101 protein-coding genes, 1 tRNA gene and 2 pseudogenes (1 of these 104 running past the window's edge) are annotated in these 115,343 nt (G+C 41.8%); 56 read left to right on the top strand and 48 right to left on the bottom strand.

Annotation, left to right across the window (positions count from 1 at the left end):
* The 3 genes from ACLFKQ_RS14135 to ACLFKQ_RS14125 form a co-directional block, all read left to right on the top strand.
* A protein-coding gene (locus ACLFKQ_RS14135) for a lipid-A-disaccharide synthase (protein WP_449000453.1) crosses the window boundary here: on the top strand, positions 1 to 13 show its end. It extends 1,232 nt beyond the left edge of the window; 13 of the gene's 1,245 nt are visible here — the last part of the coding sequence; its start codon lies off the left edge, out of view; its stop codon occupies positions 11 to 13.
* A 1,117-nt stretch (positions 14 to 1,130) separates the two neighbouring features.
* Positions 1,131 to 3,119 (top strand): Rne/Rng family ribonuclease, encoded by a 1,989-nt coding sequence (locus ACLFKQ_RS14130; protein ID WP_449000452.1) that lies wholly within the window; start codon positions 1,131 to 1,133, stop codon positions 3,117 to 3,119.
* 22 nt (positions 3,120 to 3,141) lie between these two features.
* Positions 3,142 to 3,753, top strand: coding sequence for a ribonuclease HII (locus tag ACLFKQ_RS14125; RefSeq protein ID WP_449000451.1), 612 nt, complete (start codon positions 3,142 to 3,144; stop codon positions 3,751 to 3,753).
* 7 nt (positions 3,754 to 3,760) lie between these two features.
* Here the strand turns inward: ACLFKQ_RS14125 and ACLFKQ_RS14120 are convergent, their stop codons facing one another.
* Positions 3,761 to 4,342 carry a DUF1997 domain-containing protein gene (locus ACLFKQ_RS14120; protein ID WP_449000450.1) on the bottom strand — a complete coding sequence of 194 codons (582 nt, stop codon included), beginning with the start codon at positions 4,340 to 4,342 and terminating at the stop codon, positions 3,761 to 3,763.
* Positions 4,343 to 4,472: 130 nt separating this feature from the next.
* On the opposite strand from ACLFKQ_RS14120, the gene pheA reads away from it, so the two are divergent.
* A complete protein-coding gene (gene pheA / locus ACLFKQ_RS14115; RefSeq protein WP_449000449.1) occupies positions 4,473 to 5,321 on the top strand; it encodes a prephenate dehydratase in 849 nt (282 codons plus the stop codon).
* A gap of 226 nt (positions 5,322 to 5,547) precedes the next feature.
* Here pheA and ACLFKQ_RS14110 read toward each other — a convergent pair whose 3' ends face one another.
* The 8 genes from ACLFKQ_RS14110 to ACLFKQ_RS14075 all read right to left on the bottom strand — a co-directional run bounded on the left by ACLFKQ_RS14110 (position 5,548) and on the right by ACLFKQ_RS14075 (position 12,434).
* Positions 5,548 to 6,192 (bottom strand): LON peptidase substrate-binding domain-containing protein, encoded by a 645-nt coding sequence (locus tag ACLFKQ_RS14110; protein ID WP_449000448.1) that lies wholly within the window; start codon positions 6,190 to 6,192, stop codon positions 5,548 to 5,550.
* A gap of 134 nt (positions 6,193 to 6,326) precedes the next feature.
* On the bottom strand, positions 6,327 to 6,644 hold the full coding sequence (gene rpsJ, locus ACLFKQ_RS14105; RefSeq protein ID WP_015193495.1) for a 30S ribosomal protein S10: 318 nt from the start codon (positions 6,642 to 6,644) through the stop codon (positions 6,327 to 6,329).
* A gap of 131 nt (positions 6,645 to 6,775) precedes the next feature.
* A complete protein-coding gene (gene tuf / locus ACLFKQ_RS14100; protein ID WP_449000447.1) occupies positions 6,776 to 8,005 on the bottom strand; it encodes an elongation factor Tu in 1,230 nt (409 codons plus the stop codon).
* Between the two features lie 27 nt (positions 8,006 to 8,032).
* Positions 8,033 to 10,108: an elongation factor G gene (gene fusA / locus ACLFKQ_RS14095; protein WP_449000446.1), complete on the bottom strand. Its 2,076-nt coding sequence runs from the start codon at positions 10,106 to 10,108 to the stop codon at positions 8,033 to 8,035.
* A gap of 157 nt (positions 10,109 to 10,265) precedes the next feature.
* Complete coding sequence (rpsG, locus tag ACLFKQ_RS14090) at positions 10,266 to 10,736, bottom strand: 30S ribosomal protein S7 (RefSeq protein WP_449000445.1); 471 nt, start codon at positions 10,734 to 10,736, stop codon at positions 10,266 to 10,268.
* 296 nt (positions 10,737 to 11,032) lie between these two features.
* The gene (gene rpsL / locus ACLFKQ_RS14085; protein WP_449000444.1) at positions 11,033 to 11,404 is read right to left on the bottom strand and encodes a 30S ribosomal protein S12; all 372 of its coding nucleotides are present in this window, start codon (positions 11,402 to 11,404) and stop codon (positions 11,033 to 11,035) included.
* A gap of 150 nt (positions 11,405 to 11,554) precedes the next feature.
* Complete coding sequence (locus ACLFKQ_RS14080) at positions 11,555 to 11,902, bottom strand: HesB/IscA family protein (RefSeq protein WP_449000443.1); 348 nt, start codon at positions 11,900 to 11,902, stop codon at positions 11,555 to 11,557.
* Between the two features lie 112 nt (positions 11,903 to 12,014).
* Positions 12,015 to 12,434 carry a cupin domain-containing protein gene (locus ACLFKQ_RS14075; RefSeq protein ID WP_449000442.1) on the bottom strand — a complete coding sequence of 140 codons (420 nt, stop codon included), beginning with the start codon at positions 12,432 to 12,434 and terminating at the stop codon, positions 12,015 to 12,017.
* Between the two features lie 967 nt (positions 12,435 to 13,401).
* Here ACLFKQ_RS14075 and gltB point away from each other — a divergent pair.
* From gltB to ACLFKQ_RS14050, 5 genes are all read left to right on the top strand, one after another.
* Positions 13,402 to 18,048 carry a glutamate synthase large subunit gene (gene gltB / locus ACLFKQ_RS14070; protein WP_449000441.1) on the top strand — a complete coding sequence of 1,549 codons (4,647 nt, stop codon included), beginning with the start codon at positions 13,402 to 13,404 and terminating at the stop codon, positions 18,046 to 18,048.
* A gap of 627 nt (positions 18,049 to 18,675) precedes the next feature.
* Entirely contained in the window at positions 18,676 to 19,860 is a 1,185-nt protein-coding gene (locus ACLFKQ_RS14065; RefSeq protein ID WP_449000440.1) for an S-layer homology domain-containing protein, read from the top strand.
* A 47-nt stretch (positions 19,861 to 19,907) separates the two neighbouring features.
* Positions 19,908 to 20,753: a ribosome biogenesis GTPase YlqF gene (ylqF, locus tag ACLFKQ_RS14060; RefSeq protein ID WP_449000439.1), complete on the top strand. Its 846-nt coding sequence runs from the start codon at positions 19,908 to 19,910 to the stop codon at positions 20,751 to 20,753.
* A gap of 237 nt (positions 20,754 to 20,990) precedes the next feature.
* Positions 20,991 to 21,866, top strand: a complete 876-nt coding sequence (locus ACLFKQ_RS14055; RefSeq protein WP_449000438.1) for an SDR family oxidoreductase — start codon at positions 20,991 to 20,993, stop codon at positions 21,864 to 21,866.
* Positions 21,867 to 21,924: 58 nt separating this feature from the next.
* Entirely contained in the window at positions 21,925 to 23,004 is a 1,080-nt protein-coding gene (locus ACLFKQ_RS14050; RefSeq protein WP_449000437.1) for a glycosyl transferase, read from the top strand.
* Here the strand turns inward: ACLFKQ_RS14050 and ACLFKQ_RS14045 are convergent.
* From ACLFKQ_RS14045 to purS, 4 genes are all read right to left on the bottom strand, one after another.
* Positions 23,001 to 24,518: a protein kinase domain-containing protein gene (locus ACLFKQ_RS14045; RefSeq protein WP_449000436.1), complete on the bottom strand. Its 1,518-nt coding sequence runs from the start codon at positions 24,516 to 24,518 to the stop codon at positions 23,001 to 23,003. The genes ACLFKQ_RS14050 and ACLFKQ_RS14045 overlap by 4 nt on opposite strands.
* A 136-nt stretch (positions 24,519 to 24,654) precedes the next feature.
* Positions 24,655 to 25,620, bottom strand: coding sequence for a glycosyltransferase family 2 protein (locus tag ACLFKQ_RS14040; RefSeq protein WP_449000435.1), 966 nt, complete (start codon positions 25,618 to 25,620; stop codon positions 24,655 to 24,657).
* Positions 25,620 to 26,309 (bottom strand): phosphoribosylformylglycinamidine synthase subunit PurQ, encoded by a 690-nt coding sequence (gene purQ, locus ACLFKQ_RS14035; protein ID WP_449000434.1) that lies wholly within the window; start codon positions 26,307 to 26,309, stop codon positions 25,620 to 25,622. The genes ACLFKQ_RS14040 and purQ overlap by 1 nt, the downstream gene beginning before the upstream one ends.
* A gap of 31 nt (positions 26,310 to 26,340) precedes the next feature.
* Positions 26,341 to 26,607: a phosphoribosylformylglycinamidine synthase subunit PurS gene (gene purS, locus ACLFKQ_RS14030; protein WP_449000433.1), complete on the bottom strand. Its 267-nt coding sequence runs from the start codon at positions 26,605 to 26,607 to the stop codon at positions 26,341 to 26,343.
* A gap of 636 nt (positions 26,608 to 27,243) precedes the next feature.
* Between purS and ACLFKQ_RS14025 the strand changes: the two genes are divergently transcribed.
* On the top strand, positions 27,244 to 28,029 hold the full coding sequence (locus ACLFKQ_RS14025; protein ID WP_449000432.1) for a histidine kinase: 786 nt from the start codon (positions 27,244 to 27,246) through the stop codon (positions 28,027 to 28,029).
* 120 nt (positions 28,030 to 28,149) lie between these two features.
* On the opposite strand, the gene ACLFKQ_RS14020 is transcribed toward ACLFKQ_RS14025, so the two are convergent.
* From ACLFKQ_RS14020 to ACLFKQ_RS14005, 4 genes are all read right to left on the bottom strand, one after another.
* Positions 28,150 to 28,695 (bottom strand): NAD(P)H-quinone oxidoreductase subunit J, encoded by a 546-nt coding sequence (locus tag ACLFKQ_RS14020; protein ID WP_449000431.1) that lies wholly within the window; start codon positions 28,693 to 28,695, stop codon positions 28,150 to 28,152.
* The gene (ndhK, locus tag ACLFKQ_RS14015; RefSeq protein ID WP_449000430.1) at positions 28,688 to 29,416 is read right to left on the bottom strand and encodes a photosynthetic/respiratory NAD(P)H-quinone oxidoreductase subunit K; all 729 of its coding nucleotides are present in this window, start codon (positions 29,414 to 29,416) and stop codon (positions 28,688 to 28,690) included. The genes ACLFKQ_RS14020 and ndhK overlap by 8 nt, the downstream gene beginning before the upstream one ends.
* Positions 29,413 to 29,775 carry a photosynthetic/respiratory NAD(P)H-quinone oxidoreductase subunit C gene (gene ndhC / locus ACLFKQ_RS14010; RefSeq protein WP_036481822.1) on the bottom strand — a complete coding sequence of 121 codons (363 nt, stop codon included), beginning with the start codon at positions 29,773 to 29,775 and terminating at the stop codon, positions 29,413 to 29,415. Before ndhC ends, ndhK begins: the two co-directional genes overlap by 4 nt.
* A 117-nt stretch (positions 29,776 to 29,892) precedes the next feature.
* Positions 29,893 to 31,062 carry a cysteine desulfurase family protein gene (locus ACLFKQ_RS14005; protein ID WP_449000429.1) on the bottom strand — a complete coding sequence of 390 codons (1,170 nt, stop codon included), beginning with the start codon at positions 31,060 to 31,062 and terminating at the stop codon, positions 29,893 to 29,895.
* 169 nt (positions 31,063 to 31,231) lie between these two features.
* On the opposite strand from ACLFKQ_RS14005, the gene ACLFKQ_RS14000 reads away from it, so the two are divergent.
* The 5 genes from ACLFKQ_RS14000 (at position 31,232) to pstS (ending at position 37,927) form a co-directional block, all read left to right on the top strand.
* On the top strand, positions 31,232 to 31,984 hold the full coding sequence (locus ACLFKQ_RS14000) for a response regulator transcription factor (protein WP_449000428.1): 753 nt from the start codon (positions 31,232 to 31,234) through the stop codon (positions 31,982 to 31,984).
* A 139-nt stretch (positions 31,985 to 32,123) separates the two neighbouring features.
* The gene (locus ACLFKQ_RS13995; protein ID WP_449000427.1) at positions 32,124 to 33,458 is read left to right on the top strand and encodes a sensor histidine kinase; all 1,335 of its coding nucleotides are present in this window, start codon (positions 32,124 to 32,126) and stop codon (positions 33,456 to 33,458) included.
* Positions 33,459 to 33,697: 239 nt separating this feature from the next.
* Positions 33,698 to 34,363, top strand: coding sequence for a phosphate signaling complex protein PhoU (phoU, locus tag ACLFKQ_RS13990; RefSeq protein WP_449000426.1), 666 nt, complete (start codon positions 33,698 to 33,700; stop codon positions 34,361 to 34,363).
* 530 nt (positions 34,364 to 34,893) lie between these two features.
* On the top strand, positions 34,894 to 36,525 hold the full coding sequence (locus tag ACLFKQ_RS13985) for an iron uptake porin (protein ID WP_449000425.1): 1,632 nt from the start codon (positions 34,894 to 34,896) through the stop codon (positions 36,523 to 36,525).
* A gap of 280 nt (positions 36,526 to 36,805) precedes the next feature.
* Complete coding sequence (gene pstS, locus ACLFKQ_RS13980) at positions 36,806 to 37,927, top strand: phosphate ABC transporter substrate-binding protein PstS (protein WP_449000424.1); 1,122 nt, start codon at positions 36,806 to 36,808, stop codon at positions 37,925 to 37,927.
* Between the two features lie 165 nt (positions 37,928 to 38,092).
* Here the strand turns inward: pstS and ACLFKQ_RS13975 are convergent, their stop codons facing one another.
* The gene (locus ACLFKQ_RS13975) at positions 38,093 to 39,418 is read right to left on the bottom strand and encodes an MFS transporter (RefSeq protein ID WP_449000423.1); all 1,326 of its coding nucleotides are present in this window, start codon (positions 39,416 to 39,418) and stop codon (positions 38,093 to 38,095) included.
* Positions 39,419 to 39,998: 580 nt separating this feature from the next.
* Here ACLFKQ_RS13975 and ACLFKQ_RS13970 point away from each other — a divergent pair.
* Positions 39,999 to 41,291: a J domain-containing protein gene (locus ACLFKQ_RS13970; protein ID WP_449000422.1), complete on the top strand. Its 1,293-nt coding sequence runs from the start codon at positions 39,999 to 40,001 to the stop codon at positions 41,289 to 41,291.
* Positions 41,292 to 41,313: 22 nt separating this feature from the next.
* Here the strand turns inward: ACLFKQ_RS13970 and ACLFKQ_RS13965 are convergent, their stop codons facing one another.
* The 4 genes from ACLFKQ_RS13965 to ACLFKQ_RS13950 form a co-directional block, all read right to left on the bottom strand.
* The gene (locus ACLFKQ_RS13965) at positions 41,314 to 41,691 is read right to left on the bottom strand and encodes a hypothetical protein (RefSeq protein ID WP_449000421.1); all 378 of its coding nucleotides are present in this window, start codon (positions 41,689 to 41,691) and stop codon (positions 41,314 to 41,316) included.
* 634 nt (positions 41,692 to 42,325) lie between these two features.
* A complete protein-coding gene (locus tag ACLFKQ_RS13960; protein WP_449000420.1) occupies positions 42,326 to 43,537 on the bottom strand; it encodes a 4-hydroxy-3-methylbut-2-enyl diphosphate reductase in 1,212 nt (403 codons plus the stop codon).
* 158 nt (positions 43,538 to 43,695) lie between these two features.
* The gene (locus ACLFKQ_RS13955; RefSeq protein ID WP_449000419.1) at positions 43,696 to 45,201 is read right to left on the bottom strand and encodes a hypothetical protein; all 1,506 of its coding nucleotides are present in this window, start codon (positions 45,199 to 45,201) and stop codon (positions 43,696 to 43,698) included.
* 114 nt (positions 45,202 to 45,315) lie between these two features.
* On the bottom strand, positions 45,316 to 45,954 hold the full coding sequence (locus tag ACLFKQ_RS13950) for a TetR/AcrR family transcriptional regulator (protein ID WP_449000418.1): 639 nt from the start codon (positions 45,952 to 45,954) through the stop codon (positions 45,316 to 45,318).
* A 278-nt stretch (positions 45,955 to 46,232) separates the two neighbouring features.
* Here ACLFKQ_RS13950 and ACLFKQ_RS13945 point away from each other — a divergent pair, with 278 nt between their 5' ends.
* Positions 46,233 to 47,798: a M16 family metallopeptidase gene (locus ACLFKQ_RS13945; RefSeq protein WP_449000417.1), complete on the top strand. Its 1,566-nt coding sequence runs from the start codon at positions 46,233 to 46,235 to the stop codon at positions 47,796 to 47,798.
* On the opposite strand, the gene ACLFKQ_RS13940 is transcribed toward ACLFKQ_RS13945, so the two are convergent.
* From ACLFKQ_RS13940 to ACLFKQ_RS13925, 4 genes are all read right to left on the bottom strand, one after another.
* Complete coding sequence (locus ACLFKQ_RS13940; protein ID WP_449000416.1) at positions 47,795 to 48,220, bottom strand: heavy metal-responsive transcriptional regulator; 426 nt, start codon at positions 48,218 to 48,220, stop codon at positions 47,795 to 47,797. The two genes, ACLFKQ_RS13945 and ACLFKQ_RS13940, sit on opposite strands and share 4 nt — an antisense overlap.
* Positions 48,221 to 48,322: 102 nt before the next feature.
* Positions 48,323 to 49,849, bottom strand: a complete 1,527-nt coding sequence (locus ACLFKQ_RS13935) for a DUF6798 domain-containing protein (protein ID WP_449000415.1) — start codon at positions 49,847 to 49,849, stop codon at positions 48,323 to 48,325.
* Positions 49,850 to 49,975: 126 nt separating this feature from the next.
* Positions 49,976 to 50,617, bottom strand: coding sequence for a class I SAM-dependent methyltransferase (locus ACLFKQ_RS13930; protein ID WP_449001036.1), 642 nt, complete (start codon positions 50,615 to 50,617; stop codon positions 49,976 to 49,978).
* Between the two features lie 219 nt (positions 50,618 to 50,836).
* Positions 50,837 to 51,292 carry a cupin domain-containing protein gene (locus ACLFKQ_RS13925; protein WP_449000414.1) on the bottom strand — a complete coding sequence of 152 codons (456 nt, stop codon included), beginning with the start codon at positions 51,290 to 51,292 and terminating at the stop codon, positions 50,837 to 50,839.
* A gap of 218 nt (positions 51,293 to 51,510) precedes the next feature.
* Here ACLFKQ_RS13925 and argZ point away from each other — a divergent pair, with 218 nt between their 5' ends.
* Complete coding sequence (gene argZ / locus ACLFKQ_RS13920) at positions 51,511 to 53,616, top strand: bifunctional arginine dihydrolase/ornithine cyclodeaminase (RefSeq protein WP_449001035.1); 2,106 nt, start codon at positions 51,511 to 51,513, stop codon at positions 53,614 to 53,616.
* Between the two features lie 231 nt (positions 53,617 to 53,847).
* On the opposite strand, the gene ACLFKQ_RS13915 is transcribed toward argZ, so the two are convergent.
* Positions 53,848 to 54,246 (bottom strand): response regulator, encoded by a 399-nt coding sequence (locus ACLFKQ_RS13915; protein ID WP_449000413.1) that lies wholly within the window; start codon positions 54,244 to 54,246, stop codon positions 53,848 to 53,850.
* A gap of 512 nt (positions 54,247 to 54,758) precedes the next feature.
* Between ACLFKQ_RS13915 and ACLFKQ_RS13910 the strand changes: the two genes are divergently transcribed.
* The gene (locus ACLFKQ_RS13910; protein WP_449000412.1) at positions 54,759 to 57,287 is read left to right on the top strand and encodes a DNA gyrase/topoisomerase IV subunit A; all 2,529 of its coding nucleotides are present in this window, start codon (positions 54,759 to 54,761) and stop codon (positions 57,285 to 57,287) included.
* Positions 57,288 to 57,374: 87 nt separating this feature from the next.
* Positions 57,375 to 57,447: transfer RNA gene (locus tag ACLFKQ_RS13905), tRNA-Arg, on the top strand.
* A 330-nt stretch (positions 57,448 to 57,777) separates the two neighbouring features.
* Here the strand turns inward: ACLFKQ_RS13905 and metH are convergent.
* The 8 genes from metH to ACLFKQ_RS13865 all read right to left on the bottom strand — a co-directional run bounded on the left by metH (position 57,778) and on the right by ACLFKQ_RS13865 (position 66,782).
* On the bottom strand, positions 57,778 to 61,380 hold the full coding sequence (gene metH, locus ACLFKQ_RS13900) for a methionine synthase (RefSeq protein WP_449000411.1): 3,603 nt from the start codon (positions 61,378 to 61,380) through the stop codon (positions 57,778 to 57,780).
* A 261-nt stretch (positions 61,381 to 61,641) separates the two neighbouring features.
* Positions 61,642 to 61,824, bottom strand: coding sequence for a PspA/IM30 family protein (locus tag ACLFKQ_RS13895; protein ID WP_449000410.1), 183 nt, complete (start codon positions 61,822 to 61,824; stop codon positions 61,642 to 61,644).
* Between the two features lie 219 nt (positions 61,825 to 62,043).
* Positions 62,044 to 62,667 (bottom strand): cupin, encoded by a 624-nt coding sequence (locus tag ACLFKQ_RS13890; RefSeq protein ID WP_449001034.1) that lies wholly within the window; start codon positions 62,665 to 62,667, stop codon positions 62,044 to 62,046.
* Positions 62,668 to 62,789: 122 nt separating this feature from the next.
* Positions 62,790 to 63,098 (bottom strand): hypothetical protein, encoded by a 309-nt coding sequence (locus ACLFKQ_RS13885; protein WP_449000409.1) that lies wholly within the window; start codon positions 63,096 to 63,098, stop codon positions 62,790 to 62,792.
* A 57-nt stretch (positions 63,099 to 63,155) separates the two neighbouring features.
* Entirely contained in the window at positions 63,156 to 63,482 is a 327-nt protein-coding gene (locus ACLFKQ_RS13880; protein ID WP_449000408.1) for a hypothetical protein, read from the bottom strand.
* A gap of 65 nt (positions 63,483 to 63,547) precedes the next feature.
* The gene (locus ACLFKQ_RS13875; RefSeq protein WP_449000407.1) at positions 63,548 to 63,766 is read right to left on the bottom strand and encodes a tautomerase family protein; all 219 of its coding nucleotides are present in this window, start codon (positions 63,764 to 63,766) and stop codon (positions 63,548 to 63,550) included.
* A 282-nt stretch (positions 63,767 to 64,048) separates the two neighbouring features.
* A complete protein-coding gene (locus tag ACLFKQ_RS13870) occupies positions 64,049 to 65,440 on the bottom strand; it encodes an amidohydrolase family protein (RefSeq protein ID WP_449001033.1) in 1,392 nt (463 codons plus the stop codon).
* Positions 65,441 to 65,669: 229 nt separating this feature from the next.
* A complete protein-coding gene (locus ACLFKQ_RS13865) occupies positions 65,670 to 66,782 on the bottom strand; it encodes an AbrB family transcriptional regulator (RefSeq protein WP_449000406.1) in 1,113 nt (370 codons plus the stop codon).
* Between the two features lie 100 nt (positions 66,783 to 66,882).
* Here ACLFKQ_RS13865 and ACLFKQ_RS13860 point away from each other — a divergent pair.
* Together ACLFKQ_RS13860 and ACLFKQ_RS13855 are read left to right on the top strand one after the other, a co-directional pair.
* Positions 66,883 to 67,322: pseudogene (locus tag ACLFKQ_RS13860) on the top strand (DUF1810 domain-containing protein).
* Between the two features lie 23 nt (positions 67,323 to 67,345).
* On the top strand, positions 67,346 to 68,293 hold the full coding sequence (locus ACLFKQ_RS13855) for a S1/P1 nuclease (protein WP_449000405.1): 948 nt from the start codon (positions 67,346 to 67,348) through the stop codon (positions 68,291 to 68,293).
* A 5-nt stretch (positions 68,294 to 68,298) separates the two neighbouring features.
* On the opposite strand, the gene ACLFKQ_RS13850 is transcribed toward ACLFKQ_RS13855, so the two are convergent.
* The 3 genes from ACLFKQ_RS13850 to ACLFKQ_RS13840 form a co-directional block, all read right to left on the bottom strand.
* Positions 68,299 to 70,827: an alpha/beta hydrolase gene (locus ACLFKQ_RS13850; protein ID WP_449000404.1), complete on the bottom strand. Its 2,529-nt coding sequence runs from the start codon at positions 70,825 to 70,827 to the stop codon at positions 68,299 to 68,301.
* Between the two features lie 66 nt (positions 70,828 to 70,893).
* Entirely contained in the window at positions 70,894 to 71,160 is a 267-nt protein-coding gene (locus ACLFKQ_RS13845) for a hypothetical protein (protein ID WP_449000403.1), read from the bottom strand.
* 36 nt (positions 71,161 to 71,196) lie between these two features.
* Positions 71,197 to 71,823 (bottom strand): hypothetical protein, encoded by a 627-nt coding sequence (locus ACLFKQ_RS13840; protein WP_449000402.1) that lies wholly within the window; start codon positions 71,821 to 71,823, stop codon positions 71,197 to 71,199.
* A 280-nt stretch (positions 71,824 to 72,103) separates the two neighbouring features.
* Here ACLFKQ_RS13840 and ACLFKQ_RS13835 point away from each other — a divergent pair, with 280 nt between their 5' ends.
* Positions 72,104 to 73,429, top strand: coding sequence for an ISNCY family transposase (locus tag ACLFKQ_RS13835; RefSeq protein WP_448998174.1), 1,326 nt, complete (start codon positions 72,104 to 72,106; stop codon positions 73,427 to 73,429).
* A gap of 299 nt (positions 73,430 to 73,728) precedes the next feature.
* Here ACLFKQ_RS13835 and ACLFKQ_RS13830 read toward each other — a convergent pair whose 3' ends face one another.
* Positions 73,729 to 74,082 carry a hypothetical protein gene (locus ACLFKQ_RS13830; protein WP_449000401.1) on the bottom strand — a complete coding sequence of 118 codons (354 nt, stop codon included), beginning with the start codon at positions 74,080 to 74,082 and terminating at the stop codon, positions 73,729 to 73,731.
* Between the two features lie 366 nt (positions 74,083 to 74,448).
* Here ACLFKQ_RS13830 and ACLFKQ_RS13825 point away from each other — a divergent pair, with 366 nt between their 5' ends.
* From ACLFKQ_RS13825 to ACLFKQ_RS13770, 12 genes are all read left to right on the top strand, one after another.
* Positions 74,449 to 74,922 carry a L,D-transpeptidase gene (locus tag ACLFKQ_RS13825; protein ID WP_449000400.1) on the top strand — a complete coding sequence of 158 codons (474 nt, stop codon included), beginning with the start codon at positions 74,449 to 74,451 and terminating at the stop codon, positions 74,920 to 74,922.
* A gap of 258 nt (positions 74,923 to 75,180) precedes the next feature.
* Entirely contained in the window at positions 75,181 to 75,648 is a 468-nt protein-coding gene (locus tag ACLFKQ_RS13820; RefSeq protein WP_449000399.1) for an Hsp20/alpha crystallin family protein, read from the top strand.
* Between the two features lie 81 nt (positions 75,649 to 75,729).
* Complete coding sequence (locus tag ACLFKQ_RS13815; RefSeq protein ID WP_449000398.1) at positions 75,730 to 76,800, top strand: Photosystem Q(B) protein 1; 1,071 nt, start codon at positions 75,730 to 75,732, stop codon at positions 76,798 to 76,800.
* A gap of 161 nt (positions 76,801 to 76,961) precedes the next feature.
* Positions 76,962 to 77,444 carry an adenosine-specific kinase gene (locus ACLFKQ_RS13810; protein ID WP_449000397.1) on the top strand — a complete coding sequence of 161 codons (483 nt, stop codon included), beginning with the start codon at positions 76,962 to 76,964 and terminating at the stop codon, positions 77,442 to 77,444.
* A gap of 142 nt (positions 77,445 to 77,586) precedes the next feature.
* A complete protein-coding gene (lon, locus tag ACLFKQ_RS13805; protein ID WP_449000396.1) occupies positions 77,587 to 80,127 on the top strand; it encodes an endopeptidase La in 2,541 nt (846 codons plus the stop codon).
* Positions 80,128 to 80,141: 14 nt separating this feature from the next.
* On the top strand, positions 80,142 to 80,663 hold the full coding sequence (locus tag ACLFKQ_RS13800) for a universal stress protein (RefSeq protein WP_449000395.1): 522 nt from the start codon (positions 80,142 to 80,144) through the stop codon (positions 80,661 to 80,663).
* Positions 80,664 to 80,688: 25 nt separating this feature from the next.
* Complete coding sequence (locus tag ACLFKQ_RS13795; protein WP_449000394.1) at positions 80,689 to 81,147, top strand: hypothetical protein; 459 nt, start codon at positions 80,689 to 80,691, stop codon at positions 81,145 to 81,147.
* Positions 81,148 to 81,825: 678 nt separating this feature from the next.
* Entirely contained in the window at positions 81,826 to 82,407 is a 582-nt protein-coding gene (locus ACLFKQ_RS13790; protein ID WP_449000393.1) for a DUF2808 domain-containing protein, read from the top strand.
* A gap of 14 nt (positions 82,408 to 82,421) precedes the next feature.
* Complete coding sequence (locus ACLFKQ_RS13785; RefSeq protein ID WP_449000392.1) at positions 82,422 to 82,976, top strand: hypothetical protein; 555 nt, start codon at positions 82,422 to 82,424, stop codon at positions 82,974 to 82,976.
* A 317-nt stretch (positions 82,977 to 83,293) separates the two neighbouring features.
* Positions 83,294 to 84,052 (top strand): TVP38/TMEM64 family protein, encoded by a 759-nt coding sequence (locus ACLFKQ_RS13780; protein ID WP_449000391.1) that lies wholly within the window; start codon positions 83,294 to 83,296, stop codon positions 84,050 to 84,052.
* A gap of 1 nt (position 84,053) precedes the next feature.
* Complete coding sequence (locus ACLFKQ_RS13775; protein WP_449000390.1) at positions 84,054 to 84,833, top strand: TVP38/TMEM64 family protein; 780 nt, start codon at positions 84,054 to 84,056, stop codon at positions 84,831 to 84,833.
* Positions 84,834 to 84,875: 42 nt separating this feature from the next.
* Complete coding sequence (locus ACLFKQ_RS13770) at positions 84,876 to 86,420, top strand: mercuric reductase (protein WP_449000389.1); 1,545 nt, start codon at positions 84,876 to 84,878, stop codon at positions 86,418 to 86,420.
* Between the two features lie 59 nt (positions 86,421 to 86,479).
* Here the strand turns inward: ACLFKQ_RS13770 and ACLFKQ_RS13765 are convergent, their stop codons facing one another.
* The gene (locus ACLFKQ_RS13765; RefSeq protein ID WP_449000388.1) at positions 86,480 to 87,466 is read right to left on the bottom strand and encodes a zinc-dependent alcohol dehydrogenase family protein; all 987 of its coding nucleotides are present in this window, start codon (positions 87,464 to 87,466) and stop codon (positions 86,480 to 86,482) included.
* Between the two features lie 664 nt (positions 87,467 to 88,130).
* Here ACLFKQ_RS13765 and ACLFKQ_RS13760 point away from each other — a divergent pair.
* Genes ACLFKQ_RS13760 through aroQ form a run of 3 tightly spaced genes read left to right on the top strand, consistent with a single transcriptional unit; the run spans position 88,131 to position 91,276 of the window.
* Entirely contained in the window at positions 88,131 to 88,820 is a 690-nt protein-coding gene (locus ACLFKQ_RS13760; protein ID WP_449000387.1) for a phosphoribosyltransferase, read from the top strand.
* A 31-nt stretch (positions 88,821 to 88,851) separates the two neighbouring features.
* The gene (gene ftsH / locus ACLFKQ_RS13755) at positions 88,852 to 90,777 is read left to right on the top strand and encodes an ATP-dependent zinc metalloprotease FtsH (protein WP_449000386.1); all 1,926 of its coding nucleotides are present in this window, start codon (positions 88,852 to 88,854) and stop codon (positions 90,775 to 90,777) included.
* 40 nt (positions 90,778 to 90,817) lie between these two features.
* A complete protein-coding gene (aroQ, locus tag ACLFKQ_RS13750; RefSeq protein WP_449000385.1) occupies positions 90,818 to 91,276 on the top strand; it encodes a type II 3-dehydroquinate dehydratase in 459 nt (152 codons plus the stop codon).
* A gap of 46 nt (positions 91,277 to 91,322) precedes the next feature.
* On the opposite strand, the gene ACLFKQ_RS13745 is transcribed toward aroQ, so the two are convergent.
* Entirely contained in the window at positions 91,323 to 91,574 is a 252-nt protein-coding gene (locus ACLFKQ_RS13745) for a hypothetical protein (RefSeq protein ID WP_449000384.1), read from the bottom strand.
* A gap of 267 nt (positions 91,575 to 91,841) precedes the next feature.
* Positions 91,842 to 92,474, bottom strand: a complete 633-nt coding sequence (locus ACLFKQ_RS13740) for a DUF4383 domain-containing protein (RefSeq protein WP_449000383.1) — start codon at positions 92,472 to 92,474, stop codon at positions 91,842 to 91,844.
* A 401-nt stretch (positions 92,475 to 92,875) separates the two neighbouring features.
* Here ACLFKQ_RS13740 and ACLFKQ_RS13735 point away from each other — a divergent pair, with 401 nt between their 5' ends.
* Positions 92,876 to 93,952, top strand: a complete 1,077-nt coding sequence (locus tag ACLFKQ_RS13735) for a class I SAM-dependent methyltransferase (RefSeq protein ID WP_449000382.1) — start codon at positions 92,876 to 92,878, stop codon at positions 93,950 to 93,952.
* Here the strand turns inward: ACLFKQ_RS13735 and ACLFKQ_RS13730 are convergent.
* Positions 93,949 to 94,398 (bottom strand): cupin domain-containing protein, encoded by a 450-nt coding sequence (locus ACLFKQ_RS13730; RefSeq protein WP_449000381.1) that lies wholly within the window; start codon positions 94,396 to 94,398, stop codon positions 93,949 to 93,951. The two genes, ACLFKQ_RS13735 and ACLFKQ_RS13730, sit on opposite strands and share 4 nt — an antisense overlap.
* 63 nt (positions 94,399 to 94,461) lie before the next feature.
* On the opposite strand from ACLFKQ_RS13730, the gene ACLFKQ_RS13725 reads away from it, so the two are divergent.
* From ACLFKQ_RS13725 to ACLFKQ_RS13715, 3 genes are all read left to right on the top strand, one after another.
* Complete coding sequence (locus tag ACLFKQ_RS13725) at positions 94,462 to 95,685, top strand: NAD(P)-dependent oxidoreductase (protein ID WP_449000380.1); 1,224 nt, start codon at positions 94,462 to 94,464, stop codon at positions 95,683 to 95,685.
* 78 nt (positions 95,686 to 95,763) lie between these two features.
* A complete protein-coding gene (locus ACLFKQ_RS13720; RefSeq protein ID WP_449000379.1) occupies positions 95,764 to 96,228 on the top strand; it encodes a hypothetical protein in 465 nt (154 codons plus the stop codon).
* Between the two features lie 240 nt (positions 96,229 to 96,468).
* Positions 96,469 to 97,041, top strand: coding sequence for a DUF924 family protein (locus tag ACLFKQ_RS13715; RefSeq protein WP_449000378.1), 573 nt, complete (start codon positions 96,469 to 96,471; stop codon positions 97,039 to 97,041).
* Between the two features lie 19 nt (positions 97,042 to 97,060).
* Here ACLFKQ_RS13715 and ACLFKQ_RS13710 read toward each other — a convergent pair whose 3' ends face one another.
* Positions 97,061 to 97,492: a GFA family protein gene (locus tag ACLFKQ_RS13710; protein WP_449000377.1), complete on the bottom strand. Its 432-nt coding sequence runs from the start codon at positions 97,490 to 97,492 to the stop codon at positions 97,061 to 97,063.
* A 308-nt stretch (positions 97,493 to 97,800) separates the two neighbouring features.
* Positions 97,801 to 98,493 carry an urease accessory protein UreF gene (locus tag ACLFKQ_RS13705; RefSeq protein ID WP_449000376.1) on the bottom strand — a complete coding sequence of 231 codons (693 nt, stop codon included), beginning with the start codon at positions 98,491 to 98,493 and terminating at the stop codon, positions 97,801 to 97,803.
* A 369-nt stretch (positions 98,494 to 98,862) separates the two neighbouring features.
* On the opposite strand from ACLFKQ_RS13705, the gene ACLFKQ_RS13700 reads away from it, so the two are divergent.
* The 5 genes from ACLFKQ_RS13700 to rfbB all read left to right on the top strand — a co-directional run bounded on the left by ACLFKQ_RS13700 (position 98,863) and on the right by rfbB (position 106,216).
* Positions 98,863 to 102,069 (top strand): alpha-mannosidase, encoded by a 3,207-nt coding sequence (locus tag ACLFKQ_RS13700; protein ID WP_449000375.1) that lies wholly within the window; start codon positions 98,863 to 98,865, stop codon positions 102,067 to 102,069.
* A 358-nt stretch (positions 102,070 to 102,427) separates the two neighbouring features.
* Complete coding sequence (gene rfbC / locus ACLFKQ_RS13695) at positions 102,428 to 102,973, top strand: dTDP-4-dehydrorhamnose 3,5-epimerase (protein WP_449000374.1); 546 nt, start codon at positions 102,428 to 102,430, stop codon at positions 102,971 to 102,973.
* A complete protein-coding gene (gene rfbD / locus ACLFKQ_RS13690) occupies positions 102,970 to 103,851 on the top strand; it encodes a dTDP-4-dehydrorhamnose reductase (RefSeq protein ID WP_449000373.1) in 882 nt (293 codons plus the stop codon). Before rfbC ends, rfbD begins: the two co-directional genes overlap by 4 nt.
* A 10-nt stretch (positions 103,852 to 103,861) precedes the next feature.
* Complete coding sequence (locus ACLFKQ_RS13685) at positions 103,862 to 104,935, top strand: glucose-1-phosphate thymidylyltransferase (protein ID WP_449000372.1); 1,074 nt, start codon at positions 103,862 to 103,864, stop codon at positions 104,933 to 104,935.
* A gap of 186 nt (positions 104,936 to 105,121) precedes the next feature.
* A complete protein-coding gene (rfbB, locus tag ACLFKQ_RS13680) occupies positions 105,122 to 106,216 on the top strand; it encodes a dTDP-glucose 4,6-dehydratase (RefSeq protein WP_449000371.1) in 1,095 nt (364 codons plus the stop codon).
* Positions 106,217 to 106,229: 13 nt separating this feature from the next.
* On the opposite strand, the gene ACLFKQ_RS13675 is transcribed toward rfbB, so the two are convergent.
* Complete coding sequence (locus ACLFKQ_RS13675; protein WP_449000370.1) at positions 106,230 to 106,973, bottom strand: hypothetical protein; 744 nt, start codon at positions 106,971 to 106,973, stop codon at positions 106,230 to 106,232.
* Positions 106,974 to 107,097: 124 nt separating this feature from the next.
* Between ACLFKQ_RS13675 and ACLFKQ_RS13670 the strand changes: the two genes are divergently transcribed.
* The gene (locus ACLFKQ_RS13670) at positions 107,098 to 107,856 is read left to right on the top strand and encodes an ABC transporter ATP-binding protein (RefSeq protein ID WP_449000369.1); all 759 of its coding nucleotides are present in this window, start codon (positions 107,098 to 107,100) and stop codon (positions 107,854 to 107,856) included.
* 13 nt (positions 107,857 to 107,869) lie between these two features.
* Here ACLFKQ_RS13670 and ACLFKQ_RS13665 read toward each other — a convergent pair whose 3' ends face one another.
* A complete protein-coding gene (locus tag ACLFKQ_RS13665) occupies positions 107,870 to 108,643 on the bottom strand; it encodes a response regulator transcription factor (RefSeq protein ID WP_449001032.1) in 774 nt (257 codons plus the stop codon).
* Between the two features lie 307 nt (positions 108,644 to 108,950).
* On the opposite strand from ACLFKQ_RS13665, the gene ACLFKQ_RS13660 reads away from it, so the two are divergent.
* The gene (locus ACLFKQ_RS13660) at positions 108,951 to 109,199 is read left to right on the top strand and encodes a DUF6761 family protein (protein WP_449001031.1); all 249 of its coding nucleotides are present in this window, start codon (positions 108,951 to 108,953) and stop codon (positions 109,197 to 109,199) included.
* A gap of 141 nt (positions 109,200 to 109,340) precedes the next feature.
* Here ACLFKQ_RS13660 and grxD read toward each other — a convergent pair whose 3' ends face one another.
* Positions 109,341 to 109,664, bottom strand: coding sequence for a Grx4 family monothiol glutaredoxin (grxD, locus tag ACLFKQ_RS13655; RefSeq protein ID WP_449000368.1), 324 nt, complete (start codon positions 109,662 to 109,664; stop codon positions 109,341 to 109,343).
* Between the two features lie 172 nt (positions 109,665 to 109,836).
* Between grxD and ACLFKQ_RS13650 the strand changes: the two are divergent.
* The 7 genes and pseudogenes from ACLFKQ_RS13650 to ACLFKQ_RS13620 form a co-directional block, all read left to right on the top strand.
* Positions 109,837 to 110,121 (top strand): annotated as a pseudogene (locus tag ACLFKQ_RS13650) (DDE-type integrase/transposase/recombinase); the annotation flags it as partial.
* A 567-nt stretch (positions 110,122 to 110,688) separates the two neighbouring features.
* Positions 110,689 to 111,006: a slr1957 family protein gene (locus ACLFKQ_RS13645; protein ID WP_449000367.1), complete on the top strand. Its 318-nt coding sequence runs from the start codon at positions 110,689 to 110,691 to the stop codon at positions 111,004 to 111,006.
* A gap of 73 nt (positions 111,007 to 111,079) precedes the next feature.
* Positions 111,080 to 111,508, top strand: a complete 429-nt coding sequence (ccmS, locus tag ACLFKQ_RS13640; RefSeq protein ID WP_449000366.1) for a beta-carboxysome assembly chaperone CcmS — start codon at positions 111,080 to 111,082, stop codon at positions 111,506 to 111,508.
* 297 nt (positions 111,509 to 111,805) lie between these two features.
* Complete coding sequence (hemC, locus tag ACLFKQ_RS13635; RefSeq protein WP_449000365.1) at positions 111,806 to 112,771, top strand: hydroxymethylbilane synthase; 966 nt, start codon at positions 111,806 to 111,808, stop codon at positions 112,769 to 112,771.
* Between the two features lie 193 nt (positions 112,772 to 112,964).
* Positions 112,965 to 113,300, top strand: coding sequence for a hypothetical protein (locus ACLFKQ_RS13630; RefSeq protein ID WP_449000364.1), 336 nt, complete (start codon positions 112,965 to 112,967; stop codon positions 113,298 to 113,300).
* Positions 113,301 to 113,428: 128 nt separating this feature from the next.
* Positions 113,429 to 113,959, top strand: coding sequence for a DUF2518 family protein (locus ACLFKQ_RS13625; RefSeq protein WP_449000363.1), 531 nt, complete (start codon positions 113,429 to 113,431; stop codon positions 113,957 to 113,959).
* Positions 113,960 to 113,962: 3 nt separating this feature from the next.
* A complete protein-coding gene (locus tag ACLFKQ_RS13620; protein WP_449000362.1) occupies positions 113,963 to 115,123 on the top strand; it encodes an iron-containing alcohol dehydrogenase in 1,161 nt (386 codons plus the stop codon).
* Positions 115,124 to 115,343 lie beyond the last annotated feature (220 nt).

Here is a 115,343-nt window from a genome sequence, read left to right as displayed (position 1 = left end):
TCAGTTACAATAGCAGGCTATTATATCTATTAAAGAGCTTCATAGGTCATCTCTCAGTCAAAATTGACGAAATCAGAGGAAACTGAGGCGCTAGAAGGCGGAGAAGTTTCGCGCTCTTGTCAGCCTACCACTCTCCGTGGTGTTAGGGCGGAGTTACTCTGAGTAAGGGGCACCCACCTTCAGAGGAAGCTGCGACCTTCCCAGGTACCGAACGCTCTCGCACCTCCATCAAACGTAAGTGTACTGCGAAACTGCTAAAATCAGTATGGAAAAGCGGCAAGCTCTTAAAACAGCAAAACCCAAGAAAGTTAGAGGAAGCTGAGGGACCGCGGGGTTTTCAAGCACCTAAATTAATTTAGGTTACAGCTCCTTGTCTGCGGAGGAAACCTGCGACGGGGGACTTTGCTTGACGGCGATGCTTCGCCAATTGCCTCCTCTAGTCGATCCGCCTCATCCGTCGTTTCAGGGCGGAGTCTTTCTCATCAATTGCCCAAAAATTTATTCGATCTGGTTGAGTCTGCGACCGGACCAAGACTTCGACCTCAGTTTTTTCTTTTGTTTTTGACCTTCGGACTAAACTAGTAGTATTAAAGGAGCGATCGACCTTTTATAGATACTCGGTACTTCCGATTGAGTCAGCTCGAACTTCGACCGAGTTTTGGTCGCTCGAGCAACAGATTTCTCAGTTACCAAGAGTTACCCAAGCGTAAAGAAAAAATAAGTAGAGAAATTGAGGCAATTAATAGCTAATAGTTTTTTTTATAAAGTAGGAAAGGAGAAATAAAGTTAACAATTCAAAACAATCGGTCTAACTAAAACTAACTATTTATCCGTAAAATGCGGTCATCGCAGGCACCCACTTACAAAGCCGGTGTAACGATGACATAGATTACAAACTCAAATAAAACTACAGGCTAGTACTTCAGCGATCTATTAACTTATGTAAAGTTTGCTGGTTCATTTCAGGCTTTTGTAGTTAAAAAACATAACAAAATATAGTCGTTCAGAATTAAATATTCAAAAAGAGCGATCGCGCTGTAGCTAAATCTTCAAACAGCCGAGTTAGAGATCAAACTTACTTTATTCATCGGACATAGCGCGATCGGCTATTAAGATTTTGAGGAAAATTGATGCCAAAACAAATTATCATTGCCGAGCAACATCATCTAGCAGCGGTCTTTTGGGAAGAACACATCCAAGAATTGATTGTAGCAACTGGCAATCAACAGGTCAGCGATATTTATTTAGGCTCGGTAGAAAATGTTATTCCTGGTATAGACGCGGCTTTCGTAAACATCGGCGATGCCGAACGAAACGGCTTTATTCACGTCAGCGATCTAGGTCCTCTTCGCTTGAAGAAAACTTCAGCTGCCATTACCGAACTGTTAGAGCCACACCAAAGGGCTTTGGTTCAAGTCATGAAAGAACCTACAGGAAACAAAGGTCCGAGGCTGACGGGTAACATCACTTTACCAGGTCGCTACTTGGTTTTGATGCCTTATGGTAGAGGAGTTAAGTTATCTCGACGTATTTCAGTGGAAAACGAACGCAGTCGTCTTCGTGCTCTAGCTATTTTAGTCAAGCCTCCAGGCATGGGCTTGCTCGTCAGAACTGAAGCGGAAGGCAAAGCTGAAGAAGCTATTATTGAAGACCTAGAGTTTCTCCAAAAACAGTGGGAATCAATTCAATATCAGGCTAATTCTGTTAAACCTCCCGCATTGTTAAATCGAGATGATGATTTTATCCAGCGGGTACTAAGAGATGTGTATTCAGCTGATGTCAATACTATTGTCGTAGACTCACCAGCAGGAGTCAAACGCATTAGACAGCACTTAATGAATTGGAGTGGTGGTCGTTCTCCTCAAGGAGTTTTTATCGATCATCATCGTGAGCATCAGCCTATTTTAGAATACTATCGGGTAAATGCTGCAATACGCGAGGCACTAAAGCCAAGAGTAGAGCTGCCTTCAGGTGGTTATATCATTATCGAGCCTACCGAAGCTCTCACAGTGATTGACGTTAACTCTGGTTCTTTTACTCGTTCGGCAACTGCAAGAGAAACCGTTTTGTGGACTAATACCGAAGCCGCTACTGAAATTGCGCGTCAGCTAAGGTTGCGTAACATTGGTGGTGTAATTGTAGTTGACTTTATCGATATGGACTCCCGACGCGACCAGCTCAAATTACTCGAACATTTTAATAAAGCGTTAAAGGGAGACAAAGCTAGACCTCAAATTGCTCAGCTTTCCGAATTAGGTTTAGTAGAGTTAACCCGCAAGCGACAGGGTAAAAATATCTACGAACTGTTCGGACAAACTTGTCATACCTGCGGTGGCTTGGGACAATTAGCCAATTTACCAGCTAAATCCGAACCAGAAGCATTAGAGACTCCGCCAGTGACCGTTCCAGCAATAGCTCGCGAATCAGCTAATACCACCCGTCCAATTTTGCCTACATTAGATAGAGATCGCACTACGCCAACTATCGAATCGACTTCAGAACTGAGCTACGATCGCTCCAACCGTCAACTGGAACTAACCAACAGCTCTAGCGATCGCGAAACTGGCGATATTAACGGCAATCGTCGTCGCCGTCGCCGCTCTAAGGATTTATTAATCAAAGATGAGTCGGGGGAAACTGAAACTTTCGAACTCAACTCGAGCAATTTAGACCGAGAAGGCGATCGTTACAACGATCGCGAAGAGCGTAAGTCGAGAGTTCAATCCCGCACTCTACGAAGAGAGGATCCTAATTCAGAAAAGATTGTCTTAGAAATGACCGAGTTAGAGCAAGAAATATATGCTTTGTTGGGAGTCTCTCCTCTAATTCGCTCGGAGAAAACAGTTAAAGATCCTAAATCAATTTCGGTATATGTTAAATCTCCAGGAGAATCTTTAGAATCTGAAGACGGTGCTGAAAATGCCACTTCGAGCGGGCAAGAAGCGAGCGAAACTAGTGCTAGGGAGGCAGAGATAGCCACTCAGACTGCAAACTCTACTAGAAATTGGAGGTATGCCGATAATGCTACAGACTCTACGGATGAAGATTCTGAAGATGTAACTAATAATCGTCGCCGCCGTCGTCGCCGTTCGTCCGCAGCCAAGGAAGCAAGGGTTTGAACCGGAGATCTAAATCGCACGGATGTTTAGTCAAGGCGGTCTCAATCCAACCCCAGAAATGCTGGTAGCTGGAGTTGATGAAGTAGGTAGAGGAGCTTTATTCGGTCCCGTAGTAGCTGCGGCAGTAGTTGCTCCTCTGTCTAGTTTGCCTTTATTAATTGACTTGGGAGTTAAAGATAGTAAAAAACTCGCCGCTGCCAAACGACAAAAATTGATCGCTCCAATTACAGCTACAGTTATTGACGGACAAATTGGCATGGCAAGCGTTGCTGAAATCGATCGTCTCAATATCTTGCAAGCCTCTTTGTTGGCAATGAAGCGAGCTGTATTACAGTTAAGCTGTACTCCTGCAATCTGTCTGGTAGATGGTAAATATGCGATCGCCAATCTCGACCTTCCCCAACAAACTCTAGTTAAAGGAGATGAACGTTCACCCTTAATAGCGGCAGCTAGTATTTTGGCAAAGGTGTGGCGAGATAATTTAATTATTGATTTAGCGACTACGTATCCTCAATACGATTTGGCTGCAAATAAAGGTTATCCAACTGCAAAACATCGTCTGGCTCTGAAGAAATATGGGGTATGCCGGCAGCATCGCGGTTCTTTCGTTCGTAAATACACCGTTAGTCGATAAACGGGTCTTAAATTTGGATTTCTTGAATTCCTAATTCACCATTTGCCTCAGTGTTTTCTTCTTTTGCTGCCCAAGTGCGATAATCTTGCACAAGTTGAGCTGTTAGTTTTTGTTTGATTCTAACTAGAACACTCTTTAAAAGTTTGTTACCAGCTCTTTCTAACAAAGGTTTGGGAGTTAGAGCTAAAGCTGCAGGAATTTCTACCCCTACTTCTAAATCTGCTTTGCCTTCTAAATTAGTTTGTCCGTTGCTTTCTTGAGGGTACAATATGCCCTTAAGTTTTAGAGAAAAGCGACGATTTATATAGTCTATTCCTCTAATTTCACACCCTTTCGATTGAAGATATACCGTTCCATTATTGCCAGACCAAACCTTCAAAATGACAATCGGCTGAAAATGGTACATTTGCATAAAATCAATCGGACGCATTTTTAACTCATACAGATCGTCCTCTAGCTGTTTCATCAAGCGAGGATTAGCAATTGCTTCTACTACCCTGTGAGACTGACGTAAATAATGCTGTATGGGAATATCTTCGTTTTTAACAGCTATGTTTACTGTTTCTGAGGCTTTAAAGCTAATGTACATAAGTAGTAAATTAATTTAAATTTTCTGTATTTATTAATTTTAGGTTACATTTCTTCAAAAAAAAATTTAATTTGGGAAATTTATACTGAAGATATATTTTTCGGGTATCTATGTCTATACAATATTGATAATGAAAGTTTCTCTAGCATACTTAGGTCCTACTGGTACTAATTCTGAAACGGCGGCTTTAGCTTATGCCAGTTGGCTAGCTACTTATAAACACCAAGAGGCTACTTTATGCTCTTATCCCAGCATTACTAAAACTTTGAATTCTGTGGCTAGCAGCGAAACCGATCTAGCAGTAGTTCCGGTCGAAAATTCCATTGAAGGCAGCGTTACAGTAGTTTTAGATGCTTTCTGGCACACAGACGATCTCAAGATTCTTCAAGGATTGACTTTACCGATCGCTCACGGACTTTTATCTTATAATTCTTCACTAACAGAAATTGAGAAAGTATATTCTCACCCTCAGGCGTTGGCTCAATGTCAAAAATGGTTAGAAAACTTTTTGCCTCAAGCTAAACTTATTGCTACTAACTCTACTACTGAGGCTTTACAGTTTTTGAAAAGCGATTCATCGAGCGCGGCGATTTCTTCACCTCGTGCCGCTCAACTCTACCATGTACCACTCCTCAAACGAGATATTAAGGATCGCCCCGATAACCATACTCGTTTTTGGCTAGTTGGTCTCTCTCCAAACGATAACGGTAATTACCTTTCCCTGGCTTTTAGCTTGCCGAAAAATGTTCCCGGAGCGTTAGTTAAAGCTTTGCAAATTTTTGCCTCGCGCCAGATCAATCTGAGCAAAATTGAGTCTCGTCCGACTAAACGTTCTTTAGGAGAATATATCTTTTTTATCGATCTGGAAGGAAATTTACAAGATCCAGTTTTAAGAGTTGCTTTGGATGAACTTTCTGGCTGTACGGAAAGATTAAAAATATTTGGAAACTACAATCTACTACCCATAAACGACAATTAGTTAGAAATTAGCAAATCGTAGAATGAAGTAAAAACTCGGCTTTGCTCTCGATGAAGGCTTCTCCAAGAATAGCCTTTACCGAAACAAGGTCTGTCTCGACGGATAACTCATAATTTTGAGATGTTTAACATAAAAACTTTGTCCTTCCAAGAGCGGATGGATGGCTCAAACAGACGCTCTCCGCCAGTTACCAGGAAGCTTACTCTAAGCTATGATATCTACAAGATTAGTCATTTTTCAGAGCATCTTTTAGAGCCGTGCGTGCGGCTAAATGACTGCGAGTCGAACTCAAAATCTCTTGTTCTCTTTTTAGCCGTTCGAGAGTATCTTGCATTTCGAGTAAGGATTGCTGTTCGGAAGCCACACCATAAAGATTACTCGCCACCCAATAAGACAGTTCTCTTGGTAAACTTGGCAAGTCGTCGGGCAGCTCGATTTTTTGATTGGTCAGCTTAGCAGACAGGCGAACCACATCTCGTAGTAGGTCTTCTAACTCTTTAGCTATCGGTCTTAAATCTTCTTGAGGAGAACGGTCTTCAATCCACTCTACCAAACCAACTCGGTAGGGTTTTTCGCGCACGTATTCTAAAACTCGAAATCTTTGTTGACCCAGAGTTAACATTTTCATGCGGTCGTCGGGCAATCTCTGAAAGTGCAAAATTTCCGCACAGCAACCATAATCGGCAATTTTCCCAGTAGCGGGATCGAGGGCTAAGACTCCAAAACGACGGTCATTTTCTAGAATCGTATTCATCATAATACGATAGCGAAATTCAAAAATATGTAACGGTAGCGGGCGGCTGGGAAATAAAACTACTTCCGGCAGGGGAAATAAGGGCAGTTCTCTTACGGCGATCGAAGAAGATGTCATCTGAGCTTGTAGCTAACCTAATCGTATTGTTTCTTGTTTAACTTTAGCGAATTTTTCCTTAAGACGACAGATTAAAATAACCCTTCAAAATTGAATTGAAAGGTCTAGAGGGAAAATAATTCTCACTCGGAATTTTAAAGTTTTACTTCAATATCAACTCCTGCGGGCAGGTCTAATTTCATTAAAGCATCGATTGTCTTGGATGAAGGTTGATAGATATCGATGATGCGGCGATGAGTACGGGTTTCGAAGTGTTCGCGGGAATCTTTATCTACGTGAGGCGAGCGCAAAACGCAGTAAATTTTTCTTTTAGTAGGTAAAGGAATCGGTCCGATTGCCGTAGCATTGGTACGGTTGGCAGTATCGACGATTTTTTCACATGAAGTATCTAGTAGGCGGCGATCGAAGGCTTTGAGACGAATACGTATTTTTTGTTGTTGAATAGTTGCCATTATTTATGTTTGATTTTCAAGGTACGAGTTCGAGCAAAAGAGCTTTAGATAATTACAGCAGACTTAGACCAACCTTTGAAAGTTCTAGCTAAGTCTGCCCTATTTTTTCTTTCTATATGCTGCCTCAGTCGCTATTTTACGATTTTGGCAACAACTCCAGCACCAATAGTACGACCACCTTCACGAATGGCAAAGCGCATTCCCTGTTCGATCGCAATCGGGCTGATTAATTCTACAGTCATTTTAATCCTGTCACCAGGCATGACCATTTCTACTTCGCTACCATCATCGGCAGTGTAGTCTTTAATCGTGCCTGTGACATCGGTAGTGCGCACGTAGAACTGAGGACGGTAGTTTTTAAAGAAAGGAGTATGACGACCGCCTTCTTCTTTGGTCAGCACGTATACTTCTCCTTCAAATTGAGTATGAGGAGTAATCGAACCTGGTTTAGCTAGTACCATACCGCGCTCGATATCGTCTTTTTGAATACCACGCAGCAGTACGCCTACGTTATCTCCTGCCATTCCCTCATCGAGAGTTTTTTGGAACATTTCTACCCCAGTCACCGTGGTGCTGCGAGTATCTCTGATGCCGACGATTTCGATGGTTTCGCCAACTTTGACTTTACCCCGTTCGATCCGACCAGTAGCAACCGTACCGCGACCGGTAATAGAGAAAACGTCTTCTACTGCCATCAAGAAGGGTTTATCTACCTCACGTTCGGGAGTGGGAATATACTCATCCACGTTATCCATGAGAGCGTAGATTTTGTCTACCCATTCATCATCCCCCCTTTCAATCTTGGGGTTAGAGGTGAGAGCCTCTACTGCTTTAAGGGCAGAACCTGCGACAATAGGAATATCATCACCCGGAAACTCATACTCGCTTAGCAGTTCGCGAATTTCTAATTCAACCAGTTCCAAAAGTTCTTCGTCATCTACCTGGTCTTCTTTGTTCATGAATACTACCAAGCTAGGAACACCTACTTGTTTTGCTAACAGAATGTGTTCGCGAGTTTGAGGCATCGGACCGTCAGCAGCCGACACCACCAAAATCGCACCATCCATCTGCGCCGCCCCAGTAATCATATTTTTGACGTAGTCGGCGTGTCCGGGACAGTCTACATGAGCGTAGTGACGGTTGTCGGTCTCGTACTCTACGTGAGCCGTGTTAATAGTAATACCCCGTGCTTTTTCTTCGGGAGCGGCATCAATATCCTCGTATTTTCTGGCTGTAGCTTTACCTGAAGCTGCTAGAGCCAGAGTAATTGCTGCGGTTAAAGTGGTTTTACCGTGGTCGACGTGACCGATAGTGCCAATATTAGCGTGATCTTTATTCCGTTCAAACTTTGCGCGTGCCATGAATTTTATTTGTTCCTTATTCTAATATTATGCGTTCCCTTTGTATTTTGCGATAATAACCTCAGCTACATTGCGAGGTACTTCATCATAGTTACTAAACTCCATAGAAAAGATACCGCGACCTTGAGTTTTGGAGCGGATATCGGTAGCGTAACCAAACATTTCTGCTAGAGGAACTTTAGCAGAGACTTTGGCTAAACCTTCTTCAGAGTTCATTCCCTCAATATTGCCTCGGCGAGAGTTGAGGTCTCCCATAACATCTCCCAAGAAATCTTCAGGAACTTCGACTTCTACCTGCATCATTGGCTCTAGCAATACTGGTGATGCTTTGTTAACAGCTGCCTTAATTGCCATAGAGCCAGCAAATTTAAAAGCCATTTCGTTAGAGTCTACATCGTGGTAAGAACCATCAATTAGAGTAACTTTGATATCTATCAAAGGATAACCCGATAAGATACCAGATTCACAAGTTTGTTTGACTCCTTGTTCTACTGCGGGAATGTATTCTTTAGGAATAACCCCGCCAACAATTTTGGAGACAAACTCGAAGCCGGTACCGGGTTTTCCAGGCTCGATTTCAATGACTGCGTGTCCGTACTGACCTTTACCGCCACTTTGCTTGATATATTTACCCTCTGCTTGAGCGGGTTGGCGAATGGTTTCGCGATAAGCTACTTGAGGTTTACCTACGGTAGCTTCCACGTTGAACTCTCTCAACATTCTGTCGATGAGAATTTCTAGATGGAGTTCTCCCATCCCTGCAATTACGGTTTGATTGGTTTCTGGATTCGTGCTAACGCGGAAAGTAGGATCTTCATCGGAGAGTGCCTGTAGAGCTTTAGATAGTTTTTCGACATCGCTCTTGGTTTGTGGCTCTACCGCTACCGAGATTACGGGTTCGGGTATGAATAGAGATTCGAGGATGATGGGATTGTTTTCATCGCATAAGGTGTCTCCAGTGGTAGCTAGTTTCAATCCTACTACCGCACCGAGATCCCCAGCTCTCAATTCATCTACTTCAATTCGCTCGTTAGATTTTAAAACGACTAAGCGCGCGACTCGCTCTTTCTTTTGCTTAGCAGAGTTGTAGACATAACTACCTTTTTCTAAAACTCCCGAGTATACTCTAATAAATGTCAGACGACCGAATTTATCAGAGGCTATTTTAAATGCCAAAGCAGCAAAGGGTTCGTCGTCATCAGAGTGCCTGACTGCTTCACCACCGTCTGGTAATAGTCCCTTAATTGCAGGTACTTCTGAAGGAGCTGGTAGATAATCTACTACTGCATCTAAAAGCAATTGAACGCCTTTATTTTTGAAAGCAGAACCGCAGAGTAAGGGAACGATCGAACCAGCAATCGTTCCTTTTCTAAGAGCGTCTTTGATTTCGGCTTCTTCAAATTCCTCCTCCAGCATAAATTTTTCGAGGAGTTTTTCATCGATTTCGGCGATCGCTTCAATTAGCTTAGCACGATATTCTCTGGCTTTAGGAAGCAGTGCTTCAGGAATTTCAGTATCTTCTATATTTTGACCCAAGTCATCTTGATAGATTTTAGCTCGCATCCGTACTAAATCTATAATCCCTTCAAAGTCTGCTTCACTACCGATAGGAATCTGAATGGCAATGGCATTGGCTCTCAAACGTTCTCTAATTTGTTCGTGTACTTTGAAAAAATTAGCTCCCGTACGGTCCATTTTGTTGACGAAGGCAAGTCTGGGTACTCTATAGCGGTTCGCCTGCCGCCAAACTGTCTCGGATTGAGGCTGTACTCCTCCTACCGAACAAAATACCGCAATCACTCCGTCTAATACTCGCATCGAGCGTTCTACTTCGATGGTGAAGTCTACGTGTCCTGGCGTATCGATGATATTGATTTTATGGTCATTCCAACTGGTACTAATAGCAGCCGCAGTAATGGTAATGCCTCGTTCTTTTTCTTGCTCCATCCAGTCCGTAATCGCCGCACCATCATGAACCTCACCCATTTTATGAGCGATGCCAGTATAGAACAGAATTCGTTCGGTTGTTGTTGTTTTGCCCGCGTCAATATGAGCCGCGATGCCTATATTACGTACTTTTTTAAGCGGTATAGCACGTGCCACAGATACCTCCTTGCTGATTGCAGGATGAGATTATTAAATGTTTATGATTAAATGTTGGATTTATCTACATTTATCTACAATTTTATACTTTTCTTTATGTTTGTTCTCTGACTATTCTCTCTAACTTATCGACATGGAATTATGCTCGTCGCTCGGACTAATAGCGGTAGTGAGCAAAAGCCTTATTTGCTTCTGCCATGCGATGAGTTTCATCTCTTTTTTTCATCGCGCCTCCAGTTTCGTTGGCAGCATCCATAATTTCGTTAGCTAATTTGCTGGCCATAGTTCGTCCACCTCTGGAACGAGAAAACTGAATTAGCCAGCGTAAAGCCAAAGTCGTACCTCTACCCTGCCTGACCTCCATCGGTACTTGATAGGTAGCACCACCAACTCGACGAGCTTTAACCTCTACTAGAGGAGTAAGGTTTTCGACCGCTTGCTTGAAGACTTCCAGCGGTTCACTCCCAGTTCTTTCGCCGATTATTTTCAAGGCATCATAAATTATATTGGCAGCGAGAGATTTTTTACCACTACGCATGATTCGCCTAATGGTCATGCTAACCAGGCGGCTATTGTATACGGGATCTGGAGGAACGGGATGTTTTTTTCTAACTGAACGACGGGACATTGGTTTATTTGGAAAAGAGTATAGTAAATTACAGATTTAACTAGTTTACGAATATAGATATACTATATGTTCCTGCAAGGATTTCGGGGCAAATGAGGCAGTTCCCCTTATTTTGATTTAAGTTCATCCATAGCATTAGTTCGAACAATTAAACTCAGCAGCTAGAGATAGTTTGACAGATTACTAACCAGGGCATCTCTCAACTATAAAGTAAAGTATAGTTCACACTAAAGTTTTAGATGGGGTTGCTTCGGATTGATTAATTGATGTGTTGACTGCCAATAACTGCCTCAAGCTTACTGAGGACGCTTAGTACCATACTTGGAACGACCTTGTTTTCTATCTTTCACTCCGGTTGTATCCAAAGTTCCTCTAACGATGTGATATCGTACTCCTGGTAAATCTTTAACGCGACCGCCACGAATTAGAACTACGGAGTGTTCCTGTAGATTATGACCGATACCGGGGATGTACGCCGTCACTTCAAATCCAGACGTAAGGCGAACCCTAGCAACTTTTCTTAAGGCCGAGTTGGGTTTTTTCGGTGTAGTCGTATAGACTCTAGTGCAAACACCGCGTCTTTGAGGGCACTCTTTAAGAGCAGGAGATTTGGTTTTCTTTTGTAGTTTAGAGCGTTCGCTACGAATTAGTTGCTGTATGGTGGGCATGAGTTATGTAATTGTGTACGGTTTAATCTTCATCTATTAATTAATCAAAAGAACGAAAAAATAGCAGACAAATTCTGATCATATAATTATAATTTTGTTTTGTCAAATCAAAGCAAAATTCTGACCTAGCCTATAATTAATAATTATTCTTCATACTGCAAAAGACAACCCACAACCACAAGTTTCGCTCGCATTAGGATTTTGAAACCGAAACCCGCCACCCATCAAATCTTCTGAATAATCTAACTTTAAATTTTTTAAATAAGAATCGGACTGGCGATCGACAATTACACAAATCCCCCACTCTTCGTAGAGGCGATCGCCCCGTGACGTTGCCTCAGAAATCCTTACCATTTCAGGATTCTCTAACTTTAAAACATAAAATAAACCAGAGCAACCTCCGGTTTTGACTTGCAGTCTTACTAGGCTGTCTGGCTGTTGGTGACTCAATCTAATTCTGTTAATTTCTCGAGCTGCACTTTGGCTAATATAGACCACAACCGATAAATTACCTTCTGTCTAATTTGTCTCTATGCCAATGCTACAGCAAAATCTTCCTACATTGAAATTGAACCAATAAAATTTGTTTTACTTGCCTCGAAAATTTGGTTTACTGACGAGAATAGTCATCTTGAAAACGAATTATATCGTCTTCTCCTAAGTATTCACCGTTTTGAACTTCAATTAATATTAGTTTAATTACGCCGGGATTCTCTAAACGATGAAGTGTACATTGAGGTACGTATGTAGACTGATTGCTGCTGATAATTTTTTCTTCATCGCCGCAGACTACCCTTGCAGTTCCAGAGACTACAATCCAGTGTTCGCTTCGGTGATGGTGCATTTGTAAGCTTAGACGATGACCTGGGTTTACCTCAATACGTTTTATTTTGTAACCTTGACCTTCTTCTAGGGTAGTAAAAGAACCCCAAGGACGAATTTCGGTGGCTGCAATTCCTACTTGAGGCAAGGATGGGGGAATTGCCAACTCATGCTCTTGAACTGTTGTAGTTTTAGTAGACTGAGACATAAATTAATTTTTGGCTGACAAAATGCATATTTGATTTATTTAATATTAAGGTTCATAGGTCCATATTTATATTTATTTGTTATGGATGTTATCTATGACCCAATCCAAAATAACAAATAATTTTCCAAATGTAGAGGGTAAAGGGATGAATTTATCGATTTATACTCAATCTTGATAAACTTATGAAATGATAAACACTAAATATGGTTGGATTCACTTAGAATATAATCTTAGAACTAAGATCGATAAAGTCAAATTATTCCCATCTCTACAGATGCGTTCTAAGGCTGAGACAAAGTCCGATTGATGAAAAATAATGGGAGATTTGGGGCTTGAGTGCGACGATAATTCTGAAATACAAACGAATTTCTCAACAATTAACTTCAATGAGGAGTTGATTTTAGCCAGCTTGTATCATCCTACACCGAGAAAACGAGCTGAGATTCGCTAATCTTTGATTGTATGGGCATAATAAGATTTTTATTTAGTGCTTTATGACCTACGATTAGATAATAAAGCTTGGTTCTTGTCATCGGATCGCTTTACCGCGTCGGTCATTAACTAAAGTGCGCGTCTTTTGGCAAAGTTAGAGGACGAGCTATGCTTCTAGAAAACCTAGAAGATTCATCTAGATCTTGATGAAGAACATCTTCACGGGCAGAACTTTCAGGTTTTTTTGCAAGTAGGAATGTGCCCTTAGTAGCGGTCGCACCGATTTACTGGCTGAATAATTTCTGTCTAATCTTACTAGTAGCAAAGTAAAAATTGGTCGCAGCTAAGGGAAAGGCTAATAAGCTCTAAAACGATCTGTGAGCTCGAGCTGACTGATGCCTCATTTAGAAAAGCAGAGTTTCCAGCTCGAGAAGGAAATCTAATCAAAACAACATCATATTATCCAATTCTGAATGCTGGCTTAAAAGTTATTAAATAAATTAAATTAATTTCATTATTATAGAGTGAGCAAGATATGAAACAAAAAATAACACAAAACAGAGATGAGTTTACCGTCCAATCACTAAAAGGTCAACGCTGGTTAGTCGAAGAAAGAGACGCTTGTGGCGTAGGATTTATCGCTTACCAGGATGGTCGCAGCACTCATCAGCTAGTCGAGCAAGCATTAAATGCTTTGGGCTGTATGGAACATCGCGGCGGCTGCAGTGCAGATGGTAATTCTGGCGATGGTTCGGGGGTAATGACTAGTTTACCCAACAAAGTATTTGCTCCGTGGTTTGCCGAGCGAAATTTAGAGATGCCCGCAACGGAAGCTTGGGGTGTGGGAATGGTATTTTTGCCTCAAGAGAATGAACTAGCTACTGAATGCAAAAAATTTATCGAACGAACTGTAGCTAAGGAAAACTTAGAGGTTCTGGGATGGCGACAAGTCCCCGTGAATCCAGAGGTGTTGGGCAGACAAGCCAGAGCCAATCAACCTCAGATCGAACAGATTATCGTCACCTCTACGGATAACTTGTCAGGAGATGAATTAGACCGCAAACTTTATATAGCTCGATCGCGAGTTGGTAAAGAATTATCCGATACTTTTTATATTTGCTCTTTTTCTTGTCGTACAATTGTATACAAAGGTATGGTGCAGGCGGCAGTATTGGGGAATTTTTATCGAGACTTGAGCAATCCCGACTATGAAAGCATCTTTGCCGTCTATCATCGTCGTTTCAGCACTAACACCATGCCCAAATGGCCTTTTGCCCAGCCCATGCGCCTGCTGGGTCACAATGGCGAAATCAATACTTTACTGGGCAATATCAACTGGATGGCAACCAGAGAAAAGGAATTAGTCGATGGTTTTACGGAAGACTGTTTACCCGGTTGGCAACGAGAAGAAATCGCAGCTTTAACTCCCATCGTCAACAATCACAACAGTGACTCCTATAACCTCGATAGCGCGATGGAATTATTAGTGCGTACGGGTCGCAGTTTGCCAGAGGCAACGATGATTTTGGTGCCTGAAGCCTATAAAAATCAGCCATCGTTGCAAGAATATCCCGACATCGTAGATTTTTACGAATACCATAGCGGCTTACAAGAACCGTGGGATGGTCCTGCTTTGCTAGTTTATAGCGACGGTAAAACCGTCGGCGCAACTTTAGATCGTAACGGGTTGCGTCCCGCACGCTACAGCATTACCAAAGATGGTTATATCGTAGTGGCTTCGGAAACGGGAGTAGTTAATTTACCCGAAGACGAAATTGTCGAAAAAGGCAGACTGGGTCCAGGACAAACCATAGTCGTCGATCTCCAAACTAAGGAAATATTGCGTAACTGGAAAATCAAACAGCGAATAGCTCAAGCCAAACCATACGGCGAATGGGTCAAACAATATCGTCAGTCAATCGAGCCAAGAGAATTTGGCAGCGAAAATTTACTAGATGCAGAAGATTTGCTCGAGCAGCAAACCGCTTTTGGCTATACTGCCGAAGATTTGGAAATGATCGTAGAGTCGATGGCGATTAACGGCAAAGAACCTACTTTCTGTATGGGTGACGATATCCCTCTGGCAGTGCTATCAGATAAACCCCGCTTGTTATACGATTATTTCAAACAGAGATTCGCTCAAGTCACCAACCCGCCAATCGATCCCCTGAGGGAGAGTTTGGTGATGTCTCTCTCGATGCAGTTAGGCGCGAAAGGCAATTTACTCAATCTTCAGCCAAAAGATGCGCGGTTGTTGAAACTAGAATCTCCAATATTAAACGATGACGAACTAGCCGCAATTATTAATTCTGATTTTGCTAATCGGACACTTTCTACTCTATATCCAATCGCGACTGGTCCCGATGGTTTGGAAACTGCAGTAAATAATTTATGCGAAGCCGCTGCCGCTGCGGTCAAAGCAGGTACGGAAATTATCGTCTTGAGCGATCGCCCCGGGGAACAGAAAATAGGTGAAGAATATAGCTATATTCCGCCATTACTCGCCGTAGGAGCGGTACACCAGCATTTAATTCGGGTCGGTTTGCGGTTGAAAGCTTCTTTAGTCGTAGATACGGCGCAATGTTGGAGTACTCATCATTTTGCTTGTCTAGTAGGCTACGGAGCTTCGGCTGTCTGTCCTTATCTAACTTTCGAAACCGTCAGACAGTGGTGGAGCGCTCCTAAGACGCAAAAGTTGATGCAGAACGAGCGACTGGAGAAAATCACCCTTACTCAGGCGCAGCAAAACTATCGTAAAGCGATCGAGGCGGGATTGTTAAAAATTCTCTCCAAAATGGGCATTTCTTTGTTGTCTTCCTATCACGGAGCGCAGATTTTTGAAGCTTTGGGACTGGGATTAGATTTAGTCCAATTGGCGTTTGCCGGGACTACTTCGCGCTTGGGAGGCTTGACCATTGCCGAACTAGCTCAAGAAGTGGTAGCTTTTCATCAGCGAGCTTTCCCTGAGTTTCAAGGTAAGAAATTAGAGAACTTTGGCTTTATTAAATACAAAAAAGGAGGAGAATATCATATAAATTCTCCAGAAATGGCTAAAGCTTTACACAAAGCAGTAGACAGTAAGCAATACGACCACTACGAAGTTTACAAACAGCACTTGCTACAGCGTCCCGCCACCGCTTTACGAGACTTACTAGATTTCAAAAGCGATCGCTCTTCAATTTCCTTAGAAGAAGTCGAATCAGTAGAAAGTATCGTCCAGCGTTTCTGTACGGGGGCAATGTCTTTGGGCTCGCTGTCGCGAGAAGCTCACGAAACTCTAGCCGTTGCGATGAATCGGATTGGCGGTAAATCTAATTCTGGGGAAGGAGGAGAAGATTCAATTCGCTTTAAAATCCTCGACGACGTTAAAGATGGTAAATCTCCTACCCTGCCTCATTTAAAGGGATTAAAAAATGGCGATACTGCTAGCTCGGCTGTTAAACAGGTGGCATCGGGACGCTTTGGAGTCACTCCAGAATATTTAGTCGAAGCCAAACAGCTAGAAATCAAAATGGCTCAGGGAGCAAAACCAGGAGAAGGGGGACAGCTACCAGGTAAGAAAGTAAGTCCTTATATCGCTACACTGCGACGTTCTAAACCTGGAGTAACTTTGATTTCTCCGCCACCCCACCACGATATTTACTCCATCGAAGATCTGGCGCAGTTAATTTTTGACCTGCATCAAATCAATCCTCAAGCGGGAGTATCGGTTAAATTAGTCGCCGAAATTGGCATCGGCACCATCGCCGCCGGTGTGGCTAAAGCCAACGCCGACGTGATTATGATTTCCGGTCATGAAGGGGGAACGGGAGCATCTCCTCTGAGTTCGATCAAACACGCCGGGGTTCCTTGGGAGTTAGGACTGACCGAAGTACATCGCGTCTTGTTAGGCAATCAACTACGCGATCGCGTCATTTTGCGTACCGATGGTGGCATACGAACTGGCTGGGACGTAGTAATGGCGGCTCTAATGGGAGCGGAAGAATACGGCTTTGGTTCGGTCTCGATGATTGCTGAAGGCTGCATTATGGCAAGGGTTTGCCACTTAAACACCTGCCCTGTAGGAGTCGCCACCCAACAAGAAAAACTGCGGCAACGTTTTAGCGGCATTCCCGACCATGTGGTTAACTTTTTCTACTTCGTCGCCGAAGAAGTGCGTTCTCTATTAGCGAGATTGGGTTATCGTCGTCTCGAAGAAATTATCGGTCGTACCGACTTGTTAATTCAGCGAGATGACCTCAAAATAACTAAGACTAATGGCTTGGATTTAAACTGTCTGCTCAATTTGCCCGATGTCAGTGAAGATCGTGGTTGGTTACAACACGAAGAAGTACATAGCAACGGCGTGGTTCTCGATGATGAACTACTAGCAGATACCGAGATTGCCCAAGCGATCGCCACTCAGGGGAAAGTGACTAAAGAAGTCAAAATTGTCAATACCGACCGCAGTGTGGGCGGACGCATTGCTGGTGCGATCGCCAAAAAATATGGCAACACTGGTTTTAGCGGTGAAATAAATCTCCATTTTCACGGCTATGCCGGACAGAGTTTTGGTGCCTTTAATTTGCCAGGAATGAATCTGAGCTTGCGAGGAGAAGCCAACGATTATGTAGGTAAAGGAATGAACGGCGGCGAGATCGTTCTCGCTTCTCCCCAGACTGCTGGATACGATGCGGCAACCAATGTTATCGTGGGCAATACTTGTCTTTATGGCGCGACGGGTGGTATCTTATACGTCAACGGTAGAGCCGGAGAAAGATTTGCCGTCCGTAACTCTTTTGGTAAAGCCGTAATTGAAGGTGCTGGCGATCACTGCTGCGAATACATGACCGGAGGTGCGATCGTAGTTTTAGGTACTGTCGGTCGTAACGTCGGTGCTGGAATGACTGGAGGCTTGGGCTATTTCCTAGATGAAGATGGTTCTCTCCCTGCCAAAATCAATCCCGAAATCGTTAGCATTCAGAGAGTTACATCTCCCGTAGGCGAAAGACAACTGCGAGAAATGATTGCCAATCACGTCGCCAAAACTGGTAGTTCTAAAGGTAAGGAAATTCTCGACAATTGGGATAGTTATCTCGGTCAATTCTGGCAGGTAGTACCACCTTCAGAAGCCGATAGTCCTGAAGTTAAGACCGATCGAATTGCGGAAACGGAAGTAGAAAAACCTCTTACTTCTGTCTAGTGGATGATTTAAACTGAATTAAACTTTGAGACTGGTAGTTGTCTGCCAGTCTTTTTACTGTCAACCAACTTTAACGTGAGTTCGACAGAGGCTTAAAGCCTGATTCTTTCGTAAGCTGAAACTATTATGATTTCGTTAAGAGACTAATAATTTCTGTTCGCCCCGATTAGTGGATGAAAGCGATCGCATCTTAGTAAGAAAAAAATGGGTGTTTTCGTTCGTGACTGGCTTCGAGAAGAATGGTAAAGATCTACAAATCCAGTTAAATCGACATGTACGAGTTAAAACGAAGCAACAAGCCAGTACTTTTGTTTTAACTAATAATCGTTACTTTCTTTTCTTTCTTCTTACTTTGAACTCAGCAAATTAAGTAAAAATTAACAATAATACTTGTTTGTTTGACGTTATAAAATTACCATTTGCTATTACTCTATATACAGATACTTTGTAATTTTTAATCAAACTCACTATTACAGCCTAATTTGGTCGCTCGCCAATCCTCCTACTAGAGATTCTTTGTGACTAACTTAATTCGATCTTCGACTAATTCTATTGCCGCGATTAAAACTTATATGAAATCTTAAATTTACTCAATATCACCACCGTTATATATCTAGCTTATCTCTTATGACTAATTTATCACCTCAACCTCCTGAGAATAACGAGCCTCAGAGAAGAAGACCAGTTCTTACCTTTGACGAAATGATTGGAGTCATCGTCGCTTTTGCAGCTATCGGCGCGATTTTATTCTGGTCTTTAGGTAACAAAATCCGACTAAATGGTGTTGTCAAAACGGACGATCGCTTTTTATCATTGCGACAAGACGAAGATGACCTAGAAGAAAGAAGCGATACCGAACCTGGTTTCAATCGCATATTATCGCCAGATGAAGATTCAGAGGAAATTGAGCAGAGAACTTCTAGATATCTCGATCGCCAACCAGTAACTTCAGCCGTTCCGTCAGACAGAAGAGTTATTTTTGCTCGACCAGAAGAGGATGGTTTTCGAATCGATTCACGAGCTAGATTAGTACCCACGCCATTATCTCTGGATAGTATTATCGAACAGCCAGAAGTAATGGAATCTCCTCAAATCGAATCGCCACCGCCGGTGAGAACTCTTCCCGAATCGGAAACTCCTGAAACCGAGCTGCCTGAAACTGAGACACCCGAAACTTCGGTAGCAGAAACTCCCGAAACCGAGACTCCTGAGGCTGCTATTGAATTTGAAGACGTTTCCCCAGATTATTGGGCTTATCCTTTTATTGCCGAATTAGCAGAACGAGATTTAGTTTCGGGTTCTTCGGAAAATCTCTTCGAGCCAGATAAATTAATTACCAGAGCTAGTATGGCAAGTTTAATTAGTACGGCTTTCGACCAACCCGAGACTGAGGTCATGAAAAACTTTGCTGACGTAACCGAAGACAATGCCACTGCTGCCGATATTAATAAAGCAGTCGATATGGGCTTTATGAAAGGCTACTCTAATAGAGAATTTCGCCCTCTAGAAAATATTCCCCGCTATCAAGTGTTAGTTGCTTTGGCTACTGGTTTGAATTTAGAACCACCTCAAGATGTGGAGGCGACTTTACAGCAGTTTAGGGATGGCGATCGCATCCCAGAATGGGCGACCGAACAAGTAGCAGCGGCTATAGAAGCAGGTTTGCTGGTCAATCGTCCCGATTATGCTCGCGATGCTCTCAATCCCAACCAATCTGCCACTCGTTCTGAAGCGGCGGCGGCAGTATATCAAGCTTTAGTTGAGACTGGCAAGTTAGAAGCTATTGACTCGGAATATATCGTTCGACCTTAAATTTTAGAGGTGGTGGGAGTGTCAACAACTTGTTTATTGCTCGATTTATGTCAATTCCTCCGATTCAATGGTATCCAGGTCACATTGCCAAAGCCGAAAAACAGCTAAAAGAACAACTCAAGCGTGTCGATGTAGTGCTAGAAATACTCGATGCTAGAATTCCCATTGCTTCTCACCATCCCCAGATCGATGAATGGATTGGGAACAAGCCTAAAGTTTTAGTGTTAAACCGCGTCGATATGATTCCCGAAGAGGTCAAGCAAAATTGGCTGAAGTGGTATCATTTGCAGCAACAACAACCTCATTTTACTAATGCCAAGCAAGGAAAAGGCATTAGAGCAGTTAAAAGCGCCGCTCAAACAGCAGGCAAAACCATGAATCAGAGAAGGCGCGATCGCGGAATGCGTCCCCGTCCGGTTCGAGCAGTGGTTGTCGGCTTTCCCAATGTGGGCAAGTCGGCACTAATTAACCGTCTGGTGGGTAAAAAAGTGGTAGCTAGCGAACGTCGTGCGGGTGTAACTCGTCAGTTGCGCTGGGTAAGAATTTCCGATGAAATTGAATTGTTAGATGCACCAGGAGTAATTCCTGGGAAACTGGATAATCAAGAAGATGCGGTCAAGTTGGCAATTTGTGAAGATATCGGTCAAGCCTCTTATGACAATCAACTAGTGGCAGCAGCAGCAGTGGAGTTTTTAGTAGAGTTGAATTTTAGCGAAATTTTAGAGTCGCGCTACCATTTAGATCCCCGAGAGATGTCAGGAGAAGCTTACATCCATCAACTAGGCGATCGCCTGTATCGAGGAGATAAAGAAAGGGTCGCTCGTCAAATATTATATGACTTTCGTACGGGCAACATGGGAGCAATTCCTTTAGAACTACCACCTTTAACTTAAGTCGGATGTGGCTGAAAATCTCGAATTTTGTCGGCTCAGGAGTCAAAAAACCGAAAATACTAAGACTTCTTCCCTAATTTTTTCAGTTTCATTACTATTCTCGTCAAATTTAAATTCGCTGCGATCGCTAATTGAGAGACCCGTAATCTCATACTCATAGGGCTACTCGACTACAGTTCCAGCCACAGCAAGCGTCATATAATTAATACAGTACGGAGGTTGAGATAAATAGCTGCAATGTATTTAGTTACTGGTGCTACGGGATCTTTAGGACGTAGAGTCGTCAGACAATTAAGAGAAAAAGATATGTCAGTCCGCGCTTTTGTGCGTCTGACTGCTAATTACCGAGAATTAGCCGACCGAGGTGCAGAAATTTTTATTGGCGATTTAGAGTATGAAAGAGATATTATCAAAGCCTGTCGAGACGTAAAGTATATCATTAGCTGTCATGGTTCCGGACAAAATGCACAAGCACTAGATTATCGAGCTAATATCGCACTGATCGATCGCGCGCTCGAAAACAACGTCGAACATTTCGTCTTTATTTCCGTTCTCGGTGTCGACAGAGGCTATCAAGATTCTGTTACTTTTAAAGCCAAGCGAGAAGTAGAAAAATATCTTGCTGCTAGTGGTTTGAATTATACGATTCTGCGTCCTTCTGGATTTGCTAATAATTTATTAGCCCTGGCAGAAAGATTTCGCGAAACGGGAATTTATTTGATAATTGGCGATCCTAAAAATCGTTCTTCAATCGTCAGTACTGATGACTTGGCGACAATTGCGCTCGCCTCTACCGAGATAGAAGCGGCTAGAAACCAAATTTTTGCCGTCGGCGGTCCCGACATTCTCAAGCGGGAAGATATTCCCCGGATTTTTGCTCGTATATTCGACAGAGAACCCATTATTATCAATCCTCCACTAATGTTATTCGACGGTTTACGGACGGGAATTGGTTGGTTCAATCCTCAGCTAGAGAAATCTTTGGGTACTTTGAGAACCTTATTGGCACATGAATTTTTCTGCACTATGGATGAAATTGCCCGTATAGAATCGACCTTTGAGATGAAAATGGAGTCTTTAGAAAGTTTTTTGCGACGTTATTTGGGCAACTAAAGAATTAAAAAAACTGCACTATACTCGTGGTTGAATTAAATTGAATCTCACTCAATCTATGTCTCAACCATCAGTATATATTGCAGTTACGGGTCACGGTTTCGGTCATGCAGTTCGCACTGTAACTATTGCCAGTAAACTACAGCAGTTAGCTCCAGAGATTTCGCTTATCTTTGTAACTGTTGCTCCCCAATGGCTACTTGAATCTTATTTAAAAACAGATTTTAGCTATCGTCCCCGCATTTTTGACGTAGGAGTTATCCAAAGCGATAGTCTGACTATGGACAAACAGGCGACTTTGGAGAAAATGCAGCAAATTATCGCCAGCGAACGAGAAATTATCGCCGAAGAAGTCGAGTTTATTCGTCAGCAGGAAGTTCGACTAATTTTAGCTGACGTTCCCGCTTTAGCTGTGGCGATCGCCCAAGAGGCGGGAATTCCTTGCTGGACGGTTAGTAATTTTGGTTGGGACTACATCTATAGTCATTGGGGTAAGCCTTTTGCGGAAGTTACTAACTGGATTAAAAATTACTACCAACAAAGCGATCACCTGTTTCGCTTACCGTTGTGTGAACCGATGAGTGCTTTTCCCAATATTACCGATGTCGGGTTAATTGGCGATCAACCTTACTACGCTCGAGAGGAACTGCGCCAAAAATTTAACTTGAGTATTCCTCCAGAAAAAACCGTGTTACTTACCTTTGGTGGTTTGGGAATTCAGGCTATTCCCTACCACAATCTCCAGCAGTTTCCCGACTGGCAATTTATCACCTTCGATCGCCAAGCACCCAAGTTACCCAATTTACTTAAAATTAGCGATAATTACCTACGACCCCTCGATTTTATGCCTGTATGCGGTCGAGTTTTTTCTAAACCCGGTTTTAGTACTTTTTCTGAAGCTATGTGTCAAGATGTGGCGATCGTTTCTTTAACTCGCGAAGATTTTGCCGAGGCGGAAGTACTGCTTGAAGGCGTTCGAGACTATTCCTATCATCAAATTCTTTCTCCCGAGCAATTTCTCCAGGGAGAATGGGATTTTCTGCGTCACAATTTAATTCCTCCCCGTCAGAAGATTAGCTTGGCAAAAAATGGCTCGGAAACAATTGCTAGAGAAATTATTAATTTTATCTCTAATTAGTTAATAGTATAAATTTGAGATTCAATGTCTAAAGACTCGAGCATTTTTAGTACAGTCTTAAAATATTTGTTATATTTGGCTGCTTCTGCCACATAAGTAACGACATATACCCGATTATTAATTATCGTAAAAGTTTCTCTCTGTTTTAAACTCAATCCCTCTTCTGTTCGAGAATAAACTATCGTTATCGCTGGATTTTTATCTAACTGAGTTTTCCGTGGCGGTGCTTCTAACTGATTTCCTTCTTCTTCAATACGGTCGACGAGAGTTTCAAGGTATTCATCTAGAGTCAGGGAATTTAAAGTCAAATATTCTATGGATAAATAGACCTTCTCTCGAAACGAATCTGAGTCTTGCTCTAAAGGAGAAGAAAAAACTGCGATTTCGCCGGTAATCGGATCTTCTAATTCTCGAAACGACCAATTTTGAGGATATTTAATCGTTAAATAATAATCTTTATTGGTATAAGATAAAAAATTTCGATAAATGTTACGGTCGATCCCAATAAAAAAAATAATTGAGGCAATGATAAAAGGCAAACATAATAAGACCCAAAACCAAGTTTTTTTACTAAACTTAAACTGAGTTTTTGATGGTGCTTTCTTAACAGTAGATTGCTCCTCATCAGCAAGAGCTACAAAAGGCAGAGGTAAAGCAACGCTATTTTCATGTTGCTTTAAATCGGCTATTACTTCAGCAGCGGACTGATAACGTACTGCCGAATTTTCCTCAATCATTTTACTCAGAATTTTATTTAATTTGTAACTAATATTTATCCTAGCGCGATCGCTTATTTCTGCTAATAGTGGCTTTTGATAATTAACCGAACTAGTATTTTCTCGCCTGGGTATTTCTCCAGTCAACCCATAGACGATCGCTTTTCCCAAGGCATAAAGATCGCTGGTATAATTAGGATTTTCCTGACGTTGTTCTAAGGGAACATAGTCATCAATAATGTACTCGTCAATCAGTGACTGAGTTTCTCTATAAAATGAATTTAGAGAATTTCTTACCGTACCGAAATTTGACAAAATAATTTTACTGTCTGCCTCTGATTGAATCAAATTTTCGGGCTTAATATTTAGATGAAGAATCTGTTTTTGATGGACGAATTCTAGTATTTCTAAGGTACTTTGCAACCAAAATATTGCTTGAGATTCTGACAAACGCTTTTCTTTAACTCGTTGCCTTAAATTTTTACCAGCACACAATTGGCTCACTAAATAAAACTCTCGTTTCTCGATAAAATAATCTAACAGTCGAGGAATTTGTGGATGGCGTCCCAACTCTTTTAAAGCGATCGCTTCAGTGTGAAACAGCTTGGCTAAGTTTTGCCAAGACTGAAAATTAAAAACGTTACTTTGAGGCGAAAAATACAGTCTTTCAATTTGACATTGAGTATTTTCTGAGTTACTGCGATCTTGAGCCAAATATAGCGCGATCGAATGTTCTTGTCTCAGTTCTCTTAAAATAAAATAGCGATCGCCTACAAGTTTTCCGACTATTGACTTCATCTAAAGTCTAATAAATATAAATAATAAAGTTAGGAAATAAGCTCTTAGCGCCATTTTATTAGATCTAGCACTATGTTAAGAGCTAAAGTGACAGTTAATTAGATGTACATCGCAGAAATAAATTAAAATCTTAGTCTTACCTTTTAGATGTCTTTTGAAGTTCGCTACGACGTAATCTCAGTTGAATATCTTCGAGTAAGGTGCGATTGACTGCCATTAAGTCGGCGATTAAGCCAAAAATCCAAAGTTGAAAACCAATTAAAATTAAAATAGCCGCGAGGATTAAGCTAGGAACGCGGGGTTTATCCGCATTTTCGCCAAAAATCCCCCAAAATAATAATAACCAGCGCACACACAGTAAAAATCCCAAACTAAAAGGTACGCTCCCCAGCATAGCGAAAAATTGGAGTGGGCGATAGGTCATAAAGATGCGAACGATAGTTAATATTGACCTTTGAATGTAGGCAGGTATGCTTTTAACCAGTCGAGAAGGACGCAAATAACTATTAGTTCTGATGGGAACAAAAGTTATCGCCATACCCTTTTGTCCTGCTTGAATAATAGTTTCCAGGGTGTAGGTATATTCATTAAAAACGTTTAGTTTTATCGCTGCTTCACGACCGATTGCCCGAAATCCGCTTGGTGCATCGGGAATATTGGTTTTGCTGGCAAAACGCACTACCAAACTGCCCAATTTTTGCAAAAATTTTTTAACTGGTGAGAAATGTTTGATTTCTTGAACTGGTCTGGCACCAATGACAATTTCGGCTCTACCTTCTAAAATAGGTGCGATTAATTTGGGTATATCTGCAGCGCAATATTGGTTATCGGCATCAGTATTGACGATGATATCAGCACCAGCTTGCAGCGAAGCTTCAATTCCCGCCATAAAGCATTTTGCCAGTCCCTGATTGTATTCTAGGTTAACGATCCGATCTACTCCACAAGCTTTGGCGACTTCTATGGTGCGATCGCGGCTACCATCATTAATTACCAACCATTCAATTTCATCGATACCGGGTAAGCTACGGGGTAGTTCCGATAAAGTCAATCCCAATGTAGCTTCTTCGTTATAACAAGGAATTTGAATAATTAGCTTCATTACACTAACTGACCTAACAAACTTGTAAAAATTGATAGACCATCAGTATCGCCGAGTGCCTTATCAGAAGCTCTTTCTGGATGAGGCATCATCCCTAAGACATTACCTTGTGGATTGATAATACCTGCAATATTATTAATCGAACCATTAGGGTTACTCGCCGCATTTACTTCTCCGGTTGGACTACAGTAGCGAAACAAAACTCGTCCGCTATCTTCTAAAGCCTGAATCGTCTCGGCATCTGCATAATAGCGACCTTCACCATGAGCGATAGGTAGAATAATTACTCGATCTGGGTTGTAGTTTTCCGTCCAAGGGGAAACTCGGCGTTCGACTCTAATCGGTACGCGATCGCTAATAAAATGCAGTTCGCGATTGCGAATTAAAGCTCCCCGCAACAATCCTACTTCAGTCAACACCTGAAAGCCATTACAAATACCAATTACGTATTTACCTTGCTTGGCGTGTTCGATAACGCTTTGCATGACAGGAGAAAATTGGGCGATCGCACCACAGCGCAAATAGTCACCATAACTAAATCCGCCAGGGATGACTATTACATCGAGATCGCTCAGATCTCGCTCTTGATGCCATACCATTCGCGTCGGAACCTCTAACAAACCTCGAGTAACAGTTGCTACGTCGCGATCGCAATTCGAGCCAGGAAATACTATAATGCCAAATTTCATCGATATCTTTCGTTCTACTAACCTTTGATATTTATACTGTAGCGAGTTCGCTAACTTCAAAAGTATAGTTTTCAATTACGGTATTCGCTAACAGGCGATCGCACATTTGGTCTAACTGCTGTTTGGCTTCAGTTTCGTCTGCTGCACTCATTTTGAGTTCGATGTATTTACCAATTCTAACCCCTTCTACAGTTTCGTATCCCAACTGCTTGAGTCCCGATTCTACCGCAGTTCCCGCCGGATCTAGAACTGAAGGACGCAAGGTAACATAAATCCGAGCCTGATATTTGTTAGCCATAAAATATCTACTAAATTAGTAAATTAAACGCCATTGACTTCTAAATCTTATCGCGTTCGATCGCCAATAAACATATAATTTACCAAGATCTATAAATAGCTCCTGGCTAGTTCTCTTACTTAGAAATCGTCTATAGCAATGTCGCGATCGCGTTTTTCATCGTCTAGTCGAACCTTAGTAGGAGTTTCGCATTGACAGAATTATGAAAATGTAAATTAGGACGCGATCGCTGCCATTTTATTGGTGGAGTCAACTGCGATGGTTGATTCGGACCGATACGGTTTTTTTCAACCTGCAGAGCGATGTCAAAGCTTAACGATCGAAGATACACTCAAATTATAAGATATTGCCGAATTAAAGATGAATTTTATGGTTGGGGATCTCGATCGTATTTTCTATTTACTGGCAGATGTTTTTCTGCTGGCAAATCTTAAACTAATGTTGCCGATTTGGTATTGACAAGCAGAGAAGATATTTGAAGTGTACGATAACAAGTTTTCTTGGCATTCTAAACTATAAGTTTATATTCACTAGCAAATACTGATAACTATTGCGGCAACACTCCTAAATTTTAGTGGTGGTGGGAAAGTTAGTTCGATTTCAATAAATCCCTAATTAATTAAAGAGTTAATAATTATGTCTGGATCGAAAAAAGAAAAAATTATTGCCAATCTCAAACAAGCTCGTCAAACTGGAGAGCTAAAAACCGAAAAAATTCGCGAAATTGTCAGAGAGGCGATCGCCGAAACGGTAGCAGAAGTTAAAGAAGGTAGGGTTGAAATTGCCAATTCAGTCCTCGAGGCAATTGCCGCAGTTAGGGAAACATTCCAAGAAAAGGCTGGCGAAATCAAAGACGAAATTGCTGCTTCAATTGAAGGTGCCATTGAAGGTGCTAGCGAAGCGAGAAGAAAGGAAATTGTTAAAACCCAAGAAGAGATTCAAACCCTAGAAGCGCAAGTTACCAGTGAAGAAAGCGAGTTACAACGTGAAATCGATAGCGCGCTAACAGAAGTTGAAACAGTTGAAACTCAAAGTGCTACGGCATCGGACAAGGTCAAACAGGCGATCGCCGAAGCGATTGTTACGGTCAGAGACAGCGAAGAATTTGCTTTACTGCAAAAACGTTATGCTCAACTAAAAGCTCAATTAGCAGTTTTACAGGCGAATTTATCCAGTCGCTATGGCGAACGCTACGAAGAAGTTAATAAATACTTAGAAGAAGCCAAAACTTGGTACGAAAAAGCCAAAGAAGACCCTGAAGTGTTTACTGAAAAAATCAAGCAAAGAAGAGATGATTTCGAGCAGAAATTAGGTGAAACTGGCAGTGCTGCGGCTCGCAAAGAAAAACAACTCAAAAGATTATTAAAAGAACTATGGCGTTCGGTTAGAGAAATATTTCAGGAAGAAAAAGTTACTAAATAAATAATTGTTAATTTTTAGATGCTTTTTTAGCTTTAACCTTCCTCGTTGTAGTGTTGAAAAATTAAAATCCTCCCGACAAGCGGGAGGACGATAACTTTGAACGAGACAGATGATATTAATTTAGTAAGCATCCTGCAATTCGTAAAAATCAGGAGAGATATAATCTTTCCGCAATGGCCAGCCCTGCCAATCTTCATTCATTAAAATGCGCTTGAGATTGGGATGTCCTTGGTAGACGATGCCAAACATATCGTAGCTTTCTCGCTCCTGCCAGTCGGCTGATTTCCAAATCCAATATACCGAAGGAACTTGAGGATTTTCTCTCGGCAGAAATACTTTCAAACGAACTTCTTCAGGGCGATCGGCATCATCACTCACTTTAATTAAATGATAAAAGCTGACAAGTTCTTTTGCGGGACCGAGATCGTACGCTCCCTGACACTGAAGATAGTTAAAACCATAGGCATATAACGCCGTAGCAGTCGGCAGTAAAAATTCCGCTTCTACCTTAATCAATTCTACGCCGCTAACATCTACAGGCAATGGTTCGTTATCAAAGCCATTTTCACTGAGCCAACTAGAGGTTTGACCGGCAGGTACGATTTCAGTTGCTTCGGCATTTTCTTCAGTATTGTTGTTTTGACTTTGATTCTGTTCTTCAGCCACGCTCTACCTCCTCTTTGGTTTCTTCTAGGGCTTTTGGTAAAGGCATTCCCATTGCTTCTGCCAGTTCTTTGGGAGGTGCCTGGCGAGTTGAGGACTGCAAATATTTGCCATCGTGAGAAGATTGAATTACCTTCATATTATGAGTAGTACTATAATAGCGATGAGTTTGTTCTAAAGCCACAGCCCTTTCTTGAAGCGACTCGTTAGCTACTTTTTTCCGCAGCTTAATAATGGCATCGAAAATAGCCTCGGGACGAGGGGGACAGCCGGGAATATATACGTCAACGGGAATTAGTTTATCTACTCCTCTCACGGCCGTAGTAGAGTCACTACTAAACATTCCTCCAGTAATGGTGCAAGCACCCATAGCAATAACGTATTTAGGATCTGCCATTTCTTCATAAAGGCGGACTAATGCTGGTGCCATCTTCATCGTAATCGTCCCGGCAGTGATAATTAAGTCAGCTTGGCGAGGACTAGAACGAGGTAGTAAACCATAACGATCAAAATCGAATCTCGAGCCGATCAAAGCTGCAAATTCAATAAAGCAGCAGGCGGTTCCATACAGCATCGGCCAGAGACTAGAAAGTCTCGCCCAATTATATAAATCGTCTACTGTAGTTAAAATGACGTTTTCCGATAAGTCTTGAGTTACTTGAGATGGACTAACGGGATTGAGAATTTTTTCTTTTTGTTCTTGCTTGAATAAATTAGAAGTCATGACCACTCTAAAGCTCCTTTTCTCCACGCATACACCAAAGCCACAACTAAAATAGCGATAAAAATTAGGGCTTCGACAAAAGCTAACAATCCCAGACGGCTAAAAGCTACAGCCCAAGGATATAAGAATACGGTTTCTACATCAAAAACGACAAAAACCAAGGCAAACATATAGTAGCGGATATTAAATTGAATCCAAGCACCTCCTACGGGTTCCATACCAGACTCGTAAGTCGTGCGTCGTTCGGGACCGCCGCCTTTTGGTCTTAAAACTGCTGAGGCAGTTAAAGCTAGGGCTGGAACTGCGCTACACAGTAGCAAAAATACCAGAAAATATTCATAACCGTTGAGAACAAACAATTTTTATCTTTTACTCCTTAGGGGATGGTGTTCGATTAAAATAATATTTCTTTACTTTTCTTTATTGTAGTAGGGAGTAGACATGTGATGAAAGAAAAAACCAATTTGAGTCTGAGTTTAACAAGAGACTAAGGGCATCAAACGACTCAAAACCTGTTTGAGGACGAGCGCCGTCCAGTCGATATCCGCTGTAGTAGTCTCTCGGTCGATAGTCAGACGAATTCCTCTTTTTGCCGCTGCTTCGTCGTAGCCCATCGCTAATAAGATCGGACTGGGTTTTAACTTGCCGCTGTGACAGGCAGAACCCGCACTAATGCCAATTCCTGCTAAATTCAACTGACGCACGATGGTTTTACCGGTAACATCACCAGCAATAGTCGCCACACGATCGCTCAAAATGAAGCTGACGTGATGAGGCAGTCGATAGAGTCGATCGCCTGTAGTAATCAGACAGGGACAATCTGCTAGGTGGTCGAATAAGCGATCGCGCAATTCCCTCAATCTAGGTATTTCTACGTTCATTTCAGCCGCAGCTAGTTCGGCAGCAATTCCTAAAGCGGCGATCGCCGGAAGAGCTTGAGTTCCCGACCGCAGCTTCGACTCTTGTCCACCACCACCTAACAGGGGAACTAATTCAGTGTTAGGACGAACGTATAACGCTCCGGCACCTTTTATCCCATACATTTTGTGTCCCGACAGAGACAACAGATCTACACCCAACTGCTCGACATCTACTGGTAAACAACCAGCCACCTGCACCGCATCGGTATGAAAGGGAATGTCGCGATCCCGGGCGATCCGAGCTAGTCGTTCGATGGGCTGTAGCGTTCCTACTTCGCTTTGTCCGTAAATTATCGAGACTAAAACCGTGTTGGGTCGAATTGCCGATTGCAAATCTAAGGGATTTACTCGACCACTGCGATCTACAGGTAATCTAGTAACCTGCCAACCTCGTTGCTGTAGAATGTTAACGGGTTCGGCAACTGCCGAATGTTCCACACTGGAAATAATCAAATGTTGGGGAGTTCGATATTTCCTGGCTATGCCCAAAACTGCGAGATTATCTGCTTCCGTACCTCCAGAAGTAAAGACAATCGATTCGGGTGATGAAGCCTCGATCGATCTAGCCGTCTGCATCCTGGCAGTTTCTAATATCGTTGCTGCTTGTTTTCCCCAGTCATGCAAACTCGAAGGATTGCCCCACTGTTGGCTGGTAACTTGTTGCGCTAGCGCGATCGCCTCTGGGCGAGGTTTGGTAGTCGCGCTGCGATCGAGATAAATTTGCATCAATTCAGCGATTTATAAACATCGATGGCGAGGTAAATTAGTAAATTATTTAGTAAATTATTTTTACTCTGGTTATTATTATCTCTCAACATTTACATCTATTTCACTAATCTACAGCTGACAGTTTTAGTGTATATGTAAGATAAGGGACAATTAAAAATATCTGTTTATGCTATCTCTAGAAATCGATCGCGCTGCTTCTGAATCCGAAATAGCTCAGAAAAACCGCATCTTGTTAGTAGAAGATGAGGAGCTAATTGGAGAAATGATTGAGGTTGCATTGCAAGCAGAAGGTTATGATGTTAACAAAGTTAGCAATGGACGTACTGCTTTAAATTTGCTGCAAAATTCCGATCCTGCTGAAGTCAAACTAACTACAGATTTAATTATCTTAGATCTGATGTTGCCTGAAGTTAATGGATTAGATATTTGTCGTTTGTTAAGATACCAAGGAGATATCACTCCTATTTTGGTAATTAGTGCTAAAAGTAGTGAAACAGATCGCGTTCTCGGTTTGGAAGTAGGCGCAGATGATTATTTAACCAAACCATTTAGTATGCGTGAGCTGGTTGCTCGCTGTCGTGCGTTGCTACGTCGTCAAAGATACAGTAATTTATCGTCAACTCCAGTTCAAAAATATCGAGATATCAGCCTATTTCCTCAAGAGTGTCGAGTATTGGTTAGGGGAACAGAAGTTAACCTATCTCCCAAAGAATTTCGTCTCTTGGAACTATTTATGAGCTATCCTCGCCGAGTGTGGTCGCGGGAGCAACTAATCGAGCAAGTTTGGGGTCCTGATTTTTTGGGAGATACTAAAACTGTGGACGTTCACATTCGTTGGTTGCGTGAAAAGCTAGAAAAAGAACCGAGTCAGCCAGAATATCTAATTACCGTGCGCGGTTTTGGTTATCGTTTCGGTTAGCTGTAACTTAATTAGCTTTTGGTTCGGTGGAATTATTATTAGAGGTTGTCTTGTAGAGTTTAAGTCTGGTTGTCAATTTATATTATTAGTAAGGTAAAGAAAACTAAAATAAATTGTAAGCTGAGGCTAATAATAAGCGATGGCAGCCATCGAATTTGGCTTGGGACTAATAATTGGCGTGGCAATTTGTACTTGGCAGCAATATCGATTCAAACAAAAATTAAAAAAAACTTTATATTATTTTAGTTCTGATGACAAGTCTACAGTTTCTCTGCCACTAATTTCCCTAGTTCGCCGCCAAATAAACGAACTCGAACTACGGCGGCGAGAATTGGAACAAAACCAAATAATTTGGCAAGAATTAATCGAACGAGCACCTATTGGCTATTTACAAGTAGATGCAGACAACCAACTCTTAGGTTGTAATCAACAGGCACGCCAACTACTAAAAATAGACGCTCGCCGAGCGGAAAGAAAACGCCTTCTACTAGAATTAGTGCGTTCCTATGACTTAGATCGACTGATCGAACGGACTCGCCAACTACAGCAAACTCAAGAAGAAAAATGGACTTTTTATTATACTCGCTATGCACAAATAGAGGGTTCAGCTCGAGAAAACCCCAACTCTGATTCGTTAGATAGAATAGTAGAATTGATCGCCCTTCAAGGCTTCGGTTTTCCCTTACCTAACAAACAGGTGGCAATTTTTTTGATCGATCGCCAGCCATTAGTAGAATTGTCTCAATCACGCGATCGCACTTTCTCCGACCTTACCCACGAATTGAGAACTCCTCTAACCTCAATTTCTCTGGTAGCAGAAAATCTCCTGAATAGATTAGACAATCCAGAACGCCGTTGGGTAGAGCAAATGCTTAAAGAAACTAACCGTCTAATCGAACTAATTCGCGAATGGCTCGATCTAACTCAATTAGAAGCAGCACCCCATCGCATTTTAAACTACGAAACTTTAGACTTACATCAGCTAATTTTGTCGGTTTGGCAAATCTTAGAGCCGATCGCGCAAAAAAAACAGGTAAGCTTAACTTATCTAGGAGCTACTAATATATCTATCGCTGCCGACCGTTCTCGTCTCATTCAAGTTCTGCTCAATTTATTAGATAATGCTATCAAACACACTCCCTCTCAAACCGAAATACTGGTTCGAGTCCAGCAGCAGCAACTAACTGAAGATGATGTAGTTCGGATAACTATCGATATAATTGACTTCGGGCAAGGATTTACTCAGTCCGATCTGCCGTATATCTTCGAGCGCCTCTATCGTGGAGAAAAATCTCGCTGTAGAGAGAGATTACCCCAGTCTAATACTGATAGTGATGGTAGTGGTTTGGGGTTAGCGATCGCCCAGCAGATCGTTCGTTCTCATGGTGGTTCGATTATTGCTAAAAATCATCCCATCATAGGTGGAGCATGGCTACAAATTATACTGCCTATCGAGCGACCCTCAAAAATCTAGATTTGTTTGGTTTTGAGCAGAGCAATAGTAGAATTCTGGCACGAATCATCATTTCATCATTAACTACTCAAGCTAGGGTGAAAAGGGAAAGGTTAAAGAAAAAAAAGGTTTGATTATTTATTCATGCAAGAGATCTAGTAAATCTATAAATCTAAATCTAGCTCTAACTAGATCTTAAAGTTGCTTTGTTATTAATAATTAGGGGAACTAATATATAAATACCTGCCATTCTCAAACTAGTGTCTTTATCTCGAGCCAATGATTCCAATTCCAATCAGTTAGAACGTTCTCTCAAGAGGGTTCAGCAAGATGTTTTACGCATGGGAACCCTGGTAGAACAATCTTTACGCTTGAGTCATCAATGCCTTTTTCGTCGTCAGCTAGATGCAGCCAAACAAATCTTTTATCTAGAAAAGCGCATTGATAGCTACTATCGTCAAATTGAGTTAGATTGTGCGGCTTTGATGACTCTTCAAGCACCGGTCGCTCAAGATCTGCGATTATTAAGTGCTTTTATGCAGCTAGTGCGAGACCTAGAAAGAATTGGCGATTACGCTCAAGACATCAGCGAAATGACGCTTAAATTAGTTAAATATTCCCCTCACGATTGTTTAAAAGAAATAGAACTAATGTCCGAACACGTCCAACTGATGTTAGCAACTAGCCTGGTGGCTTTAGCCGATTTAGATGCTAGCGCAGGAGCGAAAGTAAAAGAGTTAGACGATACAGTAGACGATGCCTATGAAAAACTCTACCAAGTCTTAGCCTTTCAAAAAGATATTCGAGGAGTAGTCGAACCAATTTTGCTCCTAGCATTAATTATTCGTCATTTGGAAAGAATGGCAGATCATGCTACTAATATCGGTCAACGAGTTTCCTACATAGTTACGGGACAGAGAAATTAGTCGTCAATTGAGCATTGCTGAGGGAGTAATAGCAATCTAGACGCTCGTTAGTTTGAAATTGACGGCTAGCCACTAACTACTAACAGGATTATCAATCTCTATTTAGCAACATCGTCAATTGTAGATTACTCTCCTTAGATCTTAGATCGAGAAAAGTAAAAATTTGTAGCTTCGGCTATGTTCTTAACCAATGTTTAAGCTCGCTCTAATCTTAACTTTACTCCTAGACTTAATTATTTAACCTATGATAATGATAAGTAAAATACTAAGCTTCGATTTTAGGCGGAATTTTCCGCTTTTAAGTTGGGGTAAACAAGTTGTTTGAGATCACATACTTAAATTGCCCTAACCGGTTATCTTTAACAAAGAAGCTCGTTTTTCCCTTTAACTATGCCAAAAAATAATCTGACCATTGGTGGATTTTCCAAGGCACGATCTTGAATAATATTGTCTAGCATAGGAGAGTAGCTTTAGTAGTAACCAAGACTACTTTTTACAAACAGAAATCTAATTCAGGTGTGAGGATACAGATGAATAAACTACTTTGGCAAACTTTAAAAGTAGCTCCCGCAGTAGTGACTGCCTCTTTGTTAACAACTGCCAACGGTGTATTCGCTCAAACGTTACCTGCTAATGAGAGCAGTGATTCGGTAGGCGAAACTTTACAACAAATCGACAGCTATCAAAAAGACTCCGACTCTTCAATGTCGCAGGTGACCAACGTCAACCAACTTCGTGACGTCGAGCCTACAGATTGGGCATATGAAGCTCTCCGTAGCTTAGTCGATCGTTATGGGTGTATTGCTGGTTACCCCAACCAAACTTATCGCGGTTCTCAAGCTTTAACTCGTTACGAATTCGCCGCCGGTTTGAATTCCTGTTTAAACCAAATCGAGCGTTTGATTGCTTCTTCTGAAGCTGTTACTAGAGAAGATTTAGAGACCATGAGTCGCCTAGCTCAAGAATTTGAAGCAGAGTTGGCAACCCTAGGCGGTCGCATTGACAACCTCGAAAGCCGTACTGCTTTCTTAGAAGACAACCAGTTTTCCACTACTACCAAACTAAACGGAGAAGTCATCTTTGCTATTGGTAACGTTTTCGGTGAAGATATCGACTCTGAGTTTACCTTTACCGACCGCGTTCGTTTGAACTTCGATACTAGCTTCTTTGGTGAAGACCGTTTGCGTACTAGATTGGAAGCGGGGAACCTCGATGACGCTTTTGGTGAAGATGTTAGCGGTACTCTTTCATCTCGTGTAGGTTTTGACGCTGGCACTGAGAATGAAATTGAGATCGACGACCTGTACTATCGCTTTCCCGTTGGTGAAAGAGGTACAGTCTGGGTAGGTACTAGCGGTCTCGACTTAGACAATGTTTTCTCCGTCAACAACCCCGTTTTAGAAAGTAGCGGTACAGGTGCTCTATCTCGCTTCAACCGCCGCAACCCACTTCTCTTCAGAGGACCTGAAGGTGCTGGTCTGGGTCTTAGCGCTGACTTCCTCGACGACATAATTACTGTAACCGGTCTATATCTAGCAGATGAGGCTGAGGATCCTGATGAAGGTGCTGGTTTATTTAATGGCTCTTATAGTGCCGGTGGTCAAATAGAAGGTTCTCTTCTCGACGAAAATTTAAATGTATCATTTACCTACGTGCGCAGTTATCAAACTACCGGTAACGCTAACCTCTCTGGTAGTACCGTTGGTGGCTTTGACGATGATGGCGATCTGATAGCTGGTTTCGCTACAGAACCATTTGGTGATGATGCTACTGCTGCTAACAAATTCGGTGCTGGCTTTGACTATACCTTTGCCGAACGTTTTGTGGTTTCAGGTTTTGGTGGTTACGCTGATGCAGAATCGTTAGAAGATGAAACTGATGGTGACATTTGGACTTGGGGTGCTAGCGTTTCAGTTCTCGATATCGGTAGAGAAGGTGCTGTCTTGTCCGTTGCTGGCGGTCAGCCTCCTAAATTTACTACCGATGAAGCAGGTGTTGAAGAAGACGGAGACACTTCCTATCTCATTGAAGCACTTTATAAATTCCCTCTCAATGACAATATCTTAATCACTCCCGGTGCTTATGTAGTCTTCAACCCCAACCACGTGGAGGATGCTGACGAAGTTTATGTAGGCGTAATTCGTACTACGTTCAAGTTCTAAAACTAGAGCCAATACTGCTAATCTTTCTAGACGGACTAGCGCAAACCGTTTAGGGTGGACGGAGTCCACCCTAAATAGTTATTTGGTAAATAATTAATCTATTGTTTACCTAGCCTTTACTGTTAACTAACCGGCATGAGCTAAGTTGAGAAAGATTGCTTAAGATTCTCAAGAGCTCGACTAAAAACAGCATTACTCAAGCAAACGAAAGAGAATTCTTTGGTCGCTCGTCAAAATTCCAAAATTTTAATTTTAATTCTACAAACGAAATAGGAGAGATATGATTTCCGCAATTTTCTCTAAACGACAGCTATGGTTAGCTCCTCTAATTGCTGTTACTGTCGGTCTTACTTCTTGTGGCGGTTCTGAAACTCCTACTGACACCGCTACAGAAGGAACCCCAGGAGAACAGACTGCTTCTGGAGGAGGCGATTTATCTGCATCTCTTTCAGGTGCGGGCGCATCCTTCCCCGCCCCCCTATATCAACGTTGGTTTGCTGAATATAATCAAATCAATCCCGGAGTTCAAATTAGCTATCAGTCTGTTGGTAGCGGTGCTGGTGTCGAGCAGTATTTACAAGGAACTGTAGATTTTGGCGCTACCGACGCTCCTTTGACTGAAGAAGAGCGCCAGAAATTTAGAGACTCCTATGGTGCAGAACCCGTTCAAGTACCGATGACTGCAGGTAGTGTGGTGTTTGCCTACAATTTGCCGGGAATTGACAACTTAGAATTAACACGAGATGCCTATTGCGGCATTGTCACCGGTGATATTACTAACTGGAGCGATCCTGCAATTGCCGAAGCCAACCCCGATCTCGATTTACCTGATAGCCCTATTAACTGGATTCATCGTGCTGATGGTAGCGGTACTACTTTCTTATTTACAAATCACATCAACACAGCCTGTCCCGACTGGCAGGGTGGTGCTGCTAAGACCGTTTCCTGGCCTGTAGGTATTGGTGCTAAAGGTAACGAAGGTATTGCGGCTCAGGTGCTGCAAACTGAAGGTGCTATCGGCTATGTGGAGTACGCTTATGCCAAAGAAAATAACATTTCTGCCGCTGCGATAGAAAATGCCTCTGGTAACATTATCGAGCCTTCTACTGAATCCGCTTCTGTTGTGTTTCAGGGAGAAACCGTACCCGAAGACTTTGCCTTGACTGTTCCCGATCCTTCTAACCCCGAAGCCTATCCCATTGCAGGGTTAACTTGGATTTTACTTTACCCCGAATATGATGATCCCGCCAAAGCACAGGCATTGCAAGACGTGATCGACTGGGCATTGAATGACGGCGACCAATACGCTGAAGAATTGGGCTATATTCCCCTCCCTCAAGATGTGGAACAGCGCGTGCTCGCTACGGTGCAAGAGACATTAGTTGCAGAACAAGAACAATAAGCTTCTGAAGTCAAAAATTTAAACCGATTTAGCGATCGCTTTTAAAAGAGCGATCGCTTTTTACTAAATAAAAATAATCCAATCTCATGTTAATTCGACGATTGCGTCTTCCGTGTCAATTAATCTGAGGATGAACTCAACCAGACTGCAGGCGGATTTATTCGATCAAGTCAACTGATGCTCTTGTTTGATATATTTGTTTTTATCTGGTAACTCTGTTTCTAAATTAAGCAAGCGCGGTTCTTGAAAGGCGATCGCCACACTCAATAGATTAATTATTCCCAGTAACACTAATAGTAAAGATACTCCTCCTCCCATACCCGTATTAATAAATTTGCCGACCAACTCGGCAACGAAACCATTTTTAGCCATCAAAGGATTTAAGAAATTATCTACTAAAGGACCTGCAAGCATATAGGCGCAGATTGCTAAAGACCTCTCCAAAGTTTGCTGTAAAGCAAATACTCTTCCCTGGAGATTGGTAGGAACTTTGCTTTGCCAAATTGCTTGATTGCAACTAACAATTATTGGTAAGGAAAATAAATACCCAAAAATCCCAATTGCTAGAGCGAATACCGAGACTCTCGTACCGCTAAGAAACACAATCGCTCCTTGCAAACCTACGAAGCCAATAATCGCGGTAACCCGATTTTTAGGACCAGACCAAACACTCATGAGAATACTACCTAAAAGCATTCCACAACCTCCTATAGACAAAACAATGCCCAACTGTTCTGTTGAATTAGGCTCGTAGAGTAAAGGCCAAAGAACGACTTCTAGCATTCCCATCGTAAAATAGCTGACTGCCACAAAACCAATTAGATACAATAATCCCGGTCTCAACAGGATGTAGTTCCAACCAGAAACGGTATCGCTTAACAAGCGATTGAGCACTCGCCGTTTCGATCTTGGTCCTCGTTCGAGGTTGGGAAATTTAACCCCGATCAAAGTAAATACCGCGATCGCAAAAGTAATCAAATCGATTGCTAAGATGGTCTCCAAACCGGTAAATTTCATCAACATACCGGCAATTACAGGAGCAGTAATTTTGGCGATCGCCGAGGAAGCCTGTACCATGCCGTTAGCACGACTCAACTTTTCTGAGGGCACGAGTTGGGCGATTGCAGCAATATAGGCTGGCTGTTGAAAACTATTAAAACTAGAAGTAAACGTAACAGCTATATATATATGCCAAACTTGCAGGCGATCGAACATTAATAGCACTAAGACAATGGCAGTAATTATGCCCGTGCCCAAGTCGCTTAGAATCATGGCACTACGTCGATTCCAGCGATCGATTAGTACTCCAGCTAGAGGCGAGATAACTACTTTTGGTAAATAAATTAGCAGTACAGTTAGAGCAAATTGAGTTATGGTTCCGGTACCGTGATATGTTTGTTCTAAAATCCAAAATCCTAGAGCAAATTCGGTTAGTTTGGAACCTAACAGAGAAATAACTTGTCCAATCCAAATAATTAAGAAAATGCGCATAAAGCACAAAATAAAAATACTAGTATATTGTAGTTACGCTCGCCCGATTAGTAATCGAACTCAAATGAAGTATGTTGTCAGAGAAACCTCGCCTTAAAAGTGATGCGACCTCCTTAAGAATTTGTTAGTTAACCCCGCTCACTACTTTGATACAAGCTTAAGGATATGTTGAAGCGCGAGGAGTTCTGCCCCGCGTCTTCACCAAGACCGAACTAACTAACTGCTGCTAACTCCGCAGCTAGGGAACGAGCATCAAGAGACAGGGCTTCTTGCGACTGCGTGTGATTAAATTTACACTTCTGTCTTTAGTCTTTGCAAGTAGAAAAAACTAAATATTCTATATATTTGGCAAAAAATTTAGCCAGCAGATATATATTTGTGTTAATTTGCCGAGTTTTAACCCGTTAATGTCAATTTTTTCTGCTTTGTTCCACATAAACTATTTTAACCATAGAACTTGTGAATAGCGCTTGGTAACTGATGAAACGTAAACTATAAACTAATCGCTCTTTAATAACTGATAATTATTATTACGCTAACCTCATTAAGCGGAAACCAAAGAAAGTGTAGATCGAAATAAATGGCAAGGGTTGACAATTACTATTTGATTCTGGAAGTGAGTCCAGATGCCAAGTTAGAAGAAATCAAAGCGGCTTTTCGTCGTTTAGCTCGTCAATATCACCCCGATCTAAATCCCAATAACGATCGAGCAGCAGAAAAGTTCAAACAGATTTCTCAAGCCTACGAGATTCTCTCCGATGAAACTAAACGCCGCCGTTACGACCGCGATTTTCCTTTTCATCAAACAGAGCCCAAAATCCACTTAAAAACAGCCCGAGATTTCTATTTTCGTGGTACGCAGCGTTCGCTGGCAAAAGAGTATCGGCTGGCAATAGAAGACTATACTCAAGCCATTGCTCTAGAGCCAAAGATGATCGATGCCTATCTTAAAAGGTGCGAAATGCTTTACAAATTGAGTGATAATCGCGGTGTTCTAGATGACTGCTATCGCATCTTAGAAATCGATTCAGGAGTCGCAAAAGCTCACTATTATCAAGGAAGAGCGCGCTACAGTCTAGGATACATTCAATCGGCAATCGAGTCTTATACGGCAGCGATCGCCCGCCAGCGGGATTATGCTCAAGCATATTATTATCGAGGTATCGCCTATCGAGAAAACCGCAATACTTTGGCAGCGATCGAAGATTTGCAACGGGCAGCCAAATTATTTCGTCAGCAAAATAGCAATAGTGCTTACTATCGAAGTCAGAAAATTATTCGAGAACTAACTTCAGAAAACAGGGAATTTTATCGAGCATCAAAATTACCAAAAAATTCTGTCAGTAATGCTTTATTGGCATTATTTACTTATCTGTTCAATCCTGTAGGTGGATTATCACCAGCCTATTCCCGATTGACTAAAAGTGAGGCAACCAAGGTCGGATTGCTTTACGGCGTGCTTACGTCCGTATGTTTTGTCATCTACTATTCTATTTGGCAACCTTTCGAGATGCCTATTTGGCAAATGTTTTTCGTGGGTATAATTCCTTTTTTTAGCCTTTCGATTTCAACTAGCATCGTTCGTTCTTTTTACCGCAACTCTGGCAGTATCTCCAGTGATGTTTTTATCGCTGGCGCGACTTTAATGCCTATAGCTTTTTCTTTGGTAGCGATTGGCATGATTTTTTCGTTTGTCGCCCCTTCGATCGTCTTATTACTAATTTTTGGGTGTTGTTACAGTATTCTTACTCTCTATGCTGGCTGCGCTCAGATTCTAAACCTTTCAGAAGCTCAATCTGCTTTTTCTAGTACCTTAATCTTGATAATTAGCACTTTAGTTTGTTATCTCACGGTACAAATATTATTTTTTTAGATAGAGTATTTTTGGCCTAAACCTAGCGAGAAGCTAAATACTGGCGCAAGCGGAGCAAACTAAAGCTTTGAGCTAAATTTAGGGGAAAAATCGATATTCCTTCCAGCTGAGACTGTATCCAACCTTCTCCCCAATACCATTGATGATAGCCGTCAATGCCCTTGCTCAGAAGCAAACGCAAACAGTTATCTTCTACTAGGTCTACCCGATGTTCGATCTCGATAAAACCTAAAAAGCTACTAAAATTTTCTCCTGCTTTCAATCTTGATGGTAACGAAGTAAAACGTTGTGGCCACATCCACTGTTTGAGTTGCTCGCCTACTAATAGGCTATCGCGGATCGCTTCTGCTTGTGCCTCGATCTCAATACGCAAGTGACTTTGTTGAAATTTTCCAATCATATCTGGACAAATATTTATTGGTAGATTTATCTTAATTTTAGAGATATTGGCTCAAAAATTCAGGAATTTCAGAGTAGATTTTCAACTAAAACTCCATTTAATTTTATCTAGATAATAAATAATTATAGTAATTATTTATGGAAAAAATTAGAGATTCAATAACTAGTTTAAGTTTGAAAAGACACAAATTAACTATGATTAATTTGAAAAATTGAAGTGAGTTTGAAACAAAGAATAAATTCTCCAATGAAAACTAATTTTTTCAGTAACTGATTTGTTCACTAAGAGAGTGAAATTTACAACAATTTGCCTTAAAAGCGCAAACAACCACTCTCCGAACTACAGTTTCAACTATTAAAATAAAATGACCAAAAACTCGATCGCGCGAAATAATCAAACTTGGCACTTACCAATTGAAGCGAATCTTCATAAGCACAGCGAGCGAAAACTTTTAAACATGATTTTCGAGAACAGTTGATAAAGCGCGACTTAAAGCAAGTTCGACGCGCTTTAGATTATAGACAAAATTAGATTATATTCTATTGTTCGATCGAGATTGAGATAGGTAACCTAACTTAACCCAGCGATTGAATTTGATTATGGATATTTAAGCGGGTTAGATCGCAGACAGTTTTTAACTACCAACAGCTACTATCGATTTTAATTCAAAGATCTTTTCGATCGCGTCGGCGACTACTCTGTCTGGCGTTGAAGCTCCGGAAGTAATTCCTACAGTAATTTTCCCCTCAGGTAACCAATCGCGAGCGATTTCGACTTCTTTTCCTAAAGGCTTGTGTTCGAGACGATCTCGATCGATTATACGTTCGATACTGTCGATATGATATGAGGTAACCCCGTGCTCGATGGCAATTTCTTGTAGATGAGTAGTATTTGAAGAATTAAAACCGCCAATCACCAACATTAAAGTTAAATCTTCTTTGACTAAACTTAAGATGGCATCCTGTCTTTCCTGAGTAGCATCGCAGATAGTATTAAAACTCATAAAATGCTCGTTTAACTCGGTAGGACCGTACTTTTTGAGCATTGTCTGTTCGAATAGCTTGCCAATTTGCTCGGTTTCGCTTTTAAGCATGGTGGTTTGATTGGCAATTCCCACTTTTTGCAGATCTTGGTCGGGATCGAAGCCTGGAGAGTAAGCATTAGCAAACTTAGCTAAGAACTCGGCTCGATCTCCCCCATTGAGAATGTAGTTGGCGACATATTCTGCCTGCTCCATATTTAACACTACTAAATAACAGTCGGCAAAAGAACTAGTGGCGATAGTTTCTTCATGACCGTATTTACCGTGAATGATTGAGGTATAATTGCGTTTTTTGTGTTTCTCTACCGAACTCCAGACTTTGGATACCCACGGACAAGTAGTATCGACAATCTTGCAACCCTTGCGATCGAGGAGTTGCATTTCCTGCACGCTTGCCCCAAAAGCAGGTAAAATGACCACATCTCCCGCGCCTACTACTGAAAAATCTTTATTGCCATCTACCACTTCTATAAAACCGACGTTCATTTCTCTCAAGCGACGATTGACGGAAGGATTGTGAATAATCTCGTTAGTAATCCAAATTTTTTCGGTAGGGAAGTGCTGGCGAGTTTCGTATGCCATAGCTACAGCACGTTCTACACCCCAGCAAAAACCAAAAGCTTCAGCCAGTCTAATAGTTACGTCTCCTCGCTCCAATTTGTAGTTTGAATCGCGAATGGTTTGAACTAAATTACTTTGATACTCGCTATTCATCACTCCCGCAACTTCTGCTTCTTTGCCGAATCCGCGACGGTGATAATTTTGTGATTTTTGTAAAGAACGTTTAAAAGCTTTGGTATCCATTATTGTAAGGGTAATAAAATTTTTATCTATACTAGGATAATTTTACGCTATGTTCTCTTAACGAACAGAAACGACTTTCTAGGTGCGACAACTACTGTAGCTTTCTCCATGTAGTCTGTAGGGATAAAAATCCCTGTACTTTATTATCATTATTGACGTTAATTTTGCACGATTTTGCGGATAGTTCTAGTTTGTTCGAGGATATCTTCGACATCTTCTTCCGAGAGACGTTCGATGTAGTTAATTTTAATTTCTTCGAGTAAATCGATTAGTAAAAATTCAATTTTATCCAGGCTTTGTTTGGCTTGAATTTCGGTGGTAAAAGTACGATCTAGGTTGGCTAGTAAACTTTCGAGTAAGTGATCGAACTGTTCGTCTTCTTTTAAAACTCCTTGCAGTGCTTTGTGAAAAGCTTGATAAGATTGGGATACTAATTGGTGGCTGAGATTGGCAAGCACTCGTTCGCCTCCCGGAAGCCTGGTAATTCCACGATAGGCAGAACTTTGTTGTAGAGCTTTATCAAAACTATATTGAAGCAATGTTTCTGCTTCTGGCTGAATTGCAGGTAAAACTCTTTCGACAATTACCTGGGCAAGTATTCTGATAATTTCAGCAATTTCGTTGGTATCGTTAATATCTACATAAGTGTTTCCTGGCGATCGCGATAAAATTTTGCCGATATCACCCTGACGAATTGAAGTTTGAATTTGATTGATTAACCGAATGAATACTACTTCAGTAACGTCTTCGGCAATTGTCGCTACTAAACCCTGACTAGCTTGTCTTTGAATGGCATCGAGATTGATAATTCTAGCTTGATTTAAGCGAATGGTCGTAGGAATAACTCTCAACCATCGCCAAAAAGGAATTAAAAAGAAAATATCGTACCAACGCCACAACATAGCATCTAGCCAACTAACTCCAGTGCGACGGCGACTGATAAACCAGGTACGAGTCAAAAATTCTAGACCAAAAATAACTCCAAAGGGAAAGTCAATAAAACCAAAGTAGTCAACATAGCCACCATTGTCGCTGAGGTAACGATAATAATTGCTGGCGAATAGTGGTTGAATTTCCGTATCGAAGAAATCTAGTTCTTCTTCTAAATTATCCTGCAAATTCTCGACACTCCAAAATTGTCGAAAAGCTTGTTTGGCAGAGTTAGCCGAGTTAGGCAAGTGTTCCCGCATTTCGTTTTTAATGCGTTCGAGAGTTCCTGTTTTATTGGCTTCGGCAAAAGGATTGTTATCGATTATTTCCGCACTACGCCAGCGCAAATCTCTTAAGAGTCGGCTGACTTCTGGAGAGGTCAGATCTTTATTATTCTCAGCTAGCTCTTGCTGCAGCTGTTCTACTAAAATCAAATATTCTTCTGTATCGCGATCGGGAACGATACCTTTAAGAGTGTCATATTGTGTAATTAACTGCGAAACTGGATGCGGAATCAGCTCGATCGTGATTCCTTCAAGTTCGAAGTATGCCGATCTAATATCGCCTACGCTAACTCTGCCTGTCAACCAAAAATCTCTGAGGGGTACATAGGTCAAATTAAAGATAACTAACAGTAAATTAACTACTGCCAGTAAAGCCATCAAGCGTTCGAACCATAAATTCCTATGGCGTTTTCTGACTCGGGGTTTTCTAGTGGTTCTTACGATAGTCACGCTAAAAAAGTAGAAAGTAGAAAGTTTGAAAGCATTGGGTAATATGGAGATAGGTTAGTATAAATTTTTCCCGTCACTAGATTTTTCTACCTTTTCAGTTATTTGACAACTAATCTATTTTTTCTCTAAAACTCCATTAAGAAAAATATCAGAAATTCCTTCAGCCATTTCTTGGAGTGCTTGAGGAGAAGCATTGGGATCGATGATAGTTTGGTCAGAAAAACCGGCGATCGCAAAAATTCCTAAAAATACTTGAGCAACTATTTTGGGATTGAGTTGCCGATAAATCCCTTTAGACATTGCCGTTTCGAAGAAGGCTTCTGCTACGTCGGTCATTTTGGCGATTACTTCGGCTTGAATGCGTTCTTTCAAATCGGGATGGTATTGAGCTTCAATAAAACAAACTCGTAGCAGATCGCTATTTTTACGCATATGAAACATTCTACGGCGCATCACTTGCGATATCGCTTTATAGCTACCCATTTCGCTTAATTCTGTCAGCAGATCGGTTAAGATTTCTATCCAACCTGAAGTTGAGACTTCAATAAGAATCGCTTTTTTGTTGGGGAAGTGACGAAATAAAGTTCCTTCAGCCACTCCGGCACGATGGGCTAAATCTTTGGTAGTCGTGCCTTCATAGCCTTGCCGAGCGAATAATGCTAAGGCGGCTTGTAAGATACGAGTACGAGTATCTGCTTCTGTATTTACAGTTTTTCGTGCCTCTTTCCAGATACGCTGAGAAAAAACTTGCATAATAGTAACGTAACGAGCGACTGAGAGTTATAGTATCTTGAACGGGCATAATTCCAAGGAAACCTTGAAAAGTTGACGAGAGGCTGACTTGCTAGATGGAACCTCCTCTCGCCCGATTATTTTAGATCGCCCCCTAAAAATATCGAGCGTAGATTCATTTTCTTACAAGTAAACCTCGATCTTGGTGGTTCTTTACAGATTGTCATCAAATCTTAATGGTATTCTCAATCGTACAGTAGTTTATTGAATATATTTAAAAAATTATTGGTAGCATAATTATGGCTTATTGGCAAAAAAAGCGGATTTGGATAATTGTAGCGATCGCCTGGCTATTTTGGAATATTTTTAGTCCTAGCGTTTATGCCAGAGAAACTAATAATTCTCAAAATAGTTCGATTCAACCTTATCTCGACAAAGCGATCGACCGCATTAGCGAATTTACTCTCGATAACGAGATGAAGTTTATCGTTCTAGAAAATCACGACGCACCAGTTATCTCTTTTGTTACTTATGCTGATGTTGGTGGCGTAGACGAACCAGAGGGCAAAACTGGAGTAGCTCATTTTTTAGAGCATTTGGCTTTTAAAGGAACTGAGGATATCGGTACGACTAATTATCAGGCAGAAAAGCAATTACTTAATAAATTAGACCGTTTATTCGCGCAGATTGAATCGGCTAAAGCCTCAGGTAACCAAGCTAAAGTCAAACAACTGACTCAAAAATTTATCGAAACTCAAGCAGCCGCCAGTCAATACGTCAAGCAAAATGAATACGGCAGAATAGTCGATACGGCTGGAGGTGTTGGCTTGAATGCAGCGACTTCTGCCGACTACACCAGTTATTTTTACAGCTTTCCTGCCAATAAATTGGAACTCTGGATGTCTCTAGAGTCAGAAAGATTTCTCGAACCTGTATTTCGCGAATTTTACCAAGAAAAGCAGGTAATTTTGGAAGAAAGAAGAATGCGAACCGATAATTCTCCAATTGGCAAAACGATCGAAGCTTTTCTGGATACGGCTTTTACAACTCATCCCTACAAACGTCCTGTAATTGGCTATCGCGAAGACATACTCAACCTGAAAAGAGAAGATGTGGAGAGCTTTTTCAACACTTACTACGTACCCAATAATTTAGTTATGGCGATCGCGGGAGATGTCACTCCCGAAGAGGTCAAACGGCTAGCCGAAATATACTTTGGACGTTTTCAAGCTCGACCAGCACCAAATCCCGTAACTTCAGTCGAACCCCAACAGGAGGAAACAAGGGAAGTAACCGTGAGATTTCCTTCCCAACCTTGGTACCTAGAAGGCTACCACATACCTGCCCTAACTCATCCTGATTATCCCGTATACGAAATTATCTCCGATCTACTCAGTAACGGTAGAACTTCTCGTCTCTATCAATCTCTGGTCGAACAAAAACAAGTTGCCCTTTCCGCTCAAGGCTTTAGTGGTTTTCCAGGCAATAAATACCCCAACTTACTATTATTCTACGCTTTAGTTGCACCTCAAAAAACCGTTGAGGATGTGGCGATCGCTCTAAGCGAAGAAATCGAACAGCTCAAAACAGAACCCGTAACTGCAGCAGAACTAGAACGAGTTAAAACTCAGCTTAAAGCTGATTTGTTGCGTACCATAGATTCTAATTTGGGTATGGCGAGAATTTTGGCTGAACATCAAGCCAAAACGGGAAACTGGCGTAATATTTTCGATGAGTTAGAAGAACTAGAAGCAGTCACTCCAGAGGATATTCAACGAGTGGCACGAGCAACTTTTGTTTCCGAAAACCGCACCGTTGGGCGTTTGTTGCCTTCTAGTCAAACTGAGCCATCTAAAATTAATTAGGATAGAGATACGCTAGCAATTAGGGGACAGACTTCATCATCCGAGCTTGAATTGACATTATTTGCCCAAACAGAGCGATAATGTTCTAATTCGGCTTTAAATAAGACCATCTGCTCGATTTTAATTGCTAGCTGCTCGATCTTATCGCTTAATAAAGTCTGTACTAGGCTACAGGGAAGTTGCCCGCGATCGCGTACGTCGAGAATTTGCCCGATCTCTTCTAAGGTAAATCCTAAAGCTTGAGCTTTTTTGATAAACTCCACTTGCTTACTAGCATCTTGATTGTAATAACGGTAGCCATTTTCGCCTCTTTTAGCCAAATGCAACAATCCCAGATCGCTGTAGTAACGTAAAGTACCCACTGAAACTCCAGTTCGATCGGCTAGCTCTCCTATTTTCCAATAAATTTGTTCTCGCTCCATAGTTGTCTTGCTCCAAAATATCTACTTCTACTTTAGTCTTTTCAATCCGATCGAAGATTACAGTCAATTGATTCTCGATACCATAAACTGAATTGATTCAATTTATTTAGTAGTTTCAATAGCATACAAAACGTAAAACTCGTCTTGAAAAAGCTTCTGGAAGCGAGGACAGCCAATTTTAAAGTCTTCCTGCTTTACAACTACATGGGTAAGGTGATACTCAGACTCTAGAAAATCAAGAACTTCACAGGCGCGATCGCTCGATGGAGCCTCATAAAACTGAAGGGCTAAGTTCACTCGTTCGTACCACTCTAAAACTTCAATATCTTTGTAGGGATGGGACTTAAAATTGATAAAAATTGGCGCACCAGTGTACAAACGAAACTTTTGAAGTTTTGTCAGTCCCAGCATATTTTCTGATTGCACTGGCATTAAATAAATATCCTCAGCTTGCTTATGAGTTCTCACATAGTTCATCACAGGAATAGTATTATCGTCTAACTCCAATTCTTCAATTTGGATCGCAGCGCGACTGACAAATAAAATGGTTAAAGCTGAGACACAAAAGGCGATCGCTCCTTGACGATAGCGAGATAGGAAAGTAAATTTGGCAAACAGTAACCAAACCAATCTAGCAATAATTAGGGCGGTAGATAGAGGTACTAAAACCACAGAAATTCGCCAGGGTGTGGTAAATGCCAAAGTGTCACTGCTACCAACTAGCTTATATACTGTCATTAAAGTGGCCAACAGCAACGGGAACGCCAAGATAAAAAAGATACGAGTATTAATCCCAGCAAGCAATCCCAAAATTATTACCGATATTTGCAGGATTGTTGCAGGATAGCGCAACCAAATTTCTGGGTGAGAATGATGGGGAATTCTAAAGTCGACAATAATTGCCTGCGAGCGTTCCCAGATCTCTAAAGATGTCGGGTTAAAAACTACGAGCGTGTATAAAACTACAGGAAGCACCAACAGCAAACATAACAACCCCATCAAAATACTTTTTCTTAAGTTTCGTTCTCTAACATAGGTCATGACCATATAGGTCAAGGTTAAGAATGCCGCAGTAGGAAGATAGACGGGATGAAAGGTACAAACTAAAGCCAGCAGCGCGATCGCCCAACAAGAATAGTTTTTCAGAAATAGATAGATTGACAGCAACAAAAACACCCCCAAGGTACTGGGCTGAAATTGATGGCTGATGATAAACTGCTCGGCAAATCCCTGATGCAGGTATTCTTGAAGGTTATTTTCGTTACCAATGCCAACGGCAATAATATGACTGTAAATTAGCAGCGTAGCGTTAAGCAGATACTGTGCGGGCTGCTTGGCAAGCCCAAACACTTCGGAGGTAATTCCCAGCAGGCTATAAAGGTAGATACCAAGGCATAAAAGTTGATAGATGTAAAACGAGATTTCGCCAAAGTAAAGGTAGCTAAGTTCGACCAACTTACTAAAAGCTGGCAAGGGATCTAGAGTATTTGCCAACCAGTCGCGATCGAGATAGCCCAAACCTGCATTAGCAAGTCCATGTAAGAATTTAGTGTTTTGATTGCCCTCATAGAGAGGATCTTGTAAATAAATAATGCCAAAAACAATTGCTAAAACGATTATCTGTAGCAAACTACGTATCGAGTTTGCTGATAATAGCCTATAAATTATTTTCACTAGATTTTTGTCAGGTTGGGATTTTTATTCAGAAGTTTAAATGATATCTGCCAATAATGCTTACCCTTCTTCCCTCTTCGTTCAAACTTCTTCCTTTGTTTTTATTGCCACGAGGCAAATTCTACGATAACTGGCGATCCAGTTGCCCTCTCGGTAAAAACGCGATCGCAATTTTGCTTCGGTTCGAGCGATTAGTTCGGTTTTAGTAGCAGGAGATTGCGCTAAATAACTACCCGCAAACATCTCTAACCAGTTGGCCAGACCTCTTTCTCCCGCTAGTTTGGTCGGGCGGTCGCGCAAAGTAGCATAGACAACTTCAAAACTTTCTCGTTCTAACAGCGTACTGTATTCGGCAATACTAGGAAAATACCAAGGATTGTATGGTGAATCTACTACGGAATTAAAAGCGGTAATAATTTCTCGGACATTACCTTTACCGCCAAACTCAGCAACCAAACGTCCTTGTGGCTTTAAGGAGTGCCAGATACATTTAACCGCTGCTGCTGGTGGCTGTATCCAATGAAGGGCAGCGTTAGAAAACACCGCATCAAAAGGCTTGTCAAAATGAAAATTCGTACCGTCGGCTAGTTTGAATTCAATTTGAGGAAAATTTTCTCTAGCTTTGGCGATCACTGTCTCCGAATTATCGATCCCGACTACTTCTGCCCCAGTCGTCGCAATTGCAGCCGTTAGCTGTCCCGTACCGCAACCCAAGTCGAGTATCTGCTCTTTTTGCTAAGGAGCGAGTAATTCTAAAACTTTAGCGCCATTTTGCCAAACATAGCTGTGTTTTTCTTCGTAAAGCTCAGTATTCCATCGATCCATTTAGTTGGCTAGTTCGCGTGTTTGTCAAGATACAAATGCAAAAATTAAATGAAGAATAAAAACCTGTTCCCCTTAACCTTTGCCCTTTTTTCCTCGATCTGGTTAATTGTAATAAGTTTAGTACAAACTACCATGTTTATGAGTAAAAATAGTCCCCTCATCGGTACGTTTGGCAATTAAATCATCGTCGGGGTAGGTAACCGTATCGGTGGCAGTGCGATCGCCTATTTCTAAATAAGTTACTATAGAATTTGAGCGATTGATTAAATGATGTCCGTCGGGTTCTCCTGCCGGAAAACCAGCCATATTCCCTGCGGTTAAAATTCTTTCTCCATCATTAGTGACTAAAGTAATTTCACCCTGAATGATATAAATAAACTCATCTTGATGTGAATGCCAGTGTCTTAGAGCCGAGCGACTTCCAGGCTGCAACTCTACCAGATTAACCCCAAAATTAGTCAGTCCGGCTGCATTTCCCAAACGTTTCCTAATTCTACCAGCCACCAAAGGTTTGAAAGCTTCTGGATAACTGGTACTGCTGTTTTCCAAAATAAAATCGAGATTGATTAACATCAGATAATTGGTAAAACCATTGGCTAGGTGATTATATTTTAGATTTTGAATATTTTTTGACCATCTGTCTCAGTTACATATTATTGTTAATGGTTGGTATTAATTAAGCAAGATTCTTTATTTATTTGTACTTTGTCAGAGTAACATCGACGGGCAAGAAAAACCCAACCGCTCGACGTAAATATTTTAGATACACTCACACAGTAAGTAATTTGATGATGAACCAAGAAATTCGCATTTTGATGTGCGCTCCCGACCACTACGACGTAGACTATGTAATCAACCCTTGGATGGAAGGGAACATCCATAAATCTTCACGCGATCGCGCCGTCGAACAATGGACTAAGTTACACCATACCCTAAAAGATTTGGCAATTTTCGATTTAATTCAGCCACAACAAGGCGTACCCGACATGGTTTTTACCGCCAATGCGGGTTTAGTGTTAGGCGATCGCGTAGTTCTCAGCCGCTTTTACCATCCAGAACGCCAGAGGGAAGAACCCCACTTTAAAAAATGGTTTGAGGACAACGGGTTTAAGGTTTTTGAATTGCCTCAAGACTTACCCTTTGAAGGGGCAGGAGATGCCCTATTAGATCGTGAAGGACGCTGGCTCTGGGCTGGTTATGGTTTTCGTTCTGAACTCGACTCCCATCCCTACATTGCCAAATGGCTCGATATTGAAGTTTTATCGCTGCGTTTGATTGACGAGCGCTTCTATCATCTCGATACTTGTTTTTGCCCTCTGACTGGCGGGTATTTGCTTTACTATCCTGGGGCATTTGATTTTTATTCCAACCATCTGATCGAAAAACGAGTACCAGAAGCCAAACGGATTGCCATCGGCGAAACCGACGCCGTTAACTTTGCCTGCAATTCGGTCAACATCGAACAAACCGTAGTGATGAATAAGGCTAGCGACGGTCTCAAACGGCGTCTGGCAGATGCTGGTTTTACCGCGATTGAAACTCCTCTTACAGAATTTCTCAAAGCAGGAGGCGCGGCAAAATGTTTGACCTTGAGAATTACCGAACCCGTACTCGAAGAAGTTCACGCTAGTACTCCCGTCGAAACTAGAGTAATCGAGCTAGAAGGTCATTTATTGGACGCTGGGATCATGAACCGCTCCTTAGACTTGGTGGTAGAAAACGGCGGTAGTTTTAAAGTTCTTAACTTTAACCTGGGCATCGAAAGACAGAGTACTTCTGCTGCCGAGGTGCGAATCTCCGCCCCCAATGGCGAGGTGATGGAAGAAATCATGAGTGGGTTGATCGACCTGGGTGCCGTTGCCGCTCCTCAAGAAGAACGGGATGCTATTACCGAAACCTGTACTCAAAAGGGAGTTGCTCCCGATGATTTCTATGTTTCCACCATTTATCCTACAGAAGTCAGGGTCGATGGCAAGTGGATCCGAGTGCAAAATCAACGGATGGATGGAGCAATTGTGGTGGGTGAAACTGCCAGAGAAACCATTGCCCGCTGTAAGCTTTTAAGAGAGTTAGAAGCAGGCGATCGCGTAGTAGTAGGAGTAGAAGGTATTCGTACCGTGAGGAAAGCCAGCTCTCGTGAAAAACGGACTAATGATGAATTTAGCTTTATGGGTGCCGGTGTATCTAGCGAAAGGCGAGTCGAACTGGTAGTCGAACAAATAGCGTGGGAATTGCGTCAAATTCGCGATCGCGGCGGTAAAGTAATCGTGACTGCAGGACCAGTAGTAATTCATACCGGAGGTGCCAAACATCTTTCCCGGTTAATTCGCGAAGGCTATATTCAGGGATTACTCGGGGGTAATGCGATCGCCGTTCACGATATCGAACAGGCATTAATGGGAACTTCTCTCGGTGTAGATTTGCAAAAAGGAACACCTGTTAGAGGAGGTCATCGTCACCATCTCAAGGCAATTAATACCGTGCGTCGTTACGGTAGCATTGCCGCCACCGTAGAAGGAGGTCTGCTAACTAGAGGTATTATGTACGAGTGCGTCAAACATAACGTTCCCTTCTGTCTGGCAGGTTCGATCCGCGATGATGGACCCCTCCCGGATACTCAAATGGATTTAATTAAAGCCCAAGCAGAATACGCCAGACTCTTGGAAGGTACGGATATGATTTTGATGCTCTCAACCATGCTCCATTCTATCGGCGTGGGTAACATGACTCCTGCAGGGGTAAAAATGGTTTGTGTCGATATCAATCCTGCTGTAGTTACCAAGTTAAGCGATCGCGGTTCCGTCGAATCTATTGGGGTAGTGACCGATGTCGGTTTGTTTCTAAGTCTATTAGTCAGTCAGTTAGAAAGACTGACCAGTCCCTATCAGAGAGTTTGAAGCTATAAGGGGCAGGATTTTTTTATTCCTCCCCTTCTCTTTTTACAGACTAAGTTTGGCTTTGGTGTAACAAAAATTTACCAAGTCATAGCAACTAGTAACAGGATAGACCTCAAGCTGAGATTTTAGCGCGTTTTTAATTACACACGGGGCGTACAAAGCTGATTTTACTAGATTTTAATCTAATATAGAACTTGTGTACTTAAAGAATCGAGAAACAAACCGAGCAATTTATGAACGACTAACGAGAGACATAATGCGATCGATAAACTGTTGATGATCGACTATGGGTTTGGAAATATAGCCGTCTGCGCCACTTTGTTCGAGAAAACTCTCGCGATCGCCTTGCATAGCGTGAGCGGTAACTAAAATAACTGGCAATGAAGCGGTTTGCGGGTTGGATTTCAGCATTTGAGTAATCTCGATCCCATCTACTGGTTTTCCTTGATAGATGCTGTTAGCGAGTGAAACATCCATCAAAATTGCGTCTATATTACCCGATTGAGCCATCTGTAAAACTTTTTCGACGTTTTCAGTACCTTCTACCTGCAAACCGCCTTTTTTTGTTAGTATTTTGGAGAAAACCCGAAAATTTATCGGATCGTCTTCTACAATCAAAACTGTGGTCATAGATGATAGCCAAAAAAACTTTAGATTATAAAAAACTTACTGTCAAAAATAAGTTAATGATAAATTGAGTTAGAGATTACTCCCCCACCTCGATCTCGAGCGCCGATCTCCCCAGGGCTTAAAGAGTTCTCAACTGAGCAACTCAAACTGCCGTGCCCAGTGCGTATGCGCATTTCCACGGCAAGATCTTCCCCGTTGCGGCAGTCGTGCCCACTTAAACTTTGAAGGTCTAATTTGGAGAAAACTTCCGAATCTGGACTAACGGTCAAAGAAAAACGCAATGGGCGAAGCGTCCTCCTCTGAACGTGGGTCAAGCGAACCTGCATCCCACTAAGCTCAGATCGGATTTTAGTTAAAAACATACTATATAATTGTGGCTTAAAAAATTCAGATAGCAAACTTTCTTTTTGTTATGAACATATTGCAAGATATTTCGTAAACTCTTATTGGTAAAAGCTCGACTTAAATTTGCTGCGGGATATTTCCCATAACCTTTGGAGGCTTTTAAATTAATGGCAAAACAGCTTAACTTATTAGGGACTGGTCAAATTATCCCTACCCCTCTTCACCGAGAAATGGAGAGGTCTTATTTAGAATATGCAATGAGCGTCATTGTCGGGCGGGCTTTGCCCGATGTGAGGGACGGTCTCAAACCCGTACATCGGCGAATTTTATATGCCATGTACGAACTGGGACTTACTCCCGATCGCCCCTATCGCAAGTGTGCTCGTGTTGTCGGCGATGTTTTGGGAAAATATCATCCTCATGGCGACCAGTCGGTCTATGATGCTTTGGTGAGATTGGTACAGAGTTTTGCCACTCGCTATCCTCTCCTTGACGGTCATGGTAACTTTGGATCGATCGACAACGATCCTCCGGCCGCTATGCGTTATACGGAAACAAGACTGGCTCCCATAGCATATCAAGGGATGCTCGATGAAATTAGCGAGGCAACGGTAGACTTCAGCGATAACTTCGATAGTTCGCAACAAGAACCCGTAGTTTTACCGGCGCAGTTGCCAATTTTATTGCTTAATGGCTGTGCGGGGATCGCTGTAGGTATGGCGACTAATATTCCACCTCATAATTTATCTGAAACTGTTGATGGTTTAATCGCTTTGATCGATCGACCAGACATCTCGGATGAAAAATTATGGCAGCTAATTCCGGGTCCCGATTTTCCTACCGGGGGAGAAATTGTCGAAACCAAGGGGATTCAAGATGCCTATCTCACCGGCAAAGGAATTATCAAAGTTCGAGGAGTTGCCAAAGCTGAAACACTTACTTCCGGAAAGAAAAGACGCAGAGAAAAACAGGCAATTGTCGTAACAGAACTGCCCTATCAGGTAAATAAAGCTGGTTGGATTGAAAAAGTTGCCGATCTCGTCAATCAAGGACGCATCGAAGGAATTTCTGATATTAGAGACGAAAGCGATCGCCAGGGACTGAGAGTAGTAATCGAACTAAAACGAGAGACCAAACACAAACAGGTTTTACAACAGCTCTATCGTCAGACGACTTTGCAAACTAACTTTGGCGCAATTTTACTGGCACTAGTGAATAATCAGCCAGTTCAGCTTTCATTGCGTCAATTGCTAACGGAGTTTCTAAACTTCCGCGAACAAACTTTAACCAGACAGTACAGTCACGAATTAGCAGCAGCCGAGCGCAGACTTCATCTAGTAGAAGGTTTATTAATTGCTTTAAATAATCTCGATCGTGTTATTGATATATTGCGTAATGCTCCCGATGGCACTACCGCCAAGTTTCGTCTAGAAGAAGAACTAGGCATTAGTCCCGAACAGGGCGACTCAATTTTAGCGATGCCCATGCGTCGTCTGACGGGTTTGGAACGACAGAAGTTAGAGACTGAAGCCGAAGAGTTACAGGCTAGTATTGCCCAGCTAAATAAAGTTCTCGGCGATCGCCATGAGCTACTCAAAGCCCTAAAAAAAGAGTTACGCGCTCTCAAGCGCAAATTCGGTGACGATAGACGTACCCGAATCGTTAATGTCTCTCCCACTGCCGAAAAGAAAATAGTCGCAGCTAAATCGTCAGACTCATCAACAAAAACTGAGAATCGCCCCGAGTCCGAAGAACACAATAAGTTGATGATGTTCGAACGCTCTGCTAATGCCAAGATTAAAATTACTCATCGAGGCTGTGTTTATTGGCAAAATCCCTCGGAGAAAGCGCAAACTTCCAATCTGACAGTAAAAGCTGGTGCCGATTTTGTCACCCATCGAGAACCAATCGGCGAACGTCAAAAACTAATCGTAGTTACCGATAGCGGCAAAGCCTATCCCATTGCAATTGAGGATATACCCTCCGCCTTCGAAACTACTAACCAAACTGCCGTCGAGCTGTTATCTCCAGCGGCTCAAAGAGATGCCAAGCGCACGTTGGCTCATTTCTTTCTTCCGGAAGATACTAGTGGTCTGGATTTGGTGATGTTGACCGAAAAAGGAATTATTAAACGTCTACCGGCTTCTGAATTGGAAGCTTTAGGCAATCGAGGTTTGGTTTTAATCAAACTTAAAGAAAGAGATCGTCTAAAATATTTTTGCTTTACTCGGGAAACGGAAGAAGTGGCGATTGCCACGACCGGAGGGAGGATTTTGCGCCTGCCAGTAGATGAAGCTCAGATTCCAACGATGGGACGCAGTGCCCAGGGTAATAAGGCGATCAGACTGCGCGTCCGAGAAAAGTTGGCTGGTTGTTGTGCGGTTACCAACCAAGAGACAATCGTTTTGGTGTCTCAGTTGGGGTATGTCAAAGGTTTGCCAGTAAATACTCTAAGACTGGCTAATCGCGGTGATATTGGTACTCAAGCAATTCAGTTTGCCGAAGAACGAGATGTTCTGGTTGGAGCAATTTCGCACCAGTCTCTAGATAATTTGGTAATAATTACTGATAGGGAGCGTCGCCTGACCTTTCCCGTCAGCGAAATTCCCTTATTAGATAAAAATAGCACTGGGGAAAAACTAATTAAATTAAGCACAGAAGAAGTAGTTATCGCGATCGCTCCAGGAATTGAGTAATTGGAGTTGCCGGCGCGATCGCGCTTTTTGCATTAATTTTTCTGTCTCTCAAATTAGATAATTAATGTTATGGTTAAATAAACATGAGGGCGCGTGGCTCAGGGGATAGAGCAACAGATTCCGGTTCTGTAGGTCGTAGGTTCGAATCCTACCGCGCTCGTGGGGTAAAAATCTTACAGGATAATTGTTTCGGATTTTTTTGACTACTGAAACAATATCCCTCTTTGATTATTTTCAGGACTTACGCACTTCAGCATTGTAAACCTAGATTTACCGTTGCAAACTCGCTGCTCAAACAACGAAATTTCGTTCAACTGCGTAAGTCCTGATTGTTACAAGTTTGTACCAACTTTTTCACGAACACCAATAACTTATGTAATGTATAGTCTGGGTTATGTGTCGCGGTTAGAAACGCTCTACAGTGTCTTTAATAAATATGTTCCTCCAAATCATAGATAACGCCGTCTATACAAGAATTGCTATATTTTGACTAAGCACTAAAATATCTTGCCACGGGATGATAAGCGACGATCGCCGTGGTAGACTGTTCCGGATAGAGTTGCTCGCTTTCGTCCATGTACATATTGATGCGGGAAGTATCGAGTAAATCCAGTTGCTTGTATTGATCCTGGATATTCGGACAAGCAGGATAACCAAAACTATAGCGTGAACCGCGATAGCGTTGTTGCAGGATATCTTTGATGTTATCCGGCTCTTCGGATGCAAACCCTAGCTCTTTACGAATTCTAGCGTGAGTCCATTCTGCTAAAGCTTCTGCGATCTGTACCGCCATACCGTGATAGTAGAGGTATTCGGTGTACTTATCGTCTTTAAATAGCTTTTGTGCGTATTCGGTAGCAATTTCTCCTACTGTTACCGCCTGCATCGGAAAGACATCGATATGTCCTGATTCTTTAGTGGCAAAGAAATCGGCGATACAGAGGCGTTTACCAGAACTCTGTCGAGGAAATTCAAATGAGGTTATGGGTTTGACAAATCCTTCGTCTGTAGGTTCGTAAATATGCAGAGTGTTTCCTTCGGCATTGCAGGGAAAATAACCGTAGATTATTTTGGGATGTAACAGGTTTTCCGCTACGACTTTTTGTTTCCATTCTTGCAAAATTGGCCGAACTGTTTTCGCTAAAAATTCATTGTATTCTTTCCTAGACTGTTCTTTGGGCTTGCGGAATTGCCACTGTCCGACGAATAAGGCTTGTAAATCTAGATAGGGGAATACTTCTTCTAGAGGAATATCTTCGGGTTTTAATAACTTTGTTCCCCAGAAAGGAGGTGTAGGACGTTCTATGTCTGAAGCCACCGCTTCGGAACGTCTGGTATCTATGACGACGGGTTCTTCCTTTTTACTTGCCTCGTCTACAAAAATTTTATCCCGATTTTCACCTTCAAACGGTAGTTCTTCGGCATTTTCATTTTTTGTAGGGGTTAACAGTTGTTCGCCCCTAACGCCGTTGCCATTGCCGTTACTAGAATCTAGTTCGTCCAAAAAACCTTTCAAATCGTCCCAATTACCATCGGCTTTGGCAGGCATTAATTTATCCATAAAATGCAAATCGGCAAAGGCATCTTTACCGTAAACTACTTTACCTTTATAGACATTTTGACAATCCTGATGGACGAATTTGGGAGTTAACGCCGCACCACCCAAGATAACGGGAATGGTAATACCTTTCTCGTTAAAAGTTTCTAGGTTATCTTTCATAAAGGCGGTAGACTTCACTAATAAACCACTCATGGCGATGCAGTCTGGGTGATGTTCTTCGTATGCCTGAATGATACTTTCTACGGGTTGCTTAATGCCGAGATTGATTACCTTATAACCGTTATTAGAAAGAATGATATCGACGAGGTTCTTACCGATATCGTGAACGTCGCCTTTTACCGTACCAATTACAAATTTCCCCTTACCGCTACCGTTGGATTCTTCCTTATCCATGTAAGGTTCTAAATGCGCTACTGCCGCTTTCATAGTTTGCGCCGACTGAAGCACGAAAGGAAGTTGCATCTGTCCCGAACCAAATAGTTCGCCAACTACTTTCATGCCGTCTAACAAGAAAGTATTAACGATATCTAGAGGGGGATATTTTTGCATCGCCTCATCTAAAGCTTCGTCCAAACCAATTCTTTCTCCGTCGATAATATGCTGCTTGAGACGTTCTTCAATGGGTAAATTCTTATCGACTGCTTCAGCTTTTTTAGTTTTCTTACCTGCGAATAAAGTCGTCAGTTCGCCCAAAGGATCGTAGGTACAGACATCGCCGTCAAATTCGCGCCTATCGTAAATTAAATCCAAACAAATCTTTTTGTGTTCTTCCTCGATTTTGGCTAAGGGTAAAATCTTACTGGCGCTGACAATAGCTGCATCCAATCCTACCTGCATACATTCATATAAAAATACAGAGTTTAAGACTTGTCTGGCGGCAGAATTCAAACCAAAAGAAACATTAGAAACTCCTAGAAGTATATGGCAACCAGGTAATTCTTCTCTAATTCTTTTAGTTGCCTCGACAGTTGCCTTGCCGTTCTCTCTGTCTTCTTCAATACCTGTAGATATGGGTAACGCTAGCGGATCGAAAAAGAGTTCGTGGGGAGGAATACCAGAGGCAACCGCTGCTTCATATGCGCGTTTGGCAATCTCAAATTTCTTATCCGCAGTACGTCCCATCCCATCTTCATCAATGGTACCGACCACTACTCCCGCACCGTATTTTTTGGCTAAATCTAGTACTTGATAGAACCTTTCTTCTCCATCTTCGTAGTTAGTAGAGTTGAGAATACACTTACCACCAGAAACTTTTAACCCCGCCTCCATCTTCGTCCACTCGGTAGAGTCAAGCATCAGAGGGAGAGTCACATTATTTACCAGACGGGATACCAGTTCGTACATATCCCGTTCGCCATCTCGACCGACATAGTCTACGTTGACATCGAGGACGTGTGCCCCTTCTTTGACCTGAGATTTAGCCAAAGATACTAAGCTATCCCAGTCTTCGTCATTTAGCAGAGTCCGACATTTTTTAGAACCACTGGCGTTTAATCTCTCACCGACAATGAGAAAAGAATTATCTTGAACATATGGTTGCGTACTGTATATTGATGCTGCCGCAGGTTCGTAATGAGGATGACGTTCTTTCGGGGTTAAATCCTTCGTCATCTCTGCCAAAGCCCGAATATGATCGAATCTCGTACCGCAACAACCACCTACTATTTGCACTCCCAAATCTTCCACAAAGTGCATTAACGCCATCTTTAGTTCCATTGGCGTGAGTTTATAGTGTGCCTGTCCGCCCACGTTTTCGGGCAAACCAGCATTGGGTACGCAGGAAACGATAAAAGGGGAATGTTCAGACAAATATTTAATATGCTCTTTCATCAAATCGGGTCCCGTAGCGCAGTTTAGACCCAATATATCTATAGGATAGCGTTCTAATATAGCTAGTGCCGCATCAATTTCCGTACCGACTAACATAGTTCCCATCTGTTCCATGGTCACCGAAACCATTAGGGGAAGTCTCGCGTCTTTCTCGGCAAATACTTCTTCAATAGCGTTTAAAGCTGCTTTAATTTGCAGTACATCCTGACAGGTTTCTACTAACAGCAAGTCTACGCCACCGTCATACAACCCTGCTGCTTGTTCTACATAAGCATTGCGAAGGGTATCAAAATCTATATGTCCCAAAGTGGGTAGCTTTGTACCGGGTCCCATAGAACCCGCGACAAAACGCGGCTTTTCCGGTGTGGAGTATTCTGTAGCGACTTGTTTGGCAAGTTCGGCGGCGGTTTTATTGAGATAGTAAGCTCGATCGGTGAGGTTATATTCAGCCAGAACTATGGATGTGCCGCCAAAGGTATCGGTTTCAATTACATCCGCACCAGCTTCGAGGAAACCCCGATGCACTTTTTCTACCGCCTCTGGTTTGGTATGAACTAAATATTCATTACATCCTTCGTATTCTACACCACCAAAATCGGCTGCGGTAAGATTTTGTACCTGTAGGTTGGTTCCCATCGCGCCATCAAAAACGAGTATGGGACGGTTAGGGCTATTAAGGCGATTGAGAAAGAGACTGTCCATTGCTAGCGACTGCCGATCGACAGAATAAATTACATAAGTTTTATTATATGGTTGTCTTCGAGAAAAAGGGGAGGCTATCTGTTGCTGAGTTTCAAATGATGAATTTGTCTGTAAAGATTATTTCACACAAAGGTGCAAAGGTGAAAGAACAATTAAAAGACTAGAAATATTAAAAAAATTCAAGTATCTAGTTGCTTTCTCAACTCCTCTAATTCAGCATCAATAGCAGCAACGTGTTATTTCTAATATAATATGCTGTGGCTATATTTTTACTGCATTGGTTTTTTTTGCTGCTGAAATTTGGACAATAGACTTACGAAACTGATTTATAGTTGTTTCCATTTCTTTAATGTTAATGTGTTTGTCTAGCGATTTTTCTGGGTTGTTTAAACTGCTGTTTATGTTTGCTTTAATAATTCTTTGTATACGCTCAACAGTACGCATCTTCTTTATTTTTATTGACACTCGTCTTCTCTATAGTTGCCAAATTATTCAATTTTCTTGGTATTTATTTATTTAATATTCATATTGAATAGAGCATAGAAAAAATAAAAATATTTGGCTTGAGCGCGATCGCAATATTCATTACCGAAAGATTTTAAGGGAGGTTTGTAATTAAGATCCAAAAAGGGATTGCCAATAGCCACTAACTACATATTTAAATTAAAAATGTTTGGCAGTTTGCTTGTCGGGATCGAACTGATATCTTTTACTACTATGAGTCTCTCCATATAAATTAAAAGTTACTGTTGGCTCATCTCCCACTGCTTCGATGCTGTGAATTGCTTCGGTGGTAAAACTAATAATATCGCCAGGTTCGATGATTCTCTCGCCGACACGATCGATTCTGTGGGGAAATTGGGCAGTAGGATTGCGTTTCCAGAAAGTATTTTTTTGTTTGCCTTGTAGAACCATCACTACACCCCAGGTGCCGTGATTGTGGATTGGTGAAGTATTCCCTGGCAAACTCATTTCTGTCTGGATAGTCAGGGGCAATCCCAATTCATCGTACAGCATGACTACCGAAATTCCACTACTGCGATCTGGTTTTGGTAGTCGGGTTTTGATTGTATAGCAGTTAAGAACCAGTTTTCTAACTAACATCCGCAGTCCCGATAGAGAACTTTCTTCGTCGATTCCTTCTACTGCCGCCAATCTAATAATATCTTCTACTTCGGTCAAAAAACGATACAGTCGATATTCTTCGGCTAATAAATCCCACTCGCGCACCGATTGACATAGTTTACAAATACCATCTTCTTTAACCAACCAATCTGCTGTTTTCATCTTTTTGTCATTCATTGTTTGTTATCAGAGTAAAAATCAATGACCAATGACTAGCTCGCGCGTTTGCAATTTGGATGAAATATCCGCCGGGTCCCTCGCCAATGACTAATGACAATTAACTACTATCTATGTTTCCTTTCTGCTATTAGTACTTGTGCGATCCAATCGGGTAAGTCTTCGAGATCGCTGTTGGTTTCGGAATCTCTAATGGGTGAGGTGAATTCATAATAAGGCTCGCATTTACCATTATCATATACTTCTACGATCCAGCGATCGGGAAAACCATCGATCGCAATTTCGACATCGTAGCCATCTTCTCCGAGAGTACGAGAGGAAACTATGGTAAACCAGTCGCGATGTTCTGATGGTACATTCCACTCGGTAGTTAAAAATTCAAAAGCTAGCTTTTCAGCTTCAGTTGGATCGATCATTTTTTTGTCCTTTGTCTTTTGTTATTAAAGTAAAAATCAATGACCAATGATTAATGACTATTGACTATTGACAAAACTTTGACGTTCCGAGCGCAAGATTTCGGCAATACTCTCTGGCATTTCTTCCAATCCCGTCTCGCTTTCTGAAGCTTCAATTGGTGAGACGAAGGTAAAACAAGGATCGCAATCTTTGGTTTCATCGTAAACTTGAATTACCCATTTATCGGGCAAACCTTCTACACCAATCTCCACTACATACCAGCGATTGTCTACATCGCGAGAATTGAGAGGGATAAAAAAATCGCGGTCGTCTTCGGGAATTTGCCAATCTTCGAGAAAATATTCTAGTGCCAATTGTTCGGCATCTGTTGATGTCAGTTCCATTGTTTGAAGTCTTTTTTCATTCGAGCTTAAATATTATTCTAATGACTAACAGTACAGTTAATGCTTTAATTTTTAACCTTTTCTTTGTGTCTACCAGAGTGCTTATCGATATGTAATTCTCCACCGACTGCCCAATTTTCGCGCTCGAATTCATCAATATGAACTGTTACCCATTCGGGTTTGGTTCCCAAACTAGAAACTAGAGTATCAGTAATTGCCTTAGCTAGTTCGCGCTTTTTTTCTACGGAGTGACCTTTGGCAATTTGAATGGTTACGAATGGCATCAAATTTCTCCTTTACTAACGATTAACGCTGTGGATAAAAAGTCAATTCAAATCTTCTGGAGATAGATATTTGAAGTTATTAACTACTATGAGGCTAGACCGACAAATCTCGGTTATCTTATAAACTAGCAAAAATTGCCATCGCTCTTGTAGCTAAAGCCACCGTTTATAATTATTGTCACGAATAACATGGGAAATTTACAGATGCGAGCGCTTAAGCATCTGTTTTGTAAATTAATATGAATATACGACCTTGGAGCGATTGACAAGCTAAATCTTCCATTAGCTCAAGTCGTTCTTGTAAATTACCCCGTCTTTCATAATCATGAGGAAATTATTCTCCGGGTCTGCGATTAACTCGATGTTCTCCAGCGGATTGCCGTCCACTAGTAACAGGTCGGCCAGCGCACCTTCTTCAATAACACCTAACTTTCCTGGATAGGGATTGCGAGGACCAGACAACGCCAGTAATTCAGCATTGGTACTAGTTGCCATCTTCAGCACTTCAGCAGGAGTGTACCAGCGCACCAGTTTTGCCAGTTTTGCCCCCTGTCGAGCGGCTCCTTTGGAGCTGTATAAGTTGTCAGTACCCCAGGCAGTTTTGAGATTGTATTTCTTGGCTAGATTATAAGCATTGTCAGTCCCTTCTGCCACCCGCAGTTGGTTAGCCCGATTGGGGGAATCTTCTGGATAGGGATTAGCATCTTCATCGTCAAGAAAGGGCTGAATACTGAGCCAGACATCATTTTTCGCCATAATTTGGGCGGTTTCTTCATCCATTAGCTGACCGTGTTCGATAGACTTTACCCCAGCCCGGATTGCCTTCTGAATTGCCCTGGGGGTATAGGCATGGACTGCTACGTAGGTGTTCCAGTCCTCAGCCGCTTCCACCGCCGCTCTCAGCTCTTCCTCGGTGTATTGACTGGCGTCAATCGGGTCGTAGGCAGAAGCAACACCGCCCCCTGCCGCCAGCTTGATTTGACTGGCTCCCTGCATCAATTGTTCGCGGGTTCTGCGAAGTACCTCAGGTACTCCATCAGCGATCGTTCCGACGCCATATTTTTCTGCCCGACTTAGTTTGTAAGTAGGCGTTCTGGGAAGCTCTTCGAGCGAGCGGAAGTCACCATGACCACCAGTCTGGGAGATCATTGCCCCCGAAGGCCAGATACGTGGTCCGACTACCTCGCCCCGGTCAATCGCCTGCTTCAGCCCAAAAGCCGGTCCCGCCATATCGCGAGCACTAGTAAACCCACGCATGAGCATGGCGGTGGCGTTTGCTCGTGCATTCTGAAATAAAGCTTCCTCTGAGGTCTCGGGTGAGAGAAGTTCTGCAACTGGCGTCGTCTCCATAAACAAATGGACGTGAGCATCGATCAGCCCAGGCATCAGTACTCGACCTTCGCCATTAATTCTGGTCGGGCTAGTTTCCACTGGTAGGGAAAAAGGCTCGCTAGAAATCCTCTCAATTTGGTTACCAACCACTAACACCCTAGAGGGAGCAGACAGTTGCTCGGAGGTATCATCAAATATCCGCACGTTTTCAATTAAAACTGCACTAGGCTGTTGAGGTTGACTGTCCCCAGAAGATGGATCTTGAGCAAAGCCGGCTTGTGCCATAAATCCAATCAGCACGAGTATTAAAGCTACTAAAAAAAGCAGGAGGCGCGATCGCATCTGCATAGTCTTTTACTAATAAATCGAATACATACACTCGACAAAAAAATTTAATCTTGAAAGCTTGGTGAATTAGAATAGCAACAAACTTGTGTCCGCCATAAAAATATTTACATTACTTGAAAAAGAGCGATTGTGTTTGGCTCGATCGCCTGAAACCATCACTTTTAATTACACTCCATTCATACCGCTTAGGCTATTTTCAATTTTTTTGACTAATGACAATTTATTAATGACTAATCGTTCGTTTTTCCCAATAGCGAAACAAAAATATCCACAATGGTAAAGATAAATTAAGAGCCATCAGGCGGACGGAATGAGCGACGGTAACGATTTCTGGGTTATGTCCCAATGCCAAAGCGACTAAAATCATTTCTGTGGAGCCTCCCGGTGCGGTTACCAGCATACAGGTCAACCAATCCCAGGAAGTAATTAAAGTAGCAATAGTCGCAGCCACAAATCCACTGGCGATAGTCAAGGCTACAGAAATTGAGGCATGAAAAATATTTTTTGTCTGAAGAGCTACGCGATCGCTCCACGCTTCCCCAACAGTAATTCCTAATAGTATTTGTCCGATTAAACTGATAATTTGAGGTGGAGTAAAATTAAAATTGCTAACCCAAGGCAGACAAGCGATCGCCAAATTAAACACTATTCCTACGATTAAAGTACCGAAAAAAGAAGCCGCAGGAATACGCAATTTCTTGGCAAGTTTTACTCCCAACCCTGCCGAAATAATTGCTAAAACTAATAAACACAAATAAACGGGATTGGGATCTACTCGATAGTCTGTTAGAGAAAACGATGTATCGTTAACGGTAGTTCCAAATGTACCAGCTATCAAAGGAATAATTAAAATTACGCTAGCGATCCGCAGCGTTTGCACCATCGCTACTTGAGAAACATTTCTACCATAATCGGCAGCAATACTAGACATGGTTGCTACTCCACCAGGAACTGTAGCCAACATTGCGTTGAGCAAGTTAGTTTGACTGATACGAGCATAAAAATAACCGATACCACTACCACAAAATAGCATGAATAAAGTGAGAAAAATAAACAGTGGCAACCGAGATGAAGCAGCCAGCAAATTACTATCAGCGATCGCAAATCCGATGGATAGACCGACCATAGCCTGTCCGATTTTTCTGGCACCCCTATTGGGTTGGAGAGATTTGTGGGTAATAGTTTGATAACTTTTAGCTCCTATTATACCCGCACCCATCCCACCAAAAATCCAAGCGACACTTCCCAAACCCAGACTGGCGATCGCCATCCCCAAAAATAGAGCTAAAATTATGTTTAATATGTAGAGCGTTACCCTGGTAGACAATTGAGCCATCAATTTTAAATGATTGAGTTTGATAATTTATTTTATCTATCTCAGGTTGCTAGATGAAAGAAGAATTTCTCGGTTTTAGGGACGGGAGTGTCAATTCTCTATGAGTACAAACTTTAGTTTAAGTCGTTTCATTAGGGCACAAAAAGAAGTCTACGATCGCGCTTTAGCAGAGTTAAATAATGGTCAAAAAAAACCCATTGGATGTGGTACATATTTCCGCAGCTTGAGGGTTTAGGACAGAGTCCGACATCGAAATACTACGCGATCGACACCAAAGAAGAAGCTCTGGCATATCTCAATCATCCCATCCTCGGAGCGAGATTGAGAGAATGCGCTGAAGCAATTCTTGGCATTGAAGGAAAATCGGTTTCAGAAATCTTTGGCTACCCTGACGAGCTCAAACTTAAATCGTCTATGACGCTGTTTTCTAGTGTATCATCAGACTCGGTGTTCGTCCGCGTCCTCGATAAGTATTTCCAGGGCGAACCAGACGATCGGACACTCCAACTATTAGCCAAGCTGGAAAATTTAAATGAGTAATTAAGCAAGGCAACGAGCAAACCATGAGACGTTTAGTTATTTTATCATTAGCGTTCATATTCCTCTGGCAACCATTACCAGCATGGGCTTGGAACGGAGCGGGTCACATGACTACAGGCGCGATCGCTTATCGAGAATTAGAACAAAACAATCCTATCGCTACTGAAAGAATCATAGAGCTACTCGAAGCCAATCCCGAAGCTGAAAGGTTATGGCGACCACAACTCGCTCGAGTAGAACCATCAGCAAGACAACAACTGTTGTTTATGTTAGCTACCCGATGGTCGGACGAGATTCGTGGCGACGACCGTTACGACCACCCTAAATGGCACTATATTAATTTCCCCTATAAACCAGACACAGTAACAGCATCAGTTACGACGAACTCACCCGATCCAGAAAATATTTTGACTGCTTTGGCTCAAAATCTCGAGGTTTTAACTGATGCTAATGCTAATGTTACACAACGTTCGATCGCTCTTTGTTGGCTCTTTCACTTAGTCGGCGACGTACATCAGCCCCTTCATACTACTACTTTGTTTACAGAACAATTCCCCGACGGCGATCGCGGTGGTACGAGATTTTATATCAAAGTCAAGCCACAAAATCGAACTACTATCAGCCTGCATAAGTTCTGGGACGATCTAGTAGGAAGTTCTACTAAATATCAGACAGTAAGCAATCGAGCGACCAGACTTCGCCTTTTACCCAATCTCAGGCGCGATCGCTTACCCGAACTAACTGAAACAGAATGCGAGCGCTGGGCTTCAGTTGAAAGCTTTGAATTAGCCAAACAGGTTGCCTATCTCAATGGTTCTTTAGCCGGAAGTACAAAGCGAGACGATGGTACGGTTTTACCGCCAGATTATATCGACAAAGCTAAAATAGCAGCTCAAAAACAGATCGTCTTGGCTGGCTATAGACTAGCCGATTTATTAGAACAATTATATCGATCTAAATTTGATAGTTAGGGAAATTAACGATTGAGACAGTTTTCTAAATCGTTTAATTCATTTGAATACAATTTACTAAACCATTTATCCATAACTTTTTGGGTTGATGATTTAGCAATAAATTCATTGACTGTGGTTCGCCACTCAGGATCGTCATTGGGTAAAATCAGTCCGTAGAAATCGCAGGTCAAAGGCAATTTGGGTTGCAAGACATAATCCTCCACTGATAAATTTTGGCGAGAGATTTCTGCTAAAGAGAGAATACTATCACTAGCAAAAGTATCTATCTGCCCCTCGGCAACTGCTTTAATAGCTTCGGCTCGTCCTTGAGAACCATCAAAATATACCACCTCGGCTTGAGGATAATTAGACTGAATAAATTCTTCAGTGGTGGTATTTTTCAAAACTCCCACTTGTAAACCTTCTAGAGGTAGATTGGGATTAATTTCGGTTTCGAGCTCTTTTTTGCTCAAGAAACGAGTTCCTGTCGTCCAAAATGGAATGGAAAAACTTATTCCTTCGACATCTTGACGGATGCTATTAGGACCACATTCGAGATGAACTGTGTCCTCTTGAATCAGAGAAAAGCGATTTTCTAAAGTAGAAGGTAATTCTGCTAACTCTATATCTAAATCTAAACCTAGCTTGTTAGCTAAATGTTCTTGAAGTTCGATAGCTAACTCACTACAGTAACCAGTCCATTGTTGTCCCTCGTCGATGTAACCAAAGGGAGGAGCATCACGACGCATTGCTACTTTTAGTACTCCAGTACGTTGTATTCGATCGAGAATGCTCACTTCTCGTCGAGCAACTGTCGATTCGACGGGAGCGGGAATAATAGGTGTGGGCGGTTTTTTGCCATAGGCTTGTTTTAATTCTTCGGGAGTTAGGGACTGAATGATTTCCAAAGCCATAGGCTTGTCTCGACTGATGATATCTTGGGCATAAGCCGCACTCAAGTAGGGTAAAAATTCAGAGCGCTCGCGCAAGTAAGTCTCAAAAAAGGCGACGTTCAATCCCTTAAAATATTCCCGCCCAAATTCTTGATATTTTCCCATCAGAAATGCCGGAATCGATTCTGCTCCCTCGGCACTCTGTTCGCTGGTGGAAAAATGAGTACCTGGTTTGAACAAAGCCAAATACTTAGGTTTGGAGTTAACCCAGACGAAGGGATGAATTTGCTCTGTAACTACTGGCGCTACTAAATCGTTACTGCCGGCAGTTATCATTAGCGGAATGTCAATGGAGCTCATGCCTTCTGGTCCAAAGATGCCGCTGGCTAGAGGATGAGCCGCTAATGCCGCTTTGATTCTGGGGTCGCCTAAATTAAAATTTTCTGGGGGTAAGTATTGGGCGCGGCACTGTAGATATAACGAGAAATTCAAAATCACATTTTCTCGATCGCAGGTTTCAATCAGACGAGCATAATCGATCTCGGCTCCAGCCAGGGAAAGAGCGGTAGCACCACCCAGAGAATCCCCCATTACGCCAATTTGCTCTAAATTTAGCAGCTTTTTCCATTGGGAGTTGGTGTCAGCTAATTCTTCTAAGCGATCGATTAAAAAAGAAATTTCTTGGGGACGATTGAGAAACTCCACTGGACTAAGCAGCGTATTAAGTTTACCTTGAAGATAGTTTTCACGATAGGAAAGATCGCTCCCCACATGACCGGGAACCAAGACCACAAAGCCGTAGGAAGCTAAATGTTCGGCAATAAAAACAAAATTTTCTTTAGTCGAGCCAAATCCGTGAGAGATAATGACAATTGGGGCAGTTCGGCTCAATCCTTGAGGTATATAGGCATCTACGTCAAACTCATAGTTTACAGCAAGCCCTTTTTCCGTTTGACGTAAAGCAGGATTAGTAACTGTAATAGTTTCTCGCCTATAGCTGTATGTTCCAAGTCGACTCAAATCGGACAGATTTTCTGGAATTAAACCTGACTGCGATTTTGCTTCAGTTCTGGCTTGAGTTTCAATTGCTGCGACAGCCGCTCGATTGTATTCTAAATAGACATTTAAGGTATTTTTTAGTTGGAGTAAGTCTCGGGCATTGATTTCAATAGTTTTGGTAGGAAACTGGGCGATCGCATCGAGAATCGTCCAACCTTCGCTATTAGAATTAGCAGCAGCCCCAATTAAGGCGGCTCTAAGTCCATAAAATCCATTACGCTGATGACTGAAACGAACTATTTTTCCTACTTGCTCTAAAGCTTCTCTTCCCAAGGGTGAATAGGTTAAATTATAAACCTGCCTGACATCATAATTTAGACTAAGCTGGAGTCCTTGACGTAACTCCGCCATCATGTTGTCGTCTAAAACCAAACTAAACAATTTGAGATCTCCCGTTATTTTACCCGTTTCGGCAAACGTTTTTAAAGAATCAAGAGATAAAGAAACTTCTAAAGGGCTATTTACAGATAATTTTATTGCTTCGGCACTAAAACTCGATCTAGCACTGATACATTCAAGTAAAGTTGCAGTGGTTGCCATTAAGCTAGTAGAAGTTAAACCAAATATAATTCTTGATAGAGGCTTAATAACTTTTGTCATGCCGTTCAATTCTTCATCTCCTCATCCAAAAAGCTAACTATAAAAATAACAAAGTTTTTTAATTAGCTAGCTACTGCTAGTGTTAACGTTTTGTTCGGATTGTAAATTAAAATCGGAACCTGCTCTTAGTTTGATTTGCTCTAGCAATCGATCGCTTTGTGCTTGAGTTAATATTCCTTCGTCTTTGGCAGTTTCAGTAGCAACACAAACGCCATATACTACGCCACCACCAAGTCCTAATGTACTGCCAAGTCGTCCACCTAAAATAAATCCAACTCCAATACCGACAAGTCCTGTGGCAAGCGCAATCAGAAAGACATAAATTGGTTTCATGCTAAGAATAATGGGATTTTACTTTAATATTCGATGTTAAGGTTGGAAATTTTGTACTTCCATAGTTGCCATTTCTTTATCAGAGATATAGAAATAAGTCTTTTCTGAGGTAAAGATATCGGTTTCTCCTTCCGAGGTAAAGTAACTAGCTTCGATGCTTGATGCTCCAGTTGTATCGATTACGACTTGGTTGTTGGGTTTCCACGTCAATTGAAGCTCGATGTCAGGATAGCTTAAAGTAGTTTTGACTTTGTCGTTGCCACTGTATTGCTCTGATGCTTCACAGAGATAGCGATAGTTTTGCCCGTCAACAATTACTCCACATACAGTTTCAAAAGTTTCTGTCCTCAATTCCGTTGTCTCAGCCTTACCACAGTCCGATGAGGGAGCGTAAACTAAGGATTGATAGCGTCCGTTTTCCGTTCGTACGGTGACACATGTTCCAGTTCCGCTTTCGGTCCAATAACTATAGGCACTGTCTCCTGATTTGTCGGTGCGGATAAATTCATATCCTCGATTTTGTAATTCAGCCTCTCCGCTGCTTCCTCTGACACCTACTAAATCTTGTAAATCGGGAACGGGAGTTTGGGCGTTAACTCGAGTGGTAACAGTAAAAGCTAATAAGCCGATAGCTAAGGATATTAATCTGATAATTTTGCTCATTTATGTCAATATTTGCCTAATAAATACTTGAAATCTGTTTATTTACATAATTAAATATCTTACAAAACACAAGTATTATACAACTCTTGAAATTTATGTTATGTCTGGAATTGGAGAACCCAGCAATTCTCATTTTAAGATTTCATGACATTGAAACCCAGTCCAGAATCGTTACAAGCAGAAGAATTGGGAATTAGTTCTCTATTCAACATAGAGAACTAAAACAAGAAGGGGCAATTAGCTTAAAGTAAAAGGCATTAACCTTCGCTGGAGTGGCAACATGGGTTTAGCAATAGGGATGCCTGAATTATTATCGATGCTAACCGACGAGTTAGATGAGCTGCCCGATGAAAGAAAACAGGGCAATAACACCAAATATAGGGTTGAAGAAGCGATAAAAAGTGCTTTTTCGGTCTTTTTCATGCAATCGAGGTCATTTTTAGACCATCAACGCTTGATGAAAACCCAGAAAGGGAGAGATAATGCGGCTAGTCTGTTTGGGATCGAGCGCATCCCCTGTGATAATCAGATTCGTACCCTGCTCGACCCGGTGCCAGCTTCAACGGTGTTTGGGGTCTTTCGCTCCGTCTATGACGGTTTGTCAAAAACGGGAAATCTCAAGCCCTATCAGTGCTTTGGTGGAGAATTTTTACTGACTCTCGATGGCACTGAATATTTCTCGTCCAAGAAGATTCACTGCTGTCACTGTTGCCATCAGACACATAAAAACGGCAGCACCACCTATTTTCACGCTGCTGTAACACCAGTATTAGTGGCTCCAGGACGACCACAGGTCATCAGTTTAGAACCTGAATTCATCACTCCCCAAGATGGTCACGACAAACAAGATTGTGAAAACGCTGCTGCCAAGCGTTGGATTGCTGCCCATGCCTGTGAGCCACAAGACCCGCCTGTAACTTTACTTGGGGATGACCTCTACTGTAACCAACCCATCTGTGAAAAGGCTTTGAACCATGGCTATCATTTTATCTTCGTCTGTAAGCGAAGCTCCCATCCAGAAGTTTATGACTGGGTGGATTACCTCGAACGAGTCGGTGAAGTGCAAACTCTGACCGAGATTGAGTTCCATGGACGAAAGCGTTTGTCTGATCACTATCGTTTTGTGAATAAAATTCCCCTCAGAGCCACCCAACCAGCCCTGGACGTAAACTGGTGTGAGGTGACGGTAACAGATACCAGCAACCAGAAAACTCTATACTACAATGCCTTTGCTACTTGCCATGAAATTCATGCCCAGAATGTGTCCGAGATTGTCACTGCTGCTCGTGCACGCTGGAAGGTAGAAAATGAAGGGAATAATATTCTCAAAACTAAGGTTTATCATCTCGAACATAATTTTGGTCACGGTCAAAACCACCAGGCAGAACTTCTATTTTGCCTTAATTTATTAGCCTATCTCTTCCACACCACTCTGGATTTAATCCACATCACTTATCGTGCCGTTCGCTCCATGTTGGTTACTCGCCAAACCTTCTTCAACGAGCTTCGGGCACTGACCAGATATTTATGGTTTGAGAGTTGGCAGACTTTGTTCGAGTTTATGCTGAGGGAGGGAAAAGCACCTGACGGGGTTAACTCTAGCTAAATTTCGCGACTGTTGAACCTGAACCAATTCGCGCCCCTTATAGCTCTACAAAGTAATAGCTGGTTGTTCCAAGTATTACTTGGCTTTTTCATGGCTCAAAACGAACTTGCTCAGGGATGATAGCTGCTCCGGAGCTTACTTTGACTCACAATCAATTAACTCTTCGACTTTGTTCGCGAAAAAGTTTCGCGAACAAGTTCCCAATTTTTATCTTTTACCCTCTATTTTCTTCCGTTCAGGTTTCAAAATGAGAATTGCTGTGGAGAACCAGAGAAGAATACATGACTAGCTGTTATTGGCTATCGTTGTAGCGGTTGTGGTGTTTGCTCATTCTGATAGCTAAATTTTGGTCGAGCTTTCGAGCGTTCGATCGGTTTTACTCGGGAGTAGGACCAGCGATCGTATCTGCTGGTAATTGAGGTATCAGCAAGGGTGGATTGGTTTGGATATCGACTTCGTAAAGTAAAAGAGAAGCCCGCAGCTTCCACTAGTCGATCTTCGGGTAAGACGGCAGAGCGTATTGTATGCTGACAATTAGAAAGGTTTTGCCCTTCTTCTGGAGGAGCTTGAGGTAGTGAAGCTCCAACTTGGTTCCAATTAAAGTCTCCCTCGAGCCAGTTGCTATTGGTTTCAGACTGGGCTGTTGCAGGCAAATTAAGAAGGATTAAACCTATTGATGGCAACTAAATGACTACCATAAGGATCTAATGATACTCTACTAAGATGATAAATCTGTCCGCGATCGCGGCGGTTATTACATTGGGCTATGGAAGAGTACAACACTCGGTCAAAAGGAAATTACCCTTGTTAATTGAAACTTAAATTAGTAATGTTCTCGATCGCCCGATAGATTTGGGAATTGATGCAACTCAAGAGGCGATCGCTAGTTCTCTGCCAAACTACTGCCGAGCACATCTTCACAAGTTACTCAAACTATTAGGTTAATTTAAAACTAGGAAAGATTAACCGGAGGTAAAAGTTTATGAGCAACAGCTTTTTTCGCTCGGGGAACTGCCTGTTTGATTGGTGCGATCGCAGCATTGACTATTAGTAACTCTTGGTTGCTGTCCGATACAGTCTTGGCTCATCCAGCATTAGAGACTGCAATCTCTCAAAAGATCGATAACCTTAAAAATTCTAGTAAAAATTGGATTGAGATCGACCTTTCCGAACAACATTTATTTGCTTGGACGGGGGAAGAGCGAGTCTTTACTACGATTATTTCTAGTGGTAAAGCGGCAACCCCAACTTACCCAGGAATATATAGTATCCAACGCAAATATGCCATAGATAGAATGCGCGGTGCAGACTACGATATTCCCGACGTTCCCAACGTACTTTACTTCGATCGCGGTTATGCTCTTCATGGTGCTTACTGGCACAGTAATTTTGGTACGCCGATCAGTCATGGTTGCGTTAATCTTCCTGTTAGTCATGCTCGATGGTTGTTCGATTGGACAAAAATTGGCACTCCGGTAATTATCCATCAATAAAAAGCTCTGATGGTGACATTACAAAATAGGTAAGAATAAAAGTTGTCAATCGTAGGACGTTAGCAGTTTCTCTCTAGACTCCTATTATCTCGTAAAGCGTTATTTTCTATTCAGCAGTATTTCAATAAGGTCGATGGTTAATGACCGTTAACTACTAACTCCTAACTACCAACCTTCACAACATCCTCAAAATATTTTTCTAAATTTATAGTTACAACCTCAAAACAGGAACGAAATCTACAAACATGGAGGTTAACTATGACACTTAGTAAATGGCAACCGTTTAAAGAGTTAAGCAATATTAGACAACAAATGGATCGACTGTTTGAAGATATGGTTTCCATCAGCGATCGCGACTGGATGGGATTACATAATATGGGAGGTATGTGGACTCCTGCCGTAGAAATTGAAGAAACTGACAAAGATCTAATTCTCAAAGCCGAAATTCCAGGTATGGATGCTAAAGATTTAGAAGTAGAAGTCAGTGAAGATAGAGTAACTATTTCGGGAGAACATCGAGCAGAAGAACGTAGCGAAGATGAAAGGAAAAACTATTTTCATTCAGAATTTTACTACGGCAAATTCGAAAGAGTCATTCCCTTACCTATGACGATTCAAACCGACAAAGTAGAGTCAAATTTTTGGCAAGGAGTTTTAACTCTGATTATGCCTAAAGTCGAAGCAGAACCCAAAAAATCTGTCAAAATTAATTTGGAAAATAGTTAATAGTTAGTAGTTATTTTAGAACCGAAATTAACTACTACCTTGGCTAGGTTCGGACAAGTACTGGTTGGGAGGATATCGATCGTGAATACTTTAATTAAACGACGTTCCGAACCCGATTTTCTCTGGGTTTGGGATCGGTTTTGTCGCTGGATTACTAGTACCAATAATCGTATTTATATTGGTTGGTTTGGCGTATTGATGTTTCCTACATTATTAGCTGCGACAATATGCTTTATCCTGGCTTTTGTTGCCGCCCCTCCTGTAGATATGGATGGCATTCGCGAACCTGTTATCGGTTCTCTATTGGGTGGCAACAATGCAATTACTGCTGCGGTCGTGCCTACTTCTGCCGCTGTGGGACTGCATTTTTATCCCATCTGGGAAGCTAGTTCTCTAGATGAATGGCTTTACAATGGTGGGGCTTATCAACTGATTGTCCTGCACTTTCTCATTGGTATTTGGTGCTATTTAGGAAGGCAGTGGGAACTCAGTTATCGTGAAGGTTTGCGTCCTTGGATTGCCGTGGCATTTTCGGCACCAGTGGCAGCAGCAACTGCAGTATTGCTCGTCTATCCTATCGGTCAGGGCAGCTTTTCTGAAGGATTGCCTTTAGGCATTGCCGGAACTTTTCACTTTATGTTGGCATTTCAAGCCCATCACAATATCTTGATGAATCCCTTTCATATGTTGGGAGTAGCTGGAGTATTTGGTGGTGCATTGTTAGCTGCCTTACATGGTTCGTTAGTAAGTTCGACTTTAATTCGGGAAACTACTGAAGCTGAATCTGCTGCCAAAGGCTATCAGTTCGGACAAGAACGAATTACTTACAACTACATGGCAGGACACTATGGATTCTTGGGAAGACTACTGATCCCTTGGTTTGCCAGTAGCAATCATCGAGCTTTTCATTTTCTGTTAGTCGCCTTGCCCACTATCGGCATTTGGTGTGCAGCAGCAGGTGTCAGCGGAATGGCATTTAATCTTAATGGCTTTAACTTCAATCAATCGATTTTAGATAGCCAAGGTCGAGTTATTTACAGTGATGCCGATTTACTCAATCGAGCCAATCTGGGCATTCAAGCAATGCATTCGCCTAATGCTCATCATTTCCCTTTAACTTTAGCTAGTGGCGAGCCTATTACCGTGAGTTAGTGGTAAAGCCAAACCCCAATGAGGCGATGGTGTGAGGAATTAAAATTAATTAAGATCGTGGAGTCTGACTTCTAGAGTATCTGTCAGTCATCATTTGGAGTTCGGAGTGGGGAACTAGAATTCAAACAAGTTAACTGTTGATTAAATGAGGCAGAAAACTGATGGAACTGAAATCGGTAACTATAAATATTCCTCAAGGCACAAATGTCATTATTGGACAGAGCCATTTTATTAAAACCGTAGAAGATCTCTATGAAATTATGGTGGGAATATCATCTCAGGTGAAGTTCGGTATTGGTTTTTGTGAAGCTTCGGGAGACTGTTTAATTCGTACCGTGGGTAATGATGCTACGCTCGCAGAACGGGCGATCGCCAATGCTAAAGCACTCGGTGCCGGACATAGTTTTATTATCGTGCTCAAAGATGCCTATCCGATTAACTTTCTCAATGCCATCAAACAATGTCCAGAAGTTTGCCAGATTTATTGTGCCACAGCCAACCCCGTAGAAGTAATTACTGCCGAAACAGAACTAGGTCGTGGTATTCTCGGTGTTGTCGATGGCTCTTCCCCGAAAGGAGTAGAAAGCGAAGAAGATATTAAAGCCCGTCAACACCTATTGCGTCAGATCGGCTATAAGTTGTAGGTCGCTAGTAGCTCGATACCTAAGTAAACGTGGGTTGGCAGTTTATCGAGTATCGATCGCTAGCACCGCTCACAACATCCTCAAGTTTTTGGTTTAATTTTTAGCTTAGAAGGCAAATAGCGCTCGACTGCCAAAAAATCTGGTGGTAGAACGGGGTCTTCAGCTGCAAGAGGTGGTAATTATGTACTACGCTGCTCCCCTATTTTTTAACAAACGAAACAAGCTAGAAACGAGCTTGTTGCTTCCCCTGCGTAATGTCGTGTTGTTACCAGGAATTACTCTACCGGTGGTGGCAGGAAAACCACGTTCGGTTGCAGTTGTAGAATCCACCATGCTAACGGAAAATCAACAGCTAATTGTAACTGCAATTCGACCAGAAGCCCAAAAACGATGGGAAGGATCGGCAACAGCAGAAATTGAAGACTTGAAGGAGATATATTCCATAGCCACTCTGGCAGTGGTTCACCAACTCAGACGCTTACCGATGGGGCTAGTGCAACTAATTGTTGAAGGTTTAGAACGAGTCGAGATCGCAGAATTAGTTCAAACCAATCCTACCTACGAAGTTAAATTTAGAAGACTACCAGCCCTCGATCGCCAAACTGCTTTAGAACGAGGAACCGAAGAGCAAACTATCGAAGCCCTAACCCATGCGATCGAAGCTCTGTGGACAGAAGCAGCTGAAATCGATCCCAAATTTCCCGAAGAACTGTTAGCTGCAATTCTCAATCATCAAGGAGCGGCTCAACTTGCCTATCAAACCTCGGTATTGCTGCAACAAGATCTAGCCACTACCCAGGCACTTTTAGAAGAAGGAGATTTGGAAAAACTCTTACGTCAAATCCTGTCGGATTTACAACAAGCAATAGAAGTTCAAAAGCTACAGGGAGAAATTTTAGGAGAAACTAAAAAAGAGCTAGATCAGCAACAGAAAGAATTCTTTTTACGGCAGCAACTCAAAAAAATTCAAGAAGAACTAGGAGAAACCGACCCAGATAAACAAGAAATTGCCGAACTGCGATCGCGCCTAGAGGCAGCAAAATTACCCGAAGTAGTTGAAAAGCAAGTCAAAAGAGAATTAGACCGTTTAGAAAGAGTCAGTAGTGCTTCGGCTGAAGGAGGAGTAATTCGCACTTATCTCGACTGGTTATTAGAAATGCCTTGGCATCAACAGGTAGAAGACAATCTCGATCTAGATAATGCCAGAACTATTTTAGATGAAGATCATTATGGATTAGATAAAATCAAACAACGGATTATTGAACACCTAGCTACCTTCAAACTTAAAAAACTCGCGCAACAGAAACAGAGTTTAGCCTCTGCTAATAAGAAGCCTAGCTCCTACACAGTCGGTACGGTAATTTGTTTTATCGGTCCTCCCGGAGTAGGTAAAACCAGTCTGGGACAGTCGATCGCCCGTGCTTTGGGCAGACCATTCGAGCGTATTAGTTTGGGCGGATTGCGAGATGAAGCCGAATTGCGCGGTCATCGTCGCACCTATATTGGAGCGATGCCAGGTCGCATCGTCCAGGCCTTACATCGAGCGGGAGTAAATAATCCGGTAGTTATGCTGGATGAGTTGGACAAAGTGGGGATGGATTATCGGGGCGATCCCGCCTCGGTATTATTAGAAATTCTCGATCCGCAGCAAAATCATAGTTTCCGCGATCTCTATTTGGATTTAGATTTCGATCTCTCACGAGTGCTGTTTATCGGTACCGCTAATGACCTAGCCAATGTTCCTCCACCCCTTCTAGATCGTCTAGAAATTCTCGAACTGTCTGGCTATTCCCAACAGGAAAAAGTCAAAATTGCCCAGAAATACTTGCTACCGCGACAGATCTCTAAAGCGGGACTGCCAGATGATGCTTTGCAGCTTCCCGAATCGACTCTCAACTTAGTTATCGAATACTATACCCGCGAAGCAGGAGTAAGAAAATTAGAGCAGCAACTAGCTACTCTTTGCCGCAAGGTTGCCGTACGCTATGCTCTAGGGGAAACCAATCCTCAGCTCATCCATCCCGAACAACTAGAAGAATTACTAGGTACCAGACAGTATCTCAAAGAAGAAATGCGTTCGGAAAGTAAACCCGGTGTCGCCACCGGTCTTGCCTGGACGGTACAGGGGGGAGAAATTTTATTTATCGAAGCCGTATTGCTACCACAGGGAGAAGATCTAACTCTGACCGGTCAACTGGGAGAAGTAATGCAAGAATCGGCTGAAATTGCCCGTTCTTATGTCTGGTCCCAAGCGTCAACTTGGGGCATTGACTCGAAAGCTTTTAAAGATAATGGTTTGCACCTGCACGTTCCCGCAGGAGCCATCCCCAAAGACGGACCTTCGGCTGGTGTGACCATGGTCGTGGCGATCGCTTCTCTGTTAATGCACGAGCCAGTTCGTAGCGATACGGCCATGACTGGAGAAATTAATCTGAGCGGCGAAGTTCTACCGATTGGTGGCGTACGGGAAAAGGTTTTAGCTGCTAGGAGAGTGGGAATTAAACGGATTATCCTACCTCGGCACAATGAAAAAGATCTAGCTGACGTTCCAGAAGATGTGCGCCAACAGATGGAGTATATTTTTTGCGATCGCATCGAACAAGTGTTAGCCAATGCCTTAGTAAGTCATCGGAAAGTTGAATTCAATGATACTAATGGCAGTCTGATACTCAGTAGTTCTTAGTTAGGGAGATAATTATGTTTGAGAAAATTTTAGTAGCCTTGGATCGTTCGTCGGAAGCATCAGCAGTTTTCAATTTTGCTTTATCTATAGCTAAACCAGCAAGTCAAATGTTGCTAGTACATTTTATCGACTGGCAGATGCAAGATGGATCTCCTTGGCTCGGCTTGGGGACTCTGTACGATGTAGATTTAACAGGCGAGCGCTACGATTGGGGTCGCCAGCAACTACAACAAGAAATCGAACTGGGTAAAACTTGGCTAGAAACTTATACTCGACAAACCAACTCCCAGGGGATTGACTGTGAATCTGAATGCCGAGTAGGTAATTGTAATTTGGGAATTGGCGATCGCGCTAAGGAATGGGGTGCAGATTTAATCGTCATCGGTCGCAGAGGTCATAAAAACCTGTCGGAAATCCTTCTAGGCAGTGTCAGTAACTATGTAATTCATCATGCTCCTTGCTCGATTTTGGTGGTACAGGGAACTGAAACTACAGAAGCAGATGAGATGACTGAGGTTAGAGAGATTAGTGGTTAGTAGTTAGTGGTTTTGGTAACGAAAGATGTTAAGAAGCGATTCAGTAAACTATCGAGAAAAAATTATCGCTTTATGGACGGCGTTTCTGTTGGGAATTGTCTTCCATACCCAATTAGCTTTGATGCCATTATTTCACGGTATTGATGTAGCTCTTGTAGGACACCATCACCAACAAACTGCAACTATGGCAGAGATTGCCCCAATTTTATGGGGAATGTGGTTATTTTTTATTGTGCCGATGCTAGCGATTGTTGGTACTGCATTTTACAATTCTAAGCGCTATCGGGTGTTTCATTTTGGTTTGACTTTAGTTTATACAGTTTTGAATTTTCTTCATGTAGTCTTGGATTTATCAGTCACACCCATCGCTTGGTATCAAATTGGTTTAATGGTACTGTTATTTTTTATTGGCATTTTATTAAATGTCGTTTCCTATGAATGGATGCGAATGAATTCTCGTGGTTCTCAGGTAACTATCAAATAATAGCTAGTTAAATTGGCTTTAACATGAAATACTTAAATCTTTGCTATAGATAGAGCATCTACAATAAAGTCTATCCTGTAACCATGAAATTATTAATGGAGCTAAGGGCGGTAATACTTAAGCCAGCTTTTGTCTTGACTACTCGAGATTGTCAAACAAACCCGATTCGAGATACTGTTTAATTTTTCGCCACAATCTAAGAACTTTAAAAAGGGAAAACGGATTAGCTCCACAGTTCTTGTCAAGGGATTAAATCGAGGAAAATAAGGTGTTGAAATAGCCCAATTATCGAATCGGCAGTTCTAGCGCCAATATTTTATTGAATTAGATGTAGTTGCTTTGAAACTGTTGTTACTTTGTTTTAGTTTAATTTCAGTTTAGTTGTTGAAGCCTTTTTTTCTGAGAATTTTCTCATCTAATTATCAAGCAAAATTTAGATAACTATATTCAAATAGAAATAGGAAATAAATTATAAATCTCGCTTAAATATGTCCAGAAAAAACTCAGGTTGAACGGAAAACTAAGAACTAAAAAACAAAAGTAGATCTGAATAACCTTGATAACCACAAATTAGAGATAAGTAATTTATTTGCCTATATTGGTAAACAATATTTGGCAAACAATAATCGAATATTTACTTGCAGAGAAAGTACAATCGCAAGCAATTTGGAGGAAAAAATGTCTTTAACTATTCCAAAAACTTTTCGCAAATTCACTAAAAAAAATGTACTATTTGCCGGTTCTTTAGCTTTAGCCATACTGCTACCCAGTAGTTTTTCATCTGCTAAAGCTTTCGAACTGGGTGACGGACGCAGAGTCTTTAGCAGAGCGCCGATTCTAACTCGCTCCGCTACTAGTTTTTCGGCTGCAAATACTCCAGCTACTTACCAATTTACGATTAAAGTACCTGAAGATGCAGATGAAGCACTCAAAGCAGTTACCATTTCTCCGAAGCAAAGAGCTAAAGATATTAATTTTGACGTAAGTGACAGTCGAGCTTTTATGGGAGATAGCTTTGCGGGTGGAACCGAACTTTCCTTAGCAAATATTGGTGGTAGTCAAATGAAAGACTCTAATGAGGTAACCGTCGTTTTTGACGAGCCAATCGAACCAGGAAATACGGTTACGGTTTCCCTTGAAGCTAAAAAAAATCCCAATATAGGAGGAGTATATCTATTTGGCGTTACCGCTTTCCCCGAAGGAGAAAATAGCCCCGGTCTATATTTAGGTTCGGGTCGGGTACATGTTTACCAAAATTAAAGTAGATTTAACTTATGAAACGTGTAATGCTCAGTAGTTTATCTATCCTGCTATTTTCTGCCCTGGTATCGCCTGTAGTCAAAGCAGAGGCTAACAGCAGTAGCGACAAAGAAAACCAAAACCACGTTCGGCAAGTTTTAATCGCACAGGAGCGAGAGACTTCTCAAGAGTTGATGGCTATTGCTGACAATGGTACTCCAGAAGATTTGGCACGAGAGGAATGGCTTGCCGCTAATGGCGAAGTTTCAGTCTCGGAGATTAATGCTGACAGTTACACAGTTACGGTCGAAGCTAGCAATCTAATACCTAATGGACTTTACACCTTATGGTGGGTCAATAAGCAAATCGTAGGTATGGATATGGGTCCAGCAGGAGGACTTCCAAATAACCAATTCAGAGCCGACAGTGAGGGCAACGCTACTACAACTATTAGCGTACCTGCCAATAATGATTATCAAACCTTAGTCGCTGCTTATCACGCCGATGACCAGACACACGGTGAAATACCTGGGGAAATGGGCGAAGTTACCTTCGGTCATCTCAGGGGAGATTTTCCCCAACCCAATTAGGTCGCTAGTACTGCGGCACGGAACTAAAAATTCAACAAACTTGAATGGCAAGTTTTAAACTAATTCCAATGGTCGGTTTATTCCATGCCGTACTAGATAGTAAGGCGTTGGTCAGTGCGTAATGCTTTTGATGGAATTGCCCAGGAAAAATTAATGATTGAGTAACCTTCTACTCAAGTCAAAACTAAAGCCGACGCGATTGCTAAACTGGCGGGAGTCCACACTGATGCAATTATTGAATATCTTAGAGCGACCACAACTGTCTCCTACACCGATCCTTGAGGGCGATCGCGTCATAGCTATCTGAAGCAAAACCAATGACTAAACCCAATCAACGGAGATGTAATTCGAGGCTAAAACTAATTTCAATCGGTAGTCTAGTCATTGTTGTAATCTTGATTATTCAGCAATTAAATTTACCGCAACTCCTGCAAACCTGGTCGATCTGGGTAGAAGAACTCGGTGCTGTCGGTGCGATCGCCTATATTGGGATCTACAATCTAGCAACATTACTTTTTGTACCTGGTTCTATTTTGTCGATTAAGGGAGGTTGTTTGTTTGGTCTTTGGCAAGGCTCGGCTTATGTGTTAATTGCTGCTATCTGTGGCGCGACTTGGGCTTTTCTTCTGGGACGCTATCTATCGCGAGAATGGATTTGCCGGAAGATTGGCAAAAATTCTAAATTTCAGGCAATCGATCGAGCGGTTGGTCGAGAGGGTTGGAAAATCGTTCTCTTGACTCGTCTTTCTCCTATATTTCCTTTTAATCTTTTGAATTATGTTTTTGGAGTTACGCGGATTTCTTTCCAGAACTATATATTAGGTTCGGTCGGTATGATTCCAGGAACCATAATGTATGTCTATATCGGTTCTCTAGCTACTGACCTGGCTACGCTCGAGCTGTCTAATCTTCCTATTAATAACAGGACTAAAATTTTACAGTGGATAATTCGCATTATTGGGGTGCTAGCCACTGTTACCGTAACGGTTTATACGTCACGCCTTGCCAAGAAAGCTTTGGAACAAAGTATCGTAGAAGATGAAGAGGTTGCCCATAATACGTCAAAAAAGCAATAAAATGATAACTAATATTCGGATCGTAAACTGGCAAAAGCTCTTGAAACTGGCTTTTTTATTCCTATTTACTTTCGGCATCGCTCTGAGTTTTGCTGTCGATCCAGCTTTAGGTCAAGAGTCTGCTAATGGAGTTGGATTTAATCCACAAGAATGGTTGCGAAATGCTTTAGAGTGGATCGATAGTCTCGGTGCACTGGGTGTGATCGCCTTTATCCTTCTCTACATCATTGCCACTGTCGCTTTCCTACCAGGTTCGATCCTCACCCTAGGAGCTGGTGTCGTCTTCGGTGTGGTTATGGGTTCGATTTATGTCTTCATCGGAGCTACTTTGGGGGCGACGGCAGCTTTTCTCGTCGGACGCTATTTGGCACGGGGCTGGGTTGCTCAGAAAATTGAAAGCAACCAGAAATTTCAGGCGGTCGATCGAGCTGTCGGACGAGAGGGACTCAAAATCGTTCTCCTGACTCGTCTCTCACCGATATTTCCCTTCAATTTATTGAACTACGCCTATGGAATCACCGGAGTTTCTCTAAAAGACTACGTTATCGGTTCTGTGGGCATGATTCCCGGAACGATTATGTACGTTTATCTCGGTTCTCTAGCGGGTAGTCTGGCAACCCTCGGCACTGAGGCTCAACCTGCCAATCCTACTATACAGTGGACGATTCGGATTATCGGCTTTATCGCTACGGTAGCTGTCACGCTGTATGTAACTAAAATTGCCCGAAAAGCTTTAGAAGAGGAAGTCTTAGAACCTGAAGAAGAAAAAGTCGCGAAATAAACCGGAAAATTAAGTAGAAACATCATATTCAAGGAGTTATCGATGTCAAATTCAGCCTTTCAAAAGGTAACCGTTCCACCGATGGACGAACACAACCAAAAGTTAGTTTCTCACGTGCATCCCCCGGATTGGGTCAATCCTCAGCCAAGCGATCGCTACGACTTAGTCGTCATTGGTGCGGGTACGGCAGGCTTAGTCGTCGCGGCAGGTGCAGCAGGTTTGGACGTGGGTTTGAAAGTCGCCCTGGTGGAAAAGCATCTGATGGGAGGGGACTGTTTGAATGTCGGTTGCGTTCCTTCTAAGTGTACGATCCGCTCTTCGCGGGTTGTCGCCCAAATGATGGAAGCAGAAGCATTTGGCATTGGTTCTCCAGAACAAATCGACGTAGATTTTCCTGCCGTGATGGAACGGATGCGCAAGCTGCGGGCGAAGATCAGCCCCCATGATTCGGCGCGACGGTTTCAAAAACTGGGCATTGATGTCTTTTTAGGTGCGGGTCGTTTTTTACGTAACAACCGGATTGAAGTTGAGGGTAAGACTTTACAGTATAAAAAGGCTGTGATTGCCACAGGGGGTAGAGCCGCACGACCCGATATTGAGGGACTAAGCGAAGCAAGATTTCTCACTAATGAAACGGTTTTTTCTCTGACCGAACGTCCCCAACGCCTCGCGGTTATCGGCGGCGGTCCGATTGGTTGCGAATTGGCTCAAGCTTTCTGTCGCTTGGGATCTCAGGCAGTTCTGTTCCACCGACATTCTCATCTTTTAAATAAAGAAGATGCCGATGCGGCTGAAATCGTCCAAAATAATTTCATCAAAGAAAAAATTCAGTTAGTCTTAGATTCTCAAATCCAGAGGGTAGAAACAAGCCCTGAAGGTAAGACTCTTTACTATACTCACAATGGTAAATCCGGAGCAGTTACCGTCGATGAAATTTTAATTGGTGCGGGAAGGGCTCCTAATGTAGAAGGTTTAAACTTAGAAGCAGTTGGGGTAGAGTACGATCGCCATGGCGTTAAAGTTAATGACTATCTCCAGACGACTAACTCCAAGATTTACGCTGCCGGAGATATTTGCATGAAATGGAAGTTTACCCATGCAGCCGATGCCGCAGCCAGAATAGTGATTAAAAATACTTTGTTTTCTCCTTTTGGCTTGGGACGTTCTAAACTGAGCAATCTCGTCATGCCTTGGGTGACTTACACCGATCCAGAAATTGCCCATGTAGGTATGTACGAACATGAGGCTCAATCTCAAGGAATTGATGTTAACACTATAAAAATTCCTTTAAGTGAAATCGATCGCGCGATCGCCGATGGCGAAGAATCGGGATTTGTTAAAATTCATCACCAACGGGGAAAAGATAAAATTCTCGGAGCAACTATTGTCGCTCGTCATGCTGGAGAAATGATTAGTGAAGTGACTACAGCCATAGTTAACCAGGTTGGTTTAAATGGATTATCGAATGTAATTCATCCCTATCCCACTCAAGCTGAAGGAATTAAGAAAGCAGCAGATACCTATCGTCGCACTCTTCTAACACCTAACACCAAAAAATTCTTAGGATTACTGACAAAATTATCTTGAGACAATATGCCCTCAAGCTTATAAAAATTCTGAGTCGGTAAGGGCAACTTGAAGATTAATTAGTCTATTACTAGTACCGCTGCGCCATTAATCTGACCAGTACGTAACGCCTCTAAAGCTTCATTTGCTTGTGATAAAGGGAAGGGAGTAACTTCAGTCCTAATGGGAATTTGCGGGGCTAAAGCCAAGAACTCTTCCCCATCTCGGCGAGTTAAATTAGCAACAGAACGCAAAACTCTTTCCTGCCATAAAATCTGATAGGAAAAGCTAGGAATCTCACTCATGTGAATGCCGGCGCAAACTACTGTGCCCCCTTTAGCTACTGCTTTAAGTGCCGCAGGAACTAGTTTACCTACAGGAGCAAAGATAATCGCTGCGTCTAATTCTTCTGGTGGTAATTCTTCAGAACCCCCAGCCCACAATGCACCGAGCTCTCGAGCAAACTTTTGTCCTTGAAGATCCCCCGAACGAGTAAAGGCGTAGACTCGTTTATTCTGATAAACTGCTAGCTGAACTAAAATATGAGCTGCCGCACCAAAGCCATAAAAACCAAGGCTTTCTGCCTCTCCGGTCATGCGATAAGAGCGATAGCCAATTAATCCCGCACAGAGCAACGGTGCTGCTTGTAAATCGGGAAAACCATCGGGAATTGAGAAACAAAAATTTTCGTCGGCAACGGCATATTCTGCATAACCACCATTGAGATCGTAGCCCGTAAATAAAGGGCGATCGCAGAGGTTTTCTTTGCCACTCAGACAGTAGCGACAATTACTGCAGGTATGACCCAGCCAAGGTACGCCAACACGCTCGCCTACAGAAAATTTAGTCGCTTTTGCTCCAGTTTCTACTACCGTTCCTACAATTTGATGACCCAAAACCAGAGGAAGTTTGGGTTTAGCCAGCTCGCCATCAACGATATGTAAATCCGTGCGACACACGCCGCAAACATGAACTTCGAGCAATACTTGTTCGGGTTGTGGTTTGGGTATGGGTAGTTCATCTTCTCGTAGCGGCTGACCTACCCCATCAAAAATTATGGCACGCATAGGGACGATCGAACATAAATAACTTCTAATTTAACGATAGCAAAATACTAAAATATTTAAAGCAACGCTATTTTTTAATAGGAATCGATTTAGTCAAAAAAATATTTACTTTTGTAAAATAACTGGACTGTTCGAGAATTAAATCAGGATTTTTGTTAGTATATATTTAAGAGTTTAGGTCAATCCCCATTTCACCATAAATGCAAATGTATGTAGTTACACCTTTTAAAAAGGTAATACTAAACTAGAAAATGTGAAAAAGCAAATAAGAAGTGAAAAGTGGTAAAGCCGTAAACTCAAGATCGCCAAGGTCGAGGAGGAAACCTTGAACGACCAAATAGAAAATAAGTAACGGGGTGAGTTTATTAAGAAATTCACCCCGCCTTGTTATATGTATTTATAATTTCCAAGCATTATTTAAATTGAATATCTCAAAAAGAGAAATTAGAAACTAGAGAACGATCGACGGGTTAAGTCTAAATGTTTATCTGCTAAAAATTTAAACTATGCGATTTCGATCGCCACTCATCATTTCCCTGGCTTTCCTATTAACTAAAACTCTCACAAGTTTCTCAAACTTCAGAGCTATTTTAAGGATAGACGAGAAATACAATATTTTTTGTTTGTTGGCGAGTAGGAAATTAAATTGAGGCAGGTAAATAAAATGAATACTATCTTGCCTAATAGGAAAGAAGCAGGTCGCAGACTAGCCAAAAAACTGACTGTTTATGCCAATCATCCCCAAGCAATAGTCTTGGGATTGCCTCGTGGAGGCGTACCAGTAGCCTATGAGATTGCTAGAGAATTGAATCTTCCTTTAGATGTTTGTTTGGTGAAAAAATTAGGTTTGCCAAGTTTTCCAGACACGGCGATGGGTGCAATTGCCGAAGCAGCATTAGTGCCCGACTATAGTGGCAAAATTACTATTATCAATGGAAATCTGGCTCAAATTCAAAAAGTCGGTCGAGAACAATTGAGGGCGATCGCCGCTAGAGAACACGCAGAATTGAGATGGCGCGATCGTTGTTATCGAAGTTTTCGACCCATGCTCAAAATTACCGATCGAGTAATTATTCTCGTTGATGATGGCATCACTACGGGACTGACCATGCAGGCTGCAGTTACTGCATTGAAGCGACATCAGCCCAAAAAAATTATCATTGCCACTCCAGTTGTTTCCAAGGTGGCACTGGAACGATTAAACCATCAGGTAAGCGAACTGGTTTGTCTAATCGTACCGAAGTACTTCAAAGCAGTAGACTTTTGCTATAAAGAGTTTCCTTCAATAAGCGATCGCCAAGTGTGCGAGTTACTGTTTCGAGAGACTCAAAAAACTCTAGCAGTAACTTATTAGTCAAACAACTTCATTTTTAGGAGTGCTATTTATGCCCAAACCCCAAGAACGAGATGGCAAATCTCAATCTAGACAGCGACCGAGTTTAACCCTAATTATTGCATCAATAATACTTATTTTATTTAGTTTATTATTACCTCAAGAGCCGCCCTCTGAGTCTCAACCCTATAGTAAATTTATCGACTTAGTTGAAGCTGATCGCGTCGAGCGAGTAAGTATTGGTTCCGATCGAATTGAATACACGCTCAAATCCCCAGCCTTAAGTAGCAAATCCGAGCGAGTTTTTACAACTACACCAGTGGCTCAAGATACAGAGTTACCTAAGCTACTCCGCGAACACCAAGTAGAATTTTCCGCGACTCGGACTGATAATGGCAATGGATTCTGGATAATTCTACAATTGTTATTTTTCTTCTTTTTGATGACTAGTTTAGGTAGTCTGATTTTCCAACGGAGTCGAGAAGGAGGAGCGAGTCCCTTTACTATCGGTAGAAGCCAAGCTCGTATTTATTCCGAAGGAAGTATGGACGTTACTTTTGATGATGTGGCAGGAGTAGATGAGGCGAAGACAGAACTACACGAAATCGTCGATTTTCTGCAACATGGAGCTAAATATATTCGTTTGGGGGCTAAAATACCCAAAGGAGTTTTATTAATCGGTCCTCCAGGCACGGGTAAGACTCTGCTAGCCAAAGCGATCGCTGGAGAAGCCAAAGTTCCTTTTTTTAGTATTTCTGGTTCGGAATTTATCGAGTTATTTGTCGGCGTCGGCGCTTCACGAGTACGGGATTTGTTCGATCGCGCCAAAAAACAAGCCCCTGCCATTGTCTTTATCGATGAATTAGATGCCTTGGGCAAGTCTCGCGCTGCTTCGGGAACTATTATGGGCGGTAACGACGAACGAGAACAGACTCTCAACCAACTACTCGCAGAAATGGATGGATTCGAACCCAATGCAGGAGTAATTCTATTAGCTGCTACCAACCGTCCTGAAGTTCTCGATCCGGCTTTATTGCGTCCCGGTCGTTTCGACCGCCGCATTCTCGTAGACCGACCCGATAAATCGGGAAGACTGGCGATTTTGGAAGTACACGCCCGGGACGTAAAATTAGCTGCGAATGTAGATTTAAATAAACTTGCCGCCCGGACACCAGGCTTTGCTGGCGCGGATTTAGCAAACTTAATCAATGAAGCGGCACTACTAGCTGCTCGACAAAATCGTCCTGCGGTAACAATGGAGGATTTTAACGAAGCCACAGAAAGAATTCTTACGGGTTTAGAAAAGAAATCACGTGTACTCAACGAAATCGAGAAAAAAACCGTCGCCTATCACGAAGTCGGTCATGCAATTGTCAGCAAGTTAATGCCCGGTACGGATACGATTGAAAAAATTTCGATCGTGCCTCGTGGCATTGGTGCATTGGGTTACACCTTGCAATTACCAGAAGAAGATCGTTTTTTAATGTTAGAAGACGAAATTCGCGGTCGAATTGCTACCCTACTTGGGGGACGTGCTGCTGAAGAACTAACTTTTGGTAAAATGTCTACAGGGGCTAGTGACGATATTCAAAAAGCCACCGACCTTGCCGAACGGTATGTAACTCTTTACGGGATGAGCGATCGCTTGGGTCCTATTGCCTTTGAAAAAATACAGCAGCAGTTTCTTGAAGGGATAACTAATCCTCGCCGTCAGGTCAGTCCTCAGATTGCCGAAGCGATCGATCGCGAAGTCAAATTAGTTATCGATGGCGCCCACCAAATCGCCGCCAACATTCTGGATGAAAATCGCCAACTCTTGACAACCCTAGCTCAAATCCTATTAGAACGAGAAATTTTAGAAGGAGAACCACTGCGATCGCACCTCAGCCAAGCTCAAAAAACTGCAGAGGTTGATAAATGGTTGCAAACGGGAAACTTTTCTATCGATCGGCAATTGGCTTCTAGTTTTTTACCATAAAATTGTCTGAGAAGTTAAGAGAGTTAGGTCAGAGGTAGCTTTGTCGCAGCTCAACATATTAGTATTGCACGGTCCTAATCTCAATTTATTAGGACGACGCGAACCAGAAGTCTACGGTTCGATGACCCTAGATTCTATAGATCGGCTTTTGCTAGAGGATGCCCGAAAACTACAAGTAAATATCTCCTGTTTGCAGTCCAATCACGAAGGGGTATTGGTAGACTCAATTCACCAAGCCACTGAGAAATATGAAGGAATTTTAATCAACGCCGGTGGTTATACCCATACTAGCGTAGCAATTCGGGATGCTATTGCTGCAGTAAAGATTCCCACTGTAGAAGTCCACCTCAGCAATATTTACCAACGAGAGCACTTTCGCCACCATTCTTATATTGCCCCAGTGGCAATCGGACAGATTAGTGGTTTTGGCGCAGATAGTTATCGTTTGGGTTTACAAGCTTTAGTAAATTATTTGAGTCAATTAAATAAGGCTACATAATACATTTATAAACTAGTGCAACTTCAAAAACTCATGCGATTGCCTATCATCCTAAGATCGAGCTAATGTATTGAGCGAGTTCGGTTAGATGTTCGATATTATCACAATATTCTTCGGCTCGATTTCGTTCCATGCCCATGTCATTTAAAAAGCCAACCATGCAGTTGTACATTGTGGCTTCGGCTAAATATTGTTCTTCGCCGCCACTATTTAGGTATTGTAGATATTCTCTAGCTCTCAATCCAAGTTCGTGATAGGTGGAATTGGCTAACAACCTGCTAAATCTGGTAAAATTCATAGGGCAATATCTTAGCTACTCTTTAAGTGTAGGAGTATTTCACTAGTACCAACAGTTTCGAGCGAGCTTCTCATAACGTTGTTAAGGTTAAGTCGCCAGTTAGGCTCGATGGCAACTCACTACACACTACCATTGACTAGAGGTGCAAAGGCTGCCTCGGCAGTAGCATTCATTTACTCTATAAGGCAACCTTGCTCCTCAATCGGTCGCTAGATTTTACATCCAGCGCTGCGATTGAGCGTTGCTCAAAACTCCTCTACCGCAATATTAGTAGTTTGGTATTATTGGTTTGGCAGTAATAAAACCAAAGTAAGCAGCGATCGCTGCTGTCGGTGCGTTTAACCAGACATTGCCACCAAAAATCGGCATCAAACTAAAGAAAGTTCTAGCCGACGGCAATAAGCCCATAACTGCTATTAAAGCGTAACTAATAGCAAAACCACGATTATACAATCGCGCTCCACCTTCTGTAGAAGCAGCAGCAATGCCAAACATTCCCACAGTTAGGTGAACTAAGTTGTGCAATAAATTAGTGGGGAACAAACCAAAGAGAAAACCAAATCCTTGGGAGTAAATTGTACTAGCATCCAAAGGAACGTAAGTATCGTAGTTTTCTGTGGGTATGGTAACTAGGCTGGGAATGAAGCCTGCAATACCAATAGTTAAAAAGAAAATTCCTAAAGCTAAAGCACATTTACGTTGCATGGTTAATACCTCAATTTTGCCAATGTTGGAAGTAGATCTTTTAGTTAGGGAAGTAGATTTAGATCGGCTATAGAAAGTGATCGCCTCAGCCACCGCCCGTAATACCAGCATTGTTTGATAATTAACGATAGGATTGCCGTTGTTTTTATCTGTACTGATAAAAGTTTGGCGATCGCTGGGTGAATTTACTATCAATACTCAATTACCGTCTTTATCTTTTGCCTAGCTTTTTTTTACTAAATTTCATGCTGCTTAGGTAGATGTTTTTCTGTTATCAGAAGCGGTATTGTATGCTGTCACGAACAGTCACTGTACCTGCTGAGGTAACATTTTGCTAGCCTCTGCTGGTAAATCTTCTAATTGCCGATCGACCATAACTAATGTCTTCAATTTTTTTGTTGATATTAAGATCGAAGCAAAAGTAGAACGAAGAAAAAATCATTCTATGGAAATAATTGAATGACAAAACTTCATATTTACTCGGCTGAATGACGTACACATCAATTACACTAGTATTTGCTTTGAGTGACAAAGACAATTAATTGATTTTTATTTACCTCGAACATAAATTGATAGATAAAGATTCAAGGTCAATAATGAATACAAGAACATTAAAACCAAAAGATCCAGTAGCGATCGCCTCGGAATTACTGGAAATTCTCAATCAAGGTGCATTATCCTTAATGATTTCTCTCGGTCATCGTACTCAACTTTTTGACATTATGGGTAATCTGCCTCCTGCTACTAGTGACAGCATTGCCTCGGCTGCGGGATTAAATGAGCGTTATGTCAGGGAATGGTTAGGGGCAATGGTAATGGGAGAGATCATTGCATATAACCCCGACGATCGCACTTATCAATTACCGCCCGAATATGCTGCCTTTCTCACTCGCCAAGCAACACCGAATAATCTTGCTGTCACTATGCAGTTTATTCCTGTATTGGCACGAGTCGAAGATGAAATTATCAATTGTTTTCAACAGGGAGGAGGACTACCTTATACCGCTTATCCCAGATTTCATCAAGTGATGGCAGAAGATAGTGGTCAAAATGTAGTAGCGGTTTTAGATGAGGCAATTTTACCCCTAGTCTCGGGTTTAAACGAAAAATTGACCGCCGGAATTAAGGTATTAGACGTGGGATGTGGTGGCGGACGTGCCTTAAGTACGATGGCACGGCTTTTCCCCCGCAGTCAGTTTATCGGCATAGATTTTGCCGAAGATGCGATCGCTTTGGCGAAAACTCATACTCAAGAATTGGGATTAAATAATATTACATTTGAAGCACAAGATGCAGCCCAACTCAATTTTCAACAACCCTTCGATTTAATTACTGCGTTTGACGCTATTCACGATCTGGCTCAACCAGATCGGGTACTCCATAATATTTATCAAAATTTAGCTCGTGAAGGGGTCTTTCTAATGCAGGATATTCGTGCTTCTCGTGATGTGCATCAAAACTTAGACCATTCAGCAAGAACCTTTCTTTATACTGTTTCTTGTTTGCATTGTACTTCTGTTTCTTTAGCCAATGATGGAGCAGGATTGGGGACAGTTTGGGGAGAAGAAACCGCTTTAGAAATGCTCGAAGAAGCAGGATTTAACGATATTTCCGTCCAACAACTTCCCCATGACCCCATCAATAATTTTTACCTTGCCTACAAGTCTTCTTAAATATTAAATTCTGTATGATTTTTATCTCGATCTGATTGAATGCTATAGGGCACCACATTCTCTTGCTCGTTGGGATCGTTACGAGCTACTATAGCTCGTGCTGGTTGAGTTTGACTTAGATTAATTGCGGTATGGGGCACCCCTGGTGGAATAAACAAAAAGTCTCCTGTCTGACTAATACACGATTTTTCTAATGCTTTGCCGTATCGTGTTTCAACCTGCCCTTCCAGCACGTAAATGCCGGTTTCAAAACCTTGATGAAAATGTGGAGCGGCAGTAGCACCAGGTGAAATGACTACTAAGTGCATCGATAAACCTTTAGTACCTGCTGTTTGCCCCGAAATACCTACAAAATAGGAAAGTTTTTGGCGTGTCATTACCTCAGTGTCAGGGCGGATAGCGATCGGCTCTGCATCGTTGAGTGGCTGATGGCTTGATGTGGTCATCGATCTTATGTCTGAGTTTCAAACAGTTCTCTTATCTCATTTTAGTTCGGTATTATATTAATTATGAAAGTAGTAATCGTCAGAGAAGGCAAAATCGAGAGCGATAATCGAGTGCCATTAACACCGAAACAATGCCGGTATTTACTAGATAATTATCGAGATGTAGAGATCCTCGTGCAGCCCAGTCAAGAACGAAGCTTTAGCGATTCTGAGTATCTAAGTCAAGGTATCCCAGTAACCGAAAATCTTGAGATGTGCGAACTGTTGTTAGGTGTCAAAGAAGTTCCCATAAACTTGTTACTGCCGAATAAAACCTACCTCTTTTTCTCTCATACGATAAAAAAACAACCTTATAATCGGGAACTATTACGTTCAATTTTGCAACGAAGAATTCGCTTGATTGATTATGAATGTTTACTTAATGAATACGGCAAACGAGTAATTGGTTTTGGACGCTGGGCAGGTATTGTTGGTGCTCACAATGCTCTTCTGACTTGGGGGCGACGTTCGGGAGAATTTTTACTCAAACCCATGCATCAATGTCATGACTGGGCAGAAGCTCAAACTTATTATCAGAATTTACCTCTTTCTAATATCAAGCTGGTAGTCACTGGAGAAGGTAGAGTTGCATCGGGAGCGACCGAAGTATTGGACTTGATGAACATCAAACGGGTTTCACCTCAAGCATTTGTCTCACAAAACTTTAGCGAAGCAGTTTATACACAACTAACAGTTAAAGACATGTATCGTAAGGAAGGAGAAGCTTCTTTCGATGAGACTGATTATTATCGATATCCCGAACAGTATGAGTCAATTTTTGAATGTTACATACACACTGCGGATATAATGCTTAATGGTATCTATTGGGATCGACGTATTCCAGTCTTTTTTACCAAAGAGGACATGAAGCGCAAGGATTTCACGATTCAGGTTATTGCCGATGTTACCTGCGATCTTGCCCCAGATTCCTCGATTCCTTCGACAATTAGAGCTTCTTCTATTGACGAGCCGATTTATGGTTATGACCCAGTATTAGAACGAGAAACTGAGCCATTTAAAGAGCATTGCATTGATATCATGGCAGTAGACAATCTTCCCAATGAATTACCAAGAGATGCTTCGGAAGATTTTGGCAATCAATTAATCTCAATAGTATGGCCAGAATTAATTCAAGCCGATAGCCAAACGATCTATGAAGCGACGATCGCTCTTGATGGTGATTTAAATAAACCATATGAATATTTGAGAGATTATGTAAGTCCACAAAACTCTAAAAAGGATAAATAAAAATATTGAGATACATTTGACGAAGCTTTAATTTCTGCATTTTTAATTTGTGCCTTTAACAAAACAAGTGTACCCTAAATGTCAATCGATAAACTTGAAAAATGTCCGTTAAATGAAACCTGTAAAAAAAGCCAAGATCGTTTTTATGGAAAGCTAAAAGGAATCAAAAGTTGCAGCAACTATTTTAACTGTAAACTACTTGCTGCCGCTTGGAGATTACCAATTCAAAGACGATACAACAAATACGGTCAATACTGGGAAGTTGATGTTACACCTATTGTTTGTCAATGGCGTAGCGCTGGCTATGGGCAACTAGGAGAAATTGACCGTCCTCATTGCCCAGTAAAATTTTACAGTAAATCACATCTTGAAATTGGTTGTTGGCTCTACCATCATTTACCGTGTCCTACAGCTTTAGATTTAGTAGCAAGAGAACATTTGGGTATAGACGAAATCGTAGCAATGGAAATTAAACAGGCTTATCAACAAAGAGGATTCTTTCAAGCACTACCTTTGGAAGAGAAAGGAAAAAGTTCTACCTAGACTTAGATAATGAGCTAAATAACTGACAATTGCGTTTCTCGCATTGGCTTGTAATTGCCTAACCCAACTCGAACTGGCAAAAATGAATTAATGTTTATAATAGCAATCATCCATGCCGCGATTGGCTTTGCCAGTACGTGGAGTGTAATCACGCATCATTTAAATTAATCTTTGAGAGGTAAAAGAAAATTATGTCAGTAAAAAATCTTCATAATCTTGTCATCTTCCGAGTAAAAAATTATGGAATATCAAAAAGTATTAGATTTTTGGTTTAGTAAACCAGAAGATCTAAATTATGGAAAAGCCCTTAAATTTTGGTTTGTCAAAAATGATGAATTGGATCTAAAAATCAAATCTCAATTTCAACACCTATACGAGCGAGCAGCAGCAGGGGAATTGCATTACTGGCAACAACAACCTTTAAGCTGTTTGGCATTAATTATTGTTTTAGACCAATTCCCTCGCAATATGTTTCGGGGTTCACCTCGAGCTTTTGCTACCGATGAGCGAGCTAAATCTCATGCTCAATATGCAATTACACATCAATTCGATCTTCAATTAATTCCCGTACAACGTTGGTTTATTTATCTTCCCTTCGAACATAGTGAAAATTTAGAAGACCAAGAAACATCGCTCAAACTATTTAATAGTTTACCAGCTCACCCCGATCGTAAAAGTGCTATTGATTATGCTTATCGTCATTGGAAAATCATTCAAAGATTTGGTAGATCTCCCCATCGCAATCAAATATTAGGAAGAACGAACACTCCAGAGGAAACAGAATTTTTACAACAAGCCGATTCTAAATTTTGAGTTCATGAGGCTCGATTGTTTACTTCGATGAATCTGATGCAAACTGCGCGAATATTTCTTCCCCAGTCATGTTCTTGGTTTCATTAGCAAAAGAATAGTATTTGGGTTTTTCGTCGATAAAAACCTGATGCTCTAAAACAAGTCCTTCATCACTGTCAAAAATCCCTGCTGGTATGTAGTATTGATTGTTTTGTTTGAACCGATAAAACAAATGGCTACCACACTGCTTACAGAATCCACGTTCTGCCCATTCTGAAGACTGGTAGATCCCGATATTTTCTTCATCTTCGAAACTAACATCACTACTACACTCAACTGCTAATAAAGCTCCTCCACCCCATTTGCGACACATGTTACAGTGACAAGCTGCAACGTGAGGATTCATGCTGCTGGTAGAAAGACTTACTGCACCGCAGAGGCAACTACCTTTGGCAATACTTAATTCAGACATCTTCTTCTCTCCTTCAATAAGTGCTCGATTAATTATGCTGAGATTGTTATACCGCATAGGAAGTTAGATAACTGACAGTTAGCAATAAAGATTTAAGACTCGTAACTAACTACCGATAACTGATTACCGGTAATAATGTTTATAACTCATGCTGCGATTGGCTTTACCAGTACGCGGAGCGTATTAGCTCTTGTTCTCCGAGAGTTTTGACTACGTTTTCCAATCACACTAATTTTTTTTAAAAAACAATTATCTTGAAATCAATTAATTTTCCAGGTAATTTCTCTATGAGACTTCTCAGACAACCTCTAACTGGCAAACACTCTCGTTCTTAATTTGTAGTGCTGCATTTGAGCTAGATCGATTTGGGGAGTACAAGAACTCATCTCAGCTAAAGTTAACGAGCTTGCCTGAAGATACACCCGCTCGATCTCTAGTGCTAGTGAAGATAAGATTTGCTGTGCTCGAATATGTCCGATCGCGCCTAAGCGAATAGCCGCACCTAGTATACCAGTGGTAAAACCGTGTAAAAAAGCGATCGCTGCTTCTGATTCGGTCAAACCTACTACTCTACTGACTACGGCAAAAACTATTGGATGCAAACAATGAATCTGTTTGTTAGCTGTGTATTGTTTGAGAGTTTCTAGTCGAAGGTCGTGCCAAGTCGAATTAGAAACCATCAGTAAAGCACGTCCGCTTTTGATTTGAGCTTCGCGGCTAGATTTGATGAGAGTTCTGGTAAATAATTCTCTATCTGCCGTTTTTACAGCTTCAAAATCGCGATCACAACTGCCTTTGTAAGCATGAATTAGAGCGACCAAGTCGCAAGTTCCAATTTTGTCGCGTAATAGTAGGTTTAAAAATGTTTCGATCTCATCTGCCGAGTTGACTAACTCGCTTCGTACTAAAGTTTCTAAGCCGTGAGAAAGAGTATATGAGCCAGAAGGAAAAAAAGAATCTGATAGTTGCATTAAAGCTAACTGACGGGCGATCGCATTCATAAATCAAAGTTAAGTTTTTACTCGATTGGACTTAAACGGGCTTAAGGGTTAGTAGTTAGTAGATAGTAGCAAAGTCTGAAACTGTCTTGATATTTATCATCAAGAGGATAATTTCTCTATTATCCAGATGAAACGACGACTTTATATACAAATGAAAATTATGGTCATTTGCGAAGCAAGCCGTTTGAGTTTTTAGAGGTTAAACATAACAATAGCAATTTCGTTTCTATGTATGTTAGGGATCGCCTAAAAATTTCGACATCAAAACAATTTTTGGTCTATTATCATTAGCTAACGCTATGAACTGCCTATAGATCGATAAATTAACACTGAATAAGTTGATTTTTTACCATTACCTTATTAATAACTGTGACTGAAACTGTAATTGTTAGGATCAAAAAAGCGATCGCGTTACTACGCCAGTTAGTCAAATTAGAACTACAGCATCATTGGTATTATCTTCCCGAAACAGAAATAGATCGCAACTTAGGCCAACTGAATTTAGATAACTGCCAACCTGCATTACTCAACCAACGAGGCTACATTATTTTTCCCCAAGGTAGACAAGTCAGATGGTTGGGTCAAAAAATTATCGTTCCCGCGACCTTACAAAGGTACCCGCTATCGGGCTTGAGTTTAAGACTAGTACTTACTTGGTGGGCAGAGGTTGCCCAAATATTTGTTAACGGCGAGTTGGTACAACAGGGAGATTTATTTGACTCTTCCGCTCGCATTTTGCTTACTGACAATGCTAAACTCAATAATCAATATAAGATCGCCATTCGTTTGCTTACTCCCCATCATGACATCGGCGCTTTGATGCGATCGCATTTAATTTACGAACGAGATAATAGTATCGATCCTGGTTTAGTCGCAGATGAACTTGCCGTGTTACTCAAATACACGGTTGAGTTCGAACCAGATAATCTACACTTATTAGCAACGGAGATCGATAAGTTTAACTGGAACAATATTGCAGATGCTGACAGGTTCGATCACGATTTAGATAATTTGCGACAGCGACTATTACCTTTGACCGAAAATATTAAACAACGCTGTTTTAACTTACTCGGTCACGCTCACTTAGATATGGCTTGGCTGTGGACTACTGCCGAAACCTATGAAGTGGCGCAGCGTACTTTTAATTCTGTCCTTAGCTTACAACAAAGTTATCCCCAGCTTACTTTCGGACACACTACTCCTGCCTTATACGAGTGGATCGAACATCATCGACCCGAATTATTTACTGCTATTCGAGATGCAGTAAACCGAGGCTGCTGGGAGATATTAGGGGGAATGTGGGTCGAACCAGAAGTCAATTTAGTTAGCGGCGAGTCTTTAATTAGACAATTACTTTACGGTCAAAAATACTTTAAGGAAAAGTTTGGCAATATTACTAAAGTTGCTTGGCTACCCGATAGCTTTGGCTTTACTTGGCAACTACCCCAAATTTTTCAGCAAAGCAGTATTGAATATTTTGTTACGGGCAAACTGCACTGGAATGATACTAATAAGTTTCCTTTGGGATGTTTTTGGTGGGTGTCTCCCGACGGGACGAGGTTGCTAACGCTGATGTCGCCGCCGAATATTACAGGGGTGATGGATACCAACCCTCTAACTATGACTGACTATGCTGTTGACTGGGAAACCCAAACTGGTTTGCAGGATATCTTATGGTTACCTGGAGTCGGCGATCATGGGGGAGGACCGACTAAAGATATGCTAGAGGTAGGGGCAAAATGGGATCGGTCGCCGTTTTTTCCCGAAATTAAATTTACTACTGCTAGAGAATATTTGGAGAAAGTTAGAAACGAAAATGATAAGCTTCCCGTTTGGCAAGATGAGCTGTACTTAGAACTGCATCGCGGTTGCTATACCACTCATGCAGACCAAAAAAGATTTAATCGTTACTGTGAAACTTTATTATATGAGGCGGAGTTGTGGGCAACTTTGGCTAATTTGGTAAATTCCAACGGGTTCGTAAGCCAGACACTATTTCCTATTATGTATAATACAGTTGGTACACATTCCTGTCAAGGGTGGCAGCAGCAAATTGAAATCGCTTGGAAAAAAGTCTTATTCAACCAATTTCACGATATCTTACCAGGTACATCTATCCCCGAAGTTTTTAGCGAAGCGAACCAGGACTGGGAGAAGGCGATAGCAATTGGTGAGAATATTCTTTCAATAGCCTTAAAAGCGATCGCCTCTTATATCGATTTACCCGCACCACCCCACCTCGAAGCTAAAGCGATCGTAATTTTTAATTCCCTCAACTGGCAGCGATCCGAGGTTGTGGAATTAGAAACCGCAAACAATTACGAGGTGTACGATTTAGAAGGCAAAAGAGTGCGAGCGCAATTGATTAGGGATAACAAATTATTATTTCTTGCCGAAGATATTCCTTCAGTTGGTTATCGTCTTTTTTGGCTATTAGAAGATAATAAGGTGTTAAAAGACAAGGAAGATAATGACTCGGAATATATTTTAGAAAATGAATATTTAACTGTAACTGTTAATTCTCAATCTGGTGATTTAGATAGTGTTTTCGATCGAGCCAACCAACGAGAAATACTAAGTGGTGCGGGAAATAAATTACAAGCTTTTGTAGACAAAGGTCAATATTGGGATGCCTGGAATATCGCTCCCGACTACGAACTTTATCCTTTACCGGACACAAAGTTAAGTGCGATTCAATGGTTAGAAAGAGGAGAATTGCAGCAGCGTATTCGAGTAGTGAAAACTTTGGGTAGCTCACAATTTATTCAAGATTATATCTTACAAATAAACTCGCCAATTTTGAAAATAGCTAATAGCGTTGACTGGCAAGAAACCAACGTCGTCGTCAAAACAGCTTTTCCTTTAAATCTCAAAAGCGACTTGTTTACTCGAGAAATTGCCTGTGGTGCAATCGCCAATTCTACTAAACCCGAAACAGAATTAGATTTAGATAAAGCTAAATGGGAAGTTGCTGCCTTGAAGTGGGTAGACTTGACGGATAATAGTGGCGAATATGGAGTGAGTTTGCTCAATGATTGCAAACACGGTCATGATTTTCAATCCGATCGAATACGCTTAACTTTATTGCGTTCTCCCTTATGGCCCGATCCTACTTGCGATAAGCCTTCGGCATGTGGCAGTACCAATCGTAGCAAACATCAATTTACTTATGCTATCTATCCCCACCAAAAAGTCTGGCGAGCGGCAAAAACCGTACAAAAAAGTTACGAACTAAATATACCTTTGCAAAAAGTATTTATAGATAATAGTAAGCAAATAGCTATCTCAAACAAACAACAATTATCTGTGACGAAAAGTTTTCTAAAACTATCAGCAGAAAATTTGATTTTAATGGCATTAAAGCCTAGTGAAGAAAATAATAAAGAAACAATAATACGATTTTATGAGTGTTGTGGTCAAACAGCAAAATTTTCTCTACAAAACGAGCTTGACTTAAATTTTGACTGTCGAACTAATAATTTAGAAGAAGCGATCGACAATAACGACAAGAAACAAGACAGTACAATTCAGCCTTGGCAAATAACGACTTTTAAAAGTAAAACAATAAAAGAATAAGTTAGGCATTAGTGAAGTCGTATGATTATGAAATGACCGAGTTTGACATAGCAAGATAGAGAAAAATTTTTCTTCAGCTCGCAAGCATTAAATGCCATATCGAGCTATTCATCTAGTTGCAACGTTCACTCTTGGATTTATTGTTTACTAACAACGGTCGCCGATTCTACTTCTCGATCGATTCCAAACCAGTTAATCATTAGCGTTTGCACCAAACCTTAACCGTAGGAATTAGTTTACTCAATCGGTCGCTAGATTTTATATCCAGCGCTGCGATTGAGCGTTGCTCAATTAACCAATAATTTTCCCTATCGATATACAATTCATAGCCGTAATAAAAAATCCTTCGATTAACTCGATGAATATCATTAAAACTAATATTCCCGAAGCTTTGATTATCGAACCGCGAGTATTTGGCGACGATCGCGGCTTCTTTATGGAGAGTTTTAACCAAAAGACTTTTGAAGAACAAACTGGAGTTAAAGCCCGGTTCGTTCAAGATAACCATTCGCGATCGGCTAAAAACGTCCTCCGGGGTTTGCACTATCAGATCGAGCAGACTCAGGGAAAATTAGTCAGAGTGGTAGCAGGAGCAATCTTTGATGTAGCAGTAGATATCAGAAAAAGCTCTCCTACTTTCGGACAGTGGACTGGTTGTCTGTTAACTGCAGAAAACAAACGACAAATTTGGGTTCCAGAAGGATTTGCACACGGGTTTGTCGTACTGTCGGATACGGCAGATTGTCTTTACAAAACCACCGATTATTATGCACCCCAACACGAACGAGCTATACTATGGAACGATCCCGAAATCGGAATCGACTGGCAGATTGAAGAAAAACCGCTACTATCGGCAAAGGATAAAGCTGCTCAACCTCTAAACCAAGCTGAGGTATTTGCATGAGTAAAATTTTACTAACGGGAATTACGGGTCAAGTCGGTGCTGAATTACAGCAGACTTTAACTACATTGGGAGAAGTAATCGGGGTCGATCGCGCTAGTTTGGATTTAACTATACCAGAACAAATTGAAGCAGCAATTGCCACGATTAAACCAGATATTATCCTTAACGCAGCAGCCTACACGACAGTAGATAAATCGGAAACCGAAACCGAACTGGCAATGGCAATTAACGCCAGCGCACCCAAGATAATGGCAGCAGCTGCAGAAAAAATTGGCGCCAAGATGGTGCATATTTCTACCGACTATGTGTTTGACGGCAAAAATTATACTCCCTATACTGAGACAGACCCTACCAACCCTTTGGGAACCTATGGTAAATCGAAACTGTTAGGGGAAATTGGCGTAAGGGAAAATTGCGATCGCCACATTATTTTGCGTACCGCTTGGGTATATGGTTCTCGCGGACATGGTAACTTCGTCAAAACCATGTTAAAACTGGGGTCAACCAGAGAAGAAATAAGGGTAGTTGCCGACCAAATTGGCAGTCCTACTTGGTCGTACGATATTGCTAAGACTATTGCCTCATTATTAACCAAAATAACGGTTATTCCAGGGGAAATCTATCACTATAGCAATAGTGGTGTGGCTAGCTGGTACGATCTGGCTGTGGCTGTCTTTAGCGAAGCCAAAGAATTGGGGTTTCCGTTAAAAATCCAGCGAGTCGTGCCAATTACTACTGCAGAATATCCCACCCCCGCAAAGCGACCTGCCTACTCCGTACTCTCTAAAACCAAAATAACTCAAACACTAGGAGTATATCCCCCTCATTGGCAAGAGTCTCTCCGACAAATGTTAACTCAGTTGTATTCATTAAGATAGCGAAATTAAGATGAAAGCACTCATTCTTTCCGGCGGTAAAGGCACTCGGTTACGTCCTCTTACTTATACCGGTGCCAAACAACTGGTTCCGGTAGCTAATAAACCCATTCTCTGGTATGGCATTGAATCGATTGTTGCAGCGGGAATTACCGACATCGGTATTATTATCAGTCCGGAAACGGGAGAAGAAGTCAAAGCAAAAACCGGCAATGGCGATCGCTTTGGAGCTAAGATTAGCTATATTTTGCAGGATCGACCTTTGGGACTGGCACACGCGGTCAGGGTCGCTCAACCGTTTTTGGCAGATTCCCCTTTCGTAATGTATTTAGGTGACAATTTAGTTGAAAGTCAGCTAGACTTATTTCTCGATAAATTTAAATCTCAGCAATTAGATGCTCTGACCTTATTATGTGCGGTGGAAAATCCTACAGCCTTTGGCGTGGCAAAAGTAGACGGACAGGGCAAAGTATTACAGCTAATTGAAAAACCCCAAAATCCCCCTTCTAATTTGGCACTAGTAGGAGTATATTTATTTTCTGCTGCCATTCATCGGGCGATCGCTCATATTCAGCCTTCAGCTAGAGGAGAACTAGAAATTACCGATGCCATTCAATATTTAATCGACCGTCAGCAAAACGTACAGTCTTTTCAACTAAAGGGGTGGTGGTTGGATACGGGTAAAAAAGACGATCTTCTCGCCGCCAATCAAGTTATTCTCGATAGCTGTCTGGAAATGGCTATTGAAGGAGAAATCGATGCCGCTAGTAAAGTAAGTGGCAGAGTACATATCGGCTCTGGAACGCGCATTATTAATAGTACTATTAGAGGACCCGTAAATATTGGCAATAACTGTCAGATTGAAAACTGTTTTATCGGTCCCTATAGCAGTATTGCCGACGATACTACCTTAGTTGATGTCGATATCGAACACAGTGTAATCCTCAAAGGAGCAAAAGTAATCGGTATTCAGCAGCGGATTGTCGATAGTCTGATTGGGGAAAGAGCGCAATTGAAAACCGCACCCCAAAGACCTAAAGCGATGCGGTTTATGATTGGTGACGATTCCCAGATCGAACTTATTTAGTTATTTAGAACGGGTAATAGGCAAGAAAAAGTATGTAACTGAAAATGGTGCAGTTTGCTCTAACAAAGCAATCTGAAAAACTTTTACTGCATTTTTATTAGTTGTGAATATACTTGATTCTCGGCAGTTGGGAATTCAGCCACAGATTAGTAACTACTCACTCCCGAAAGAGAAGGAAAAAAAATTGTGACTAGCACTAGAGAAACAGTAAAAAAAAGACAACCCCGTAAAATATTAATCACGGGAGGAGCGGGTTTTATCGGCTCTAACTTCGTCCATCACTGGTGTAATAACTATCGTGAAGACCGCGTGATAGTTTTAGATGCTCTGACCTATGCGGGAAATCGTCACAATCTCGATATTCTAGAAGAGCGAACTAATTTTAGATTTGTCCGAGGAGATATTTGCGATCGCGCCCTAGTCGAGGAATTGCTCGCTACAGAAGATATCGATACGGTAGCGCATTTGGCTGCCGAATCCCATGTCGATCGCTCGATTCTAGGTCCTGGAGCATTCGTGCAAACCAACGTCGTGGGAACTTTTACTTTACTCGAAGCCTTTCGCCAACACTGGTTGCAAAGAAACCAACCTCAGAGCGATTGCTTTTTGCACGTCTCTACTGACGAAGTATACGGTAGTCTCGGTGAAGCAGACCCTCCCTTTACCGAAACTACACCCTATGCTCCCAACAGTCCCTATTCGGCTTCTAAAGCAGGCAGCGATCATCTAGCTCGTGCCTACTATCATACCTACCGAATGCCCGTCATCGTTACCAACTGCTCGAATAATTACGGTCCCTACCATTTCCCCGAAAAGCTGATTCCATTGATATGCATTAACATTTTGCTCGGTAAACCCCTACCAGTTTATGGCGACGGGCAAAATATTCGCGACTGGCTTTATGTTGCCGACCACTGTCGCGCCTTAGACGTGGTCATTCATCGCGGTTCGCCGGGAGAAACCTATAATATTGGCGGTAACAACGAAGTTGAAAATATCGATTTAGTACGCCAAATTTGTCAGTTAATGGACGAACTCGCCCCAGATTTACCAGTACGTCCTGCCGAAAAATTAATTACCTTTGTCAAAGATCGCCCAGGACACGATCGCCGTTATGCGATCGATGCCAATAAAATTAAAACTGAATTGGGTTGGAGTCCCGAAGAAACGGTTGCAGGGGGTTTGCGCCATACGGTTAAATGGTATCTCGAACATCAACACTGGTGGCAGCCCCTGCTTTCTGAAGAATATCAGCATTACTACCAACAGGTTTATTCCTGAAGAGAATCCCTAGTTATTTCAAAATGAAAGTACACAGTGGAATAACGCTGCGATTGCTCAAAACAGCAAAGAGATTCAGTTTGGCTGGAGAAGTAATACCGGCAACTGTAAGTGAAAATTCAAAACCACTGCGAGCAGCTTGAGGAATATCTGGGTACTGTTGCGTAATGCCCGGGCTGGGAAGGTTGGCTGGAACTTCTAGTATGGTTTGCTCTCGATAAGAAATTTTTACTAGCTCGACGGCACTTTTTTTGCCCAACACCCAACCCCGAAAGATTATCGAACCTGCTGTCGATCTAGTTTTAGGTTGGGGAGAGGTAATTCCGAATCCCCAAAACGTATTAAACTCTTGCTTGGGTAGAGTCTTTTCGATCTCCAAGACTTCCACGGGAGTGTTCAGCTGTTGCAGCCAATCTTGAGATACAGCTAATTCCGAAGAAGCTTGTTGAAGTTGGGTTTGTAATCGTTTTAGTTGCTGCTCGGAGTTTAGCAACTGTTGCTGGCAGTTACTATATTCATCCTGAATTTTCTTCAGTCGAACTTGAGTTTCTACTAGCTCTATTTGAAAACCTCGGTTAATTTGCTCTTGAGCCTTGGATTGAGCTAATTCTTTATGAGCTTGCTGTAGCCGATCTTGCAAACTTTCTACTTGTAATTCGGTTTGTCGTAGCTTAGCTTTAGCCAATCTTGCCTGTTCTCTATATCGATCTAGAACCCCTCCAGATAGCCAATTAGAAAGTTTTGACAGCCAACTCAAATCTTTACTCCCTCAGGATTTTAGTAAATGCAACTCGATTTTATCTCAAACAACGAGCGATTCACAGGCTTGTCATAGTCTCCTGCCTCGCGTCATGATTGACAAGAGTAGGGAATAATTAACCATGAGCGAGCGGGTTTCTAATTCAATTTTGCGGCTAGAGGCAGTCGATTTGAAGGCTTCTTTTGGTTCGGCATTTTTATTACAAAATATTTCGTTAGCGGTCGAGCCAGGAGAGAAAATTGCGGTTGCCGGTGTTTCTGGGGCAGGTAAAACCTCTCTGCTGCGGCTATTAAATCGCCTCAGCAGCCCGAGTTCGGGAGCAATTTATTTTGAAGACACGCCATTGAACCAAATTTCTCCAATTCGCTTGCGCCAACAAATCGTGCTGATTCCTCAAGAACCCAAATTATTGCAAATGAACGTTAGAGAAACTCTCATTTATCCTCTAAAACTACAAAAATTACCATTAGCCATCATCCAGCAGCGATTAGATTTTTGGCAACATCGCTTGCGCCTACCCGAAGAATGGTTAGAAAGGAATGAACTGCAGCTTTCTCAAGGACAGAAACAGTTGGTTGCAACCGCTCGGGCTTTAATGATGCAGCCCAAAATTCTATTGTTAGACGAACCGACATCAGCATTAGACCTCGGTTTGGCAAATTATGTATTAGATGTTCTCAATGAATTAAATCGCAACCAGGGTACGACTATATTAATGGTCAATCACCAATTAGAATTAATTCAAAATTTTTGTGATCGCATACTTTATCTGGCGACGGGATATTTAGCGACAGACACCACAGCTACTGCCGATGCTTGGTCGAGATTACAGCAGCAAATTTTACAGACACAAGCGCGAGCTACTGAAGAATGGCGTTAGTTGATGCTTTCAGCTAATTTAAGGAAACTCGAGCCAAGCTAGGACTTTTATTCTTGGTACTTCTGGAGTTATCTAGCTCTAGAGACCGGGTCATTTTACCGTTAATAATGTTGGGATTTAAACGATAGCCAACATTACGCACGGTTTGAATTAAGTCGGGTTGACGGGGATTGAATTCGATTTTTTTGCGTAGTGAGAGAACGTGAGTGTCAATCGTTCGAGGATTGTCAATTGCATCGGGCCAAGCGCGACGCAACAGTTCCGAACGGCTCAAAGGATTACCTTCTGCTTGTGCTAACACGTATAGCAAGCTAAACTCTTGAGGAGTCAGTTCGATAAAGTTCCCTCTAACCTGAACGCGACGCTGTACTAGATCGATTTTTAGATCTTGATAATCTAAATAGAGGGGAGTAGAACTAGCGCGCAACCTTCTAATCAAAGCTTCAACTCTTGCCAAGAATTCTTGCATTCCAAAGGGTTTAGTCAGATAGTCGTCTGCACCAGCTTTTAATCCAGCTACGATATCTTGTTCGGTATCTCTTGCGGATAAGAGCAAAATTAAGGTTTTTTGTTGTCGGTGTAACCAACGACAAAGCTCCAAGCCATCCCCATCGGGCAAGTTAGAATCTATAATCGCTAAGGTAGGCTGATATCGATTGAAAACATCTATTCCCTGTTGAAAACTCGCAGACTGTTTGACCGTATAGCCAGACTGCTGTAAATGCCAGCCTAACAGAGAGCGTAGGTGAGGATTACCCTCAACTATAGAAATATATACCGTGCCCACCATAGCTTCTTTGGTAATGTAAAAAACTTAACTACAAAACTATCAAAGCTAATGTCAATGTTTTGTAACACTCGTTACGAAGATTTTTGCGGAACGAAAATTATACCAAAGTCAGTGTCAATACTAGGTGGAGAGATTGATAAAATAGAGTATATATTAAAACATAATTAAATCTGAACTATATGATAACTAAAAACTCAAAGTTGACAGTCCTAATATGACGGGCTTCTGACAACTTTACTTTCCTAATACCTACCTATTACTGTCCAACAAAACCAACAAAACTGCAGCCGAGAGTATCAAAATGATTCTTCACGATAGCCAAACAATACGCCACTATCAGAAACTTACAGACTCTATGGTCGATCTCTGGAGCAGACGCTACAGCTTTGAAGAAATTAGACTATTTATGAATGGTTATATTTCTTGTCTGCGACATACCAATACTATCGAACCGTATCACATTCATCGTTTAGAAGAAAAAGCGTTAAAGTTTTTGCGGGATCCTTCTAATTTCGAATTATCTTCATCTCAAACCGAACGCGATTTATATTAATTAAACGGTTACGTGCCGTCTCCGTCTTTTTGTCTCGTGTGCATTTTCTCACCTATCGCACCGCTAAGGCAGAGTAGTCTGTAAATCTAAGCTCGCTTAAAGTCCCAGGTCTTAGACTAGCTAAGACCTGGGACTATTAGTTTACGAAGCTAAGGCCACTTCTACCATCTGCTGCAATTCACCACTTTGATACAGTTCGATCGCAATATCGGAACCACCGACAAACTCGCCGTTGATATAGATTTGTGGAATTGTCGGCCAGTTGGAATATTCTTTGATTCCCTGGCGTATTTCAGGGTTGTCTAAGACATCAACGGTTTCGTAGGGAACGCCCAAAGAGTTAAGCATTTGCACTACGTTATTGGAAAATCCACATTGAGGCATTAGCTTGGAGCCCTTCATAAACACCATAATTTTATTGTCGTTGACTAGCTTATCGATTTTCGCTTTCAATTCAGGTGTCATAGTTGGTACCTATTTATGTAAGTTTGTTTCACAAAAAGTGAGTTTAATCTCGACTAAAGATCTTTGCCGATCTTATTTTAGAAAATTTAACACCGTTGCCGAACTCGTAATGATAATTTACTAATCGATGGAAACTGTCAGTACTGAGATCTTAGATTGTGGTATAAGAGAGCCCTTTAATTATGTCCAAGTGCCTAGCGATATTCTCTTTCAGATTTTGCTGTGCCCCATCCGCTACAAGTTAAGCTAGCCAGATGTAGCTGAGTTCTTGTTGATGAGAGGTTTTGAGTTCACCCACGAAGCGATGCGAGATTGGGAGGAACGCTTCGCTGCGATTTTTCGAGATGAATTAAGGACAAAAGGTCGCGGTAAGATTGGCGAGGTCTGGTTCGTAGACGAGACTTACATTCAGGTCAAAGGCAAATGGTGCTATCTCTACCGAGGAATCGATGCTGAGTAAGGCGAGACTTAGAGGGGGCTCAAGCTTATTTCGAGCCGGCGACACCGATAGCCGACCTCTGAGCAGAGGCAACAATTTCGAGAACGGGTCGATGAGGTACGTTTCTTGCTTCAAGCAGCTTAAGGAAAAAGAGTCAGGAACAAGTCTGTTCAGAGAACATGAGCAGATTTTATAAAGTCAATCCTGACACTTTCCTTCGGCTTAGTTTAACTCAACGCCTATATTCTTAGTCCAGTTTTTATTATTTTGAGTATTTATACTTAAATTTTCTGCTGAATAGATTACTTCGTCTTAATTATAATGTTGCCAGAAATAGAGAAATAAAAAGGAAAATTTAAGATTTAGAACAATCTTACTTACTTAGTAACATAGATAAATTATAGATTTAGAATAATAAATTAACATCGGCTAAATTAAATAAAGCTTTATTAAGTAAAATTCCCTAGAGATTCAAAAGCAAAAATGACTTTGCTAGATTATTTACACGCTCGATTAGTTAAATCGAGCTCTTTTAATATTATTTATTTATCAAAAATTTACATTTTTTTTACTCGTTTGAAAAATATGAAACACTTTCATGATGAATGGCTTCAAGAGTGGTGCGATAATAATGGCTGGACGGAGCTATTTACAGAACGCCACAACCATTACTGGGCTTTTCCTCCTAATGGCGTAATGCCAGAACCCATTCCCTCTAAAGTTTTAATAACCATTAAAAAGGAAAAAGGGTTTAGCAAGGCGGAGAAGCGCTGGACGACTATTGCAATAATTATTAGCCTCGTTGCCTTGGTAGCAAGTTATGCTACTGCGTGTCCCTTGCCGATTATGCTGGCATTCTGTTTCGATGCAGTGGTTTTCGCCTTGATGGAGTGCGAAGTATGAGTTGTCGAGTAAGTGTTTAAACCTGGTAAAATGACAAAATGATAGATCGCCAATAACATCAATATAATTTAATATGATTGGATTCGGTAAAAATCGACCAGAAGTAGCCCAACAAAAGTGGCGATCGCAATTGGATCGTTTTGTCAAAGAAAACGAAAACTATTTGACGGCTTTAGTCTGGGGACTGCAGCAAGAATGGCAGAACTCAAATCATATTCTCGGGATCGATCTCAAACCCCAACCTCACTTTGTAACTTGTACTAAAGAAGATATCGAACGTTTAAATCACGATACCAACGGGCAAATACAAGAAATCCTAGGTATCATTGACGGCTATCAACCAGAAACTGAAGTTTTAATTATAGCGATCGGTGAAGGACAAATTAAATTAATTCATTATCAACCAGCTATCGAACCACCTGCTCGTTCTACAGAAGTAGCAGAAGATCTAGATTTTTTAATTGAAAAATTGGAAGCAATTTTAGCTGAAATGATTAATTAACCTTACCGACGTTGCTTACGCTCTCTCGTGGGAACTTCAATAGCCCTGGGTTATCGTCAAATAAGCTAAGCTGGAAATAACCTACATTCATTTCCAAGCAATAGCTTACAGACTAGACTCGAACCTTCAGCCATGGCTAAAATATGTCCTAAGGTAATGGTAATTGTTGCCACGAACAAATTTTTGTAATCTAGAAGAGCGACGAAGCGATATACTACCAACAAAAATTTACTTATATCAATTGAGAACTGCGATACCCTAGATCGAGTCCCTATAATCTTTAATAAATTATTTTTGATGACCTTCGTTGATACTTCTACACGTACTATTCGGATCGTAACTCGCAAAAGTCAACTCGCCTTAGTGCAAACTTACTGGGTAAAAGCCAAATTGGAAAAAAACTTTCCCGATATCGACTTTGAAGTTGAAAAAATTAGCACCAAGGGAGATAAAATTCTCGATGTCGCTCTTGCCAAAATTGGTGATAAGGGTTTATTTACTAAAGAACTAGAAGAGGGAATGCTCCGAAGAGATACCGATTTTGCGGTTCATTCTCTCAAAGATTTACCGACTAATTTACCGAAGGGACTGATGCTCGGTTGCGTTACCCAAAGAGTAGATCCTGCCGATGCTTTAGTAGTTAATGCCAAATTTCAAGACAAGCAACTAGATACTTTACCTGAAGGAGCAGTTATTGGTACTTCTTCCCTAAGAAGATTGGCACAGTTGCGACACTACTATCCTCACTTAGAATTTAAAGATATTCGCGGTAACGTTAATACTCGTTTGGCAAAATTAGATGCAGGAGAATACGACGGAATTATTCTAGCAGTTGCGGGATTGCAAAGATTGCAGATGAGCGATCGCATCCATCAGGTTATTCCTGGCGAGATTTCTCTCCATGCAGTCGGACAAGGAGCCTTGGGCATAGAATGTCGAGCAGGAGATACAGAAATCTTAGAAATCTTAAAAGTTTTAGAAGATCCCGATAGTCGCGATCGCACCTATGCCGAACGTTCTTTTCTAAGAGAATTAGAAGGAGGTTGTCAAGTTCCCATTGGCGTTAACACTAATATTGAAGGAGATAATCTAACCCTGGTGGGTATGGTAGCTAGTTTGGATGGCAAACAGTTAATTAAGGACAGTGTAAGTGGCAATAGAGCCAATGCCGAACAACTCGGTCAAGATTTAGCCAACCGCTTACGGGAACGGGGAGCTGGAGAAATACTGGCAGAAATCTTCTCTCAGCTAGAACTGAGTTAGGTTATACCAGTCTCACTCGATTTGAGATGTCGTTGGAAAAGTAATTGGCAACTGACAAAATTTTGTCTCCGAGTTTATTTGGAGTCGCCATACAAGTTTGAATATATGGCTTTTGGCAGTTGCAGAATTTTGGAATAATGATTTACAGTTCAACTACTACAATTAACTGTCAAACTAGAATTATTAATCGATTATGTACCTCAAACAAATAACTTTTCCCTTAATTTTAGGCTTATCTCTTCTGTTTGGAGCTTGCCAGGAACCAGCAGAGTCTCCAGAAAATGAAACTCCTGAAAGCCAAATACAAGATAATGGTGAAGATGCGGGTAACGCTATAGAGGACGCTGGTGAAGAGGCAGGCGATGCTTTAGAAGATGCTGGTGAAGAAACGGGTGATGCTCTAGAAGACGCAGAAAGTTTTACAGAAGAAAGACTTGATGATGCGGGGAATGCAGTTGAAGAAGGTATCGGCGAAGCCGGCAGTGCTCTAGAGGATGCGGGGAATACCGTTGAAGAGGCAACAAATTAGCAATGATGGATGGTTTTCTTCGTCTTCTTTCGTGAGAACGCAAAATATTAGTACAATTTGTGACCAGGAGTAAGCTCTGCTTTTCTTAAAATCAGCTATAGTCGAAGATTTTATTTTGCCTATTACCAATGACAATACCAACTAATATTTTTACCTACGCGCAGTGGTCGGGAATTTTCACGATTATCTGTTTTATCGCTACGATCGCAGCTTTTATCTTTGGCTGGAACTTCCGGTTTCGCTTGGTTGGTGTTACTGCTTTTACCACCTTGTTAACCGTAGGTATATTTACCTTGGGCTTGAGTTTATTTCCCCATACTGAAATACCAGGTGCAGTACGTTATACTTTAGTTTACGACAATGGTTCTAACCTAGCGGTAATTGCCGTACCGCCAGAGATAGAAAAATCTGCGATCGAACCTACTCTTCGTCAAGCGGCAGAAGACCTCTATTCCTATGGTCGAACTCCTACTAATGGCAACGATCGCTTTTTAATTAAAATTAGAACTATTATGCATCCAGACTCAGGAGTTTCACTTCCTTTATATCTAGGAGCAGCGGAACGTTCCCTTGTGGTCAGAAATGACGATAATATACAAATAGAAACATTTGATCGCAATATAGCTCAACTACCTGAAACGAGCGGAAATCTAGAATAATCTATGAGCCAAAAATCCGTCAAACTATCTCAGTCTGCAACCAAATTTGCCCCTTTAGCCATTGCTCCTGCCAGAGTATTGAGAGGAGAAACTTGTTTGGTAAATTCGGGAGCCGAAATCGCTCGATATGGCGCTCGCCCTCTAGTTATCGGCGGCGAGCGCACGTTAGATGTAGTTAGAGCTTATCTGCAACCAGTTTTTGCCCGACAACAGCTTAATTGGACTGATGCGAGTTACAGTCCCGATTGTGCGGAGGCTTCCCTGGTGAGGTTGAAAGCGGCAGTTGCCGAACATCGAGCCGATTTTATCGTAGGCGTAGGGGGCGGAAAAGCTTTAGATACGGCGAAACTACTCGCCCACCAGTGTGGCTTACCTATAATTACCATCCCAACATCGGGGGCTACTTGTGCCGCTTGGACGGCTCTATCAAATATTTATTCTCCGCAGGGAACATTTCAATACGATGTAACTCTAGAACACTGTCCCAATTTATTAATCCTCGACTATGGTTTGGTTCGCAGCGCACCCCAACGAACTTTAGTCGCAGGAATTGGTGATGCGATCGCTAAATGGTATGAAGCCTCAGTTAGTAGCGGGAGTTCTTCGGCGACACTCATCATCTCTGCAGTACAGCAAGCTAGAGTTCTCCGCGATATCCTCTGGCAAAAATCTGCAACAGCATTAGAAAATCCTCAGAGTGATGAATGGCGAGAAGTTGTCGATGCCACGGTGTTACTGGCAGGAGCCATTGGAGGTATTGGAGGGGCAGATTGTCGAACTGTTGCCGCTCATGCCGTTCACAATGGACTAACTCATCTTCCAGAAACTCATCAGGCTCTGCATGGAGAAAAAGTTGCTTACGGAATTTTAGTCCAGTTGCGTCTAGAAGAAATGGTACAGGGAAACCAATTAGCCACTTCTTCTCGAAACCAGCTACTACAGTTTTATACTCAAATTGGTTTACCTAAAACTCTAGACAATCTAGGACTGGCAGATATTAGCCTGTCGCAGTTACGCCATGCTGCTGAGATTGCTTGCAATCCTCAATCCGACATTCATCGTTTACCTTTTCGGGTTTGTCCAGAACAGTTGATGGCAGCAATGGTTTCTACTACAGTTAATAACTTTCGCTCCTCGGAAGGTAAAGTTACCGGTCAATCTTAATCTTGCAAAGCCAAGGCGATCGGTAATCTTACAGACAATAAAAAAATCTATAGCTTTGTTAGGAGAAAGGCAACTATTTGTTTACAGTTGCCATATAACTATTTACTTCAATAAGTAACTCCTGCTAAATGAACAGCCAATAAATTGCAGAATTGCTTCAGTATCTAATCTGAAGGGGTGACAAGGGAGCTAGAAAGATTGCTGGATAATAAACATAGCT

Source organism: Myxosarcina sp. GI1(2024) (assembly GCF_053543375.1).
The sequence above is the reverse complement of the archived record's forward strand: the minus strand, read 5'-3'. Positions and strand labels throughout refer to the sequence as shown.

What these genes read in the sequence shown, in the direction of transcription:
- rpsL (WP_449000444.1), bottom strand. Translation starts at nt 11,404, where the DNA reads ATGCCCACCATACAGCAACTAATTCGTAGCGAACGCTCTAAACTACAA.
- ACLFKQ_RS13785 (WP_449000392.1), top strand. Translation starts at nt 82,422, where the DNA reads ATGAAACGTGTAATGCTCAGTAGTTTATCTATCCTGCTATTTTCTGCC.
- hemC (WP_449000365.1), top strand. Translation starts at nt 111,806, where the DNA reads ATGACCTTCGTTGATACTTCTACACGTACTATTCGGATCGTAACTCGC.
- ACLFKQ_RS13835 (WP_448998174.1), top strand. Translation starts at nt 72,104, where the DNA reads ATGGGTTTAGCAATAGGGATGCCTGAATTATTATCGATGCTAACCGAC.
- ACLFKQ_RS13870 (WP_449001033.1), bottom strand. Translation starts at nt 65,440, where the DNA reads ATGCGATCGCGCCTCCTGCTTTTTTTAGTAGCTTTAATACTCGTGCTG.
- ACLFKQ_RS13625 (WP_449000363.1), top strand. Translation starts at nt 113,429, where the DNA reads ATGACAATACCAACTAATATTTTTACCTACGCGCAGTGGTCGGGAATT.
- ylqF (WP_449000439.1), top strand. Translation starts at nt 19,908, where the DNA reads ATGTCAATTCCTCCGATTCAATGGTATCCAGGTCACATTGCCAAAGCC.
- argZ (WP_449001035.1), top strand. Translation starts at nt 51,511, where the DNA reads ATGAACCAAGAAATTCGCATTTTGATGTGCGCTCCCGACCACTACGAC.
- ACLFKQ_RS13850 (WP_449000404.1), bottom strand. Translation starts at nt 70,827, where the DNA reads ATGACAAAAGTTATTAAGCCTCTATCAAGAATTATATTTGGTTTAACT.
- ACLFKQ_RS14025 (WP_449000432.1), top strand. Translation starts at nt 27,244, where the DNA reads ATGTCTGGATCGAAAAAAGAAAAAATTATTGCCAATCTCAAACAAGCT.
- ACLFKQ_RS13885 (WP_449000409.1), bottom strand. Translation starts at nt 63,098, where the DNA reads ATGATCGATCCAACTGAAGCTGAAAAGCTAGCTTTTGAATTTTTAACT.
- ACLFKQ_RS13970 (WP_449000422.1), top strand. Translation starts at nt 39,999, where the DNA reads ATGGCAAGGGTTGACAATTACTATTTGATTCTGGAAGTGAGTCCAGAT.
- ACLFKQ_RS13910 (WP_449000412.1), top strand. Translation starts at nt 54,759, where the DNA reads ATGGCAAAACAGCTTAACTTATTAGGGACTGGTCAAATTATCCCTACC.
- grxD (WP_449000368.1), bottom strand. Translation starts at nt 109,664, where the DNA reads ATGACACCTGAATTGAAAGCGAAAATCGATAAGCTAGTCAACGACAAT.
- ACLFKQ_RS13875 (WP_449000407.1), bottom strand. Translation starts at nt 63,766, where the DNA reads ATGCCATTCGTAACCATTCAAATTGCCAAAGGTCACTCCGTAGAAAAA.
- ACLFKQ_RS13945 (WP_449000417.1), top strand. Translation starts at nt 46,233, where the DNA reads ATGGCTTATTGGCAAAAAAAGCGGATTTGGATAATTGTAGCGATCGCC.
- ACLFKQ_RS13720 (WP_449000379.1), top strand. Translation starts at nt 95,764, where the DNA reads ATGTCAATCGATAAACTTGAAAAATGTCCGTTAAATGAAACCTGTAAA.
- ACLFKQ_RS13790 (WP_449000393.1), top strand. Translation starts at nt 81,826, where the DNA reads ATGTCTTTAACTATTCCAAAAACTTTTCGCAAATTCACTAAAAAAAAT.
- ACLFKQ_RS14075 (WP_449000442.1), bottom strand. Translation starts at nt 12,434, where the DNA reads ATGTCTCAGTCTACTAAAACTACAACAGTTCAAGAGCATGAGTTGGCA.
- ACLFKQ_RS13725 (WP_449000380.1), top strand. Translation starts at nt 94,462, where the DNA reads ATGAAAGTAGTAATCGTCAGAGAAGGCAAAATCGAGAGCGATAATCGA.
- ACLFKQ_RS13730 (WP_449000381.1), bottom strand. Translation starts at nt 94,398, where the DNA reads ATGACCACATCAAGCCATCAGCCACTCAACGATGCAGAGCCGATCGCT.
- ACLFKQ_RS13895 (WP_449000410.1), bottom strand. Translation starts at nt 61,824, where the DNA reads ATGCGTACTGTTGAGCGTATACAAAGAATTATTAAAGCAAACATAAAC.
- ACLFKQ_RS13770 (WP_449000389.1), top strand. Translation starts at nt 84,876, where the DNA reads ATGTCAAATTCAGCCTTTCAAAAGGTAACCGTTCCACCGATGGACGAA.
- ccmS (WP_449000366.1), top strand. Translation starts at nt 111,080, where the DNA reads ATGATTGGATTCGGTAAAAATCGACCAGAAGTAGCCCAACAAAAGTGG.
- ACLFKQ_RS13705 (WP_449000376.1), bottom strand. Translation starts at nt 98,493, where the DNA reads ATGAATGCGATCGCCCGTCAGTTAGCTTTAATGCAACTATCAGATTCT.
- ACLFKQ_RS13975 (WP_449000423.1), bottom strand. Translation starts at nt 39,418, where the DNA reads ATGCGCATTTTCTTAATTATTTGGATTGGACAAGTTATTTCTCTGTTA.
- ACLFKQ_RS13865 (WP_449000406.1), bottom strand. Translation starts at nt 66,782, where the DNA reads ATGGCTCAATTGTCTACCAGGGTAACGCTCTACATATTAAACATAATT.
- ACLFKQ_RS13880 (WP_449000408.1), bottom strand. Translation starts at nt 63,482, where the DNA reads ATGGAACTGACATCAACAGATGCCGAACAATTGGCACTAGAATATTTT.
- rfbC (WP_449000374.1), top strand. Translation starts at nt 102,428, where the DNA reads ATGAATATCATTAAAACTAATATTCCCGAAGCTTTGATTATCGAACCG.
- ACLFKQ_RS13915 (WP_449000413.1), bottom strand. Translation starts at nt 54,246, where the DNA reads ATGACCACAGTTTTGATTGTAGAAGACGATCCGATAAATTTTCGGGTT.
- ACLFKQ_RS13855 (WP_449000405.1), top strand. Translation starts at nt 67,346, where the DNA reads ATGAGACGTTTAGTTATTTTATCATTAGCGTTCATATTCCTCTGGCAA.
- ACLFKQ_RS13940 (WP_449000416.1), bottom strand. Translation starts at nt 48,220, where the DNA reads ATGGAGCGAGAACAAATTTATTGGAAAATAGGAGAGCTAGCCGATCGA.
- ndhK (WP_449000430.1), bottom strand. Translation starts at nt 29,416, where the DNA reads ATGACTTCTAATTTATTCAAGCAAGAACAAAAAGAAAAAATTCTCAAT.
- ACLFKQ_RS14055 (WP_449000438.1), top strand. Translation starts at nt 20,991, where the DNA reads ATGTATTTAGTTACTGGTGCTACGGGATCTTTAGGACGTAGAGTCGTC.
- rfbD (WP_449000373.1), top strand. Translation starts at nt 102,970, where the DNA reads ATGAGTAAAATTTTACTAACGGGAATTACGGGTCAAGTCGGTGCTGAA.
- ACLFKQ_RS13645 (WP_449000367.1), top strand. Translation starts at nt 110,689, where the DNA reads ATGAAACACTTTCATGATGAATGGCTTCAAGAGTGGTGCGATAATAAT.
- ACLFKQ_RS13960 (WP_449000420.1), bottom strand. Translation starts at nt 43,537, where the DNA reads ATGGATACCAAAGCTTTTAAACGTTCTTTACAAAAATCACAAAATTAT.
- ACLFKQ_RS14000 (WP_449000428.1), top strand. Translation starts at nt 31,232, where the DNA reads ATGCTATCTCTAGAAATCGATCGCGCTGCTTCTGAATCCGAAATAGCT.
- ACLFKQ_RS13630 (WP_449000364.1), top strand. Translation starts at nt 112,965, where the DNA reads ATGTACCTCAAACAAATAACTTTTCCCTTAATTTTAGGCTTATCTCTT.
- ACLFKQ_RS13995 (WP_449000427.1), top strand. Translation starts at nt 32,124, where the DNA reads ATGGCAGCCATCGAATTTGGCTTGGGACTAATAATTGGCGTGGCAATT.
- ACLFKQ_RS14005 (WP_449000429.1), bottom strand. Translation starts at nt 31,062, where the DNA reads ATGCAAATTTATCTCGATCGCAGCGCGACTACCAAACCTCGCCCAGAG.
- ACLFKQ_RS14045 (WP_449000436.1), bottom strand. Translation starts at nt 24,518, where the DNA reads ATGAAGTCAATAGTCGGAAAACTTGTAGGCGATCGCTATTTTATTTTA.
- purQ (WP_449000434.1), bottom strand. Translation starts at nt 26,309, where the DNA reads ATGAAATTTGGCATTATAGTATTTCCTGGCTCGAATTGCGATCGCGAC.
- ACLFKQ_RS13795 (WP_449000394.1), top strand. Translation starts at nt 80,689, where the DNA reads ATGTTAAGAAGCGATTCAGTAAACTATCGAGAAAAAATTATCGCTTTA.
- ACLFKQ_RS13780 (WP_449000391.1), top strand. Translation starts at nt 83,294, where the DNA reads ATGACTAAACCCAATCAACGGAGATGTAATTCGAGGCTAAAACTAATT.
- purS (WP_449000433.1), bottom strand. Translation starts at nt 26,607, where the DNA reads ATGGCTAACAAATATCAGGCTCGGATTTATGTTACCTTGCGTCCTTCA.
- ACLFKQ_RS13670 (WP_449000369.1), top strand. Translation starts at nt 107,098, where the DNA reads ATGAGCGAGCGGGTTTCTAATTCAATTTTGCGGCTAGAGGCAGTCGAT.
- ACLFKQ_RS13950 (WP_449000418.1), bottom strand. Translation starts at nt 45,954, where the DNA reads ATGCAAGTTTTTTCTCAGCGTATCTGGAAAGAGGCACGAAAAACTGTA.
- ACLFKQ_RS13760 (WP_449000387.1), top strand. Translation starts at nt 88,131, where the DNA reads ATGAATACTATCTTGCCTAATAGGAAAGAAGCAGGTCGCAGACTAGCC.
- ACLFKQ_RS13710 (WP_449000377.1), bottom strand. Translation starts at nt 97,492, where the DNA reads ATGTCTGAATTAAGTATTGCCAAAGGTAGTTGCCTCTGCGGTGCAGTA.
- ACLFKQ_RS14065 (WP_449000440.1), top strand. Translation starts at nt 18,676, where the DNA reads ATGACTAATTTATCACCTCAACCTCCTGAGAATAACGAGCCTCAGAGA.
- rpsJ (WP_015193495.1), bottom strand. Translation starts at nt 6,644, where the DNA reads ATGGCAACTATTCAACAACAAAAAATACGTATTCGTCTCAAAGCCTTC.
- ACLFKQ_RS13800 (WP_449000395.1), top strand. Translation starts at nt 80,142, where the DNA reads ATGTTTGAGAAAATTTTAGTAGCCTTGGATCGTTCGTCGGAAGCATCA.
- ACLFKQ_RS13890 (WP_449001034.1), bottom strand. Translation starts at nt 62,667, where the DNA reads ATGAAAACAGCAGATTGGTTGGTTAAAGAAGATGGTATTTGTAAACTA.
- gltB (WP_449000441.1), top strand. Translation starts at nt 13,402, where the DNA reads ATGAAACAAAAAATAACACAAAACAGAGATGAGTTTACCGTCCAATCA.
- ACLFKQ_RS14040 (WP_449000435.1), bottom strand. Translation starts at nt 25,620, where the DNA reads ATGAAGCTAATTATTCAAATTCCTTGTTATAACGAAGAAGCTACATTG.
- ACLFKQ_RS13840 (WP_449000402.1), bottom strand. Translation starts at nt 71,823, where the DNA reads ATGAGCAAAATTATCAGATTAATATCCTTAGCTATCGGCTTATTAGCT.
- ACLFKQ_RS13810 (WP_449000397.1), top strand. Translation starts at nt 76,962, where the DNA reads ATGGAACTGAAATCGGTAACTATAAATATTCCTCAAGGCACAAATGTC.
- ACLFKQ_RS13925 (WP_449000414.1), bottom strand. Translation starts at nt 51,292, where the DNA reads ATGTTAATCAATCTCGATTTTATTTTGGAAAACAGCAGTACCAGTTAT.
- metH (WP_449000411.1), bottom strand. Translation starts at nt 61,380, where the DNA reads ATGGACAGTCTCTTTCTCAATCGCCTTAATAGCCCTAACCGTCCCATA.
- ACLFKQ_RS14110 (WP_449000448.1), bottom strand. Translation starts at nt 6,192, where the DNA reads ATGACATCTTCTTCGATCGCCGTAAGAGAACTGCCCTTATTTCCCCTG.
- ACLFKQ_RS14125 (WP_449000451.1), top strand. Translation starts at nt 3,142, where the DNA reads ATGTTTAGTCAAGGCGGTCTCAATCCAACCCCAGAAATGCTGGTAGCT.
- ACLFKQ_RS13985 (WP_449000425.1), top strand. Translation starts at nt 34,894, where the DNA reads ATGAATAAACTACTTTGGCAAACTTTAAAAGTAGCTCCCGCAGTAGTG.
- ACLFKQ_RS13775 (WP_449000390.1), top strand. Translation starts at nt 84,054, where the DNA reads ATGATAACTAATATTCGGATCGTAAACTGGCAAAAGCTCTTGAAACTG.
- ACLFKQ_RS13685 (WP_449000372.1), top strand. Translation starts at nt 103,862, where the DNA reads ATGAAAGCACTCATTCTTTCCGGCGGTAAAGGCACTCGGTTACGTCCT.
- rpsG (WP_449000445.1), bottom strand. Translation starts at nt 10,736, where the DNA reads ATGTCCCGTCGTTCAGTTAGAAAAAAACATCCCGTTCCTCCAGATCCC.
- tuf (WP_449000447.1), bottom strand. Translation starts at nt 8,005, where the DNA reads ATGGCACGCGCAAAGTTTGAACGGAATAAAGATCACGCTAATATTGGC.
- ACLFKQ_RS14130 (WP_449000452.1), top strand. Translation starts at nt 1,131, where the DNA reads ATGCCAAAACAAATTATCATTGCCGAGCAACATCATCTAGCAGCGGTC.
- ACLFKQ_RS13820 (WP_449000399.1), top strand. Translation starts at nt 75,181, where the DNA reads ATGACACTTAGTAAATGGCAACCGTTTAAAGAGTTAAGCAATATTAGA.
- ACLFKQ_RS14050 (WP_449000437.1), top strand. Translation starts at nt 21,925, where the DNA reads ATGTCTCAACCATCAGTATATATTGCAGTTACGGGTCACGGTTTCGGT.
- ACLFKQ_RS13745 (WP_449000384.1), bottom strand. Translation starts at nt 91,574, where the DNA reads ATGAATTTTACCAGATTTAGCAGGTTGTTAGCCAATTCCACCTATCAC.
- pheA (WP_449000449.1), top strand. Translation starts at nt 4,473, where the DNA reads ATGAAAGTTTCTCTAGCATACTTAGGTCCTACTGGTACTAATTCTGAA.
- ACLFKQ_RS13965 (WP_449000421.1), bottom strand. Translation starts at nt 41,691, where the DNA reads ATGATTGGAAAATTTCAACAAAGTCACTTGCGTATTGAGATCGAGGCA.
- ACLFKQ_RS13845 (WP_449000403.1), bottom strand. Translation starts at nt 71,160, where the DNA reads ATGAAACCAATTTATGTCTTTCTGATTGCGCTTGCCACAGGACTTGTC.
- ACLFKQ_RS13735 (WP_449000382.1), top strand. Translation starts at nt 92,876, where the DNA reads ATGAATACAAGAACATTAAAACCAAAAGATCCAGTAGCGATCGCCTCG.
- ACLFKQ_RS14120 (WP_449000450.1), bottom strand. Translation starts at nt 4,342, where the DNA reads ATGTACATTAGCTTTAAAGCCTCAGAAACAGTAAACATAGCTGTTAAA.
- pstS (WP_449000424.1), top strand. Translation starts at nt 36,806, where the DNA reads ATGATTTCCGCAATTTTCTCTAAACGACAGCTATGGTTAGCTCCTCTA.
- ACLFKQ_RS13620 (WP_449000362.1), top strand. Translation starts at nt 113,963, where the DNA reads ATGAGCCAAAAATCCGTCAAACTATCTCAGTCTGCAACCAAATTTGCC.
- ACLFKQ_RS13765 (WP_449000388.1), bottom strand. Translation starts at nt 87,466, where the DNA reads ATGCGTGCCATAATTTTTGATGGGGTAGGTCAGCCGCTACGAGAAGAT.
- ftsH (WP_449000386.1), top strand. Translation starts at nt 88,852, where the DNA reads ATGCCCAAACCCCAAGAACGAGATGGCAAATCTCAATCTAGACAGCGA.
- ACLFKQ_RS13715 (WP_449000378.1), top strand. Translation starts at nt 96,469, where the DNA reads ATGGAATATCAAAAAGTATTAGATTTTTGGTTTAGTAAACCAGAAGAT.